103 protein-coding genes and 3 pseudogenes (2 of these 106 cut by a window edge) are annotated in these 111,953 nt (G+C 66.6%); 55 read left to right on the top strand and 51 right to left on the bottom strand.

Annotation, left to right across the window (positions count from 1 at the left end; all coding sequences use genetic code 11):
* The 5 genes in view from AAIL17_RS01225 to AAIL17_RS01245 are tightly spaced (at most 44 nt apart) and all read left to right on the top strand, a layout consistent with a single transcriptional unit that may run on beyond the window.
* Positions 1-2,843, top strand: partial view of a helicase-related protein gene (locus tag AAIL17_RS01225; RefSeq protein WP_424680981.1) — the 3' portion only. 343 nt of this gene lie to the left of the window's left edge; 2,843 of the gene's 3,186 nt are visible here — the last part of the coding sequence; the start codon falls outside the window, past its left edge; it ends in the stop codon at positions 2,841-2,843.
* Positions 2,840-3,586 (top strand): DUF4391 domain-containing protein, encoded by a 747-nt coding sequence (locus AAIL17_RS01230; RefSeq protein WP_424680982.1) that lies wholly within the window; start codon positions 2,840-2,842, stop codon positions 3,584-3,586. The genes AAIL17_RS01225 and AAIL17_RS01230 overlap by 4 nt, the downstream gene beginning before the upstream one ends.
* 44 nt (positions 3,587-3,630) lie before the next feature.
* The gene (locus AAIL17_RS01235; RefSeq protein ID WP_424680983.1) at positions 3,631-5,559 is read left to right on the top strand and encodes a site-specific DNA-methyltransferase; all 1,929 of its coding nucleotides are present in this window, start codon (positions 3,631-3,633) and stop codon (positions 5,557-5,559) included.
* 15 nt (positions 5,560-5,574) lie between these two features.
* Positions 5,575-6,618: a phospholipase D-like domain-containing protein gene (locus tag AAIL17_RS01240; RefSeq protein ID WP_424680984.1), complete on the top strand. Its 1,044-nt coding sequence runs from the start codon at positions 5,575-5,577 to the stop codon at positions 6,616-6,618.
* 36 nt (positions 6,619-6,654) lie between these two features.
* A complete protein-coding gene (locus tag AAIL17_RS01245; protein ID WP_424680985.1) occupies positions 6,655-9,840 on the top strand; it encodes a type III restriction-modification system endonuclease in 3,186 nt (1,061 codons plus the stop codon).
* 460 nt (positions 9,841-10,300) lie between these two features.
* Here AAIL17_RS01245 and AAIL17_RS01250 read toward each other — a convergent pair whose 3' ends face one another.
* The 3 genes from AAIL17_RS01250 to ompR form a co-directional block, all read right to left on the bottom strand.
* Positions 10,301-12,514 (bottom strand): ATP-binding protein, encoded by a 2,214-nt coding sequence (locus tag AAIL17_RS01250; RefSeq protein ID WP_424680986.1) that lies wholly within the window; start codon positions 12,512-12,514, stop codon positions 10,301-10,303.
* Between the two features lie 150 nt (positions 12,515-12,664).
* Positions 12,665-13,954 (bottom strand): ATP-binding protein, encoded by a 1,290-nt coding sequence (locus AAIL17_RS01255; RefSeq protein WP_424680987.1) that lies wholly within the window; start codon positions 13,952-13,954, stop codon positions 12,665-12,667.
* Entirely contained in the window at positions 13,951-14,667 is a 717-nt protein-coding gene (gene ompR / locus AAIL17_RS01260) for a two-component system response regulator OmpR (protein WP_424680988.1), read from the bottom strand. Before ompR ends, AAIL17_RS01255 begins: the two co-directional genes overlap by 4 nt.
* 187 nt (positions 14,668-14,854) lie before the next feature.
* Between ompR and AAIL17_RS01265 the strand changes: the two genes are divergently transcribed.
* The gene (locus AAIL17_RS01265) at positions 14,855-15,529 is read left to right on the top strand and encodes a hypothetical protein (RefSeq protein ID WP_424680989.1); all 675 of its coding nucleotides are present in this window, start codon (positions 14,855-14,857) and stop codon (positions 15,527-15,529) included.
* An 18-nt stretch (positions 15,530-15,547) separates the two neighbouring features.
* The gene (locus AAIL17_RS01270) at positions 15,548-16,498 is read left to right on the top strand and encodes an alpha/beta hydrolase (RefSeq protein WP_424680990.1); all 951 of its coding nucleotides are present in this window, start codon (positions 15,548-15,550) and stop codon (positions 16,496-16,498) included.
* Here AAIL17_RS01270 and AAIL17_RS01275 read toward each other — a convergent pair.
* Positions 16,485-17,027, bottom strand: coding sequence for a DUF488 family protein (locus tag AAIL17_RS01275; protein WP_424680991.1), 543 nt, complete (start codon positions 17,025-17,027; stop codon positions 16,485-16,487). The genes AAIL17_RS01270 and AAIL17_RS01275 overlap by 14 nt on opposite strands.
* 116 nt (positions 17,028-17,143) lie before the next feature.
* Between AAIL17_RS01275 and AAIL17_RS01280 the strand changes: the two genes are divergently transcribed.
* Entirely contained in the window at positions 17,144-17,590 is a 447-nt protein-coding gene (locus tag AAIL17_RS01280) for a PA2169 family four-helix-bundle protein (protein ID WP_424680992.1), read from the top strand.
* 160 nt (positions 17,591-17,750) lie between these two features.
* Here the strand turns inward: AAIL17_RS01280 and AAIL17_RS01285 are convergent, their stop codons facing one another.
* The 3 genes from AAIL17_RS01285 to AAIL17_RS01295 form a co-directional block, all read right to left on the bottom strand.
* Entirely contained in the window at positions 17,751-18,338 is a 588-nt protein-coding gene (locus AAIL17_RS01285; protein WP_424680993.1) for a hypothetical protein, read from the bottom strand.
* Positions 18,339-18,438: 100 nt separating this feature from the next.
* Positions 18,439-19,263, bottom strand: a complete 825-nt coding sequence (queF, locus tag AAIL17_RS01290) for an NADPH-dependent 7-cyano-7-deazaguanine reductase QueF (RefSeq protein WP_424680994.1) — start codon at positions 19,261-19,263, stop codon at positions 18,439-18,441.
* A gap of 201 nt (positions 19,264-19,464) precedes the next feature.
* Entirely contained in the window at positions 19,465-20,457 is a 993-nt protein-coding gene (locus tag AAIL17_RS01295; protein WP_424680995.1) for an aldo/keto reductase, read from the bottom strand.
* 118 nt (positions 20,458-20,575) lie between these two features.
* Here AAIL17_RS01295 and AAIL17_RS01300 point away from each other — a divergent pair, with 118 nt between their 5' ends.
* Complete coding sequence (locus AAIL17_RS01300) at positions 20,576-21,487, top strand: LysR family transcriptional regulator (protein WP_424680996.1); 912 nt, start codon at positions 20,576-20,578, stop codon at positions 21,485-21,487.
* 77 nt (positions 21,488-21,564) lie between these two features.
* Here AAIL17_RS01300 and AAIL17_RS01305 read toward each other — a convergent pair whose 3' ends face one another.
* Positions 21,565-22,308, bottom strand: a complete 744-nt coding sequence (locus AAIL17_RS01305; protein WP_424680997.1) for a glutathione S-transferase family protein — start codon at positions 22,306-22,308, stop codon at positions 21,565-21,567.
* Positions 22,309-22,466: 158 nt separating this feature from the next.
* On the opposite strand from AAIL17_RS01305, the gene AAIL17_RS01310 reads away from it, so the two are divergent.
* On the top strand, positions 22,467-24,791 hold the full coding sequence (locus AAIL17_RS01310; protein WP_424680998.1) for a DPP IV N-terminal domain-containing protein: 2,325 nt from the start codon (positions 22,467-22,469) through the stop codon (positions 24,789-24,791).
* Between the two features lie 67 nt (positions 24,792-24,858).
* Here AAIL17_RS01310 and AAIL17_RS01315 read toward each other — a convergent pair whose 3' ends face one another.
* From AAIL17_RS01315 to AAIL17_RS01330, 4 genes are all read right to left on the bottom strand, one after another.
* Positions 24,859-26,475, bottom strand: a complete 1,617-nt coding sequence (locus tag AAIL17_RS01315; protein WP_424680999.1) for an NAD(P)/FAD-dependent oxidoreductase — start codon at positions 26,473-26,475, stop codon at positions 24,859-24,861.
* Positions 26,476-26,548: 73 nt separating this feature from the next.
* Complete coding sequence (locus AAIL17_RS01320) at positions 26,549-27,346, bottom strand: glycosyltransferase family 2 protein (RefSeq protein ID WP_424681000.1); 798 nt, start codon at positions 27,344-27,346, stop codon at positions 26,549-26,551.
* On the bottom strand, positions 27,343-28,140 hold the full coding sequence (locus AAIL17_RS01325) for a beta-ketoacyl synthase chain length factor (RefSeq protein WP_424681001.1): 798 nt from the start codon (positions 28,138-28,140) through the stop codon (positions 27,343-27,345). The genes AAIL17_RS01320 and AAIL17_RS01325 overlap by 4 nt, the downstream gene beginning before the upstream one ends.
* Positions 28,137-29,342, bottom strand: coding sequence for a beta-ketoacyl-[acyl-carrier-protein] synthase family protein (locus AAIL17_RS01330; RefSeq protein ID WP_424681002.1), 1,206 nt, complete (start codon positions 29,340-29,342; stop codon positions 28,137-28,139). The genes AAIL17_RS01325 and AAIL17_RS01330 overlap by 4 nt, the downstream gene beginning before the upstream one ends.
* Positions 29,343-29,598: 256 nt before the next feature.
* Here AAIL17_RS01330 and AAIL17_RS01335 point away from each other — a divergent pair, with 256 nt between their 5' ends.
* The 3 genes from AAIL17_RS01335 (at position 29,599) to hemF (ending at position 31,792) form a co-directional block, all read left to right on the top strand.
* Positions 29,599-30,297 carry an ElyC/SanA/YdcF family protein gene (locus tag AAIL17_RS01335; protein ID WP_424681003.1) on the top strand — a complete coding sequence of 233 codons (699 nt, stop codon included), beginning with the start codon at positions 29,599-29,601 and terminating at the stop codon, positions 30,295-30,297.
* 80 nt (positions 30,298-30,377) lie between these two features.
* Positions 30,378-30,791, top strand: a complete 414-nt coding sequence (locus AAIL17_RS01340) for a hypothetical protein (protein ID WP_424681004.1) — start codon at positions 30,378-30,380, stop codon at positions 30,789-30,791.
* An 89-nt stretch (positions 30,792-30,880) separates the two neighbouring features.
* Positions 30,881-31,792 (top strand): oxygen-dependent coproporphyrinogen oxidase, encoded by a 912-nt coding sequence (hemF, locus tag AAIL17_RS01345; RefSeq protein WP_424681005.1) that lies wholly within the window; start codon positions 30,881-30,883, stop codon positions 31,790-31,792.
* A 14-nt stretch (positions 31,793-31,806) separates the two neighbouring features.
* On the opposite strand, the gene AAIL17_RS01350 is transcribed toward hemF, so the two are convergent.
* A complete protein-coding gene (locus AAIL17_RS01350) occupies positions 31,807-32,466 on the bottom strand; it encodes a hypothetical protein (RefSeq protein WP_424681006.1) in 660 nt (219 codons plus the stop codon).
* A 142-nt stretch (positions 32,467-32,608) separates the two neighbouring features.
* On the opposite strand from AAIL17_RS01350, the gene gpmA reads away from it, so the two are divergent.
* The gene (gpmA, locus tag AAIL17_RS01355) at positions 32,609-33,352 is read left to right on the top strand and encodes a 2,3-diphosphoglycerate-dependent phosphoglycerate mutase (RefSeq protein ID WP_424681007.1); all 744 of its coding nucleotides are present in this window, start codon (positions 32,609-32,611) and stop codon (positions 33,350-33,352) included.
* A gap of 196 nt (positions 33,353-33,548) precedes the next feature.
* The gene (locus tag AAIL17_RS01360) at positions 33,549-34,070 is read left to right on the top strand and encodes a DUF1453 domain-containing protein (protein ID WP_424681008.1); all 522 of its coding nucleotides are present in this window, start codon (positions 33,549-33,551) and stop codon (positions 34,068-34,070) included.
* A gap of 54 nt (positions 34,071-34,124) precedes the next feature.
* Here the strand turns inward: AAIL17_RS01360 and glnK are convergent, their stop codons facing one another.
* Entirely contained in the window at positions 34,125-34,463 is a 339-nt protein-coding gene (gene glnK / locus AAIL17_RS01365) for a P-II family nitrogen regulator (RefSeq protein WP_091338139.1), read from the bottom strand.
* Positions 34,464-34,637: 174 nt separating this feature from the next.
* Here glnK and AAIL17_RS01370 point away from each other — a divergent pair, with 174 nt between their 5' ends.
* From AAIL17_RS01370 to AAIL17_RS01395, 6 genes and pseudogenes are all read left to right on the top strand, one after another.
* Positions 34,638-34,892 (top strand): accessory factor UbiK family protein, encoded by a 255-nt coding sequence (locus AAIL17_RS01370; RefSeq protein ID WP_424681009.1) that lies wholly within the window; start codon positions 34,638-34,640, stop codon positions 34,890-34,892.
* A gap of 273 nt (positions 34,893-35,165) precedes the next feature.
* A pseudogene (locus AAIL17_RS01375) lies at positions 35,166-36,011 on the top strand (YifB family Mg chelatase-like AAA ATPase); the annotation flags it as partial.
* Between the two features lie 158 nt (positions 36,012-36,169).
* The gene (locus tag AAIL17_RS01380) at positions 36,170-36,406 is read left to right on the top strand and encodes a hypothetical protein (RefSeq protein WP_424681010.1); all 237 of its coding nucleotides are present in this window, start codon (positions 36,170-36,172) and stop codon (positions 36,404-36,406) included.
* Between the two features lie 681 nt (positions 36,407-37,087).
* On the top strand, positions 37,088-38,194 hold the full coding sequence (locus tag AAIL17_RS01385; RefSeq protein ID WP_424681011.1) for a PfkB family carbohydrate kinase: 1,107 nt from the start codon (positions 37,088-37,090) through the stop codon (positions 38,192-38,194).
* Positions 38,191-38,814 carry a 7-cyano-7-deazaguanine synthase gene (locus tag AAIL17_RS01390; RefSeq protein WP_424681012.1) on the top strand — a complete coding sequence of 208 codons (624 nt, stop codon included), beginning with the start codon at positions 38,191-38,193 and terminating at the stop codon, positions 38,812-38,814. The genes AAIL17_RS01385 and AAIL17_RS01390 overlap by 4 nt, the downstream gene beginning before the upstream one ends.
* Positions 38,762-39,436 (top strand): nitroreductase family protein, encoded by a 675-nt coding sequence (locus tag AAIL17_RS01395; protein ID WP_424681013.1) that lies wholly within the window; start codon positions 38,762-38,764, stop codon positions 39,434-39,436. The genes AAIL17_RS01390 and AAIL17_RS01395 overlap by 53 nt, the downstream gene beginning before the upstream one ends.
* Here AAIL17_RS01395 and AAIL17_RS01400 read toward each other — a convergent pair.
* A complete protein-coding gene (locus AAIL17_RS01400; protein WP_424681014.1) occupies positions 39,377-40,222 on the bottom strand; it encodes an 8-oxoguanine DNA glycosylase in 846 nt (281 codons plus the stop codon). The genes AAIL17_RS01395 and AAIL17_RS01400 overlap by 60 nt on opposite strands.
* Positions 40,213-40,899, bottom strand: a complete 687-nt coding sequence (locus tag AAIL17_RS01405) for a DNA adenine methylase (protein ID WP_424681015.1) — start codon at positions 40,897-40,899, stop codon at positions 40,213-40,215. The genes AAIL17_RS01400 and AAIL17_RS01405 overlap by 10 nt, the downstream gene beginning before the upstream one ends.
* Before the next feature lie 342 nt (positions 40,900-41,241).
* On the opposite strand from AAIL17_RS01405, the gene AAIL17_RS01410 reads away from it, so the two are divergent.
* Entirely contained in the window at positions 41,242-41,802 is a 561-nt protein-coding gene (locus tag AAIL17_RS01410) for an ImmA/IrrE family metallo-endopeptidase (protein WP_424681016.1), read from the top strand.
* Complete coding sequence (locus AAIL17_RS01415; protein WP_424681017.1) at positions 41,799-43,016, top strand: hypothetical protein; 1,218 nt, start codon at positions 41,799-41,801, stop codon at positions 43,014-43,016. Before AAIL17_RS01410 ends, AAIL17_RS01415 begins: the two co-directional genes overlap by 4 nt.
* On the opposite strand, the gene AAIL17_RS01420 is transcribed toward AAIL17_RS01415, so the two are convergent.
* Entirely contained in the window at positions 43,013-43,747 is a 735-nt protein-coding gene (locus AAIL17_RS01420) for a hypothetical protein (RefSeq protein ID WP_424681018.1), read from the bottom strand. The two genes, AAIL17_RS01415 and AAIL17_RS01420, sit on opposite strands and share 4 nt — an antisense overlap.
* A gap of 557 nt (positions 43,748-44,304) precedes the next feature.
* Between AAIL17_RS01420 and AAIL17_RS01425 the strand changes: the two genes are divergently transcribed.
* Together AAIL17_RS01425 and AAIL17_RS01430 are read left to right on the top strand one after the other, a co-directional pair.
* Positions 44,305-44,886, top strand: a complete 582-nt coding sequence (locus AAIL17_RS01425; RefSeq protein ID WP_424681019.1) for a hypothetical protein — start codon at positions 44,305-44,307, stop codon at positions 44,884-44,886.
* 71 nt (positions 44,887-44,957) lie between these two features.
* Positions 44,958-45,305 (top strand): hypothetical protein, encoded by a 348-nt coding sequence (locus tag AAIL17_RS01430; protein ID WP_424681020.1) that lies wholly within the window; start codon positions 44,958-44,960, stop codon positions 45,303-45,305.
* 629 nt (positions 45,306-45,934) lie between these two features.
* Here AAIL17_RS01430 and AAIL17_RS01435 read toward each other — a convergent pair.
* The 4 genes and pseudogenes from AAIL17_RS01435 to AAIL17_RS01450 all read right to left on the bottom strand — a co-directional run.
* Positions 45,935-48,346, bottom strand: a complete 2,412-nt coding sequence (locus tag AAIL17_RS01435; protein WP_424681021.1) for an RHS repeat domain-containing protein — start codon at positions 48,344-48,346, stop codon at positions 45,935-45,937.
* A gap of 23 nt (positions 48,347-48,369) precedes the next feature.
* A complete protein-coding gene (locus tag AAIL17_RS01440) occupies positions 48,370-51,228 on the bottom strand; it encodes a DUF6531 domain-containing protein (RefSeq protein WP_424681022.1) in 2,859 nt (952 codons plus the stop codon).
* A 261-nt stretch (positions 51,229-51,489) separates the two neighbouring features.
* Positions 51,490-51,660, bottom strand: a complete 171-nt coding sequence (locus tag AAIL17_RS01445; RefSeq protein ID WP_424681023.1) for a hypothetical protein — start codon at positions 51,658-51,660, stop codon at positions 51,490-51,492.
* A 231-nt stretch (positions 51,661-51,891) separates the two neighbouring features.
* A pseudogene (locus AAIL17_RS01450) lies at positions 51,892-51,996 on the bottom strand (transposase); the annotation flags it as partial.
* Between the two features lie 443 nt (positions 51,997-52,439).
* Here AAIL17_RS01450 and AAIL17_RS01455 point away from each other — a divergent pair.
* Positions 52,440-54,164, top strand: a complete 1,725-nt coding sequence (locus AAIL17_RS01455) for a hypothetical protein (RefSeq protein ID WP_424681024.1) — start codon at positions 52,440-52,442, stop codon at positions 54,162-54,164.
* Between the two features lie 83 nt (positions 54,165-54,247).
* On the opposite strand, the gene AAIL17_RS01460 is transcribed toward AAIL17_RS01455, so the two are convergent.
* The 4 genes from AAIL17_RS01460 to AAIL17_RS01475 are packed head-to-tail and all read right to left on the bottom strand — an operon-like array spanning position 54,248 to position 58,636.
* Positions 54,248-55,228 carry a TniQ family protein gene (locus AAIL17_RS01460; RefSeq protein ID WP_424681025.1) on the bottom strand — a complete coding sequence of 327 codons (981 nt, stop codon included), beginning with the start codon at positions 55,226-55,228 and terminating at the stop codon, positions 54,248-54,250.
* A gap of 4 nt (positions 55,229-55,232) precedes the next feature.
* Positions 55,233-56,123, bottom strand: a complete 891-nt coding sequence (locus tag AAIL17_RS01465) for a TniB family NTP-binding protein (protein ID WP_424681026.1) — start codon at positions 56,121-56,123, stop codon at positions 55,233-55,235.
* Position 56,124: 1 nt separating this feature from the next.
* Positions 56,125-58,032, bottom strand: coding sequence for a Mu transposase C-terminal domain-containing protein (locus tag AAIL17_RS01470; protein WP_424681027.1), 1,908 nt, complete (start codon positions 58,030-58,032; stop codon positions 56,125-56,127).
* On the bottom strand, positions 58,025-58,636 hold the full coding sequence (locus tag AAIL17_RS01475) for a TnsA endonuclease N-terminal domain-containing protein (RefSeq protein ID WP_424681028.1): 612 nt from the start codon (positions 58,634-58,636) through the stop codon (positions 58,025-58,027). The genes AAIL17_RS01470 and AAIL17_RS01475 overlap by 8 nt, the downstream gene beginning before the upstream one ends.
* A 199-nt stretch (positions 58,637-58,835) precedes the next feature.
* Between AAIL17_RS01475 and AAIL17_RS01480 the strand changes: the two are divergent.
* Positions 58,836-59,498: pseudogene (locus AAIL17_RS01480) on the top strand (ATP-binding protein); the annotation flags it as partial.
* A 380-nt stretch (positions 59,499-59,878) separates the two neighbouring features.
* Positions 59,879-61,681, top strand: coding sequence for a cation:proton antiporter (locus tag AAIL17_RS01485; RefSeq protein ID WP_424681029.1), 1,803 nt, complete (start codon positions 59,879-59,881; stop codon positions 61,679-61,681).
* An 85-nt stretch (positions 61,682-61,766) separates the two neighbouring features.
* On the opposite strand, the gene aceA is transcribed toward AAIL17_RS01485, so the two are convergent.
* Both aceA and aceB read right to left on the bottom strand, forming a co-directional pair.
* The gene (gene aceA, locus AAIL17_RS01490; protein ID WP_424681030.1) at positions 61,767-63,062 is read right to left on the bottom strand and encodes an isocitrate lyase; all 1,296 of its coding nucleotides are present in this window, start codon (positions 63,060-63,062) and stop codon (positions 61,767-61,769) included.
* A gap of 88 nt (positions 63,063-63,150) precedes the next feature.
* Complete coding sequence (gene aceB, locus AAIL17_RS01495) at positions 63,151-64,776, bottom strand: malate synthase A (protein WP_424681031.1); 1,626 nt, start codon at positions 64,774-64,776, stop codon at positions 63,151-63,153.
* Between the two features lie 162 nt (positions 64,777-64,938).
* Here aceB and AAIL17_RS01500 point away from each other — a divergent pair, with 162 nt between their 5' ends.
* Positions 64,939-65,943, top strand: a complete 1,005-nt coding sequence (locus AAIL17_RS01500) for a LysR family transcriptional regulator (RefSeq protein WP_424681032.1) — start codon at positions 64,939-64,941, stop codon at positions 65,941-65,943.
* A 9-nt stretch (positions 65,944-65,952) separates the two neighbouring features.
* Here AAIL17_RS01500 and AAIL17_RS01505 read toward each other — a convergent pair whose 3' ends face one another.
* From AAIL17_RS01505 to AAIL17_RS01540, 8 genes are all read right to left on the bottom strand, one after another.
* Entirely contained in the window at positions 65,953-66,588 is a 636-nt protein-coding gene (locus AAIL17_RS01505) for a LysE family translocator (protein WP_424681033.1), read from the bottom strand.
* A 21-nt stretch (positions 66,589-66,609) separates the two neighbouring features.
* Entirely contained in the window at positions 66,610-67,203 is a 594-nt protein-coding gene (locus AAIL17_RS01510; RefSeq protein WP_424681034.1) for a 1-acyl-sn-glycerol-3-phosphate acyltransferase, read from the bottom strand.
* Entirely contained in the window at positions 67,200-67,622 is a 423-nt protein-coding gene (gene arfB, locus AAIL17_RS01515) for an alternative ribosome rescue aminoacyl-tRNA hydrolase ArfB (RefSeq protein WP_424681035.1), read from the bottom strand. Before arfB ends, AAIL17_RS01510 begins: the two co-directional genes overlap by 4 nt.
* Before the next feature lie 76 nt (positions 67,623-67,698).
* The gene (locus AAIL17_RS01520) at positions 67,699-68,391 is read right to left on the bottom strand and encodes a pseudouridine synthase (protein ID WP_424681036.1); all 693 of its coding nucleotides are present in this window, start codon (positions 68,389-68,391) and stop codon (positions 67,699-67,701) included.
* Positions 68,392-68,439: 48 nt separating this feature from the next.
* Complete coding sequence (gene ubiB, locus AAIL17_RS01525) at positions 68,440-70,086, bottom strand: ubiquinone biosynthesis regulatory protein kinase UbiB (protein WP_424681037.1); 1,647 nt, start codon at positions 70,084-70,086, stop codon at positions 68,440-68,442.
* Positions 70,083-70,730 (bottom strand): ubiquinone biosynthesis accessory factor UbiJ, encoded by a 648-nt coding sequence (locus AAIL17_RS01530; protein ID WP_424681038.1) that lies wholly within the window; start codon positions 70,728-70,730, stop codon positions 70,083-70,085. The genes ubiB and AAIL17_RS01530 overlap by 4 nt, the downstream gene beginning before the upstream one ends.
* A gap of 57 nt (positions 70,731-70,787) precedes the next feature.
* The gene (locus AAIL17_RS01535; protein WP_424681039.1) at positions 70,788-71,252 is read right to left on the bottom strand and encodes a tRNA (cytidine(34)-2'-O)-methyltransferase; all 465 of its coding nucleotides are present in this window, start codon (positions 71,250-71,252) and stop codon (positions 70,788-70,790) included.
* Positions 71,253-71,300: 48 nt separating this feature from the next.
* A complete protein-coding gene (locus AAIL17_RS01540; protein ID WP_424681040.1) occupies positions 71,301-71,507 on the bottom strand; it encodes a hypothetical protein in 207 nt (68 codons plus the stop codon).
* A 259-nt stretch (positions 71,508-71,766) separates the two neighbouring features.
* On the opposite strand from AAIL17_RS01540, the gene AAIL17_RS01545 reads away from it, so the two are divergent.
* The 3 genes from AAIL17_RS01545 to AAIL17_RS01555 all read left to right on the top strand — a co-directional run bounded on the left by AAIL17_RS01545 (position 71,767) and on the right by AAIL17_RS01555 (position 77,602).
* The gene (locus AAIL17_RS01545) at positions 71,767-74,628 is read left to right on the top strand and encodes a M16 family metallopeptidase (protein ID WP_424681041.1); all 2,862 of its coding nucleotides are present in this window, start codon (positions 71,767-71,769) and stop codon (positions 74,626-74,628) included.
* A gap of 135 nt (positions 74,629-74,763) precedes the next feature.
* Positions 74,764-75,168, top strand: coding sequence for a DUF4156 domain-containing protein (locus tag AAIL17_RS01550; RefSeq protein WP_424681042.1), 405 nt, complete (start codon positions 74,764-74,766; stop codon positions 75,166-75,168).
* A 202-nt stretch (positions 75,169-75,370) separates the two neighbouring features.
* On the top strand, positions 75,371-77,602 hold the full coding sequence (locus AAIL17_RS01555) for an NADP-dependent isocitrate dehydrogenase (RefSeq protein ID WP_424681043.1): 2,232 nt from the start codon (positions 75,371-75,373) through the stop codon (positions 77,600-77,602).
* 51 nt (positions 77,603-77,653) lie between these two features.
* Here AAIL17_RS01555 and AAIL17_RS01560 read toward each other — a convergent pair whose 3' ends face one another.
* Together AAIL17_RS01560 and AAIL17_RS01565 are read right to left on the bottom strand one after the other, a co-directional pair.
* Positions 77,654-78,607 carry an aldo/keto reductase gene (locus tag AAIL17_RS01560; protein ID WP_424681044.1) on the bottom strand — a complete coding sequence of 318 codons (954 nt, stop codon included), beginning with the start codon at positions 78,605-78,607 and terminating at the stop codon, positions 77,654-77,656.
* Positions 78,608-78,761: 154 nt separating this feature from the next.
* On the bottom strand, positions 78,762-78,935 hold the full coding sequence (locus tag AAIL17_RS01565) for a hypothetical protein (RefSeq protein ID WP_424681045.1): 174 nt from the start codon (positions 78,933-78,935) through the stop codon (positions 78,762-78,764).
* 105 nt (positions 78,936-79,040) lie between these two features.
* Here AAIL17_RS01565 and AAIL17_RS01570 point away from each other — a divergent pair, with 105 nt between their 5' ends.
* The 6 genes from AAIL17_RS01570 (at position 79,041) to AAIL17_RS01595 (ending at position 84,293) form a co-directional block, all read left to right on the top strand.
* A complete protein-coding gene (locus AAIL17_RS01570) occupies positions 79,041-79,961 on the top strand; it encodes a LysR substrate-binding domain-containing protein (protein WP_424681046.1) in 921 nt (306 codons plus the stop codon).
* A gap of 64 nt (positions 79,962-80,025) precedes the next feature.
* Positions 80,026-81,138: an S-(hydroxymethyl)glutathione dehydrogenase/class III alcohol dehydrogenase gene (locus tag AAIL17_RS01575; RefSeq protein WP_424681047.1), complete on the top strand. Its 1,113-nt coding sequence runs from the start codon at positions 80,026-80,028 to the stop codon at positions 81,136-81,138.
* A 209-nt stretch (positions 81,139-81,347) separates the two neighbouring features.
* Complete coding sequence (locus AAIL17_RS01580; RefSeq protein ID WP_424681048.1) at positions 81,348-82,010, top strand: NYN domain-containing protein; 663 nt, start codon at positions 81,348-81,350, stop codon at positions 82,008-82,010.
* Positions 82,011-82,041: 31 nt separating this feature from the next.
* The gene (locus AAIL17_RS01585; RefSeq protein ID WP_424681049.1) at positions 82,042-82,920 is read left to right on the top strand and encodes a class I SAM-dependent methyltransferase; all 879 of its coding nucleotides are present in this window, start codon (positions 82,042-82,044) and stop codon (positions 82,918-82,920) included.
* Position 82,921: 1 nt separating this feature from the next.
* A complete protein-coding gene (locus tag AAIL17_RS01590) occupies positions 82,922-83,455 on the top strand; it encodes a pseudouridine synthase (RefSeq protein WP_424681050.1) in 534 nt (177 codons plus the stop codon).
* 91 nt (positions 83,456-83,546) lie between these two features.
* Positions 83,547-84,293: a class I SAM-dependent methyltransferase gene (locus tag AAIL17_RS01595; RefSeq protein WP_424681051.1), complete on the top strand. Its 747-nt coding sequence runs from the start codon at positions 83,547-83,549 to the stop codon at positions 84,291-84,293.
* 184 nt (positions 84,294-84,477) lie between these two features.
* Here AAIL17_RS01595 and acpA read toward each other — a convergent pair whose 3' ends face one another.
* Both acpA and AAIL17_RS01605 read right to left on the bottom strand, forming a co-directional pair.
* Entirely contained in the window at positions 84,478-86,166 is a 1,689-nt protein-coding gene (gene acpA / locus AAIL17_RS01600) for an acid phosphatase (RefSeq protein WP_424681052.1), read from the bottom strand.
* A gap of 57 nt (positions 86,167-86,223) precedes the next feature.
* Positions 86,224-86,721, bottom strand: coding sequence for an Lrp/AsnC family transcriptional regulator (locus AAIL17_RS01605; protein ID WP_424681053.1), 498 nt, complete (start codon positions 86,719-86,721; stop codon positions 86,224-86,226).
* Positions 86,722-86,835: 114 nt separating this feature from the next.
* Here AAIL17_RS01605 and AAIL17_RS01610 point away from each other — a divergent pair, with 114 nt between their 5' ends.
* The 3 genes from AAIL17_RS01610 to AAIL17_RS01620 are packed head-to-tail and all read left to right on the top strand — an operon-like array spanning position 86,836 to position 88,764.
* Positions 86,836-87,762 carry a DMT family transporter gene (locus AAIL17_RS01610; protein ID WP_424681054.1) on the top strand — a complete coding sequence of 309 codons (927 nt, stop codon included), beginning with the start codon at positions 86,836-86,838 and terminating at the stop codon, positions 87,760-87,762.
* The gene (locus tag AAIL17_RS01615; RefSeq protein WP_424681055.1) at positions 87,749-88,066 is read left to right on the top strand and encodes a cupin domain-containing protein; all 318 of its coding nucleotides are present in this window, start codon (positions 87,749-87,751) and stop codon (positions 88,064-88,066) included. The genes AAIL17_RS01610 and AAIL17_RS01615 overlap by 14 nt, the downstream gene beginning before the upstream one ends.
* An 11-nt stretch (positions 88,067-88,077) precedes the next feature.
* A complete protein-coding gene (locus AAIL17_RS01620; RefSeq protein ID WP_424681056.1) occupies positions 88,078-88,764 on the top strand; it encodes a glutathione S-transferase family protein in 687 nt (228 codons plus the stop codon).
* 5 nt (positions 88,765-88,769) lie between these two features.
* On the opposite strand, the gene AAIL17_RS01625 is transcribed toward AAIL17_RS01620, so the two are convergent.
* From AAIL17_RS01625 to ubiE, 4 genes are all read right to left on the bottom strand, one after another.
* Entirely contained in the window at positions 88,770-89,384 is a 615-nt protein-coding gene (locus AAIL17_RS01625) for an FmdE family protein (protein ID WP_424681057.1), read from the bottom strand.
* Positions 89,385-89,386: 2 nt separating this feature from the next.
* Positions 89,387-89,653, bottom strand: coding sequence for a DUF2249 domain-containing protein (locus tag AAIL17_RS01630; RefSeq protein WP_424681058.1), 267 nt, complete (start codon positions 89,651-89,653; stop codon positions 89,387-89,389).
* A 73-nt stretch (positions 89,654-89,726) separates the two neighbouring features.
* A complete protein-coding gene (locus AAIL17_RS01635) occupies positions 89,727-90,362 on the bottom strand; it encodes a TMEM175 family protein (RefSeq protein WP_424681059.1) in 636 nt (211 codons plus the stop codon).
* A 16-nt stretch (positions 90,363-90,378) separates the two neighbouring features.
* A complete protein-coding gene (gene ubiE / locus AAIL17_RS01640; RefSeq protein ID WP_424681060.1) occupies positions 90,379-91,131 on the bottom strand; it encodes a bifunctional demethylmenaquinone methyltransferase/2-methoxy-6-polyprenyl-1,4-benzoquinol methylase UbiE in 753 nt (250 codons plus the stop codon).
* A 972-nt stretch (positions 91,132-92,103) separates the two neighbouring features.
* Here ubiE and AAIL17_RS01645 point away from each other — a divergent pair.
* From AAIL17_RS01645 to AAIL17_RS01660, 4 genes are read left to right on the top strand one after another with little or no spacing between them, the layout of a single operon-like run.
* Positions 92,104-92,601 carry a MarR family winged helix-turn-helix transcriptional regulator gene (locus AAIL17_RS01645; RefSeq protein ID WP_424681061.1) on the top strand — a complete coding sequence of 166 codons (498 nt, stop codon included), beginning with the start codon at positions 92,104-92,106 and terminating at the stop codon, positions 92,599-92,601.
* A 14-nt stretch (positions 92,602-92,615) separates the two neighbouring features.
* Entirely contained in the window at positions 92,616-94,712 is a 2,097-nt protein-coding gene (locus AAIL17_RS01650; RefSeq protein WP_424681062.1) for an FUSC family protein, read from the top strand.
* A complete protein-coding gene (locus AAIL17_RS01655; protein WP_424681063.1) occupies positions 94,702-94,902 on the top strand; it encodes a DUF1656 domain-containing protein in 201 nt (66 codons plus the stop codon). The genes AAIL17_RS01650 and AAIL17_RS01655 overlap by 11 nt, the downstream gene beginning before the upstream one ends.
* An 8-nt stretch (positions 94,903-94,910) precedes the next feature.
* A complete protein-coding gene (locus AAIL17_RS01660) occupies positions 94,911-95,912 on the top strand; it encodes a biotin/lipoyl-binding protein (protein WP_424681064.1) in 1,002 nt (333 codons plus the stop codon).
* A gap of 187 nt (positions 95,913-96,099) precedes the next feature.
* On the opposite strand, the gene AAIL17_RS01665 is transcribed toward AAIL17_RS01660, so the two are convergent.
* Together AAIL17_RS01665 and AAIL17_RS01670 are read right to left on the bottom strand one after the other, a co-directional pair.
* The gene (locus tag AAIL17_RS01665) at positions 96,100-96,696 is read right to left on the bottom strand and encodes a GNAT family N-acetyltransferase (protein WP_424681065.1); all 597 of its coding nucleotides are present in this window, start codon (positions 96,694-96,696) and stop codon (positions 96,100-96,102) included.
* Positions 96,697-96,701: 5 nt separating this feature from the next.
* Positions 96,702-96,908, bottom strand: coding sequence for a YdcH family protein (locus AAIL17_RS01670; RefSeq protein WP_424681066.1), 207 nt, complete (start codon positions 96,906-96,908; stop codon positions 96,702-96,704).
* Between the two features lie 79 nt (positions 96,909-96,987).
* On the opposite strand from AAIL17_RS01670, the gene ttcA reads away from it, so the two are divergent.
* The 7 genes from ttcA to AAIL17_RS01705 all read left to right on the top strand — a co-directional run bounded on the left by ttcA (position 96,988) and on the right by AAIL17_RS01705 (position 104,398).
* The gene (gene ttcA, locus AAIL17_RS01675) at positions 96,988-97,878 is read left to right on the top strand and encodes a tRNA 2-thiocytidine(32) synthetase TtcA (protein ID WP_424681067.1); all 891 of its coding nucleotides are present in this window, start codon (positions 96,988-96,990) and stop codon (positions 97,876-97,878) included.
* Between the two features lie 37 nt (positions 97,879-97,915).
* Entirely contained in the window at positions 97,916-99,115 is a 1,200-nt protein-coding gene (locus AAIL17_RS01680; RefSeq protein WP_424681068.1) for an aromatic amino acid transaminase, read from the top strand.
* A 149-nt stretch (positions 99,116-99,264) separates the two neighbouring features.
* A complete protein-coding gene (locus AAIL17_RS01685; protein ID WP_424681069.1) occupies positions 99,265-100,182 on the top strand; it encodes a recombination-associated protein RdgC in 918 nt (305 codons plus the stop codon).
* 275 nt (positions 100,183-100,457) lie between these two features.
* Positions 100,458-101,228 carry a M48 family metallopeptidase gene (locus tag AAIL17_RS01690; RefSeq protein WP_424681070.1) on the top strand — a complete coding sequence of 257 codons (771 nt, stop codon included), beginning with the start codon at positions 100,458-100,460 and terminating at the stop codon, positions 101,226-101,228.
* Positions 101,229-101,284: 56 nt separating this feature from the next.
* Positions 101,285-101,788, top strand: coding sequence for a low molecular weight protein-tyrosine-phosphatase (locus AAIL17_RS01695; protein ID WP_424681071.1), 504 nt, complete (start codon positions 101,285-101,287; stop codon positions 101,786-101,788).
* 154 nt (positions 101,789-101,942) lie between these two features.
* Positions 101,943-102,860: an NAD-dependent epimerase/dehydratase family protein gene (locus AAIL17_RS01700; protein ID WP_424681072.1), complete on the top strand. Its 918-nt coding sequence runs from the start codon at positions 101,943-101,945 to the stop codon at positions 102,858-102,860.
* 128 nt (positions 102,861-102,988) lie between these two features.
* Positions 102,989-104,398: a mannose-1-phosphate guanylyltransferase/mannose-6-phosphate isomerase gene (locus AAIL17_RS01705; protein WP_424681073.1), complete on the top strand. Its 1,410-nt coding sequence runs from the start codon at positions 102,989-102,991 to the stop codon at positions 104,396-104,398.
* 66 nt (positions 104,399-104,464) lie between these two features.
* Here AAIL17_RS01705 and AAIL17_RS01710 read toward each other — a convergent pair whose 3' ends face one another.
* Positions 104,465-105,832, bottom strand: a complete 1,368-nt coding sequence (locus AAIL17_RS01710) for a M20/M25/M40 family metallo-hydrolase (RefSeq protein WP_424681074.1) — start codon at positions 105,830-105,832, stop codon at positions 104,465-104,467.
* Positions 105,833-106,036: 204 nt separating this feature from the next.
* On the opposite strand from AAIL17_RS01710, the gene AAIL17_RS01715 reads away from it, so the two are divergent.
* Positions 106,037-106,684, top strand: a complete 648-nt coding sequence (locus tag AAIL17_RS01715) for a hypothetical protein (protein WP_424681075.1) — start codon at positions 106,037-106,039, stop codon at positions 106,682-106,684.
* Between the two features lie 2 nt (positions 106,685-106,686).
* Entirely contained in the window at positions 106,687-107,325 is a 639-nt protein-coding gene (locus AAIL17_RS01720) for a helix-turn-helix transcriptional regulator (protein ID WP_424681076.1), read from the top strand.
* A 91-nt stretch (positions 107,326-107,416) separates the two neighbouring features.
* On the opposite strand, the gene AAIL17_RS01725 is transcribed toward AAIL17_RS01720, so the two are convergent.
* Genes AAIL17_RS01725 through AAIL17_RS01735 form a run of 3 tightly spaced genes read right to left on the bottom strand, consistent with a single transcriptional unit; the run spans position 107,417 to position 109,948 of the window.
* Positions 107,417-108,136 (bottom strand): pseudouridine synthase, encoded by a 720-nt coding sequence (locus AAIL17_RS01725; protein WP_424681077.1) that lies wholly within the window; start codon positions 108,134-108,136, stop codon positions 107,417-107,419.
* A gap of 10 nt (positions 108,137-108,146) precedes the next feature.
* Positions 108,147-108,926 (bottom strand): ABC transporter permease, encoded by a 780-nt coding sequence (locus AAIL17_RS01730; protein ID WP_424681114.1) that lies wholly within the window; start codon positions 108,924-108,926, stop codon positions 108,147-108,149.
* Between the two features lie 59 nt (positions 108,927-108,985).
* Entirely contained in the window at positions 108,986-109,948 is a 963-nt protein-coding gene (locus AAIL17_RS01735; RefSeq protein ID WP_424681078.1) for an ATP-binding cassette domain-containing protein, read from the bottom strand.
* Positions 109,949-110,038: 90 nt separating this feature from the next.
* On the opposite strand from AAIL17_RS01735, the gene AAIL17_RS01740 reads away from it, so the two are divergent.
* Positions 110,039-110,800, top strand: coding sequence for a ferredoxin--NADP reductase (locus tag AAIL17_RS01740; RefSeq protein WP_424681079.1), 762 nt, complete (start codon positions 110,039-110,041; stop codon positions 110,798-110,800).
* Positions 110,801-110,921: 121 nt separating this feature from the next.
* Here AAIL17_RS01740 and AAIL17_RS01745 read toward each other — a convergent pair whose 3' ends face one another.
* Positions 110,922-111,617, bottom strand: a complete 696-nt coding sequence (locus AAIL17_RS01745; protein ID WP_424681080.1) for a zinc ribbon domain-containing protein — start codon at positions 111,615-111,617, stop codon at positions 110,922-110,924.
* A 94-nt stretch (positions 111,618-111,711) separates the two neighbouring features.
* On the bottom strand, positions 111,712-111,953 hold the final stretch of the coding sequence (locus AAIL17_RS01750; RefSeq protein ID WP_424681081.1) for a DUF4892 domain-containing protein. It continues 763 nt past the right edge of the window; 242 of the gene's 1,005 nt are visible here — the last part of the coding sequence; the start codon falls outside the window, past its right edge; it ends in the stop codon at positions 111,712-111,714.

The raw sequence follows: 111,953 nt of genomic DNA on the forward strand, positions 1-111,953 counted from the left end.
GTGAGGCCCGCCACGCGGCTGTCGGCACGCTTTCTTTCAGCACCGACGGCTTGGGCCTGGTGCCCGGCAATCCGTTGAGCTTGACCCAGGTTGCCGAAACCCAGGCCGAGCGTGACGCGCTCAGCCACTGGTTCGATGTGCAGTGGTCGGCGCTCAACGAGCAGGAAGACGCCAAAGCCCGCCTTGTGGCCGCATTGCGCGCGCTTGCCGAGCATCGCGCCCCTTACACCATCTATGCGCTCGTACTCCATCAGCTGTTCGCTTCGAAAGGCGATCTTCTGGACGAAGACCGCATCGTCAAATCAGCCACGGGCATTCGCAAGACGGTGGTCTGGAACAAGCTCTTCAAGTTCCAGCGCGACGGCGTGGTGGGCGCCATCGACAAGCTCAACCGCTTCGGTGGCTGCATCATTGCCGACAGCGTCGGTCTGGGTAAGACCTTCGAAGCGCTGGCCATCATCAAGTACCACGAGCTGCGCAACGACCGGGTGCTGGTGCTCTGCCCAAAGCGCCTGCGCGACAACTGGACGCTCTACAAGGCCAACGACCGCCGCAACATCCTGGCCGCGGATCGCCTCAACTACGACGTCCTCAATCACACGGACCTGTCCCGAGACGGCGGCTTGTCTGGTGATATCGACCTGGCCCACGTCAACTGGGGCAACTACGACCTCGTCGTCATCGACGAGTCGCACAACTTCCGCAACAAGTCCACGCACAAGGATCGGGAATCCCGCTACCATCGCCTGATGCGACGCATCATCCGCGAGGGCGTCAAGACCCGCGTACTGATGCTGTCGGCCACGCCGGTGAACAACCGTCTGGCCGATCTGCGCAACCAGATCGCCTTTGCCACCGAAGGCGACGACCTGGCGCTCGCCGACCACGGCATCGCCAGCATCGAGGCCACCACGCGCAAGGCACAGACTCAATTCAACCGCTGGTTGGATTTGCCTGAGGCCGAGCGCAGCCCGCAGCGGTTGATCGACATGCTGGGCTTGGACTACTTCACGCTGCTCGACCACCTCACCATTGCGCGCTCGCGCAAGCACATCGAGAAGTATTACGGCACCAGCGAAACCGGCCGGTTTCCCACGCGCCGCCGGCCGATCAACATCCGCGCCGACGTCGACGCCGCCGGCCAGTTCCGATCGATCGCGGAGATCAACACCGAAATCCGCAAACTCACGCTAGCGGCCTATGCTCCGCTGCGCTACGTGCTGCCGCACAAGCTGCAGGCCTACGAAAACAAATACAGCACCGAGGTGCGCGGAGGCGAGGGCTTCTTCCGCCAGGCCGACCGCGAAGAGAGCTTGATCCATCTGTTGCGGGTCAACGTGCTCAAGCGCATGGAAAGCGCGGTGTCCTCCTTCCGCCTCACCGTCGAGCGCCAGCTCAAGGACGTCGAGCGCATGCTCGATCGCATCGAGAACCACACAGAGGAACTCGAAGAGCTCGACATCGGCGACCTGGATATCGAGGATCCCGCCTACGAAAGCCTGTTGGTCGGCAAGCGCATCAAAGTGCTGCTCGGCGACGTCGACCGCATCCGCTGGAAGCAGGACCTGCTGGAAGACCGCAACCGCCTGGACACGCTGCTTTCCTCCGCCCGCCAGGTGGACGCCGCCCGCGACGCCAAGCTGATCGCCCTGCGTGACACCATTGCCGACAAATGCACCCGGCCGATCAACCCAGGCAACCGCAAGATCATCGTTTTCACCGCCTTCGCCGACACGGCCAAATACCTGTTCGAGCACATCGCGCCCTGGGCCAAAGCCGAGCTGGGCATCGATACCGCATTGGTTACCGGCTCCGGCGGCAACCAGACGACCGTGCCCGGCCTGCGCCGCGACCTGGGCTCGCTGCTGACCGCCTTCTCGCCGCGCTCGAAAGAACGCCCGGAGGAACTGGCCAGCGAACGCGAACTGGACTTGCTCATCGCCACCGACTGCATTTCCGAAGGCCAGAACTTGCAGGATTGCGACTGGCTGATCAACTACGACATCCACTGGAACCCGGTGCGTATCATCCAACGTTTCGGCCGCATCGACCGCATCGGCTCACCCAACGAAAGGATCCAGCTGGTCAACTTCTGGCCCAACATGGCGCTGGACGAATACATCAACCTGGAGCAGCGCGTCAGCGGCCGCATGGTGCTGCTGGACGTCTCCGCCACCGGCGAGGAAAACCTCATCCAGGTGGAATCCGGCGACCCCATGAACGACCTGGAGTACCGCCGCAAGCAACTGCTCAAGCTGCAGGACGCCGTCATCGATCTGGAAGACCTTTCCAGCGGCGTGTCGATCACCGATCTCACGCTCAACGACTTCCGCATCGACCTGGCCGAATACCTCAAGGCCCATCCCGGCCAGCTCGAAGCCATGCCGCTGGGCGCCATGGCGGTCACCACCACGCACGAGGCGGAGATCCCGCCCGGCATCGTGTTCTGCCTGCGTGCCGAAGGCGAAAAGGCGCCCGATCCCACCTACCCGCTGGCGCCGCATTACCTGGTGCACGTCGGCGAGGACGGCGCCATCGCGCTCAACTACCCGCAGACCAAACAGATCCTCGATCGGCTGAAACGGCTCACGGCCGGCCGCGACCTGCCCGACGCCTCCGCCTGCCAGCGCTTCGACCGGCAGACCCGCGACGGCGCCGACATGCGCGACGCGCAGCGTCTGCTCGCCGCTGCCGTGGCCTCCGTGGTCGGGCGCAGTGAAGAACGTGCCGTCGCCAGCCTGTTCTCGCCGGGCGGCACGTACGCGCTCAAGGGTGAGTTCGCCGGTTCCGCCGATTTCGAGGTGGTCGCCTATCTAGTGGTGTTGCCGGACGGCGGGGCATGAAGGTCGACGCCATCGTCGATGCCCTGCAGCTGCCGCCCGCATCGTGGGTGGACCAGCGCATCGCCAAGAAGCTGCTGATCGAGCACGGCGCGCCCACCGCCGCCGACCGGCGGCTGATCCAGGACGGCGTGGAGGAAACCACCTGGCTGGCCGCGCTCAAGCCCGAGTTGCTTGGCACGCCGCCGTTTCGCGATGTCACGCGCGAGTACCTGGAAATCGCCCTCGTGCGACTGCGGCCTCGCGAGGGCGCCCACTTCCCGCGCCTGACCGAGCTGGTGCACCGGGCCATCCCGTATCCGGTGCTGCTGCTGGTGGAAGGCCCCGCGTCCGGCGTATCCCTGGCGCACAAGCGCCAGTCGCAGGCTGAGGCCGAAAAGGTCGTGCTGGACGGTGAGCCGGTTGGCGTTGACGTAGGCGATCACGCCACAGATGCTGCTTTCCTGCAGGCGCTGGCCCTGAGCCTACAGCCGAACGCTTCGCTGTTCGCGCTCTACCAGGGCTGGATGGACGCCGTCATCGCGCTGCAGGCGGCGCAGCATACCGGACGCTTCCAACTGGCCACCTCGGCGGACCAGGCACAGGCCCGCCGAACGGCGCTGGCAGCCGTGCTCGACCTGCAGGCGCGCATCCAGCAACTCGACAAGGCCGCCCGCAGCGCGTCGCAAATGGCGCGACAGGTGGAATTGAACATCGCGCTGCAGCAGGCGCGGCAACAGCTTGCCGATGCCCGCGCCCGGCTCTAGGGCAACCCATGCGTCAACACGCACAAGCAACAGAGACTTAACCCGTGAAGAAAATCAGCGCAACCGATCCTGAAGCCCGCTCCGCCGACCTGGTGGCGGACAACATCGCCCGCCTCAAGGCGCTGTTTCCCGAACTGGTGACCGAGGGCAAGCACGGCGCCAGCGTGAACGTGGACGTGCTCAAAGCCCTGGTGAGCGATGCCACGGTGACGGATGCGGAGGAGAAGTACGGCCTGAACTGGCACGGCAAACGCCGTGCCCGCCAACTGGCGCTCACGTCCTCCACCGGCACCCTGCGGCCGTGCCCGGAAGACAGCCTGGACTGGGACACCACGCAGAACCTGATGATCGAGGGCGACAACCTCGAGGTGCTCAAGCTGTTGCAGAAGAGCTATGCGGGCAAGGTCAAGCTGATCTATATCGATCCGCCCTACAATACCGGCAAGGACTTCATCTACCCTGATAATTTTCAGGACAACATCACTAACTACCTTGAATTAACAGGGCAGATCGAAGGCGGGCGCCCAACCATTTCTAATGCCGAAACATCGGGCCGCTTCCATACCGACTGGCTCAACATGATGTACCCACGATTGAAATTGGCGCGCAACCTAATGGCGCCGGATGGGGTACTGTTTATCAGCATAGACCAGGGCGAGCTCGGCGCGCTGAAAATGATGCTGGACGAGATATTTGGCGAAGAAAACTTCATCAACGTTTTTAGCTGGGTGAGGACTCGCACCCCTGCGGCACTATCACAAAAAACAAAAAACGTCGTCGAATACGTAATTTGCTACGAGAGAAGCCGAACTAGCCAGCCGCTGCTCGGTATCGAAAAGCCAGCGCAGAGCGCGAATACATTGCTTAATCAACCTAATGCGGAGAGCGTGTTAAAGTTTCCCGCTGGCGTAGAGACTGGAATTCAGAACGGGACGTTGCAACCAGGAGAGTACGGTTCCTCAAGCTACAAAGTAGAACTGCTCGACTCGGTGGATGTTCGTGATGGATTATTGCTCTCGCCCTTCCGCTTAAGAGCGAGGTTTCGCTGGAGCCAAGACTACTTGGAAGAGCAATTAGCCTCCGGAACAAAAGTCCGTATAGCCACCGACAAGCTCTTGCCTAGCTACGAGAAATCTAGTTATGGCCGCGAGGCTTTACCAAACCTGATAGATGAGGATGTTGGTGTCGGTACCAATGAGTCTGCGGGCGTCGAACTCGAAAAATTAATGGGCGCCAGGGTGTTTGATTACCCAAAGCCCGTGAGTTTGCTCCGCTATTTAATTAACAGCTGCACCTCGGGCGAGGATATCGTCCTTGATTTTTTTGCCGGCTCCGGAACGACAGCGCAAGCTGTTATAGAGCAAAATGCTCTGGATGGCGGCCGGCGACGATTTATCCTCGTGCAGCTACCCGAATTACTTGACTCTGAGAGTAGCTCCGCTAGTTACTGTTCAAAACTGGGTTTGAAACCGACAATTAGCTCGCTGACGAGGGAGCGCTTGCGTAGGGTGAGCGAAAAATATCGGTTACCTGAAACATCGGATATTGGTTTTAAAAGCTTCGTATTGGATAGCAGCAATATTCGCGCCTGGGACGCGAGGGGTAGCGATCTGCCTCAAATGTTGTTTGAAAATGTAGACAATATACTGCCTGATCGGGACGACCAAGATATATTGTTCGAAGTGTTGCTCAAGCTTGGGCTTCCTCTCACGACTGATATTCAGAAGAGATTTGTCCGCGACACTACGATATATGGCCTAGGTGGAGGATTGTTGTTTGCGTGCCTTAAGGAAGGAGTTGGTCAAGCTGAGGTGGAAGATTATGCATCCACAATAGTGAGTTGGCGTGACGAGCTTTCGCCCACCGGCGACGTGATATCGATCTTTCGGGATGCGTCTTTTGCAGACGATGTAACTAAAACTAACCTATCGGAAATACTAAACCAGGCGAAAATAAGAATGCGCTGTATCTAAACAGGGAAGGGAGTGATGAGCGCTGAGATCAGGTTACAAAGAAAGCAGGCGCAAGTGAGTCAGTTTCTTGGGCGGACATTTGCGGGACATAGCTGTAGCGAAATGGGAGTGGCTGTCGCATTTGCTAGCGTGGCGGGCGTGACCGAGTTGCTGGAATCAATTTTGGCTGGTCAATTGCCTGCCCGTAGCTATTGGTTGTTCGGATTGGACAACTACATCACGCATCCTGACGCGATTGAGCGAGTTAGAAAGCTGGCAGGCGCCGAGGTCCGGGTAGCCCGGGCTGAGAGAAAGGGTGGTATTTTTCACCCGAAGCTTTATTGGTTTACAGATGGGAAATCAAAGTCTTCGTTAGTGTTAGGTTCCGCGAACCTGACAATGGGCGGTCTCAGCCATAACGTTGAGGCCGTTGCATGCATGAAGTCAAGGAATAAAGGACAGGCGGAAGCTTTCGATGCCTTATGGAAGTCGGCATGGAAAGTTGGAAGGAGGGTGACTCCACAGCTTATCCGTGAGTACAGGGTTGGTTTTGATAGAGCTCGTGAGGCTAGGCGAAAGGCAGGTTTGGTTGATAAGAAAATGCCCACAAAACGGAGTAGGCCGATACTCGCCAGCGACGACGCCCGGGTCGACCCTTCTTTGGCAAAAATTTGCTGGATTGAAGTTGGCAAGATTACGGGCTTCCATCAAGACCAGTTGGAAATAAAGGCCGAACAAGCTTTGTTCTTTAGCTGGCCAACTAGTGGTGGCCCTAACAGGGAGCTTCGTGTTCGCTTGGCGGATGGTTCTTTTGTAGTTATTACCGCGCAATACTTTGGGAACCACATGTGGAGACTTTGGCTGCCTCAGGGAATTCCTGAGGTCCGCCATGGACTGCGCAGGCGAACCCAGGGAAAGCTGCTTAGGTCGGACTATGTGGCCGTCTTTGAACGCAACGGACGATTCATCGACCTGCGCTTCCTTAGTGTCGCGAGTGGTGAGTTTAAATCTTTGCGCGAGGCTACGGAACAAGCGGGCACGCTAGGCCGAACGTCAGCACGCGAATATGGTTGGGTTTAACGCTCGCCTAGGGCGGGATGGTCTACCTCGGCGCTTATGTACGCGGGTACTTGCTTTATTCTTTTCCCGAACGTAGTAGAGCGCGAACCTGAACGAACTGTCCGGAAACTCCGGATAGTCTGGGCAATCCTCATTGGCTTGTTGTTTATGAAGCTGCAGTTCGAAGACAACCTTTCGCACCAACTCGCCGCCATCGAGGCGGCCTGCGACCTGTTCCGCGGGCAGGAGATTAACCGCACCGAATTCACGGTCACCCGCAGCGCGCCGTCGCGGCAGCTCGGGCTGGCTCTGGAGCTGGAGCAGGGCATGGAGGAGTCGGCGCTGGGTATCGGCAACCGGCTGACACTGCTGGATGAGGAAATTCTCGCCAACCTGCAGGCGGTGCAACTGCGCAATGGCTTGCCGCCATCAGCGTCACTCAGCTCCGGCGACTTCACGGTGGAGATGGAGACCGGTACAGGCAAGACCTACGTCTACCTGCGCACGATCTTTGAGCTCCACCGCCGTTACGGCTTCACCAAGTTCGTGATCGTGGTGCCGTCGGTGGCGATCAAGGAGGGCGTGTACAAGTCGCTCCAGATCACTGCCGAGCATTTCCGCGGGCTTTATGCCAACACCCCATTCGACTACTTCATCTACGACTCGGCCAAGCTAGGCCAGGTGCGCAACTTCGCCACCAGTGCCCACATCCAGGTGATGGTCACCACGGTGGGCGCCATCAACAAGTTCGGCGACGAAGCGGCAGCCCAGGCCGAGGAAGCCGACGAGGCCCAGCGGCGCGAGAAGTCCAAGAACGTGATGTACCGCCCGAGCGAGAAGACTGGCGGCGAAAAGCCCATCGACCTGATCCGCGCGACCCGTCCGGTATTGATCGTGGACGAACCGCAGAGCGTCGATGGTGGCCTCGATGGCAAGGGGCGGCAGGCGCTCGAGCGCATGAACCCACTGTGCACCCTGCGCTACTCCGCCACGCACGTGGACAAGCACCACATGGTCTATCGCCTGGATGCGATCGATGCGTACGAGCAGCGTCTGGTCAAGCAGATCGAAGTCGCCTCCGGCACGGTCGAGGGCGCGGCCAACAAGCCGTTCGTGCTCTTGCTGTCGGTCAAGGCCACGCGCGGCTCGCTGTCGGCCAGGGTGGAACTGGACGTGGAGCGCGCCGGGCACGTCAGCCGCCGCGAGGTGACCGTCGCCGACGGCGACGACTTGGAGCAGACCACCGGCCGCGCCATGTACCGCAACTGCACCGTCGGCGAACTGCGTGCTGGGCGGGGCAGGGAATACCTGGAGCTGCGGGTACCGGGCGAGACGGTGTACCTCACGCCCGGTGAGGCTTGGGGCGACGTCGATGCAGACGCCGTCGCCCGCCAGATGATCCGGCGCACGATCAAGGAACACCTGGACAAGGAGAGGCGCCTGCGGCCCAAGGGCATCAAGGTGCTCTCGCTGTTCTTCATCGACGAGGTGGCCAAGTACCGCCAGTACGACGAAGACGGCAACGCCGCCAAGGGCGTCTACGCCCTCATGTTCGAAGAGGAATACGAGCGCTGGCGCCGCCACCCGGACTACCAGAGCCTGTTCAGGGAGCTGGATATGGAGCATCCGGCCGAGGAGGTGCACAACGGCTATTTCTCTGTCGACCGGAAGAAGGTCGGCGGCAAGACGGTCGAGCAATTCAAGGACACCAGCGGCACGACCAAGGCGGACGACGATACCTACAACCTGATCATGCGCGAGAAGGAAAAGCTGCTTGATCTGAAGACGCCGCTGAAATTCATCTTCAGCCACTCGGCACTGCGCGAGGGCTGGGACAATCCGAACGTGTTCCAGATCTGCGCGCTGCGTGACATCCGCACCGAGCGCGAGCGGCGCCAGTCGATTGGCCGTGGCCTGCGTCTGTGCGTCAACCAGCAGGGTGAGCGCGTGCGCGGCTTCGACGTGAACACGCTGACCGTCATCGCACCGGAAAGCTACGAGGACTTCGCCCGTGGCCTGCAGCAGGAACTGGAGGACCCGAAGACGGGCATCGGCATCCGCTTTGGCGTGGTCGAGCCCGAACAGTTCGCCGCCATTGCCGTCAAGGATGCCGAAGGTACGTTGCAGCCGCTGGGTGTGGAAGCATCCAAGCAGCTCTGGGAAGGCCTTCACGAGCAGGGCTACATCAACGCCCGAGGCAAGATCGAGGATGCGCTGCGCACGGCGATCAAGGAAGACGCCCTGCAGCTGCCCGAGGCCTACGAGCCCCAGCGCCTGCCGATCACCGACATCCTGCGCAAGCTGTGCGGCCGGCTGGAGATCAAGAACGCCGACCGGCGCCGTGAAGGCATCCCGGTGCGCCGCGCCGTGCTGGACAGCCCGGAGTTCAAGGCACTGTGGGACCGGATCAAGCACCGCACCACCTACCGGGTGCAATTCGACAATGAGAAGCTGATCGAGCAGTGCATCGAGGCCGTGCAGGAAACGCCGCGGATCGCCAAGGCGCGCCTGCAATGGCGCAAGGCTGACCTGGCCATCGGCAAGGCGGGCGTCGAGGCAACCGAAAAGCGCGGAGCGGAGGTCGTCACGCTGGACGAAACGGATATCCAGCTGCCGGACATCCTTACCGAGCTGCAGGATCGCACCCAGCTCACCCGTCGTTCGATCCACCGCATCCTGGTGGAAAGCCGTCGGCTGGACGATTTCAAGCGCAACCCGCAACAGTTCATCGAGCAGACGGCCGGGGCGATCAGCCGCTGCAAGCAGCTGGCTCTGGTCGATGGCATCAAGTACCAGCGCCTGGGCGACGAGCACTACTACGCGCAGGAGCTTTTCGAGGAGCACGAACTGCGCGGCTACCTGGACAACATGATCAAGACCGAGCGTTCGGTCTACGAGTGCGTCGTATTCGACTCAGAGGTGGAAAAAACGTTTGCCGAAGCGCTGGAGCACAACAGTGCCATCAAGGTCTACGCCAAGCTGCCCGGCTGGTTCAAGGTGCCTACACCACTCGGTACTTACAACCCGGACTGGGCCGTACTGGTGGATGCGGACGATACCGAGCGGCTGTACCTCGTGGTGGAAACCAAGTCCAGTTTGTTCGGGCAGGCGCTGCGGCCCGTCGAAGAGGGCAAGATCCGTTGTGGCAGGGCGCACTTTCAAACACTCGCCGTCGGAGAAAGTCCGGCGCAATACGTGGTGGAGAAGTCGGCAGACGATTTCGTCTCCCGTATTTCATCTTAAAGGCGCCGGTTGGGTCCTTGCACGGAATGGCCTGATCCGAAAGTGCGTGAGGCAGGGGTAAGAGATGGGGAGAACCAAAGGTGGGCATCCATTGACCAAGCTTGCAGTCGCGCGGGCGAGGCCGATAAGCAAGCAGACGCTCTCGGCGATGGGATGGACGGCAGAGAAACCCAAGGCAAAAAAGACCAAGGCAAGCCCGCAGAAGGGCAGAACGGCTGCGATTTGTCAGAAGCCCCAGCTAGTGGGCCATACACGTCTGATCACGCGTCTAGATCTGGATGCGGATCGTGCGGCGAGCGAAGAGCGGGCACGCGAAAGACAAGAATGGGCCAGGACGAAGGTTGCGGCAGGCGAGCGCGCCTTCAAAATGCGCTTGGAGAAAGCGCCTGCGGCGGGAAAACGAAAACAAAAGCGGTCGGCGCGCAGCTAATGGCTGCTTTCAAACCGGCTGAGGGTTTTGCTATGGCGCCAGCTCGGGGACATTGAGCGCAGCCTTCGCGTTAGAGATCCCGGTCTCGCTCAGCCGTTCGCGCAGCATCAAGGCTGTCGCGTGCAACTCAGCCTGGAGAGCGCCAAGAGCGGGCTCCAGCCCCCGATCGTCGCGGATCGCGGCTCTCAGTTGAGCGCAAAGGGTGACACCTTCGTTGCGGCCCATCACGAGAAACGCGTTCTGAAGCCGATGCAGGCGTGCCGCGATGGCTGTGCGATCGTGCGCCCGCAAAGACGCCAGAAGTTCTTCGTTGTCGTTGTGCAGTTCCGTCTGCCAGCTCTGCAGGTAGGTGCGACGTTGTTCGGGTGTGGCGATACGACAGATCAGGGCCAGCGAGCTTTCAGCGGGACATTGGGAGTGATCGAGCACCGCGGGTTCGGTGGCCTCAGCCGGTGGCGGTGCGTTGGTCGGAAGGCTCGGTGCGCTGGAGCCGACCTGCCGCAGCAGTCCGAGCAGCCGCTCGATCGAGACCGGCTTGGTGAGGTAGGCGGTGGCGCCGGTGGCGAGGGCCTGTTCGATCGCATCCGGGTCGGAGTCGGCACTCAGCATCACGATCGGCATGCCGTCGCGCGGGTGGCGTTGGCGGTAGCGGGTGAGCACATCCAGGCCGGACAGGTCGGGCATGTGCATGTCCAGCAGCACCAGTTGCGGGCGCAGCGCGCCCTCCATCGCCTGCAGGCCTTCCTCGCCGCTGCCGGCGAACAGCACGCGATGGCCGGCGCGGCGCAGCAGGTGGCCCAGGGTGTCGCGGCTGGAGCGGTTGTCGTCGACCACCAGGCAGGTGATCGCCGGCACGCGGGCGCGGTGGGCGTCCAGCGCGCCGATGGTGTCCAGCGGTTCGGTCACCGCCTGCTCGGGCGCGGCGCGCTCCAGCGGCAGCGCGGCGGTGAACACGCTGCCGCCGCCGGGGTTGTCGCCGACCGCGACGCGGCCGCCGAGCTGCTGGCAGATGCTGCGCACGATGTGCAGGCCCAGGCCGGTGCCGTCGTGGCGGCGCACCAGGCCGTCGCTGGTCTGGTAGAACGGCTCGAAGATGCGCGTCTTCATCTCGTCCGGCACGCCGCCGCCGGTGTCGGTGACGGTGCACAGCAGTCGTGGCTGGATCAGCCCGTTGTCGGCCAGGCGCAGCTCGATGCTGACGTCGCCGCCGCTGGGGGTGAACTTGACCGCGTTGGTGCCCAGGTTGATCAGCACCTGCGCGATGCGGCCCGGATCGCCCAGCATCGCGTCGTCCAGCCCGCGGCCCTGCACGGTGCGCAGGCGCACGCCGCGCTGGTGCGCGAGCGGACCGACCACGTCGCGCACCTGGCCGAGCACGTTGGCGACCAGGAACGGTTCGCGTGCGAAGTGCAGGCGGCCGGCGTCGATCGCCGCCACGTCGAGCACGTCGTTGACCCGCTGCAGCAGCGCGGTCGCGTTGGCGCGTAGGGCGTGCATCAGCTGGCGGTCGGAGGCCTCCAGCGTCGCGGTGTCGATCAGCGAGGCGGCGTGCACCACCGTGTTGAGCGGCGTGCGCAGCTCGTGGCTCATGGTGGCGATGAAGCGGCTCTGCGCATCGCGCGAACGCAGCGCCGACTGCGAGATGGCCGAGATCGTGCCGAGCAGTCGGTAGACCGTCAGGGGCAGGCCGACCAGCAGCACCAGCGCGAAGGGAACGAAGGCCGGCCGGTCGATCCAGTAGTGCGACGGCGCGGCCACGCCCAGCACCAGCACCGAGCCGGCCATGAAACCGAAGAACATGCCGCGGCCGAAACGCGTGCCGACCATGATGGTCGCCAGCGGCAGCAGCGTGATGGTGGAGATGCACAGGTTCCAGGCCAGGCTCAGCAGCACGCCGATGCCCAGCACGTTCACCGCCGCACCGATGCCGTCGACCACTTCGGTGGTGCGCACCACGCGCAGCCGCACGGCGCCCATCCAGGCCAGGCTCAGGGTGAAGCACAGTTCGGCCCAGGGGCGCAGCAGCGAGGCTTCGTGCGACAACACCTGCCTCGAATGCGACGGGCCGGCCAGGTATTGCCAGTACAGGCACCACAGGATGGTCAGCGCCAGTAGCAGCACGCGGCGCACCGACACGTGGTATTCGCCGTAGCTCGCGACCAGCCGGGCCAGCCGTCCGTCGCGCAGGCGCTGGGCGATGAGGCGCAGCGAACTCGGCGGCGCTTCCGCAGTCCCCGTATTCATTGGTTGTTCCCCCCTGCCTGGCGGACATCGGCAAGCCGGTGCCGCTCGGCGGGATTGTACGGCAGGCGCCGGCGGATGCGCCTTGGAATCTTTCCACCGGGCGAAGCGGACGCGGCGGTGCGGGAAGCGCGGGCAGGCGGCGCCGTACGGTCAGGCCGCTGCGACGGGCAGGCGCAATGTCGCGATGAAGCCCCCGCCCGGACGGTTGGCCAGCCGCAGCTCGCCGCCGTGCAGTTGCGCCGCGCGGCTGGCGATGGAAAGGCCCAGGCCGCTGCCGCCGCCGCCGCGTGCGGGGTCGCCGCGCAGGAACGGTTGCCCCAGGCGCGCGAGCAGTTCGGGCGGCGCCCCCGCGCCGCGGTCGCTCACGCGCAGCTCGATGGCGCCGGCCTCGCGCACGAGCGCCACGCTGAAGGGCGGCGCGCCGTAGCGTTCGGCGTTGTCCATCAGATTGCCCAGCGCGCGGCGCAGCAGGGTAGGCCGGACCGGCACGACGAGCTCGGCCGGGCCGTCCGCCTGCCACTCGTCCGGCTGCTGGCGCAGGGCCAGCAGCTGACCGGCGAGGGTGGCCAGGTCGATGGCCTGCAGCGCTTCGTCGCGGCCTTCGCGCACGAAGGCCAGGCACTGCTCGAGCGCGCGGTCGAGTTCTTCGAGGTCGGCGACCATGGCGGCGCGGCGGGTCGCGTCGCCGGCGTCGCCCAGTTCCAGCGCCAGGCGCAGCCGGGCCAGCGGCGTGCGCAGGTCGTGCGAGATGCCGGCGAGCATCAGTTCGCGCTCGCGCGCGGCGCCGCGCAGACGTTCGCCGGCGTCGCCGATGGCGTCGGCGAGCCGGCGCACTTCGCGCGGGCTGCCGTCCAGGACGGCGTCGGTGGGCGCGCCGGCGAGCAGCGCCGGGGCCTGCGCCGCCAGGCGTTCGAGCGGACGGGTGAGCAGGCGCGCCGCCAGGCCGGCCGCGGCCAGGGCGATCAGCCCGGCGATCAGGCTGACCAGCAACGCCGAATCGAGCAGGCGGGGCCGATAGCTGGGCGCGCGCAGCACGATCCAGCGGGCCGGGTCGCGCGTGCTGCGCACCCAGAGCTGCGATTCGGGCGTCTGCGTGACGACCACCCGCGACGGGTCGCCGAGCAACCCGCCGACCGTGCGCGCCACCGCGACGAGCGCCGGCGCGATGCGGCGCACGCTCGGCGCGGGCGGTTGCGCTTCGCTCACCTGCACGCCCAGCAGGCGCAGCGACGCGAGTACCTGGCGGGCCGCCGCATCCTGCGGTCGCGACGCGAGTTCGTCGGTGGCCAGCGCGGTGGCCAGCGCGAGGCGGCCGTAGCTGTCGCCCATCACCTGCTTGCCGAAGCGCCGCTGCAGCCCGCTCGACAGCGCCAGCGCGAGCAGCAGCGCCGCGGCCACCAGCGCCAGCACCAGCCCGAACGTGGAGGGCGCGCGCCTCATGCGCGGCCGCCGTCGGGCACGAACACGTAGCCCTCGCCCCACACCGTCTGCAGCCAGCGCGGCTGGCGCGGGTCGTCTTCCAGGCAGCGGCGCAGGCGCGAGACCATCACGTCGATGCTGCGGTCGAAGGCTTCGTGCTCGCGACCGCGCGCCAGCGCGATCAGGCGTTCGCGGCTGAGCGTCTGGAACGGATGGGCGACCAGCGCCGCCAGCACGGCGAACTCGCCGCTGGTGAGCTTCACCGGCGCCTCGCCGTCGAGCAACTGGCGCGTAGCCGGATCGAACACGAAGCGGCCGAACGACACCGACGCCTGTCCGGCCTGCGGTGCGCCGACCGCTTCGCGCGGCCGCCGACGCAGCACGGCGCGGATGCGCGCGACCAGTTCGCGCGGGTTGCACGGCTTGGGCAGGTAGTCGTCCGCGCCCAGCTCCAGGCCGACGATGCGGTCGACGTCGTCACCCTTGGCGGTGAGCATGATCACCGGCGTCTCCATGCCTTCGGCGCGCAGGCTGCGGCACAGCTCGAGGCCGTCGGCGTCGGGCAGCATCAGGTCCAGCACGATCAGGTCGACGTGGTGCGCGGCCAGTGCGCGGCGCATGCCGGCGGCGTTGGCCGCGCCGAACGCGCGCAGTCCCTGCTGCTCGAGGTAGCGCTCCAGCAGGTCGCGCAGGCGCAGGTCGTCGTCGACGACCAGGATGTGGGCCGGGTCCATGGGCGCGGACTATCGCGTGGCGCCGGGCGGGCGGCAAGCCGGCCGGCGGGCCATTTGCAAGCAGATGTTTCCGTGGCCCGCGGCGGCAACAGGCGCTCACACCGGCGTGGGCGGGCGAAACACCTGCGGTCGGCGCCGTGTGGAGGATGGCCTGTGTCCGCTCCGGACGCAGCCTGAGGAATCTGTCATGCGCCTGTCGATCGTGTTGCTGGGTCTTGCCTGTCTGTCCGTTTCTGCTTCGTCATTCGCCGGCGTACTCCACCGCGGCGTGGTCTATCGCGGCGCCAACGGCAGCGTCGCACGCACCCACGGCACGCTGGCCCGTGGACCTGACGGCCGTGCCTGGCACGCCGGCGGCACCGCCCGCGGCAGCGATGGCGGGCTGGTCCACGCGCGCGCCGGCGGCGTGTCCGGGCCGAACGGCCAGGCCGAGCACGGCAGCCGCACCGCGGTGGCCAGCGACGGTACGATGACCCACAAGGGCCAGTTCGCGGCGCAAGGGACGAATGGGGGTTCGGTGCAGGGCGAACGCAACGTGCAGCGCAACCCGGATGGCTCGATGCAGGCCGGCTACACGGTGAGCGGAACGGGTGCCGACGGCGGCAGCTTCAGCCGCAGCGGCAGCCGCACGCGCAGCGCCGACGGCGAGCGCACGGCCAGCCGCCAGACCAGCGCCAGCGGCGCGCGCGGCAGCTATGTCGCCAGCACCAGCCGCGCCGACGGCACGCTCAGCCACGGCAGCACGGTCACCGGCGCCAACGGCAATACCTACCAGGGCCAGACCAGCTATACGCGCGGCGAAGGCTTCAGCCACAGCGGCACCTGCACCAACGCGCAGGGCCAGACGATCCAGTGCCCGTAATCCCGGGAGGGCGATGCCATGCGACCGATCCGACTCCTGTTCCATATCAGCCTGACGGCCGGGCTGCTTGGCATGCTGTGCCTGCCCGTGCTGGCCGGCGACCTGGGTCCGCGGCTGCTGCAGCGTCGCGACGCGGCCGGGCTGGAGGCCGTGGACACCACGCAGGCGACCCTGCCGCCCGGCGTGCGCGTGCTGCGCAACGTGCCCTACGGCGGCGATCCGGCGCAACGGATGGACGTCTATCTGCCTGCGCAGGGCGCGCAGCGCGCACCGGTGATCTTCATGGTGCACGGCGGCGGCTGGTCGCGCGGCGACAAGGCGATGCGCAGCGTCGTGCAGAACAAGGTCGCGCGCTGGGTGCCGCGCGGCTTCGTGCTGATCTCGACCGACTACCGCATGCTGCCCGGCACGCGCCCGATCGAGCAGGCGCGCGACGTGGCGCGCGCGCTGGCGGTGGCCCAGGCGCGCGCCGCCGGCTGGGGCGCGGACCGCAACCGCTTCGTCCTGATGGGCCATTCGGCCGGCGCGCACCTGGTCGGGCTGCTCGCGGCCGAGCCGGCGCTGGCCTTCGACCAGGGCGCGTTGCCGTGGCTGGGCACGGTGTCGCTGGACAGCGCGGCGATCAACGTGGTGGCGATCATGCAGGGCCCGCACCTGCCGCTGTACGACGCCGCGTTCGGCGACGATCCGGCCTACTGGCGCGCCGCCTCGCCGCTGCAACAACTGAAGACGCGCGGCGTGCCCTTCCTGGCGGTGTGCTCGACGCGGCGCCGCGAATCCTGCCCGCAGGCGCGCAACTTCGTGGACCAGGCGCACGGCTTGCACATGCACGCGCAGGTGCTGGGCGAGGATCTCTCGCACCGGCAGATCAACGAGGAACTCGGCCTGCCGGGCGGCTACACCGCGCAGGTGGAAGCCTTCCTCGCCACCCTCGATCCGGCGGTGGCGCAGCGGCTCAACCGTCGTTGAGCGGCGGGTAGACCAGGTGATCGCCGGCGCGCTCGGCCGCCGGCGTCATCCTGGCCGGTTCGGCGCGGCCGTTGCCGTCGATGTGGCACACGGTGCGGCCGGCGGCCAGCAGGTAGTCGGCGATGATCCGGCGGTGGCAGCGCCACCACAGCACCTCGGCGCACATCAGCGTGCAGCGCCGGCGCGAGGAGAGTTCCAGCAACTCCATCAGGCCGGCGTGGAAGTCAGCGCCCATGGCGTAGTCGGCGTAGCGGCGGAAGCTCGCGTTCTGCCAGAAGCCGTTCGGCGAGGTGCCCGCCGGCAGGCTGCGCCCGCGCCGGCCGCCGAGCGCGGCCAGGTGGAGGTAATCGATGCCCAGCGGCGCCAGTGAGGCGGCCAGCGCCGGGCCGTCGTACTGCGGGAAGCGGCGCGAGCCGGGCAGGCGCCGCACGTCGACCACGCACTCGATCGCGTGCGCCTGGAGCAGGGCGAGGAACGCATCCAGCGGGTGGGTGGAATGGCCGATGCTGAAGACGGGCGGCGAAGGCATGAGCCAAGCATGCACCGACCGTCGTGTCCGCTGCGCGATGGTCGCTTCACGGACCCGTCGCCGCCGATTCCTACGATAGGGCGCGTACCGCCCTTCCCGGTGAGGAGAGTTGCCTCATGCTCAACCACGACATCCGCGTGCTCAACGACCTTATCGAAACCGCCATCGACAGCGCCGACGGCTATGCCGAGGCCGCCCGCGAGACCCGAAGTCCCCGCTTCAGCGTCACCTTCCACGAACGCGCCAGCGAACGCCGCCTGGTGGCGACGCGGCTGCAGCAGAAGGTGGAAGAGCTCGGTGGCACGCCCGAGGACGACGGCAGCGTGCTGGCCTCCGCGCACCGCATGTTCACCAACCTGCGCAAGAGCCTCAACGACGAGACGGCGGTGATCGACGAAGTCGAGCGCGGCGAGGATCACATCAAGCACAAGTTCGAGGATGCGCTGGACGACGAGGACGTCACGCCGCCCACGCATGCGTTGATCGCCGATGCCTACCGCTCGGTGCGCTCGGGGCGCGACCAGATGCGCAGCCTCAAGCGCGTCACGCACAACACGCACTGACGATTTGCTCCCTCTCCTGTGGGAGGGGATCGGAGCTAGGAGCCGCTCCTGCGTGATGGAGGATCGACGCGTGGCTCTGGTTGGGGGCTTCCCGCAAGCCCGACCTCAATCCTCTCCCCGTCCTTGATGAGTAACGGGGAGAGGAGGCAAAACCAGAAACTCAGGCCGCCTTGACCTCGAAGGTCTGGCTGGCCGCCGGCTTGCCGTCGATGGCGATCTCCACCTTGTACTTGCCCGCCGGCCAGTTGTTCGGGTTGCGCAGCTTGAAGGTGGTGGTGGCCGGACCGTCGGTGGCGATGGTCTGGCTGATCGTGGTGACGTCCTCGCCCTTGCCTTCCAGGTAGCTGAAGTGCGCGCTCAGGGTGGCGCCGGGGGTGGTGCCGGTGGTGGCGACGCTGGCGTAGATGGTGTTCTGCGAGGCATCGAAGGTAGTGGTCGGCTTGGCGATCTTGTAGCCGGCGGTCACCGCCTCGCCCATCTGCACCTGCTCGACCTTGAACACGTTGGCCGGCACGGGTATGGCCGACGCGCTGGTGCCTGCCTTGGCCGGCACGGCCGCGCTGCCCGCCGGCGCAGGTGCGGAGGTGGCCGGCGCCGGCGCGGTATGCGTCACCGCGGGCGCCGGGGCGGTGCTGGCGGCCGGCGGCGTGGTGGCCGTTTCGTTCTCGTGCTTGCCGCAGGCGGCGAGCAGCAGCAGGCCGGCCACGGCCATGCCGTGCAGGGCGAGGGAGCGAGCGTGGAGGGTCATGGCGAAAATCCCGTGCAGTCGTCTAGGGGCCGCGGATCGGCAGGCGAAAAAGGCTAGCGCGGCCGATCTGAAGCGCCGATTACCGGGCGCCTGTCGTGCGCTACTGGCGCGCCCCGCGCGGGTTGCCCGGCACCGCGGCCGGGTCGGTGCTGCGGAACGGGTTGATGTCCAGGCCACCGCGACGGGTGTAGCGCGCGTACACGGTGAGACGTTCCGGCGCGCAGCGCGCCATCAGGTCGACGAAGATGCGCTCCACGCACTGCTCGTGGAATTCATTGTGCGTGCGGAAGGACACCAGGTAGCGCAACAGGCCGGCGTGGTCGATCGGCGCGCCGCGGTAGGCGATCTGCACGCTGCCCCAGTCGGGCTGGCCGGTGACCGGGCAGTTCGAGCGCAGCAGGTTCGAGAGCAGGGTCTCCTCCACCGGCGCGGCGCCGTGGTTGGCGCTCAGGTAGCCGGCGTTGGGCGGGCCGTAGTCGTCGATCTCCAGCGGCTGATCGTCCAGCAGGGTGCCGGGCAGGTCGGCAATCGCGTGGCCGTGGGCGGAAGGTGCGCTGAGCGTGGCCGTGACCGGCGCGCCGGCGGCGGCGGAAAGGTCGCGCGCCAGCGTGTCGTGCAGGGCGGCGGCATCGATGCGTTCCTGCGAGAAGCCGTTGAGGTAGAGCTTGAACGACTTCGATTCGATGATGTTCGGCGAGGTGGCCGGCACGCGGAATTCGGCCAGCGCCACCTGCGGCTTGCCGCGGGCGTCGAGCCAGGAGAGTTCGTAGGCGTTCCAGATGTCCACGCCGTGGAAGGGCAACGGGTCGATCACGCCGATCTCGACGCGCTTCTGCTCGCGCGGGATCGGGAACAGCAGGGACGCGTCGTAGCGGTCGGCGTAGGCAGTGGTCTTGCCGAGGGGGGAGTGTTCCGGGGTGCTCATGGCCGCAAGTGTAGTGGGGCCGAGCTTTTAGCTCCCTCTCCCCTCCGGGGAGAGGGTTGGGGTGAGGGGTCGCTCTTGCGACGGATCCGCTCGTGCCAGCCTTCGATCAGCGGGCGTACGACAAGCTTCCCCGCGAGCCCCGGCCCCTCACCCAACCCTCTCCCCGGAGGGGAGAGGGCTTCAAGGCTCCAGCTCGGACGATTACGCGTTGACCATCTGCATCGAGGGTCCGGCGTAGCGCTCGCCCGCGGCGGCATTGGGCGGAAAGACCGCGTCGATGGCGGCCCGTTCGGCGGCGCCGAGCTGCACATCCAGCGCACCCAGGTTTTCGTCCAGCCGCGAGCGATGGCGGGTGCCGGGGATGGCCAGCACCTCCTCGCCCTGCGCGAGCACCCAGGCCAGCGCCAGTTGCGCGGGCGAGCAGCCCTTGTCGGCGGCCAACTGCTTCACCTGGTCGACCAGCGCCAGGTTGCGCGCGAAGTTCTCGCCCTGGAAGCGCGGGTTGTGGCGGCGGAAATCGTCGGCCTCGAAGTCGTCCGGCGAGCGGATCGCGCCGGTGAGGAAGCCGCGGCCCAGCGGCGAGTAGGCGACCAGGCTGACGCCGAGTTTGCGGCAGGCGTCGAGCATGCCGTTCTCCTCCGGGTCGCGCGTCCACAGCGAGAACTCGCTCTGCAGCGCGGCGATCGGATGCACCGCGCAGGCGCGCGCCAGCGTCTGGCCGGATGCTTCGGACAGGCCGAGGTAGCGCACCTTGCCCTGCTGCACCAGCTCGGCCATGGCGCCGACGGTTTCCTCGATCGGCACGTTCGGATCGACGCGGTGCTGGTAGTAGAGATCGATGGTTTCCAGCCCCAGGCGCCTGAGGCTGCCCTCGCAGGCGGCGCGCACGTATTCGGGCCGGCCGCTGACGCCGCGCGCCTGCGGGTTGGCCGGGTCGCGCACGATGCCGAACTTGGTGGCGATGAAGGCCTGCTCGCGGCGGCCCTTGATGGCCCGGCCGACCAGCTCCTCGTTGGTGTGCGGGCCGTACATGTCCGCGGTGTCCAGCAGGGTGACGCCGCGGTCCAGCGCGTGGTGGATGGTGGCGATCGACTCGGCGTCGTCGTGCGCGCCGTAGAAGTCGCTCATGCCCATGCAGCCGAGGCCGAGGGCGGAAACCTGGGGGCCGTTGCGGCCGAGCGTGCGCATTTCCATGGTGCTGCTCCTTTTAGGGATGGCGAACCTACGCCGTGGAAGGTGTGCGCATCGTGCGCGCCGGCGGCGACCGGATAAATGCTCAATAATCGCCAAGACCTTTCAAAGGGAACCAACAATGGATCGCCTGCATGCCATGCGGCTGTATGCCCGCATCGTCGAACTGGGCAGTTTCACCGCCGCGGCCGACGACCTGGATCTGCCGCGCGCCACCGTCACCCACACCATCAAGGCGCTCGAATCGCGGCTGGGCGCGCAGCTGCTGCAGCGGACCACCCGCCGCGTGCGCGTGACCTGCGAGGGCAAGACCTACTACCAGCATTGCGTGCGCCTGCTGGCCGACGTGGACGAAGTGGAGGCGAACTTCCGCGAGGCGTCGGTCGTGCCGCGCGGTCGGCTGCGGGTGGACCTGTCCTCGACGCTGGCCCGGCTGATGGTGATCCCGGCGCTGCCCGAGTTCCTCGCCCGCTTCCCGCAGATCGAACTGGATCTGGGCACCGGCGACCGCTTCGTCGACCTGCTGCGCGAGAGTGTCGATTGCGCGCTGCGCGTGGGCGATCCGGGCGACACCGGCATGGTCGGCCGGCGCATCGCCATGCTGCCGCAGATCACCGTGGCCAGCGCCGGCTACCTGCGCCGGCACGGCAAGCCGAAGACGCTGGCCGACCTGCAGGCGGGCCATTACGCGGTGAACTGGTCGTCGCCGACCACGCGCCGGCCCGAGCCGCTGGAGTTCGTGGTCGGCCGGCGACGGCGCGAACTGCACCTGCCTGGCCGGGTCACCGTGAACGGCGCCGACGCGTATCTTGCCTGCTGCCGCGCCGGGCTGGGCATCGCGCAGTTCTCGCACTACCGCATCGCCGACGAACTGGCCGACGGGCGCATGTGCGAGCTGCTGCCCGACACGCGGCCGCCGACGCTGCCGATGACCGTGCTGTATCCGCCGCAAAGGCAGATGCCGGCGCGGTTGCGGGTGTTCATCGACTGGCTGGTGGAGCGGGCGGCGGCGCAGTTCGGGCCGCTGCGGTGACCGCGCGTCGGGTCTCCTCTCGTAGGGTGGACTTCAGCCCACCCTGGTCGGATCGCGACGGTGGGCTGAAGCCCACCCTACGTGCGCGGCAAACCGTGGCGCGGCGCCGCCGTGCCGAACGTCGTGGCCGTGAGCGGCGCTCCTGCCGTGGCCAAAGCCGCGCGCTGCTCGGACACCGGCAGGCGCAGCATCACGTCCTCCCATGCGGCCAGCCTGCCGAACACCTCGTGCGCCAGCACGCGTTGCACGAACGCGGCGCTGCGCGGCCAGCGCGCGGCATCGATGGCGAAGCGCACGAAGCCGGCCGTGCGGAACATGCTGGCGATCGCCACATCGGCGATCGACAACGCGCCGAACAGGTAGCCCTCGGCGGGCAGTTGCGTTTCCAGATAGTCCAGCGACCGCGGAATATGGCGCTCGATCGCCTCGCCGATCACCTTCTCGTCGCGTTCCTCGCCGAACACGTAGGGGCGGATCGCCTTCTGGTAGAACAGCCGCCAGATCAGCGCGTCGGCCAGCGCGGTATCGGCGTACTCCTCCAGCCAGCGGGCCCGCGCGCGGTCGGCCGGATCGGCCGGGTAGAGCGGCGGCGACGGATGGATGTCTTCCAGGTACTGGCAGATCACCGAGGAATCGAGGAAGACGCGCCCGTCCTGGATCAGCAGCGGGATGCGCCGCAGCGGGCTCAGTCGCTCGAACGCGTCGTTGCCCGTGAACGGCACGATCGGGTCGATCTCGTAGGCGAGTCCCTTCAGCTCCATGCACGCCAGCACCTTGCGCACGAAGGGCGAGAGGTAGTTGCCGATCACGACGAATGCCATGGCGCACTCCGGGGCAAGGGGAGGCGGCAGCGTGCCGGCCCGTCCGCCGCGCCGTCAACGCCCCCGACTAATGGCATGGGTGGCATGACTTTGGGCACGTTACGATCGGCCTATTCGCACGTCCTGAATTCGCACGTCCTGAAAAAGGGGAAAACACGATGGCATCGACGATCGGCAGTCCGCGCCTGGCCTGCGCGCTGGCTCTTGGCCTGGTGGCCACCGGCGCGCTGGCGCAGGGGCGCACGCTGACCACGGACGACTATGCACGCGCGGAGCGCTTCCTTGGCCCCAACACCGCGCCGCTGGTCGACCACGCGATCCAGCGCGTGACCTGGCTGGACGACGGCCACTTCTGGTACGTCGACCACGATGCCAAGGGCGACCATTACCGCGTGATGGGCGCGGCCACCGGCAAGGTGTCCGATGCGTTCGACCAGCCCCGGCTCGCCGCCGCGCTGGGCAAGGCGCTGGCCAAGCCGGTCAAGGCCGACAAGCTCGGCATCCGCGACTACGTGGTCGCCGCCGACGGCCGCCTGGACGTCCAGATGAACGGCACGCACTACCTGTGCGACCTGAAGAGCGCACAGGGCGAGTGCGTAGCGAAGAAAGCCGGCAAGGAACCGGGCGTGCTGTCGCCGGACAAGAAGAGCGAGGCCTTCATCCGCGGCTGGAACCTGTGGCTGCGCGACGTCGCCACCGGCAAGGAAACCCGGCTCACCACCGACGGCGTGGAGAACTTCGGTTACGCCACCGACAACGCCGGCTGGAAGCACACCGACAACGCCATCCTGGTGTGGTCGCCCGACTCGAAGCAGATCGCCACCTTCCAGCAGGACGAGCGCAAGACCGGCGACATGTACCTGCTCAAGACCAAGGTCGGCCACTCCGAGCTGCTCAAGTGGAAAGGCCCGCTGGCCGGCGACAAGGACGTGACCATGATCGAGCGCGTCGTCATCGACGTGCCGTCGAAAAAGGTCGTGCGCCTGAAGATGCCGCCGGACCAGCACCGCTCGACCCTGTGCGACGACATCAGCTGCGGCCCCGAGGGCGGCTGGGATGACGTGAAGTGGGCGGACGACGGCAAGACGCTGGCCTTCGTTTCCACCTCGCGCTACCACAAGGACGAATGGTTCCGCATCGCCGATCCGAAAACCGGTGCCGTGCGCACGGTGTTCGAGGAACACGTGCCGACCTACTACGAGAGCGGCAACGGCCAGGTCAACTGGTTCTACCTGCCCGAAAGCCACGAGGCGGTCTGGTTCTCCGAGCGCAACGACTGGGGCAACCTGTACCTGTACGACCTCCGGACCGGCAAGCTCAAGCACGCCATCACCACCGGCGAAGGCAACGTCACCGAGGTGCTCAAGGTCGATCCGAAGACGCGCACGCTGTGGTTCCGCGGCGTCGGCCGCACGCCGGGCGTGAATCCGTACTACCAGCAGTTCTTCAAGGTCAGCCTGGACGGCGGCAAGCCGGTGCTGCTGACGCCCGAAGCGGCCAACCACGAGATCACCCTCTCGCCGGACGGCCGCGCCTTCGTCGATACGTATTCCACGCCGACCACGCCGCCGGTCACCGTGCTGCGCGACAGCGGCGACGGCCGCACGCTTGCCAGCGTCGCCAAGGCCGACATCAGCCGCCTGCGCGCGGCCGGCTGGGTGCCGCCGACCCCGATCACGGTGAAGGCGCGCGACGGCAAGACCGATCTTTACGGCATGCTGTTCAAGCCGACGAACTTCGATCCGCACAAGAAGTACCCGATCGTCGACTACATCTATCCCGGTCCGCAGACCGGCTCGGTGCGCGGGCGCAACTTCCTGGCCTCGCGCGGTGACAACCAGGCGCTGGCCGAGCTCGGCTTCATCGTGGTGGCGATCGACGGCATGGGTACGCCGTGGCGCTCCAAGGCCTTCCACGACGCCTGGTACGGCAACATGGGCGACAACACGCTGCCCGACCAGGTCGCCGCCATCAAGGAACTGGGCAAGCGCTACGCGTGGATCGACACGAACCGCGTCGGCATCTGGGGCCACTCCGGCGGCGGCAACGCCACCGCGGACGCGATGTTCCGCTACCCGGACTTCTTCAAGGTCGGCTGGTCCGAGAGCGGCAACCACGACAACCGCAACTACGAGGACGACTGGGCCGAGAAGTACCAGGGCCCGCTGGTCACGAACAAGGACGGCACCACCAACTACGACGACCAGGCCAACCAGAACCACGCGGACAAGCTCAAGGGCAGGCTGATGCTGGTTCACGGCACGCTGGACGACAACGTGCCGCCGTCGCAGACGCTGCTGGTGGTCGACGCGCTGATCAAGGCGAACAAGGACTTCGACCTCTTGATGATCCCCAACGTGCACCACGGCTACGGCAAGGACGCCACGTCCTACGCCATGCGCCGGCGCTGGGACTACTTCGTGACCCACCTCGCCGGCGACACGCCGCCGAAGGAATTCAAGGTCACGATGCCGAAAGACTGATGCGGTTTCGCCCTTGGGTGCGTCCGGACTCCGGTCGCGCCCAAGGGCTTTTTTTTTGGGGTGCCGGTCAGGCCACCGATGCCATTCCCTCGACCGGCGCCAGGTCGAACAGCGCCGGCGCGGGACCGGTGCAGGCCGGCAGTCCATCGATGGGCGCCCCGTCGCGCGAGGCCAAGGCGGCGATCGCCCCGGCCACTTCATGCAGCAGCGCCAGGTTGGCGTTCAGGCGTGCGCGCACGCCGGCATCGTCCAGCGTTTCGTGCATGCCCTCGTTGAGGGCGCGAAACCAGTCGAGCTGGCGCTGGTCCAGCATCGTCGCGGGTCGTCCGGCGGGCGACACGGCATGCCAGTCGCGGAACAGCGCCTGCACGCGCTCGTTGAGCCGCTGCACCTCGACCAGCGCCGGTCCCAGTTCGGCGAACAGCGCCGTATCGACCAGCCGCCGCTGGAACACCAACTGGCACAGCACGCCCCAGTAGAAGGCCTGGTCCCAGACGATCTTGCAGGCCATCACCGCGGCGTTGCCGAACAGCGGGTATTGCCGGCGGAAGATCGCCAGCATGCTGTCGTAGAAGGACTGGTACAGCCGCTCGCTCAGCCGCACGCGCGAGGCCAGCGGCTGGCCCGCGCGGTCGGCGCGGACCAGTTCGCAGATGTAGGTGTTGGCCAGCGCGATGAAATCGCTGCCGGGCGAGTAGAACGGATCGAGGAACGCGCCGGCCTCGCCGGTCAGCGCCCAGCGATCGGCGCTGAAGACCTGCGTGCAGCCGTGCGAGTAGTCGCGCAGGAAGCGGAAGTCCAGCAGCGCGTCGCGATGGCGTGCGACCTCGCGCGCGACCTGCGGCTGGTGGCGGCCGAGCCAGTCGAGCGCGCGGTCGAAATCGCGGTAGTCGTCCAGCGGGTGCATCGCCGCGTCGGCCACGATGCCGACCGAGTGCGCGCCCGACACCAGCGGGATCAGCCACACCCAGTAGCCGGGCCCGCACAGGTGGTTGGTGGAGCGCCAGCGCTCGGGCGGGCGGCAACGCGCGCGCCAGGCTGGGTCGTCGCACCAGTCGTCGATCGCCAGGCGCGCATCGATCCGGAACCAGGCGGCGTTGACGTGGTGGCCGTCGTCGCGGGTGAGTCCGAAGCGCCGGCGCAACAGCGCGGCGCGGCCGGAGGCATCCAGCAGCCAGCGCGTGCGCAGCTCGTGTTGCCGGCCATCGGCGTCGGTGTAGCGCACCGCGTGCGGTGCGCCACCCTGGCCGACGTCGAACTGGCGCACCACGGTGCCGGGGCGAAAATCCAAGCCGCGCCTCAGCGCTTCCTCGCCGAGGAAGGTCTCGAACAGGCCGCGGTCGAGCTGATAGCTGGGCGCCGGGAAGACCTCGCTCAAGCCCAGCTCGGTGGCCTGGCCCACATCCGCGCAACCGTCGGAGAAGAAGTAGCGCAGGCCGAACTTGAAGAGTTGCTCGCGGTGCAGGTAGTCGCGCAGGCCCAGCGTTTCACGGAAGTAGTGCGCACCGATGTCGACCGTCGATTCGCCGACCTTGTGCGCCGCCGGTCGCAACGGATGTGTCTGGCGCTCGAGCACCACCACGTCGAGGTCGGGGAACTCGCTGCGCAACTGCAACGCCAGGCACAGCCCGGCCAGTCCGCCGCCGAGGATGACCGCGTCGTGCCTGGCGTTCGCTTCGGACATGCGGCTCCCCCGCGGCTGCTTGAAGAACGTGTGCACACACGCGCAGGCCGCCCCCCGGCCGCCGGCGCGTGCGTCAGCGGATCAGCCGCGCCGGCTCGCCCGCTTCCACTGCCAGCAGCCCTTCGTCGTCGATCACCGTGGGCGGCGTCTCGTGCGAGCGGCGATAGCTGGCCAGGATGCCGCCGTAGTGCACCACGCGGCCGATCGTGTAGAGGGTGATGCGCACCACGTCGCGCACCGGGCTGAAGTGGCTCAGGCGGAACTCGCCGTGGTAGCGCGAGGCGATCGGCACCGAGATCACGCCCAGGCCTTTCTCGCGGCAGGCGGCGATCAGGATTGCCGCCTCGAACACGAAGTTCTCCGCCGGCAGGTCGACCAGTTCCAGCGCCGCGCGCGGATACCAGCGCTGGCCGCTCTGCGTGTCGGCCACCGGCACGCCGCAACCCCAGGAAATACCCCAGTCGGCCACCGCGTTGGCGCGGCGGCGGCCCCTGGGTTGCTGCTCGCGTTCGAGCAGGCGCGCGCCGATCACGATGTGGTCGGGGTAGCGCTGCGCCGCCTCGACGATGCGCGGCACGTCGCTGGCCAGGTGCTGGCCGTCGCCGTCCATCGTCACCACCGCGTCGAAGCCCTGCTTCAGCGCTTCGCGGAAGCCGTGGCGCAGGGCCTCGCCCTTGCCGCGACGCTGCGGGTGGCGCAGCAGCGTGACCGGCAGGGCATCGACGATCTCCGGCGTGCGGTCGTCCGAGCCGTCGTCCACTACGATCACCGGTACGTTCAGCGCCAGCACCGATTCCACCACCTGTCGGATCGCCGCCTCCTCGTTGAGGCAGGGAATGAGCACGCACCAGCGCGGCGGGTTGGGTTTCACGTGCCTTTCTCCAGGTGGACATCCATGCCGAGCGAGCCGGCCGCCATCAGGCGGCAGCGGCCCGCGCCCTGCGCGAGCAGGGCCAGCAACGGCAGCGCCGAGGCCGATGGGCTGGCGGCCACCCAGTCGGCCGGCACCACCGATGCGGACGATGCAGCGGCGATGCTACCGGGGCAAAGGTGCAGAGCAAGTCGGCCCAGCGTGGACGCGCCAGCCTGCGGGCTGAGCACCAGCGCGCAGCCGAACGGCGCGGCGCTGGCGGTGACTTCGGCCAGCGGGCCGCTGCCCGCGGTATCGCTGCATACGAGCAGTACCGGTCGCGCATCGGCCAGCGCCAGGCTGGCCGCCTCGAGCAGGCCGGCGCCGAAACTGGCGCGCTGCGCGCACACCGCGTTGGACGGCGCGTGGCAGCCGGTGGCGATGGTCCAGTAGCCGGCCGGCGCGTTGTGCACCGAATTGTGGAAGCGCGTGGGCGAAAGCTCGGCCGGCGCGCTGGCCAGGATCGCGCACATGTAGTCCATGATCGGCTGGTCGCCGTGCGAGGAGGCGAACACGCAGGCCAGCGTGGCGGCGTCCCGCCCGCTCATCGCCACCGCCTGGCTGGCCACTTCGGCCGCCAGCAGCACGCTTTCCGGCGCGCGGCGGCGTTCGTTGGCTGGCAGCAGGGTGGCTGGCGGACGGGCCGGCGAGGGCGCCACCGCCTGGCCCCGCAGCGCTGCGCGCAGGGCGGCGAAGTCGCCCAGTTGCGGCGACCACAGGCCGACGCCCTCGACGTGGACGATGAGCGCGCTCATGCACCGTACTCCGCGCGCGCAAAGGCCAGGCAGGCGTTGTTGCCGCCGAAACCGAACGAATTGCTGAGCGCCACGTTCACCGGCCGCGCCTCGTTGCGCCAGGCGAACTGCGGGCCGCAAGCGGGATCGGGGTCCTCGACGCCCAGGTTGCCGGGCACCAGGCCATGTTCGATCGCCAGCAGCGCGACCGCCGCCTCCAGGATGCCGGCGGCGCCGAGCGTGTGCCCGGTAAAGCCCTTGGTGCTGCTGGCGCGCGTGCGTTCCGGGAAGGCGCGGGCGATCAGCGCGGCTTCCACCTCGTCGTTCTTCAGGCTGGCCGTGCCGTGCAGGTTGATGTAGTCGACCTGGGCCGGTGCCAGGCCGGCGCGCGCAAGCGCATCGCGCAGCGCGAGTTCGGCGCCGAGACCTTCCGGGTGCGGCGTGGACATGTGGTGGGCGTCGCTGGCTTCGCCGTAGCCGAGCAGGCGCGGGGCGCCGGGCGCGACCTCCGTGCGTTCGAGCAACGCGAAGCCGGCGGCTTCGCCGATCGAGATGCCGCTGCGTGCGCGATCGAACGGACGGCACGGCGCGCGCGAGACCAGTTCGAGCGCGTTGAAACCGAACAGCACGCTCTCGCACAAGGTATCCACGCCGCCGACCACCGCGGCGTCGACCAGGCCCAGGCGGATCATCCGCTCGGCGCTGGCGAACACCTTCGCGCTGGAGGAGCAGGCGGTGGAGATGGTCAGGCATGGGCCTTCCAGTCCCAGCGCCTCGGCGAGGAAGCCGGCCAGCGAATGCGGCGCGTGGATCGGCGGGCGCAACATGTCGTCCGGGAAGCCGCCGTCGGGATCGAGCCGGCGATAGGCTTCCTCGGTGGCGCCGATGCTGGCGGTGGAGGTGCCCATCAGCAGCGCCACGCGGGTCGCGCCGTAGCGCTCGCGCGCCGCGTGCACGGCATCGAGGAAGCCGTCCTGGTTCAGGCCCAGCCATGCGAGCCGGTTGTTGCGGCATTCCCAGGCAGCCAGCGAAGCAGGCAGGGGGGTCTGCTCGACGCCGTCGACGCGGCCCACCCAGCATTCGAGCGGCGCGAGACTGAAATCGTTGGCGCGCAGGCCGGTGCGGGCGTTCTCGAGGGCGCGCCGATGTGCCGCCAGGCCGTGGCCGAGGGCGGAAGTGGCGGTGTAGGCGCTGACCGCCAGGGGAGTGATCGGTTGCAACATCGAAGCAGCCTAGCGGCGGGTCGCGGGCTTGCCTAGCCTTGTCCCGCAGCCGCGCGGCGATGGTTCATTCTTTCGCGGGAAGCCGGTCCGGTGGCGCGCGGGCGAGGGATCGAGGCCTGCGGCGGAGCCGCCGCGGAGCGGTACCTGGGACGGCTTTAGCCGCATCGGCCACTTCGTTCCAGCGCCGGGGGCGAGCTGCCGATTGCCGCGGAGTCGCCGGCTGCGCACACTGCGCGTTTCGTCCCGTCGAACCGCCGTGCCCCGTCCCCTGCAACGCAATCCCTGGCGCTATATGCGCGATGCCGACGTGCTGCATGCGGCGGTGGTGACCTTGCTGGCCGTGTTGCTGAGTGCCGGCCTGGTCTGGCTCGGCTATCTCGCACACGTATGGCGGATCGCGCGAGGTGCACGCACCACGCTGTCGGGTCGCTGGGTGGTGCTGGTGTTCGGCCGGCAGCTGGCCGGCGACGAGCCCGGGCACGACTACCGTGGCCGCCTGGCCCGTGCGCTCGTGCTGCTGCGCGAGGGGAGGGCCCGGCGCGTGCTGCTGCTCGGCGGCTACAGCGGCGGCCGTCGCAGCGAGGCGGAAGCCGGCCACGCCTGGCTGCAACGGCAGGGACTGCCTGCCGACGCCCGCGTGGAACTGGAGCAGGAATCGGTCGATTCGCTGGAGAACCTGCGCCATGCGCGCGGCCTGCTGCAGGGCGGCGACCGCGCCGAGGTGATGCCGCCGGTCGCGCTGCTGACCAGCCGCTACCATCTTGCACGCTGCCTGTTGCTGGCACGGCGGCTGGGCTTCGATGGCCACCCGGTCGCGGCCGAGGAAACGCTGCCCCGCACGCCGCGCTACCTCGCGCGGCTGGTGATGGAAGCGACCTACCTGATGTGGATCGACCTGGGCGTGCGCTGGGCCCGGCTGATCGGCCATCGCCGCATGGCCGGGCGGATCAGCTGAGGCGCCTTGTGCGGGCCAGGCTGGCACGGCAGACTCGCCGCGCCGCGCTCCGCGGCCAACTCGATGACAGGGGAAGTCCGATGTTCCGTTCCCGTTTCCTGCCGGTACTGCTGCTCCCGCTGCTGCTGTTGACGATGGCGTTCCGCCAGTCGCCACTGGTCGATCCGGCGCCGATCGCCGTGCCGGCCGGCATGACCGACGTGCAGGTGGGCAAGGCGGTGAAAGGCGCGTTGCTCGGTCGCGGCTGGGCCGTCACCGACCAGCAGGCCAGCAGCATCAGCGCCCAGCTCAGTCGCGACGAATGGGTCGCCAAGATTCGTGTCGATTTCGACACCAAGCAGGTGCAGATCCGCTACGTCGACAGCAAGAACCTCAAGTACGAGGTCAAGCGCGACGGCACCCGGCTGATCCATTCCAATTACATGGGCTGGATGCAGTACCTCTCCGGCGACATCGGCCGCAACCTCGAGCTGATCTCCGCCGCCGCGGGCTGATGGCTGTCCTGCCCGCGTCGACGCACCACGGCGTCGGCGCGGGTTCGCTTGCTAAGCTCTGCGGCAGTCCCCGCCGCACCGATCCGCCGATGAGCCAACAAGCCGACCAGGCCGAAACCTTCCTGCAGGACGTGCAGGACCGCATCTGCAGCGCCGTCGAGCGGCTCGATGGCGGCGCGCGCTTCGTCGAGGACCGCTGGACCCGCGAGGCGGGCGGCGGCGGCCGCACCCGCGTGCTGCGCGACGGCGCCCTGTTCGAACAGGCGGGTGTGAACTTCTCCCGAGTGCACGGCCACACCTTGCCGCCCAGCGCCACCGCGCACCGGCCGGAACTGGCCGGCGGCAGCTTCATCGCCACCGGCGTGTCGCTGGTGCTGCACCCGAAGAACCCGTACGTCCCGACCACGCACGCCAACGTGCGCTATTTCGAGGCCAGCAAGCCGGGCGTCGAGCCGGTGTGGTGGTTCGGGGGCGGTTTCGACCTGACGCCGTTCTATCCGTTCGACGAGGACGTGCGGCACTGGCACGCCGTGGCGCGCGAGCTGTGCGCGCCCTACGGCGAGGACGTCTATCCGCGCTACAAGCGCTGGTGCGACGAGTACTTCTACCTCAGGCACCGCGGCGAGACGCGCGGCATCGGCGGACTGTTCTACGACGATCTCAACGACGGCGGCTTCGAGCGCTGCTTCGCCTTCACCCGCGACGTGGCGCAGGGCTTCCTGGATGCCTACCTGCCGATCGCCGAGCGCCGCCGCAACATGCCGTACGGCGAGCGCGAGCGCGAGTTCCAGTTGTACCGGCGCGGCCGCTACGTAGAGTTCAATCTGGTCTGGGACCGCGGCACGCTGTTCGGTCTGCAGTCGGGCGGGCGCACCGAGTCGATCCTGATGAGCCTGCCGCCGCGGGTGCGCTACGAGTACGGCTACACGCCCGAGCCAGGCTCGCCGGAGGCGCGGCTGGAGGCGTACCTCAAGCCGCGCGACTGGCTTTCAGAAACCTAGGCCGCGGGACGGAGTTACGGCTGGTCGCCGCTGAACTTCACCGGCGTGGCGCCCTTCACCGGGCCGATCTGCGCACTGTCGCTGACCTGCAGCACCACCTCGCGGCGAAACTCCAGCGTGCCCTGCACCACGGCGTGCGGGCCGATCACGATGTGCGGCGGGCGGCTGTTGCCCCAATGGAACCAGCCACCCGGCTTGTCGACCAGGATGCCGCCCTCGACCCGCGAGCCGGCGCCCACGTCGATGTCGCCGCCCACCGTGCCCAATCCGCCGGCCACGTGCGCGGCATCGAGCACGATCGCGCCGTTGACATTGGACACGCGCCCGCCGACGTCGGTGTTGTGACCCAGCCGGATGGCGCCGTTCACCGCCTCGATCGTGCTGCGGATGCGGCTGTCCGCGCCCACTTCGACACTGCCGTTGACGGTGTCCAGCGAATCGGCCTGCACGTGCGTACCCAGTTCGATGGCGCCGTTGACCGTGCTGGCCTCGCGCACGACGGCGTTGTCGCCGATGCGTACCGCGCCGTTGACCGTGCTGACGTCGCCGGCGTGCTGGCCAGCCTCGACACGGGCGGTTCCGTTGACCTTGTCGATGTCGCCGTCGCCGGCGACGGCCGCCAGCGGCAGGCAGAAGGCGAGGGCCAGGGCAAAAGCGAGATGGTGACGGCGCATGGAACGGTTCTCCTCGGGTGAATACCTGCGGTTGGATGCACGGATGGCGGGTCCGGTTGGCATGACCTGTGGCAGGGTCGATTTGACCTCGCGGCGGCGGCGCCCCACCATTTCGCGTTCTCCCGCCGCCGAAGCCTACGCCATGCACAAGCTCGTCCTGATCCGCCACGGCCAGTCCCAGTGGAACCTCGACAACCGCTTCAGCGGCTGGGCCGACGTCGACCTGACCGAGCAGGGCATGGCCGAGGCGAAGGAGGCGGGCCGGCTGCTGCTGGAGGCAGGTTACAGCTTCGACGTGGCGCACACCTCGGTGCTCAAGCGCGCCGTGCGCACGCTGTGGGGCGTACTCGATGCGATGGACCTGATGTGGCTGCCGGTGGTCACCGACTGGCGCTTGAACGAGCGCCACTACGGCGGGCTGACGGGACTCAACAAGGCTGAAACGGCGGCCAGGTACGGCGAGGACCAGGTCAAGATCTGGCGCCGCAGCTACGACATCCCGCCGCCGCCGCTGGACCGCGCCGACAATCCGTCCCTGCGCGATCCGCGCTACGCGCTGCTCGACCCGTCGATGATCCCCGACACCGAATGCCTGAAGGACACCGTCGCCCGCGTGTTGCCCTATTGGCACGACGTGCTGGCGCCGGCGGTGGCGTCCGGCCAGCGCGTGCTGGTGGCCGCGCACGGCAATTCGCTGCGCGCGCTGATCAAGTACCTGGACAACATTTCCGACGAGGCCATCGTCGAGATGAACGTGCCCAACGGGGTGCCGCTGGTGTACGAGTTCGACGAGGCGATGAAGCCGCTGCGCAGCTACTACCTGGGCGATCCGGACGCCATCGCGGCGAAGATGGCCGCCGTGGCCAACCAGGGCAAGGCCAAGTAGCCGCACGGCAGCGGTCTCCTGCGGTGGAGAACCGATCGGCGCGTGCCGGCGAGAAGCGTCATCTCCGGGATGCTCGGCGCCGTCGCTGACACCTGTCACCCGAGTCGCCTGCCACCCATCCATCGCGGCAGGCTGCGCACCCGGGTAGGCTTGCCCCACTTCATTCGAGGGACAAGCCGTGGCGCCGAACCTTCTCATGCCCACCCTGGTATCGCCGCTGGTCGCCTTCATGGTCTGGCGCCGCGTGCGCCGCCAGTTCGGCCGCCAACCCGTGCGCCGCGGCGCGATGATCACCCGCGTGGCGATCCTCACCGTGGTGGCCGGCCTGGTCTCGCTTGCCGGCCTGCACGACCCGCGCTTGCTCGGGGGCCTGGCCGGCGGTCTTCTCGGTGGTGTTGCGCTGGGTCTGCTGGGCCTGCACCTGACCCGCTTCGAGCGGAGCGCCGATGGCCGCGACCTGTACCTGCCCAACCCGTGGATCGGCGCCACCGTGACCGCGGTGCTGGTCGGGCGGCTGGCCTGGCGCTTCCTGGTGTTGATGCCGCACGCCGGCGCGGCCGCCCCCATGCTGGCGCCGACCACGCCGCAGCTGGGCAACAGCCCGCTGACCTTGCTGGTGGTGGGCCTGATGATCGGCTATTACGTCAGCTATTACGCCGGCCTGCTGGTGCACCACCGGCGTTTCGAGCGGTCGCAGGACAAGATCGCGCAACCGTAGGTCGGGTTCCATCGCTTGCGCACCCGCGTGGCGGGCTGGAGCCCTACGCGCGCCTTACAGGGCGTCATTGTCCAGCTCGCCCGTACGGATGCGGATCACCTGCTCCAGCGGGCTGACGAAGATCTTGCCGTCGCCGATCTTGCCGGTGCGCGCCGATTGCTGGATCGCCTCGATCACGCGCTCGAGCTGGTCGTCGGCGACGGCTACCTCCAGCTTGATCTTGGGCAGGAAGTCGACCACGTATTCGGCGCCCCGATAGAGTTCGGTGTGCCCCTTCTGCCGGCCGAAGCCCTTCACCTCGGTCACCGTGATGCCCTGGACGCCCACTTCGGCCAATGCCTCGCGCACGTCGTCCAGTTTGAACGGCTTGATGACCGCCACGACCAGCTTCATGGATGTTCCTCGCTCGCTTTCCCCGGGCCAGCCGCCATTGTGCCTGCCGGCCCCCGGCCTGTCGCCCCGGCGGGGCGTGTAGGACAATCCCTACATTCTCTGGCGGAGCCGGCCGATGGTGTACCTACGTTCACGTTGCCTAGACTTCCTACCGACCCGATCGAGGCGCCGTCCATGATGGATCGGCAGGAAATCGACCGAATTGCCCTGCGACTCGTGTCGCTGGTACCGCCAGGGTTGGCACAGGCGCAGCAGGACTTGCGAACCAACTTCCACGATGTCCTGACGCAAGGATTGCGTCGTCTCGAACTGGTCACCCGCGAGGAGTTCGAAGTCCAGAGCCAACTGTTGGCGCGCACCCGCGCCAAGGTCGACGAACTGGAAAGGCGCGTCGCCGAACTGGAGGCCGACGCGGCCGGCGAACCCTAGCTTCCAGCTCCCGGGAGCCGCCCCCGATCCGTCACCCTCACCCCGAGAAGCGATCGGGGGCGGTTATTTTTGCCTGACGTCGATGGAGTCGCGTTCCACCATGCATTCCGGCGACCCCATCGCACATGGCCAGCACGGCCACGCACATCGTGCAGCCGCTGCGTCGCGTGCGGCGGCGGCTGGCCGCGCCGGCCGCCGGATGGCCACCATCCTTTCGTTTCTCCAGCCGTGGCGGTCAGGGACGACCGCACCCTGGCCTGCGCGGTGGGCGCCGTGAGCCTGGCGGTCACGCTGAGCCGGGCGCAGGAAGGCGTGTCCGCGCCACAGGTGATGGTCGAGGTCCATCTCTCCGGCGGATTGCCCGGCACGCACATCGTCGGCCTGCCCGAGGCGGCGGTGCGCGAGGCGCGTGACCGCGTGCGCGTGGCGATCCAGAACGCCGCGTTCGAGTATCCCAACCGCAAGGTCACCGTGAACCTGGCGCCGGCCGAGCTGCCCAAGGATGGCGGCCGCTTCGATCTCGCCATTGCGCTGGGCATCCTGGCCGCCGGCGGGCAGGTGCCGCGCGAAAAACTGGACGAATGCGAATTCCTCGGCGAGCTGGCGCTGTCGGGCGATCTGCGTGGCGTTTCCGGCGTGCTGCCGGCGCTGCTGCGCGCCCGCGCCCGTGGCCGGCGCGTGGTGGTGCCGCGCGCCAACGCCGCCGAAGCTGCGCTGGTACCCGAGGCCGACGTGCTGGTGGCCGACTCGCTCGCCGAGGTTTGCGGCTGGCTGCGCGACGCGCAGGAACTCGGGTTGCCGGGCCAGGCCGACGATGGGCAGACGCCCATTTCCGGCATGCCCGACCTGGGTGACGTGCGTGGCCAGCTGCAGGCACGCCGCGCGCTGGAGATCGCGGCCGCGGGCGGCCATCACCTGTTGTTGATCGGTCCGCCCGGCACCGGCAAGACCATGCTGGCCGAGCGCCTGCCCGGCATCCTGCCGCCGCTGGGCGAGACCGAGGCGCTGGAAACCTGCGCCGTGCTGTCGGTTGCCGGGCAAAGCGTCGAGCCTTCGCGCTGGCGCCAGCGGCCGTTCCGCGCGCCGCACCACACGGCGTCGGCCGTGGCGCTGGTCGGCTGTGAATTCCCAAAGTGCGCGCGACTCAACAATAGTGGATGCGACCGCGGATGAGGACTAAGCGCGAGGCCGCCGTTGAGTTCCTCCAATTCTTGGCGGACATAAGGGATCCGGGTACAGGCGAGGTGTTGCCAGCCGAGCTCGCGAAGCGCCTAGGAATGCGCGAACCGGAACTATTGGCTCGCTGGTGTAAGCGCGGCGCTGCCATTTGCTGGCGCCAGTTCACAGATGAGCTGCTGTCTGTGTTGGACGCGAAGCAAGAAGAGACGGGCGATCTCAAGGTAGCCATCGCTTGGTACCGAGCAACGCCGTTGGCCGAGTTTCAAATGGCCACGCCTGACGACCTGGTCAATGCCGGGGCAACAGCGGCACTGGTCAAGGCAATCAGACGATGAAGTGCCCAGCCGGACGCTCGGGATAGCGTTGAGCGTAGTCGCAGGTGGGCGCCTCGATGGGTAGGCATGCGGGAAAGAGTTCGGCGGCCCCACAAGTTCGAACACCTTACTCTTGATCTTGAGTGGCTTCCTCGAGCGCACGATGGCAAGCTGAAGGTTGAACGATACTAGTGTGGATACGGATTTGGTGGGTGAAGTGAAGTCCATCCCGCCTATCTGAAACAGGGGGAAGACGAATGTCAGGTTCAAGTAGCGGCAGCGGGATCGGTTTTTCGGGGAACAACGTAACGTGTGAGGACTTAGTCATCCACACACAGCTGAGTTCACCCGTACCGAATGTAGTTCAATCACTGTCTGTCGGCGATGTCCTCACTGTTGAGCTCGAACAAGGTCCAGTTACCGAACTAGTTGTGGCCAAACATCACGGGATGGTCGCGGGTGGTCTAGCTTCGGCGCAAATCATGCGTCTGATTGAGTGCATCAAATCGGGCACGATTTATAAGGCGAAGGTTACCGCGATCAACGGCGGGCAAGTAAAAGTTAAGTTAGAGACTCGCTGAGATGCTAACGATCGTTGGCGGGGTCTATCGGGAGCTTGTTCACCGCGAAGGGTGGGACGAGTACTACGGGTCAGCGGGACGCGCGGCCGAAGCTATAGTGGAGTTAGGGAGCGACGTCGAGTTGTACACCTATCTGGACAGGCCTGCGACTGTTTCGCTAGCTAACCGGAATAGGGGGCAACGATACGTAGTCCACGCGCATCAGGTGGATCGGGTAGCGACCTTTGCTTACATTCATGAGCTCGCTAGCCCTGTTATTTACGCCCCGTCCGCCGACCACCCAAAGTTTGAAATCAAAACGGAAAAAGCCGTCGTCTACGGTTTGTACGCCGGTGAGGCGGCGGTAACAGCCGACTACGCGGTGTACGATCCCCAGAACGCAGCCAACCCGCACCTGTTTTCAGATCAAGGATCGAAAGCCAGACACCTCGCCGTAGTACTGAACCAGTACGAGGCCGCAAAAATCTTAGGTGAGCCGTTTTCTACGTCAGCAGACGAGCTCGCGAGGAAAATTGCGGAGCGTGAAGGTGCCGAAGTTGTTGTTATGAAGGCTGGGCCTATTGGCGCACTGGTTCTTTACCAAGGCCACATGACTTTTGTGCCCTCGTACCAAACTTCTTACGTATTCAAAATCGGCTCAGGCGACATTTTTGTCGCAGCGTTCGCGCAAGGGTGGCTTGAAGAAGGCCTTTCACCCCATGACGCCGCAGAGCGTGCGTCGCGCGCCACTGCTTTTTACGTACAGGAGCGCAGGCCCGCAACGGCCCAGGAACTGCGAGAGTTTCGTCCCAGCCCGGTTCCAGTGGGCGAGAAAAATAAGCGGCACGTGAGGGATGGTGGCGATCGAGCAAAGGTCTATCTTGCCGGCCCTTTCTTCACGATGGGGCAGCTCTGGGTGGTCGAAGAGGCTTTGCGTGCGCTAAGCGCCTTAGACCTTGAAGTGCTTTCTCCCTATCACCGTGTCGGGCCAGGCGAGGCAGGTGTAGTAGTCAAGGCCGACCTTGATCTATTGGACGAGAGCGACCTTGTCCTCGCCATCGGTGATGGGATGGACGCCGGAACCGTCTTCGAGGTTGGCTATGCCAAGGCTCAAGGCAAGCCAGTGGTCTTCTATGCCGAGAACGAGGTGGGTGAGGACTTGAAGATGTTTCAAGGCAGCGGCTGTCACATGGTTCGGCACTTCGCCACTGCCATCTACCGGACCGTCTGGGAGGCCATGGCCCTGTGAGGACCGCAGTTCTTCTGTCTGGTGGTATGGACTCGTCAGCATTAGCTTGGTGGATCCGCCCGGAAGTCGCTATCACGATCGACTATGGGCAGCTTGCGGCAGAGGCTGAGATCCGCGCATCCGCTGCCGTCTGCCGGGAGCTGGGGCTTTCGCACACCGTCGTTAGCATCGACTGCAGATCGCTGGGGTCCGGAGATATGGCCGGAGGAGAGCCTGATGTTCACGCCCCATGTTCCGATTGGTGGCCCTACCGCAACCAGCTCTTAGCAACCATCGCTGGCATGCGAGCAATCGCGCTCGGCGTAGATCGCCTTCTAGTTGGCACTGTGGCCAGCGACGGCTCTCACGCGGATGGACGGCCGGGATTCTTTGACCGCATCGATTCCTTGATGGCATTTCAAGAAGGTGGTCTACGGGTCCTCGCACCTGCGATCGCAATGTCGACCTCGGAGCTCATTCGCGTTAGCGGCATTCCAGCTTCCAGCTTGGCGTGGGCGCATAGCTGCCATAAGGCCAACGTGCCCTGCGGCCAATGTCGGGGGTGCAACAAATACTTCGAGGTCTTCCATGAGCTGGGATTCGACTTGGAGAGGGCTGGGCCAGCCCCGGCCACTGCTTGAGCCCTCGATCTATGATGAGCACGTCTGGTCATTGCAGACCGCCAGACCGCTACCTCTGCCGGTCGTGGACTCTGCCTTGCTCAACACATTGCGTGGCCGGAGATCTGCGAGGCAGTTCGGGCGGCTAAGCGAGGAGGATCTAGCGGCGCTGCTTTGGTCAGTCGCAGCTTGCAAGGAGAGCGTTGATTCCCCGATGGGCTTTCCTTTGGAGCGCCGCGGCGTTCCCTCCGCCGGTGCGATCCATCCCATTCACATCCTGGTATGCGACTCTTATAGCCGCACTTTGAGCCGCTACGACGGCTTGAGCCACACCCTGCAGCGACTCGATGTTCTTGCCCCCGTCGATCTATTGGCGATGCTTGGGGAAATTCTTCCGATGCAGGACGGTACGTTGCTGCTGTTCGTGGCCGAACCCGGTAAGACCGACGCGAAATACGCCGATCCGGTGAGCTTGGTGCTCAGAGATGCCGGCGTGTTGCAAGGTGCTATGGCAATCGCGGCAGAAGCCTTGGGCTTGAACTTCTGTTTACTTGGGGCAACGGGCGACCCATGGATTGCTGCACTATCCGATGAGGGAAAGTTGCGCGGTGTCGGCGCGGCGCTTGTTGGCTCGCGTACGTGATGGCATGAACTTAGCGCTGCGAAACTCCGCAGGGAGCCGATCAACGATATCTTGGACGGCACGAGGTGCCGACATCATGTCGTACCACATCACCGCGTCCAGTTCCGATGGGCGTACGCCAAGGCCACGGCTGAACATAAGGAAGAGCTGTTCCATGGCGATATAGTCACGCTCAACGGTCATCTTCGAGCCGAAGAACCCGGCAAGCACGCCAGCCCGAAGAATGTGGATGTCGAGGATGGCCACATCATCTGCATCCAGCCAGTTGCGCGCGATCCAAGATGCCGTCTTGTAACCCACGCCAGGGCTCTCCAAGAGCCAGTCACGTAGCACGCGGCCGCTGCTTAGAGGCGCATCCTCGCCCTCCAGGCGGGCTAGCCCCTTTGCAAGATAGCTGGCCTTCTGCCTCGCAAAGCGATACCGCACATAGCGCTCTCCTACCTTCAAGGGCTCGGAAAGTAGGCGCAGCAGCGTCTCTTCGCTCGGGCTAGTGGTCGCGAATGCGCCGCTGGAGCGCAAATGCTCAAAGGCGGCTAGTCCAACGCTCGCTGGGATGCCATGGCCACCCAGCACGCACGCGCCGAACTCTTCGCGCAACGATGCGCCCAGCCTGTAGCGTACGGGGGACGATACCAAGCGCCGAGCGATCACCTGGTAGGCCCAGTAGGCTGGCGTAGGGAAGGCATAAACCTCACCCCAACGCACGTTATCCATAACCGTGGTGTCTGGATCAGGGAGCTCGACGTTGATCGCCATCGAGCCGAGGTCGACGGATGCTATTTGCATAGCACCTCCTGAAATTCTTCACCGAATGCCTCGGACATCCAACGGATGAAAGCCGCTCGCTCAGTGGTGGCCATGCGCGTCACACGTCGGTGGAGAGTTTGGGTGCGCCGTTGGATGGTCTGTCGCTCCCGGAAGGTCCGTCCGAGGTAGCGCGGATCGTGGAGCACCAAAGGCGCCGGAAAGTTCATCCATACAGTTTCTTCGCGGAGACCCGTGTGTGTTTTGGCCATAAAGCTATGCTTGCGCCACCCGGCTAGCCGCGTGTCGTAGAGCTCGCTCGAATAGCCAGAAAGCATCACCATGCAGGGAAGCGACTGAAGCGCATCAAGAAGCCGCTCATGGCCTTCCTGGTTGTATTCGTGGCGATAGATGGGTCCGCCGCGTCGCGTAGATGGCATATAAGGAGGATCGCAATAAACGAGCTCCTGCCCTGTGAAGGGAAATTTGGCCAGGTAGTTCAGCGCATCCTCGTGAACGAGCTCAAAGTGCACACCGCCCTTTTCCCGCCACCGCTCGACAACGCGCCGATCGATTTCAATACCGATATTTCGTGCCGCTGGGCGCTTGTGGCGCATGACCGCGCCGCCGCCCAAGTGCGACTCGATGTAGGTATGGTGCTCCGGCATCAAGTTGATCAGATGCTGGTAGCAAACGCCTTTGCCGCCTGGGTATCTCATGGGGCAAGCATCGTCAAAAGTGACGATGCCGTCAACCGAGCGCGGCTAGCCAGCCGTAGCGAGGGGCCAAACACGCCTGAGTTGGTCCCGGTCTCGGTTCTTGCGACATGCCCGGGCGAAGCCAAACGGCCTCGACTGACAAGGAGAGCGTCTGTGCGCCGGCTCATCTGCCGCGTACGTAAGGGGGCTTGAGGTGGCCGCTGCGGGTTACATTTCTTAAGAGGTGTGCCGAAAAGTTCTTTGGGACTCCTTGAATTTCTTCTGCACAACTGCTATCCAAGGTCGTCGGCCATGATATGATCGGCGGCTATGCCCATCGTCGGCATCTGAAAGGGGCTTGCAATGACTGCAAATTTGCTCCAAGAGCGCGAAGACGTTAGAGCGCAAGACGCGCCACAGGCGCTTGACTGGTCGCGTGCACAAGTTTCCAGCTTGGCAGAGGACGTCGCTCGCTTCCTCGATTACAAGCCTGGAGATGCGCTTGAGCCCATCGTGGGCAAACTTGGCGGGACCATTGAGTTCGCGGAGTCTGACGCGAATGAGATGAATTACGGCTCCATCGTCGCCGAGGGCAGCAGCTTTACGATCTCCCTACCGCTGGACAGCAGTCCTATGCGGGATCGTTTCACTCTGGCGCACGAGCTGGGGCATTTAGTGCTGCATTACTTGTACCCACGCAACACGTTGCGCAGGGAAGTGCCGCGCATGCGTGCCAACCGCTTTGGCTCCGATCAGGCTGAGTGGGAGGCCAATTGGTTCGCGGCCGCATTCCTTATGCCGGGTGAAGCTTTTCGGAGCACCTACGAGGAGCTCGATGGCGATATCCCCGCTATCGCTAACAAGTTTAAGGTGTCGCACTCGGCTGCCAGCGTGCGTGCGAAGTCGCTTAAGCTCCCAGTGTGACCGACGAGCCCTCGCAGCCTTCTGCTGATGACCCTTTCGACGGGCTGAGGGGCACCCTCAAGCCTCAGCTGCGCCTGTTCTTGAGCGCCGATATCGTAGGCTCGACCGCTTTCAAACAGCGCCGCGATGAGGACGGTTGGTTCGACATCGTTCTGCGCTTTTATCAGTACGCAGAAACCTCCTTCATGCGTCACTGGAATCTGGGGCGGGGCCCAGTCAAGACAAAACAACAACAGCACGCTGCCCTTTTTGGTGAGTCACCCACGCTGTGGAAGACGATCGGTGACGAGGTTACCTTCTCGAAACAGATCACTCATCCTGCGCAAGTGATGACCACGCTGCACGCTTGGATCGCTGCATTGGACGATCTCCGTGCGTTGCTGATGAAGAACAAGCAGGATCAGCTGGACGTCAAGGCATCAGCTTGGCTCGCAGATTTCCCTCTGCGTAACCGCGAGGTGGCGTTGCGCGTGGGCGTAACGGATCAGCCGGACGATACCGAGCGCGAAGATGGTTGGTTGACCTGGCGCAACGACTCGCTCTTGGGCCAGTACCCGGGTAAGGAGGGGGTCCACCTCATCAAGGACTACGTTGGCCCGTCGATTGATACAGGCTTCCGCCTAGGGGCTAGTGCGTCGCCCCGGCGATTGGCCATTTCAGTCGAACTTGCCTATGTGGTCGCTGGCGAGATCATAAATCTTGAGAACGAAGACCCGATTTACAAGATCGCCTCGTTTCAGATTCGCCCCTTGACCTTGAAGTATGACCAGATGCTACCGCTCAAAGGAGTGCTTGGCGGTGCGCCCTATCCCATGATCTGGATCGATGTGTTACCGCGAGAGGAATTGCACCAGTTCGAAGACGAGCTCCGCGGTGTGGCTGCAGCGCCAGCAGATAAAATACGAGGCTTCGCTGGAGCTTATATGAAGGCGCACGCTGACAAGCTTTGTACGTTGTTTATGCAGCACGATCCAGAGTTGCCAGAGGAATACGGAAAATTTCCGGTTACCAAGAATCACCGACTCGCTGAAAAGGAACGCGAGTTGAAGAGCCTGCATGCCAAGTTGGACGTGGAACAGGAAGCGCTGGCTGTAGAGGATAAAGAGCTCAAGTCCGAACAGACGAATGAGAGCGCGGAGCCTGCCACCGGCAAGCGGTCGCTTATGGACCTGCGCGCCCTCCTGGACAACATCAAGCCTGAACTGCCGGTCTAGACGCCGAACAATCGGATGGCGCCATAAAGCACGAGGCACACCGAAACTAGAATGGCACTGCGGTGTGCCATTTCGCCACGCTTGATGAGGGCCCATTCAGGTTCGATAACCAAGTTGGCGAGCATCGTAGCCTTGTGGATGTTGTCCTCGATCTGCTGATAAGCGTGCCCTGAACCAACTCCATCGTACTCTCCGAGCAAGGTTGCTCGAAGGTCGACGAGCGTTTTGCCGAGCTCGGCTGCAGCGGCACTTGCGGGAGGATCGACCCTGGGAAATCCAACAGGCGAGGTCAGAGAGTGGAGATGGTTGTAGTAAGGGGACGCCGTTCGCGACTTGGTCAGCATTTCCCACACTTCCGTATCCGATTTTGGCGGTGAGTTCGAACGCTGATAACCGGGCAAGAGAGCTAGCGCGCTTTCGGAAAAATTCAAATGAAGAAGCGCCATTTGAAAGGCGTGGCGAAAGGTAGCCCAATGTTCCGTCAGTTCGCTTTCGAGCTCGGTAATGTCTGCTTCGCTCAAGCTGCCACTTTTGTGCTTTCGACGAATCTGGATGCGCCCAGCGATCACATGCGCCGACGCCAAGCAATCACAAAGCGCGTTGCGCAGCCCATTGATCCAATCGCGCCGAACATCTGAGATCTTTGACTCCTTGTCAGCTATCAGCTTGGCGGTTGCCAGTGCCGCAGCCGCAAGCGCGCCCGCGATAGCAATCTTGTCCTTGAATTCCATGTCTGTCCCTAAGATCGTGACGGACCATTCTAAGCGACCGGTCGCTCTCATGCGCATAGCGAATTCCGTTTCGACTCACACCAACTCCTGGGTCAGTACCCGTGCGAGGCGGCGGAGGCTGTTGGCAGCGTAGCGGCACCTAAGTGCGATTGGTCTGGAAGCGTTGCGAGCCATAGGGCAATCGCCCGTACGGTCTCCGTCGGCGATCCCACTTGGGTATTGTGGACAAAACTGGACGCCTGATGTGGGAGTACGAATCCCCGGGGCACCAAACCAGCATGCTCTACGGGGAGCTGAGGGACCGGCAGTCGACCAGGCCATTGCTTCCTGCTGCGCACCCTGTCCCGGGCGAATCGCATGGCTTGCATCTGACCCGCTACCCCAGTGAAGCTCGTTCGTTCGCGTGATCGCGAGTAGATTCAGCTTTGGCAACGTGGATTGACCGGATGCACCGAGCGCAGGTTTATCTGACATCAACGGGTTGCGGCGCCCTTGGCGTCAGGGGTACGCGCATGTATAACTGGCCCTGTGTATCCGTACAATTTGGTCGGTAGCCCGTGGAAATACATTTCAACCAATTGCTGGAATGGCTAACGGCAAACCAGGGCATTACGAATGCGCTGGCGACAATCGCGAGCGCGGTTGCAGCTTTGCTGGCGCTATTCGTTTCATTCGTCTCGCTAGTCGTGGCCGGAAGGTCAGTGCGAGTGCAACACAAGCACAACAAGCTATCGGTTCGCCCATTGCCGGAAGTCACCGTGGCTGATTTCGAGAATATCCTGAGAGTCAAGCTTCGAAATCACGGCTCGGGCCCACTCCTCATCAAGTCGCTGCGCGTCCACGGCTACGATGGATCACACGAAACTCTCGTAGATGCGGTCCCCGCACTTCCGCAACGTCTTTGGACCAACTTCTGCGGAAATGTCGATGGCCGCTCGCTGCTACCCGGTAGCGAAATCGTCCTGTTGGAACTGGTCGAAGAGAAAGGTGAGCTCGGATTCAAGGGGAGCCGCGACCTCGCTCGAAAGGCGCTAGCCCTCGCGGTCGTGTCAGTGGATTACAGTGACGTGTATGAGTCCGGCTTCCAGCCGTATAAGAAGTCGCTGGAATGGTTCGGCAGGCACTGGGCTACGGCCTAGCAATTCGTCCGAGCAGGGGTAGCTCCACGGCGCGGGCTTAGCTCAAGTGTTAGACCTGTAGGAGAAAGGGCATGCTGGGTTGGCAGGTCTTTGCATTTCGCAACTCCAGCGCAAAGCGGGAAGACCTGGTTGTGCATTGGATGACCAGCGTCTTTGGCCTAGATTGGCTTGACCAACTCGTGAAAGACGGAAGGGCAATTGATCTCGGAGGCGATGGTTATCCTAATCGGTATGAAATCTCAGCTGGCGTCCTAATCCCCATTCTTTCTGAAGGTCTGCCTGCCAATAACAGTCCGCTGGTGATCGGGGATGACTATGTTCTGCCTGAAGGTTGGAGTGGTAGCGTTACTTGGCGACAAGACCCAGCGACCTGTGGCGCTAACGACACTCTATTCCTTGAGGTGTGGGATCAGAGTTAGTTCGCTTCGCCCTCGGCTTGATGTTGAAACAGCTCACGGCAACGCTTACCGCGTGCACTACCCTCTATCAGATGCTTGAGCAGTGCCCAACAGGGCGGCGCTACCTGCTCTCCTTAGCCATCATGGGCACTACCGTCGCCCGGACTGAGGCCAATAGCGATGCGTCGGACTCGTCTAGCCTATGCACGGCGTGCGGCACCCGGGACAGCTTCGAGTTCAAGGGTGAACGGATGCGACCGGTGGGCTTCGCCCATCCCATCGATGTCGAGGAGGAACTTCTCCTCATCGCGTGCCGGACGTCAGCTACGCGGGCCAAGCTGACTACGGAAACGCCTGGCGATGATCAAGAATGGTTCGAGGCCAATCCACGGTTTAAGGGCCTACCTTTGTATAAGGAAATAAGTGAGCGCCCACAGTCGGCACTCGCAGACCTCATCTGTTGTTCTTTCCTTTAAATTTGGGAGGGGCAAAATAGTAGCCCAAAGCCAAGGCAAATCCTATTGCCTGGGTCACTCCAATGAATGCCCCATTTGGGCGCGATCCCGCAATTATGCAATAACCTCCATAAAGAACAAGCATTGCCGCCAAACCCGTGCCTAACGATAGAAAAAGGTGAATGATCGCTTTCATTATCTACCACACCCGCAATCGCTGAGGGACTTAGCCTGCGCCTCCACTGCTAGGTCTATATATGCCCCAGCAATTCCGAACATCGGACCAGCCACAAACGCTCCTGCGCCTAAACCTCGGTTAGCCAACGTAGCTGCTCCAACATAAGTGATAACGCGACCACTCATTTTTACTCCGATACTCCCATAACCCATCCTTGTTCCTACGTAAGAAAGCGCACCATTCGCAAGAACTACGCCGGGGTTGCCCTCGTCTTGAATGGCAGATCCAACCATAGATGCGAAGCCAGAGGCAGCTGAATCACGGCCTGGATCGTTCCGCGATAAATAGTTAGACAGGGCCTGCGTGGCCGATCCAAATAAGGCTCCTGCAATACCGCCACCCAGAATTCCCCAAGGACTGCCCTTAAGATTTGCCGCACCAGTTAGCGAGCCCGTAATAAATCCACCCGCACCAGCTCCCAGTACACTCGCCGTATTATCGCTGATGCAGATCAGTCCCAGCGGGTCTGTGGCGCCAAGAGGATTATTGCCGGCATAGGCGTACGTATTGATACCGCCACTGAGTCCAAGCGGATCACTCTCAACATATCGCCCCAACGTTGGATCGTAGTCCCGGAATCCATTGTTCCACAGTCCGGTCTCCGCGTCGTAGTACTGTCCCGGGAAGCCAAGGTTCAGAGGGACCGAGTTAGACACTGTGACGTTTCGCGTGAAAGGCCAGTTCTGCGCACTCCACACCACCTCTTGCGAGGCATTTGTGACCACCTGAGGCCGACCGAGCTGGTCGTCATGGATTGCCTCCAGTTGTCCGTTCACCTGTCGCCCGATCAGTCGCCCGCCCATCCACACGTAGTCGATCCAGGCGCCGTTGGCATACTCCGCAAGCAGCGGGCCGCTGACGTCTGGTGCGAAGTAGGTAGTACCCGCTCCCCCTGCCTTGGCCAGCCGTTGTCCTTCCGGATTGACGTAGTACGTCGAGCCACCGGCCGCGCTCATCCGGTTGAACGCATCGTACTGGTAGGCCGTCGCGCCATTCAGCGTGGTCAGATTGCCTAGGTCGTCATAACCGTAGCTCTGCGGGTTGACTCCTGTCGTACTCACTAGGCGGTTGCTGCTGGCGCTGTACCCGGTATTGCTGGTGCCTGCACCGGTCACAGTTGTAACTCGATTGCCGTTTGCGTCATACCCATAGCTTGCCACTTGATTGGCCGAGTTCACCGACACCAGCCGCGACTGGTCGTCGTACCCGAAGTCCTGACTCATGGTGCCGTCGAGCACGTTGTCGATGCCGGTGAGGCGGTTAGCCGCGTCGTAGCTGTAACCCAGGCTTTCTACGCCCGGCACTGTGATTCCCGTGAGGCGGCCATCGGTGTCGTAGCTCAGCGAGTTGGTTAACCCGTTGCTTGATGTCCAGCCCGCCAGCGCCGTATCCATCGGTCGCCACGTGACGTTGCTGGCCGCGGTCAGCTGGGTACTGCCCATGGTGAACGTGATGACGGAAACAGCACCTTGACCATAGCTGTAGTTGGCTTGATAGCCGTCCGGGTAGGTTATCGTATTGAGTTGCCCCAGGGCGTCGTAGCCGTAGCCTAGCGAGTAGGTGGTACCGCTGATCGAAAAGCCACGCCCGCTGACCCAGCCCTCGGGAGTGTAGGTGTAGGCCGTAGAGCCAGTGGCATCGCTGGCGGAACACAGACGGCCAAGACCATTCGTACAGCTGTCGTAGGTGAAGGTTTGAACATGCCCGTCGGCAGCGACACTGGCTAGCCGATTGATGGCGTCGTAACTGTAGGTGGTCGTTACATTATTGGCGCGGGTCATGCTGCTACGCCGTCCATAGGCATCGTAGCTAGCGGTAGTGATGCCTGTATCCGGACTGGATACACCCCACAGCTGGCCCAGCCCGTCGTAATTGTAGGCGGTAACCAAGCCACGCGGATCGGTCACCGCGGTGATGTGATCACCGGCATCATAGGTGTATTGGGTGATTGTCGACCCGGCAGCACGAGCAGCGGTGCTAACGACAAGTAGGAGCCCAAACGACGCCATGCCGATTGCATACGACAGACAGTGTGTCGCTGCACCACGAATCAGGCGCAGGGAATCGCTCGCATGCTGATCCGATACATGGGCATTGAGGACGCGGACGCTTATGGCCACTTCCGCGGTCGACATGCATTCTGAAGACGAAACGTTTGCCTTCTGCGGCACCCGATTCAACGATTTTAGTAACGAGATTGTCGGCGCACGCGAATCTGTCGATGCGTCGCGAACCTTCAAGGGATTTCTCTTCGTAACGACAACCCGACGCGGCGCGGACCAGACCTTGCAGAGGTGCACGCCGAGTCGAGAGATCGTGCCGTTGTATGCGAAAGCATTAAATCGTGGGATAGAAACAAACTCGTCCATTCGTCCTTGCATCGATCTGCTCCTCATTCATACACCACGGATGGAGTGACCGCCGGACTCCAGGCCGAACAACCGGAAGCATTGCACGCGCGAACAGTTGCCGACACTGTGGCATTAGGTACTTGGGTATACGAAATCGACGGTGTTGTTGTCGTTTTCGTGTAGCAGGCGCCTCCTTGCTGACAGTATTCCAGCCCATAGCTAGATGCCTTCGCCACTCCCGACCACGATGCAGTCAGTTGATAGGTCGTCTTTGGTGGGCGCGTATCGTAGTCATACGATGCATGAAGGACGGCGGAGAGGCCGGTCGGTGTAGCCGGGATATGTAGCACGCTGACGCTGTCGGTGGCGCTCCAGCCGCTGCAGCCGCCTACATTGCAGGCTTTTACGTGATAACTGTAGGTACCATCGGCTTTACCGGTGACCAGCCGGCTGGTCGCACCACTGGTCTGGATGGCTTTCCAGACGCCGTCAACCTTCTCTTCCAGAGTGTAGCTGGTCGCTGTGCTTACCGCTGTCCATGTCACCGAATAGCTTCCAGTAGTGCTGCTAGTGGGCACGCTCAGTGTCGGCGCGTTAGCCACACCAGAGCTCGAAGTGGTGCGAGTTAGGCGGTCGAGTGCGTCGTACTGGTTGGTAACGATACGGCCGACCGCGTCGGCCACAGAGAGCAGGTTGCCGTTGCCGTCGTAGCCATAGGTCAGCAACTGACCATGCATACCTTGGCGCTGATAGAGGCGTCCCAAGCCGTCATAGCGCAAGATCTCGGAGAAGCTGGTCGTGCCATTGCGCGAGACGGTATGGCTGGTGATGTCACCATTGTCGTCGTGGCCGAAACCTTCGGTGGAGGTACCATCTTTGTCATTGCGAACGACACTGGTCACGCGCATGACGTTGTTGCGATTCCAGGTGGTTATCTCGCCCGCAGGAGTGGTTTCGCTGGCGAGCAAGCCGAACCCGTCGTAGCCATAGGTCCAAGTAGCCGCCGCGCCATTCGGGTCGGAGATCTTGGTTTGCAGTCGACCTCGCGCATCATAGGTGTAGTCGGTGATATCACCATTGGGGCCGCCCACTCGTCCAACTTCGCCCAACCCGTTGTAGTTGCTGTAAGTGGTGGTGTGCCCCAAGCCATCGACGAACGAGATCAGGTTGCCCAGGGCGTCGTAGGTATAGGTGTCAGTATTGCTGTTGCCAGGCGAAGGATGGGTCACAGTGAGGGTATGCACCATGCCATTGGGCCAAAGCGTATAGCGGTAGGTAGTGGTGAGTGTTTGATTGGCGCTTCCGTTACCGGAAAGATTGGTGACCTTGACTGAGGCCAACCGATTTTCTGGCGTGTAGCTAAAGGCAGTTTTGGACCAACCCTCGACCGTGACGCTCAATAGGCGATTGAGCTGAAGAGTAGGATCCCAGATGTAATCCGTGGTTCGCGCCAGCGATGTGCCCGCGGCTTCAGTTTCAGTCTGCAGCTGACCGGTCGCCGCGTACGCGTAGGTATGCACGTTGTTGTTGTTGTCGACGGTTCGCGACAGATTGCCGTTCGCGTCGTAGGTGCGGCTGTGCATGGTCGCGCCGCAACTGGATACGGCATCGTCACTGATTTCGGACAACTGACCGTTGTACGCACCACCTGCGCCATTGGTGCCACCATAAGTTTGAACTCGCTGATGGCCCAGCGCGTTGGTAATGGTGGCTTTCAGGATACCTGAGCCGTCACGAGCGTAACTGATAGCGACACTGCCAGTGTTGTCGGCAAGGTAATTTCTCGTCGCCCACCCAAGATAGCTACTGTTGGCATCTGTATTGTAATCAGTGTAGTCGTATGGCGTGCCGTTGTAATCCACTTCCGTCAAAAATCCGGGCAGCACTGAGGAATATTTAAACGCCACCTTCGTCGTCGGCTCTCCTGGATACGTAATGGACAGAAAATTCGGCGCGAAAATAGCCCCCGTCATTTGCATCGAATAGATATTTCCGGCGGGATCCTTCACGGTGACAGGCGTTACGCCATTGACGGGCGCGCCATAGGTAATGGAATAGGATTGTCCACTGGTGTGCGTCACCGTGTAGGTGGTGCCCGCCGACGAACCCGAGTTGGAGATGGTCCAACTAATACCGGACCTATCCGTAATGGACTTCAAGTAGCCGTTGCCGTCAAATATCTTGGTTGTCCCGTCTTCATCATGCAAGGTATAAGTGGCCGATCCACTGCTATAGCTGAGTGTCGCCAAACCACCGCCACCATTTTCGGTATAAGGACCACTTTGGGGTATGCCACTGAAGGTGATCTCCGATCCGTCAGGACGGAGATAAATCAGGCTATGGCAGATGGTCTCGCCAGTTTGCTTGTTGATGAAGCATTGCGCCTCAGTAAGCGTGTACTGCAGACTTGTCGACCAATAAGGATTGGACGAGGTCTGAGGAATCTTCAGTGCAGAATTGTAGTACAGGGTGAGACTAAGGCCCATTTCCCCCGGCAGGGCAAAAATGGGATAGGTTTCGACTTTTGTGCCGCTACTTACGAGGATAGGACGGCCTACTGGATCGGGACAGCCACTCTTGTTAGCGGCCGTGTCGTTGGTCGGCGCAACGTTAACCGAAGCGTAATGGTGGCCGGGTCCACCGCCACCGCCACCGCCTCTGGGCGGGGGGGCGCCACTATCGCTGTCGGGAAAAGATATGGTTTCGCAGGATATGGTCGCGCTTGGGTGCATGTAATCGCCCCCGGCGTCTTGCTGTCCCCAGCATATTTGATAGTGAACATCTTCTAGCGCTGCAGCCTCGGGAGGCCAGAGCATTGAACTACTGGCCATTCCACACACCAACGCTGTTTGGAACGAACTGGCAATCCAACCAAAACGCAACTTACTTGGTTTAACCATGTTTCCCTACCCTACATCCATTGATTACAGTAGTATTTGCAATTAGTCCATGTGTATCGCTGGTAGAAACACCCGCAATCCGTACTAGTAAGCCATCGCAATAGAGTCCAGGCAGCGAGAACCGCAAGACCGATGAAACAGAATCGTGTCTTAACCAGTGTAGCTTGCATGCTGCGGCATGTTGCCGAGTTAGACTGTAGGTATTTGCCTACAAACCATGTAGGCGTATTCGGGCAGCAGCGACATGGGTGCTGCTGATGATCACCATCGCCAGGCGCCGATCATGATGCTCTCGGCAAGCAGCGTAAAAACGGTGACGGTGGCGCCCATGATGGCTAAGGCGAGCAGGTAGCGCCGCCCTGTTGGGCACCGCTCAAGCATCTGGCAGAGCGTAGTGCACGCAGTAAGCGTGGCCGTGAGCTGTTTCAACATGGTCGTTCTGCTTCCTCCAGCCGATCGCCGGCGATGGAGGTGATTTTCGTGTCACGACCGCTTGGCCTTCCTCGGGGGCAATTTCCGGCCTCCGCGCAAGTACGCTCTAAGCGCATGTGTCTCCCTGCCTAGGCAGCTGAACCGCCCCTCCCTGGTCACTTGCGTCGGCCCGTACCTTAAGCCGTGTTCGCGCCTCACTCGAGCGACGCGGTGGCGACCACACGCGACCCCTTCGGCTACGCCCACCTTTCGGCAGATCTCGCCGACGGTCGTGCCCAGCTCGGCCTGCTTAAGCGCGTATGCGATCTGCTCTTCGGTGAAACGTGACTTCTTCATCGCCTGACTCCTCGTTTGATACGGGGCCCATGCGGCACGAAGTCTCTACTTTAGATTGGTCCAGATATCCGGGGGTGGGTCAGGTCAGATCGTATCTGTGTTTGCCAAGCGTTATGCACAGGCCGCGGGCGTCATGCCGCTCGTCGCGCAGGCGTCCGTTGAAGGACTTGACGTAGGCATTCTGGTTGGGCTTGCGGGCGTAGCACCGGATGCTCGATGAGACGCGACGGGAGCGCGAGACGCTTCCCCAAGGTTTGAGTGCAATAGCGAAGCCGGCGGTTTCGGCGCTAAGGCGGGCGCCTCTGGAGATCGGCTAAGGCCGACAGTGGATCCTCCGCGTCCATGGGGCGAGTTGCCAGCGGACCATCCTTCATTAGCCTCTTCAGCGAGGAGGGTCACGGCCGATATGCCATAGGGATGCTTGGCCCGAAAAAGGACGTGATGTGAGTGCGAAGGGCGAACGTCGCCGCGACTCGGTACCGTTGATCCTGCAACAGTTGAAGGAAGAGCCTGGTCCGCTGGCTTTGAACTGGCTGGGGTCGTTGCGCAAGCGAATCACCCGCAGTGGTCAACGCTATAGCATCCAGGCGCAGTTTCGCCGTCTGTTGGAAGTTGCCACCCCGCTGGAAGTGACCATTCCCATGGAGGCGTTCCATCTCCTCGCGGTGGGCACGCGCTGGAGGTATGGCACGTTCGCGGGCTACGGCTTCGGCCGCACGTGCTGGGTGCAATTGGACCTGCCGGCGTTGGACACCCAAGGACAGCATCGTGCGCTGAGGCCACACGAGGCCATGCCAGATTGGACCTATCCGCTGTATGACATGATGCATCCGGGCTCGGTTCGCGTTATTCCCGTCGTCGGCGGAGCGGATCTGGTCTTCCCCATCGCGGAGATGGTGCGGGCCTGGTATCTGTTCCACCCTGCCATGCTGCGGGTGATCCTCGGCGACGGCATCAACCAGCCTAGGTCGATGGCCCGTGGTGATCTGCCCTGGGATCCGGATGAGACGCGCGAGACGGGTGATGGTGCACATGTAACTTACGACACGACCTTTGGCGATGGGCCTATGAAGCGGCTTGCGCGACTCCTCTTCGACGGGTACGCCAGGCAGAAAGTGGGTGCGTTCTCGCGGCGTTTGCGTGAGTACAGCGAAAAGGATGTCTTTCCCTTTCCGTACACAGTGCCGCCATTGCAAGACCAGCCGCTACTGAAGATTCACTACATCGATATCGAAGAATGGGAGGGCCACCGCCCACCACGTCGGTTGGTGCTTTCGGTGCTTGCTGTCCGCCACCCGCCACCGTATCGATTCATTACCTGGGATGCCAAGCACGACAATCGACAGGACCCCAACGCGGACCCACAACGTCCGACCATCACACCGTTCAGTGCGCCCGGCATCATTACCGACGGCGAGGGCGTGACGCTGGCCGGGGAAGGCGCCGACCCAAGCGTGGAAAGCGTGCGCACGCACCTACTGGGCTTTGATGATGATGCCTATGACGTGCCGACCGAACGTGCGCCGCGTCGACCGTCGACCCACCAAGCTGGGGGCCGGGGACCGAATCCGGTGCCGGTAACCTACACTGCGCCGAATACTGGCGGCGGCGGCGAGGCTGGCGTGGCTGAGCTCGTTGGCGGCGACATGTTGCCGACATCCACGGAAGAGGAAAAGGGCCGAGGCGGTCCACCGATCGCACTGATCCGCATGCGCACGATATTCGATCGCGCGATTGCGTTGTTGACCTCGCAATTGCCTAGCTGGACTGTGACCTATCTCACGCTCGCAGGCATGGACAATGGGGTGCTGGACATCGTGCACGAAAAGCGCGCCGACTACCGCTTTCTGATCCTACATGCGCGCAGTCCCGGGCGGCATGTTTACGCGCTGCACGGCACGCCCGTCGATGAGGAAAAGGCACATCAACTGTTCGCGTGCCGACAGCCCTCATCCCTGCCACTGACAACCCAACAGTTCATTCAATGGCTGAGCGGCGTGCCCTACGCAGGCCGACCCATCTGGGTCAACAAAGAGTCAGACGGGCTTAGGCTGATCCCGAAAGCCTTCAATCACAAAAGATACGATGCCTCCTTCGATGAGGCGACGTGGATTCGGGAGTTCGCAGACAATGTGGTCAAAGCGGTGCTGGCTATCGCTTTGGGATAGGTTTGGGGCAAGTCTTCAACGGGCTGCTTTGGTCCAACGCAGATCAGGTAAGCAGCGTGCGCTCCTGAGAGCACATGTGAAGGCTACACATGTGATAAGGCCGGTTCGATTTCTGCCATGGCATTGGCCAGCCACGGCGGATTGGCGGCGGTAGACTCGAAGCGGCAACGGTATACGCCGCTACGTCTGGCATCACGCAGGAATTGTTTAGGCCAATCGCGCAGGTAGGCTTCCAGTGCCGCCAAAGGGTGCAGACGGGCCTGCAAACGCCAATGCTCGAATGGCGTGGTCGGTCGCGCGGCGGAGGCCCATCGAAGGCATCGAATGGTGGACGTATCCGTGAGGCCATTGAGGTAGCGTCGGCCGTACAGTCCGCGCAACAGGATGCGGGTTCCGGCAAAAAATTCGACTGCAGAGACACGCGTGGTTCCGACCTGTGAGAATCCCTGCCGCAGCGCCGCGTGACACCGATGCTCGAACGCAAACGCGCGCCTGACCAGCGGACGACGCGGCGCGACTGCAAGGTTGGCGCCGCAAGCTGGGCATGGGAATCGTCCAGCCATGATCAGCTGCACGCGGGCAAAAGTGACCGGCGCGTCGCAACGCGGGCACGCATCCCAGAGAAGGCATTGATGGCGGATACAGGCAATCTCGAAGGCCAGTCGCCCAGCGACGCGCATGGGTCTTCCCTCACCCAGGCAATGCGGGCAGTACGCGTGCCCGTGGTGCTGTTGCGTGCGATGAAATACACCCACAGGCATGATCCACGGCAACCATCCGTCGATGGTCAGGCGAGGGTAAAGCACCCCTTCGTAACGGCGGAGCGTGGCCGCCTCCATGCGCTCCTTGCTTAGTCCGAGTAGCGATACGCATTGATCAACCAACAGAACCGGGGCGAATCGGTCGACGTCACGGGGCCAGAACGCCCGGCCTCCGAATAGCTGTCTTTCGAGTGTGTGATTGCTGATGGCATTGGCCCAGGCGAAGCGGTGAAGCCACCAGGAAAGCGCTTCATCGCGAGCCAGTTGCGGGTGCGCACACCACTGCAAGCTGACCGGTGCCATGGTGCTATGACCGGGCGGTGGCGATTCGGCGACGGCGGTCGCTGGGTGGCGTCCATCCGACGCTTCGCAGGAGTGCCTGGGTGATCGACTCCTCACCCCGGTGGAGCGCTTCTGCCACGGCCATGCAGAGCAGGTCGCGCATCTCACCGAGCAGGCCTTCGCTCAGACCCAAGATGAGTGCGGCAGTATCTCGCTGTTGCAGGCGGGATGGCTCCCTCAAAGGTAGCGTTGCTTCGAAACTTGCCAAAAGACGCCGGTACTCGCTGTCCATACGCCACGTGGGCATCCAGATAGGCGTCAACCGGTTCGCAAGCTGCTCATCCTTGCTGACGGCGACCTGCGCTTCCGTGGTACCCAGTACCACGACGGACAGGCGAAGGATATTGCCCAAATGCTTGACCACGTCCATGACGACTCGTCGACGATCATTGCGTGGGCCCAGCACGTGCTGGAATTCATCGAGCAGAAGCACTCGGCATCCGACCCCGTCCAACAACGCACGCACCTGTCTCGCCTTTTCACTCACCGGATCGCGTGCTCGAAATGGCTGCCGTAGGGCAAGGAAGATTTCGTCGTACAGCCGACTCTCGTCCGGATTGGGTGGCACCTCGATCCGCAACACAGGGATGATCGCCGCATCGCCCTCGGGGTTGGCGTCCATCGGGTGGCGTGCGAGGAACTCCAACCCGACCGCGGTCTTGCCACTATTGGAATCGCCTAAGATCTGCAGGCCCGGCATCCGATGAGATGGAGGGTAATCGAGCAAGCCCTCAAGGCGTTCCAGCATCGCGTCGGCCGCGGCATAACTAAACCACTTCGGCCGGCGCATGTAGGCCAGACGTTCCTTCGCCGACAGGAGAAGGATAGGTCGTACGCTTTCGTCGACGTGGTCCACGTCAGTGCACTACGCGAATGGCGAAGGGTTCCGCCGGGGCGTCATCGTCCCAATCATCACCGTCCGGAGCGACATCGGCCAGAGGCCGTGACACACCGGTTTGGGCATCTTCGGCCTCGCGGCGGCTGACCCGGTCCCGTTTCTTCTGTAGGGCCTTGCGCGCCTTGACAGAGTGTGACTGCGCCTCGGCCACCAGTTGGTTGAGGCGTTCGTAAGTCTCGAAAATGAGATCCTCGTCCACCATGCGCCGGCCTTCCTTGCGAAGCTGCGACCGTACCTCCCGCAATTCCCACAGGCTGATCGATGGATATTCCAGATGCCGGTAAGGAATTGGGTAGTAGCGATTGGTCGTCGGATCGAGGAAGTAGACCACGCTGATATCGCGAGGATCGCGGCGCACTATGAAGCGTCGAGGGCGACGAGTCGTCGGATCCATGGCGCGGATCCAAGGGTCAAGCACTGGGTCGTAGTAGGACACGCCGTCAATACGCAGACCGTAGCTCTGGATCGATCGTTCGATCATCGGCATGAAATCCAGTCGCAGCCGCTTTGCGTCCGCCACGGGTGGCGCCAATCCAACCCCCGGCGTCACGCCGTCACCGAGCACGCCGAGTTCATAACGTTTGATTGGTGGCCGGTCGATGCTGGTGTGGACGCGTTGGTGGTACACGTTGCAGATGTACTCAGTGAGGTAGCGCTCTAGCTCGCGAAGCGTCAGGACAGCCTCAGTATGGGGTGCATATGTGCCGCGTTCCTGTGTGTTCGAGAAGGTCGTGCCAGGCAACAGGTGCACCTCCCGATTGAAAGTGCCCATCAGACGCTCGATGTGGCCGCCCCAATTGGGCGTCTTCACCTTCCGCCATTCAACCCGGAAGTGATACGACTGGGCGGCACGGGTAATCATCCCGCCGCGGAATTCTTTGGCATTATCGGCGTGCACTGCGGCAGGTATGCCCCACATCGGCCATCGGGTCTGAACACCGATGACGCCCAGCCAGCTTTCCTTGGGCAGGATCGCGTGGACCAAGCACATGCCGACCGTCACCTCACTGGGAGCGTCCAGCGACAGGTAGAAGCCCGCCACGCACCGGGAATAGACGTCGATGGCCACGGTCAGCCAAGGGCGGCCGATATGGCGCCGATGCACGTCATCCACGATCACGACGTCCAGCGGAGTGTGATCGATTTGCCAGTATGCGCCCGGATAATCGGCACCGGGAAAGCTTCCGGGACGGGCGGCGAACTTATCGTCGGCCGCCTTCCTACCCATGCGCTTCTCGGTCACCAGCCGCTCGGATATATCCGCCACGCGCCGGCGGACCGTGTTGGCATGTGGCGCCACCACGCCGGCACGTCGGCACGCCAGTTCGATATCACGCATGACCTGTGACACTAGCGGGCGTTGCGGTTGAAGGTAGCGATCCTCGACCGCTTCGCGGATTAGCGCTTCCGCCAGAGGATCGATACGCGAACCGCCACGCCCGCCCGATGGGCGATGAGGTGCTAGGTCGGCAATTTCCCCACCGTTCTTCAGCTTGCTGATCCAACGGTAAGCCGTGGCCACGTGGACACCGAGATGTTTGGCAACGGCTGTCACCTCACGACGCGGAGGCTGATCGGCCGCTATTAATGGCGCCAGGGCGGCCGCGCGTCGCTGGGCTATGTCCCACTGTTCGGCCGTCAGTGTCTCGAACCGGGAGCTTTCGTGGGCGTCGTCGACCAATTCTGCATCGCCGCGTGTCATCGCCTCAAGCAGCGATGCGATCGCGAGGCGGACCTTCTCGCCTGTGTCGATGCGGACGGCGAGAATGGAATAAAGATCGATGTAGCGGACAAGGGTGTACGAGATACCATCGATTACGACATCGCGGCCGACCCGAAGGATATCGATGGGAGCCTGCTCAGTCATAAGCGCTGAGTTCGGTGTGCATGGATATGGGACGCGAAAGGTCACACAGGAATGCACGACTGGCGACCATCGTCCAGACCGACGCGAGCAAAGTGGCGCGTTCCCACGGATCTTTCGCCAGATATGCGACAAGCTTTTCAGGCGTTGTCGGGCCCAAATGGCGCAGGGTCTTGATCAGCAGGGTGTGCACGCCGTCGGTAACCTCGTCGTGGGTGTACGGAAGAAGGAACTTGGCGTTCCACAGGAGGCCACCGGTCCGGATTTCGCGGTCGGTAATGACCCGGAATGACCAGCCTCTCTCCTTTGCATATCGTCGAGCGGCCCTGAATCGCGGCTTCCAACGATGCCAGTTGTCGCGCAACTCCTTGCGCTGCTTTACCTCGTAGAGCACCGTGCGCTCGGTCTGCGGCCACACGTCGAAATCGAGGTAGGTCACCAACACGTCGGGAACATAGGAGGGGTGCCCGTCGCCAACCGGAATGCGCACTGGCTGCGGCTCCCATCGACGTACCTTCAAATCGAATTCAAGCAACACGTAGAAGTCGCGCTCGAGTGATGACTCAAATCGCGCGGGTTCTACCCCAGGCTGCTTCTGGCTGGGCATGATTCCGGCGAGAGCTCGTCGGCCTAGGCCGATCTTACGGGCAGGTGGCAAGGCGCGAGGAAACCCAGTCGCAGTAGAGTGGTGAAAAGTGTAAGCAGTCGCATACACTTTGCTAAGTGGTCGCGCCGAGTGTAGTGAGTTCATGCTGTAAGGGCCCCGATTCGGCGCCTAAACGGTCGCATACACTTCGCCGGTTGGCATCGGCGGCGGCTCGAGCCCGCGGCCGGGTGAGATCTCGCTGGCGCACAACGGCGTGCTGTTCCTCGACGAACTGCCCGAGTTCAATCGGCACGTGCTCGAGGTGCTGCGCGAGCCGCTGGAATCGGGACATATCCTGGTTTCCCGTGCGGCGCGGCAATCCACTTTCCCAGCCCAGTTCCAGCTGGTCGCGGCGATGAACCCGTGCCCTTGCGGCTATGCCGGCGACGCCCGCGAGCGCTGCCATTGCACCCCCGACCAGATCCGGCGCTACCGCGCGCGGATCTCCGGTCCGCTGCTGGACCGCATCGACCTGTGCGTGGAGGTTCCGCGCGTGCCGCTCGCGGAGCTGGGCGCCCCGCGCAGCGTGTACGACGAGGATTCGGCCACCGTGCGCGCACGCGTGATCCAGGCTCGTGAGCGCGCGCTGGCCAGGGCAGGCAGGGCCAATGCCGAGATCAACACGCGCGAACTGGAGCGTGACTGCGCACTGGGGGAAGCCGAACGGCGCTGGTTCGAAGCGGCACTCGAGCGGCTGGGCCTGTCGGCGCGGGCGTACCACCGCATCCTGCGGGTGGCCCGCTCGATCGCCGACCTGGATGGCGGCGCGGCCCTGCTCGATCGCGCGCACCTAGCCGAGGCGTTGCAATACCGCCGTTTCTGATTTTCTGAACTGGCGGGTATTGACTTCCTTCGGGCACGGTCTAATATCTGCACTCGCCGGTACTTAAATGCATCCGGCCCGCCGCCCCGGTATCGGTCCCCCCTCCCTCCCCCGCCCGATACCGGGGCCGGCCTCTCTTCCTTCGAGGCGCCCCGGTCCGCTCGTTTCGGCGACAGCGAAGCGCCTGGCTGCGTGGCGCTTTCTGCAGGTATGGCCTTACCGCTTCGGGGCTTTTCCGTAGGAGCAGAGCGGCCGGCGCCACGTTTGAATTGCCTCACACACCCGAGCCCTGTCCGACGAGGACAGGACCTGGCGCGCGTGCTTTCGAATCGCCCGAAAGGCTCAGGCAGAATGGGCCGCCGCGGAGGCGAAGGAAGGCGATGACGCTACAACCCGGACTGATGTTGGCGTGCATGCTGGGTATCGGCTTTCTCGCGCAATGGCTGGCCTGGCGGGTGAAGCTGCCGGCGATCCTGTTCCTGCTGCTGGCCGGCATCGTGCTGGGGCCGGCGACCGGCCTGTTCCGCCCGGACGCGATGCTGGGCGACATGCTGTTTCCGCTGGTCTCGCTGGCGGTGGCGCTGATCCTGTTCGAAGGCAGCATGACGTTGCGTTTCCATGAGCTGCCGGACATCGGCCGAGCGGTGCGTGGGCTGGTCAGTTATGGCGCGATCGCCGCGCTGCTGCTGCTCGCGCTGGCGGCGCGGCTGATCGCGGGACTCGGTTGGGATGTGGCCTTGTTGTTCGGCGCGCTGACCTGCGTTACCGGGCCGACGGTGATCGCGCCGATGCTGCGCACGCTGCGCCCCAACGCGCGCATCGCCAACACGCTGCGCTGGGAAGGCATCGTGATCGATCCGCTGGGCGCGCTCTTTGCGGTGCTGATCTACGAGGCGATCGTCTCGCACCAGGAGGGCCGCACGGTCGGCGTCTTCCTGGCCACCATCGGCTGCGGTGCCATCGCCGGCGCGCTCGCCGCGTGGGCGCTGGCGTGGCTGCTCAGGCGCCAGCTGATCCCCGAATACCTGCAGAACTTCGGGGTGCTGGCGACGGTGCTGCTGGCCTTCAGCATCTCCAACACGATCACCCACGAGTCCGGGCTGCTGGCCGTCACCATCATGGGCATCGCGTTGGGCAACATCCGCGACGTCCACATCGACGACATCCTGGATTTCAAGGAAAACCTCACCACGCTGCTGGTCTCCAGCCTGTTCATCCTGCTCGCCGCGCGGCTGCAGTGGCCGTTGCCCGACGGCATGTTGTGGGCCGGCATCGCGGTGTTCCTGGTCGCCCAGTTCCTGGTGCGTCCGCTGACGGTGGCCTTCGCCAGCGTGGGCAGTTCGCTGTCCTGGCGCGAGCGCGCGTTGATCGCCTGGGTGGCGCCGCGCGGCATCGTGGCGGCCTCCGTGTCCGCCTTGTTCGCACTGCGCCTGCAGGAGCTGGGCGTGGCCGGTGCGGACGCGATGGTGCCGCTGGTGTTCATCCTGATCATCGGCACGGTGGTGCTGCAGAGCGCGACCGCGCGGCCGCTGGCGCGCTGGCTCGGCGTGGCCGAGCCGGAACCGCGCGGCCTGCTCATCTATGGTTCGGACGAGGTGGCGCGTGCGGTCGGCAAGGCGCTGGCCGACGCCGGGTTCCGCGTGGTGTTGGCGGACGATGCGTGGGACGGCATCCGCCACGCCCGCATGGAGGGACTGGCGACGTTCTTCGGCAATCCCGCCTCGCCGCATGCCGAACGCAACCTCGATCTCAGCGGACTGGGTTGGCTGCTGGCGATGTCCACCCATCGCGAGCGCAACTCGCTGGCCTGCGTGCATTACCGGCGCGAGTTCGGTCGCGAGAAGGTCTACCGCCTGCGCAACCTGGCGCCGCAGGAAGCCACGGACCGCGCGGCGATCGCCGGCAAGCTGCTGGCGCCGCCCCTGTTCGGGGAGGAGATGACGCATGCGCGCTTCGGCGAACTGCTGGCAGCCGGGTGGCGGATCAAATCGACTCGCCTCACCCCGGCCTTCGGCTGGAGCGATTTCATCGAGCGCAACGGCAGCCAGACGGTGCTGCTGTTCGGGGTGGACGAGAAGGGAAATCTGCGCGTGGCATCGGCCAAACGGGTGCTGGAGCCCAAGGCGGGCTGGCTGGCGATTGCGTTGACCCCGCCAGCTGCGGCGGCGGTGGAGCGCACGTAGCTGGATCTGGCTTTTCCGGGGGGGGGGCCTGCAAGCCTTGGCCCCTCACCCCAGCCCTCTCCCCGTGGGAGAGGGCGTCCAGAAGTCAGGCCGCTGACGCGCGCTGGAACTGTGCTTCCTCGGTCGAGCCCTTCAGCGCGACGGTCGAAGATTGACCTTGCTGGATCGCTTGGGTGACCTGGTCGAAGTAGCCGGTGCCGACTTCGCGCTGATGCTTGACGGCGGTGAAGCCCCGTTCGGCCGCGGCGAATTCCTTTTCCTGCAGGTCGACGAACGCGCTCATCTGCCGGCGCGCGTAGCCATGGGCCAGTTCGAACATGCCGTAGTTGAGGCTGTGGAAGCCGGCCAGCGTGATGAACTGGAACTTGTAGCCCATCGCGCCGAGCTCGCGCTGGAACTTCGCGATGGTCGCGTCGTCCAGGTTCTTCCTCCAGTTGAAGCTTGGCGAACAGTTGTAGGCGAGCAGCTTGTCCGGGTATCTGCCGCGGATGGCTTCGGCGAAGCGGCGTGCGTCCTCCAGGTTCGGCTTGCTGGTCTCGCACCACACCAGGTCGGCATGGGGCGCATAGGCCAGGCCGCGGCTGATCGCCTGGTCCAGGCCGGGCCGGACACGGAAGAAGCCCTCGAGGGTGCGCTCGCCGGTGAGGAAGGGCTTGTCGTTGTCGTCGACATCGGAGGTGAGCAGATCCGCCGCGTCGGCGTCGGTGCGCGCCACAAGTAGCGTCGGCACGCCGCAGACGTCGGCGGCCAGGCGCGCGGCGGTGAGCTTGTCGATCGCCTCACGCGTGGGCACGAGTACCTTGCCACCCATGTGGCCGCACTTCTTCACCGCGGCGAGCTGGTCCTCGAAGTGCACGCCGGCGGCGCCGGCCTCGATCATCGCCTTCATCAGTTCAAACGCGTTGAGCACGCCGCCGAAGCCGGCTTCGGCATCCGCCACGATCGGCGCCAGCCAGTCGATCTCGTCGCTCCCTTCGGCGTGATGCAACTGATCGGCGCGCAGCAGCGCATTGTTGATGCGCTTGACCACCAGCGGCACCGAGTTGGCCGGGTACAGCGACTGGTCCGGATACATCTCGCCGGCCACGTTGGCGTCGGCCGCGACCTGCCAGCCGGACAGGTAGATCGCCTTCAGGCCGGCCTTCACCTGCTGCATCGCCTGGTTGCCGGTGAGCGCGCCGAGCGCGTTGACGAAGTCCTCCTTGTGCAGCGAGTGCCAGAGTTTTTCGGCCCCCTGGCGCGCCAGCGAGTATTCGATCGGCACGGTGCCGCGCAGGCGCACGACGTCTTCGGCGCCGTAGTTGCGGCGCACGCCGGCCCAGCGCGGATTGTTGGTCCAGTCCAGGGTGATCTGTTCGGCGGTCGGCAGATTGGTTTTCATGGGTTCCGGGCTCCGTGGGGTTTCCTGCAGGTGCGCGCGCCGTGCGCAGCCGGATATGGCTGTCGCGGGCGCGCCCTGCGAAAGGCGATCAGGCCAGTTGCGCGTAGGCGGGCAGGGTGAGGAAGGCGCCGAGTTCGTCGGCGTGGGTCAGTTCGGCGAGCAGCCGGGCGGCGTCGTCGGCACGACGGGCGCCCGGATGCGTGCTTTCGCGCAGGCGATGGGCATGCGCGGCGAGCGCCTGGTCGAACAGCGCCATGTCGATCGGCGCGCCATCGGGGAATTCCAGCGGCACGCAATCGTTCCTTTCCTGCGGCTCGCCGGCGTAGTGCAGCCATTGCCAAAGCTGCGCGCGGGCGATCTCGGCGGTGGCCGCGTCTTCCATCAGGTGATGGATCGGCACGCAGCCCAGGCCGTCCAGCCAGGCCGCGGTGTAGCGAAGCGCCACTTCGACGTTGTTGTCGAAACCGGCGCGGGTGATCGTGCCGCAGGGCGCGGCCAACAGTTGGCAGCGCGATACGTGGACGTCTTCGCGCAGCACGTCGAGCTGGTTGGGCCCGGGCATGTAGCGGTCGAAGATCGCCTGCGCCACCGGCACCAGCGCCGGGTGCGCGACCCAGGTGCCGTCGTGGCCGGCATGCACTTCGCGCAGCTTGTCGGCGCGCACCTTCTCCAGCGCGGCTTCATTCGCGGCCTCGTCGCCCTTGATCGGGATCTGCGCGGCCATGCCGCCCATGGCAAAGGCGCCGCGACGGTGACAGGTGCGGATCAGCAGCTCCGAGTAGGCCTTCAGGAACGGCACGGTCATCTGCACCTGGCCGCGCTCGGGCAGCAGGCGGTCGTGATGGCCGCGCAGGGTCTTCAGGTACGAGAAGATGTAGTCCCAACGCCCGCAGTTGAGTCCAACCGCGCGCTCGCGCAGCGCGTGCAGGATCTCGTCCATCTGGAAGGCCGCCGGCAGTGTCTCGATCAGCACCGTGGCCTTCATGCAGCCGCGCGGCAGACCAAGTTCGCGCTCGGCGTGTGCCATCACTTCGTTCCACAACGCGGCCTCTTCCATCGCCTCGAGCTTGGGCAGGTAGAAGTACGGGCCGCGGTCGCGTGCGTGCAGCGCGCGGGCGTTGTGGAAGGCGAACAGGCCGAAGTCGACCAGCGCGCCGGCCATGGGCTCGCCGTCGACCTCGAAGTGCCGCTCCGGCAGATGCCAGCCGCGCGGACGCACCACCAGCACCGCCGGATCGGGTCCGAGCGTGTAGTCCCGCCCATCGGGGGAGCGGTACGCGATGGTGCCGGCGACCGCGTCGACCAGATTCCGCTGGCCGTCCAGCTGGTTGGTCATGGTCGGCGTCGAGGAATCCTCGAAATCCGCCATGAACACCTTCGCGCCGGAGTTGAGCGCGTTGATGACCATCTTGCGCTCGACCGGACCGGTGATTTCCACGCGGCGGTCGCGCAGCGCGGCCGGAATCGGCGCGACCTGCCAGTCACCCTCGCGGATGGCGCGGGTATCGGCGCGGAAGTCGGGCAGGGCGCCCGCGTCCCAGGTGGCCTGGCGCTCGACGCGGGCCGCCAGCAGTTCGCGGCGCCGGGCATCGAAGCGGCGGTGCAGGTCGGCCAGGAAGGCCAGCGCATCGGGAGTGAGCAGGCTGGCGTAGGCGGCGGTGTCGCCGTGGACGGTCAGCGGGCCGGGATCGAGTCGTTCCTGCGGGACGGCCATGGATGCAGCTCCGTGGAGGGGTGCCATCCACGCTAGGCCGGCTCGCTTGCCTTTGACAAAGCGAATGTTTCAATCTTTCTTATTGAGAAATGTAAAGTAGCTTGTAAAAGTGCGGCTAGAAGGGTATCCGGGAGGGCATCGGCGGTGAACCGAACGAGTCAGATGCGTCGCGCAGGACCCCGAAAAGCGGCCGCCAAGGGCCGCGAAGTCGTAGAGGCGGCCGAGCGCTACTACTACAAGGGCAACCGCCACAAGCAGCTGCGCGCCTTCGTGAGCATCGTCAAGCTGGGCACGCTCACCCGTGCGGCCGAGGCGCTGTTCCTCTCCCAGCCGACCGTTACCCTGCAATTGCAGGCCCTCGAGCGTGAACTCGGCGTACCGCTGCTGGAACGCAGGCGCCGGCGCATCAACCTCACCGACGCCGGCGAGGCCCTATACGAACTGGCGCGCCCGCTGATCGAGGGCTGGGACAACCTGGACCGCGATTTCCAGGCGCGCGTGAAGGGCCTCACGGCCGGCCGGCTGACCATCGCCGCTGGCGCCTCGACCATCCAGTACCTGCTGCCGGAGCTGGTGCGCCGCTACCGCGAGGCGTTCCCGGCGGTGCACCTGCAACTGGCCAACGTCACCGGCCGCGACGGCCTGGCGCTGCTGCGCGCGGACGAAGCCGACTTCGCGGTGGGTTCGATGCTGGACGTGCCCGACGACATCGCGTGGGCGCCGCTGCGCCACTACGACCCGATGCTGATCACGCCGCTCGACCACCCGCTGGCGCACAAGGCCGAGGTGGCGCTGGAGGATCTCTCGCCCTACGGCCTGATCCTGCCGCCGCAGCGGCTATCTACCTACCGGCTGGTGGACCTGGTGTTCCAGCAGCGCCAGGTGCCCTACCAGGTGGCGATCGAGGTGGGCGGTTGGGAGGTGATCAAGGAATACGTAGCGTCCGGGCTGGGCATCTCGATCGTCACCGGCATCTGCATCACCGGGGGCGACCACACGCGCCTCGCCGTGCGCAACATGAAGCGCTTCTTCCCCCAGCGCAGCTACGGCGTGGTGATGCGCAAGGGCAAGTTCCTGAGCCCTGAGGCTCGCGCCTTCGTCGACATGATCAAGCCCGGCCTGCTCACCCACCGCGAGCACGACGAGCCGGGCCACTCGGGCCGTTAGAGCCAGCGCTCAGGCCTGGCGCTGGAACGCCAGCCGCAGGCCGAAGCCGAGCAGCACCGTGCCACAGAAGCGGTCCATCCAGCCGCCGAGGCGCGGCTTGGCCAGCAGCAGCCGGTGGATGCGCCCGCCGAGCAGGGCGAGCACCAGCGACCAGGCCAGCCCGGTGCCGATGAAGCTCACGCCCAGCACCAGCAAGGCCAACTGCGGATGACCGGCCTGCGGCACGACGAACTGCGGCAGGAAGGCCAGGTAGAACAGCGCCACCTTGGGATTCAGCACGTTGGTCAGCAGGCCCTGCCGGAACGCCGCGCCCAAGCCCTCGCCGCGGGTCGCGGTGGGCGTGCGCGTCGCCGTACGCGAAATCAGCATGCGCAGGCCGATCCACACCAGGTAGGCCGCGCCCAGGTACTTGAGCACGCTGAACGCCAGTGCCGAGGTCATCAGGATCGCCGATACGCCCAGTACCGCGGCCGCGGTATGCACCAGGCAACCGGCGTTGATGCCCAGCGCGGCGGCGAAGCCCACCGCACGTCCCTCGCGCCCGCTGCGGGCGAGGATGTAGAAGGTGTCCAGGCCGGGTGTGAGGTTGAGTGCCAGGCAGGCGAGCAGGAAGGCGCCGAAGTGCGCGATACCCAGGGCGGTCATGGAAAGGTCCGGAGGAGGGGATTACTCGGTATTGCGGTGCTTGCCGCGGTAGCCGCGGAACAGCGCGCGGATGCGCGCCATGTCTGCGTCCGGGTCGTCCGTGGCGTACTGCAGCGTGCCCAGCGTGAAGGTCTTGGTCGGGTAATCCAGGAACACCGGCAGGATCGGCACCTCGGCCTCGCGCGCGATGCGCAGGAAACCGCTCTTCCAGAGCTTGACGTGCTTGCGCGTGCCCTCGGGCGTGATGCCCAGCCACATGCGCGGGTGGTCGGCGAAGCGGCGCACCATCTGTCCGACCACGTTGAGCGCGGCCTTGCGGTTGATGCCGATCATGCCCAGCGGCCGCAGGATCAGCCCGAGCGGGCTGTCGAGCACCTCGCGCTTGATCATGATCTTGATGTCCAGTCGCAGGGCGATCTTCATCATCAAGCCCCACACGCCGTCCCAGTAGGACGAGTGCGGCGCGCCGATGATGATCAGCTTGGGCACGTCCGGCAGCTCGCCCAGGAGGCGCCATCCGGACAGGCGCAGCAGGCCGCGCATCAGCCAGGGCCAGAAGCGGTTCGTGAACCGCGGTGCCTGGGGCGGCACCGGCGGCAGGACGGCACCGCTCATTCGCCGCTCCAGTCGCGCGAACGCCCCTGCTTGATGCGGCTGCGCTGCTGCTTGCCGGCCAGGCGGCGCTCCTTCGAGGCGCGGGTAGGTCGGGTCGCCACGCGCTTCTTCGGCGCCGCCAGCGCGACGCGGACGATCTCGGCGAGCCGCTCGCGCGCGTCGTCGCGGTTGCGCGCCTGCTCGCGGAAGCGCCGCGCCTGGATCACCAGCACGCCCTCGTCGGTCATGCGCCGATCGCGGCGCGTGAGCAGGCGCGCACGCACCGCCTCCGGCAACGAGGGCGAGCCGGCGACGTCGAAGCGCAACTCGACCGCGCTCTCGGTGCGGTTGACGTGTTGCCCGCCGGGACCGTCCGCGCGCAGGAAGCGTTCGGTCAGTTCGGCGTCGGGGAGGATGAGGGTGCGGCTGATCTGCAGCATGGTCCGGCAAGTTTAGGGCAAGCGGATGAACGAAAAGCGGCCCAACGCCCCAGGGGCAGCCAACGGTGCGCCGGCTCTACGCCTCCCAGCCGAAGCGCGCGAGCAACGCCCGGTAGGCCGGGTCCAGCGCGGCTTCGAGAGCCATCGGCGCGCCGCTGGCCGGATGGACGAATCGCAGCCGCCAGGCGTGCAGCAGCATGCGGTGGCAGCCGAAATGCTGCTTGTAGAGGCGGTTGTGGTCGCTGCGCCCGTGCTGGCAGTCGCCGATCACCGGATGGTGGATGTGCGCCATGTGCTTGCGGATCTGCCGGAAGCGACCGGTCTGCGGCTCGGCCAGCACCAGTGCGTAGCGCTGTTGCGGGTAGCGGCCCAGCGCGATCGGTACCTCCACCGTGGCCAGGCGGCGGTAGCCCGTGCGTGCCTCCCGCCGCGGGCCGGTCTCGCGCGAGCCGGGCAGCGGATAGTCGACCAGGCCCTCGGCCGGTTCGGGCCAGCCGCGCACCACGGCGAGGTACTGCTTGTGCACCTCGCGACCCATGAACTGCTCGCCCAGCGCCGCGGCCATGGCGGCGCTGCGCGCCACCAGCAGCACGCCGCTGGTGGCGCGGTCCAGCCGGTGGGCGAGGAACACTTCGCCGCCGACCTGTTCGCGCAGCAGGTCGACCAGGAAGGCGTCGGCCGGACCGATCAGCTTCGAGCGATGCACGGGCAGGCCCGCGGGCTTGTTGACCGCGAGCAGGGCGTCGTCCCGATAGAGGATTTCGAGCATGGAGGTTTCAGGCGAGCCGCGACCGTAGCGGCAACGTCGAGCGGCGGATCAGCGCCGCGCGCTGGCGATGAAGGCGATCAGGCTCGCCGCCAGGCAGCCCAGCGCGACCCAGTCGGAGCCGTCCGGCCCGCCCGCGATCCACAGCAGGGTGGCGCAGCCGAGCAATGCCATGCCGAACAGGCCGCCAAGCAACGCTCGCCGCCGGCGCAATGCAAGGTCCGCGCGAAGAACCAGTTCGGCCGGATCGGCCAGCTGCTGCCGTTCGCCGCTAGCCACCTGGCGCAATGCGTCGCGCACCAGCTCGGGCAACTGCGGGGCCGCATGCAGCCATTCGGGCAGCCGCTGGCGTACCGCGCGCAGCGTGCGCCGTGCGCTGTAGCGCTCGCGCAGGATGCGCTTGAGCACGGGATGCGCCACCGCCCAGATGTCGATGTCCGGATCGAGCATGCGCCCCACGCCCTCGATGTTGAGCAGGGTCTTCTGCAGCAGGATCAGCTGCGGCTGTAGCGTGAGCTCGAAGCGGCGCGCGGTCTGGAACAGCTTGACCACTACCTCGGCCAGCGAGATCTGCGACAGCGGACGGGTGAAGTACGGCTCGCACACGGTGCGGATCGCCGCCTCCAGTTCGTCCAGCCGCACGGTCGCGGGCATCCAGCCGGCGGCCACGTGGAGTTGGGCGATGCGTGCGTAGTCGCGCTCGAACAGCGCGATGAAGTTCTGCGCCAGCCAGTACTGGTCGGCCTCCGGCAGCGAGCCCATGATGCCGAAGTCGAGCGCCACGAAGCGCGGGTCGCCGCGGCGTTCCAGGTCCACCCAGATGTTGCCGGGATGCGCATCGGCGTGGAAGAAGTTGTCGCGAAACACCTGCTCGTAGAACACCCGCACGCCCTTGGCGGCGAGCGCCTTGCGGTCGACGCCGGCGGCGTCGATTGCGGCCACGTCGTCGGCGCTCACGCCGTGCACGCGCTCGAGCGTGAGCACCCGTTCGGCGGTGAAGTCCCAGTACACCGCCGGCACGTACAGGTCCACGCCGCTTTCGAAGTTGCGCTTGAGCAGGCTGGCGCTGGCGCCTTCGCGCTGCAGGTCCAGCTCGTTCGCCAGCATCTTTTCCACCTCGGCGACGACGTCGAGCGGGCGGATCTTGTCGGCGTTGGGATGCCAGCGCTGCGCGAGCTCGCCCAGCGATCGCATCAGCGCCACGTCACGGGCGATCCGGCTTTCGATCCCCGGCCGCAGGACCTTGACCACTACCTCATCGCCGTCGTGCAGCGTGGCCGCGTGCACCTGGGCGATCGAGGCGGAGGCGAGCGGGGTTTCATCGAAACGGGCGTATAGCCGCCCGATCTTGGCCTTCAGTTCGTGCTCGACCATGGCGCGTGCTTCGGCGCCGGAAAAGGGTGGCACCTGGTCCTGCAGTTCGGCCAGCTCGTCGGCAATGTCGGCCGGGATGAGGTCGCGCCGGGTCGACAGGACCTGCCCGGCCTTGACGAAGATCGGCCCGAGCTCGGTCAGTGCCATGCGCAGCCGTGCGCCGCGCGGCAGCTCGCGGGCGCCGGGACGCGGGCGCGCCAGCAGCGGCCGCAGCAGCTTGAGCGGACGGTACAGGTGCGCGGCGTCGACCAGTTCGTCCAGCCGCCAGGCGAGCAGCACCGAGGCGACCCGCAGTACCCCGGGCACCACCTTCAGCGGCGTCATGCGCGCGGCCCCATGCGCTGGCGCAGGCGGGCGAGGCGGGCTTCCAGGCGTTCGGTGCGCTCGCGCAGCGCGTCCACGCCATCGAGGAAATCGTCCACCTCGCCCATCGCCGGGGTGAGGCGCGCCTCGTCGCGCAGCCAGTCGGCGCCATCCTCGGTGAAGTGCCCGGCGGTCTCCCGCGCGTGGCGCAGCCCCTTGGCGATGGCCTGCGCCAGCGGCACGCCGAGCACGTCGCCGAAGCTGCGCGCGAAGGCTTCCTCGAAGTCCGGCTGGAAACTGCTGGCGAGCTTCTCCAGCCGCCGCGCCAGGTCGGCATCACCGGCGATCTCGACCTTGCCCGGCGACACGCCTTCGTCGCCGCGGCGCAGCGCCATGGCGAGCAGGCTGCCGGGGCTGGCCGTCACGCGCAGCTGGCTCAGGTCCTGCGGCGGGCCGACCTTCAGGCGCTGGTCCTCGACGGTCACGCTGAGCGCCAGCTCCGGCCCGCGCAGGTGCAACTGGATGCTGCGGCCCTGCAGCGCGGCGAGCTTCTGCCGGGTCTCCGGATCGAGCGAGAGCGTGTGGTTGAGCGCGGTTTCCAGCGCGCGGCCGGCGAGCTTGCGCAGCGGCTGCGGGAGCCAGGCGTTCGGGGCAGGGGCATTCATCCGCCGATTGTAGCGGGCGGGGCCGCCATCGCGGATTTCCGCGACCCCGCCCCGCTTCTACACGGCGCCGGCAAAACCCAGTTGACGCCAGGCCTCGTAGACCGCCACCGCCACCGTGTTGGAGAGGTTGAGGCTGCGGCTGTCGGGGCGCATCGGCAGGCGCAGGCGGCGCTCCGGCGGGATCGCCTCGAACACCTCGGCAGGCAGCCCCGCGGTTTCGCAGCCGAACAGCAGCGCGTCGCCCTCGGCGTAGCAGGCGTCCACGTGGGCGACGCGGCCGCGGGTGGAGAAGGCGAACACGCGCGGCATGCCGATCGCGGCCAGGCAGGCGTCGAGGCCGTCGTGCACCGCGACGCGGGCGTACTCGTGGTAGTCCAGGCCGGCGCGGCGCAGGCGCGCGTCGTCCAGTTCGAAGCCCAGCGGCCGGATCAGGTGCAGCGAGGCGCCCGTGTTGGCGCACAGCCGGATGGCGTTGCCGGTGTTCGGCGGGATCTCGGGGCGGTACAGGATGACGTGCAGCATCCGGGCATTATCCGCGCGCGGCGCGGACCGGCCCAGTGCATGGCCTGCTCAGCTGTCCTGGCGCGGGCAGACCACGCCGTCCGGCGGCAGCATGCAGGTGCCGGGCACGGCCATCAGCACGCCGACCTTGCCGTTGTCGCCGCCGCCGGCCAACTGCACCGGGCCGGGCGTGAACAGCATCGAGGCCATGATCCAGCCGCACACCAGCAGGCAGGCGGCAAACAGGCTGCGCAGCAACAGGTTCTCGAGTTTCATGGTTTGGGGTTCCTTGGGCTGATGGGGTGGAGTCCTGTGCGAGTACTGTGGCAAGCACCGTGCCAGCCATGCAGTGGCAGCAAACCCCTTGATCCTGTGACGTTTGTCAGCCGCGCCACGCCGCACGTGGGTTGTCCGCGGACACTGCGCGGTCCGCGGACGGACACCGTTGCGGACAGCACCATGGCCTTCGTCGCTTGTGTCCGCTCACCCGGGACCGATAGCCTCGGCGCTCATTCGTGAGACAGGAGGTTGCACCGTGGCAAAGCGTTTCCCACCCAAGACCGCGCTGGCGCTGATCGCCGCCAGCCTGCTCGCCGGACCGGCCCTGCTGCCGGCGGCGCAGGCCGCCGATGCCCCCGCGGCGCAGGCCTCGAAGATCCCCGAGCTGAAGTACGAGCGCTTCACTCTGCCCAACGGGCTGACCGTGGTGGTGCACGAGGATCACAAGGCGCCGGTGGTGGCGGTGAGCGTGTGGTACCACGTGGGGTCCTCCTATGAGCCGAAGGGCAAGACCGGCTTCGCGCACCTGTTCGAGCACCTGATGTTCCAGGGCTCGGAGAACCACAAGGACGAGTACTTCAAGCCGTTCGAGCTGGCCGGCGCCACCGACCAGAACGGCACCACCTGGCTGGACCGCACCAACTATTTCGAGACGGTGCCGACCACCGCGCTCGACATGGCGCTGTGGATGGAGTCCGACCGCATGGGCCACCTGCTCGGCGCGATCGGCCAGAAGGAACTGGACGAGCAGCGCGGCGTGGTGCAGAACGAGAAGCGCCAGGGCGAGAACGAACCCTACGGCCGCGTCAGCGAACTGATCCAGGCCGAGGCCTTCCCGGCCAACCATCCCTACCACCACGACACGATCGGCTCGATGGCCGACTTGAACGCCGCCTCGCTCGGCGACGTCAAGCAGTGGTTCAAGGACTACTACGGCGCCGCCAATACGGTGGTGGTGCTGGCCGGCGACATCACGCCGGCGCAGGCGAAGGCGAAGATGCTCAGGTACTTCGGCGATATCGGCTCCGGTCCCGCCGTGCCGCGCCCGCAGCCGTGGGTCGCCCCGCGCGACAAGTCCACCCGCGGCACGATGACCGACAACGTGGCGCAGACGCGCATCTACCGCGAGTGGAACGTGCCCTCGCGCACCGACCTTTCGCTCAACCAGCTCCAGCTCGCCGCGGCGGTGCTCGGCGGCGGCAAGACTTCGCGCCTGTACCAGCGGCTGGTCTACAAGGACAAGCTCGCCGACGACGTCTCGGTCGACATCGAGCAGCACGTGCTGGCCAGCCTGTTCGAGCTGCAGGTGGACGTGAAGAAGGGCGCCGACCCGGCCAAGGTCGAGGCCGCGGTGGCCGACGAATGGGCGAAGTTCCTCAAGGACGGCCCCACCGCCGACGAGCTCGAGCGCGTCAAGACCGGCATTCGCGCCGCCTTCGTGCGCGGCCTGGAGCGCGTCAACACGCAGGCGATGATCCTCGCCGAGGGCCAGCTCTACCAGGACGATCCGGCCGCCTACCAGAAGGATTTCGATGCGCTGATGGCGGCCACCCCGGCCAGCGTCAAGGCCGCGGCCAACCAGTGGATCGCCAGGGGCGACTACACGCTCACCGTCACGCCGGGCAAGGTCGAGGACACCGACTTCGCCACCTACGGCGGCCGTCCTGCGCTGCCGGGCAAGCCGATGGACGAGCTTGCGGCCAAGGGCGAGTACACCACCGTCAAGAGCACGGTGGATCGCAGCAAGGGCGTGCCTGAGGTGACCGAGTTCCCCGGCCTGACTTTCCCGACCCTGCAGCACGGCAAGCTCGCCAACGGCATCGAGGTCACCCTGGCCGAGCGCCACGAGGTGCCCGCGGTGCAGGTGCAACTGGTGTTCGACGCCGGCTACGCTGCCGACCAGGGCCGCAAGCTCGGCACCTCAAGCTTCACCATGGCGATGCTGGACGAGGGCACGAAGGATCTCGATTCGGTCGAGATCGCCAAGCGCGAGCAGCGCCTGGGCGCGATCATCGGCAGCGGCTGCGGGCTGGACTTCTGCAATGCCTCGCTCAACGCGCTGAACGACAAGCTCGAGCCTTCGCTCACCCTGTTCGCCGACATCGTGCGCAACCCGGCCTTCCGTGTGGACGACGTGGCGCGCCTGCGCGGCCAGTGGCTGGCGCGCATCGCGCAGGAGAAGAGCCAGCCGATCGGCATCGCGTTGCGCACCTTGCCGCCGCTGCTGTACGGCGAAGGCCACGCCTACGCGATCCCGTTCACCGGCTCGGGCACGGTCAAGTCGATCACCGCCCTCGACGCGGCCGACATGCGCCGCTTCATGGGCGACTTCATCCGCCCGGACAACGTCAAGGTGCTGGTCGCCGGCGACACCACGCTGGCGAAGATCATTCCGCAACTGGACAAGGTCTTCGGCGACTGGAAGCCGGGCGCGGGCAAGGTGCCGGCCAAGAACGTGGGCCACGTGGCGGCGCCCGCGTCCTCGCGCGTGTTCATGATCGACCGGCCCGGCGCGCAGCAGAGCCTGATCCTGGCCGGCAGCCTGGCGCCCTCGACCAAGGCGTCGAACAACCTCGACATCGAGACCATGAACGGCGCCTTCGGCGGCACCTTCACCTCGCGCCTGAACATGAACCTGCGCGAGGACAAGCACTGGGCCTACGGCGCCTTCAGCTTCCTGCCCGATGCGCTGGGGCAGCGCCCATTCCTGATGTACGCGCCGGTGCAGACCGACAAGACCGCGCCGTCGGCCCAGCAGATCCTGGCCGAGGCGCGCGGCGTGATCGGCAAGCAGCCGCTGACCCACCAGGAGATCGCCAAGATCAAGGAAGGCGACGTGCGCAGCCTGCCGGGCGAGTACCAGACCACCTCGGCGGTGATGGGCGCGCTGCAGGACATCGCGCTGTACGACCGTCCGGACGACTGGATCCAGACCGAGAAGGCGCGCATCGAAGCGCTGAAGGATCCACAGGTGCAGGCGGCCGCGCAGGAAGTCATCCATCCCGGCCACCTGACCTGGGTGATCGTGGGTGACCTCAAGAAGATCGAGGCGCCGGTGCGCGCGCTGAACCTGGGCAAGGTGCAGGTGCTCGACGCCGACGGCAAGCCGGTGAAGTAGCCCAACGCCTCTCCCCCGGCGCCGCCCGGGGGAGAGGATGCGCGGGAAAGGTGGTCCTTTGCTTTCCCTTCAGCCCGGCCCGGACGCGGCCAAGGTACGATGGCCCCTTCCCGATTGCCCCGCCGGAGCCCGTCCATGCGCAAGACCCCGCTGCTGCTCGTCCCCATCCTGCTGCTCGGCGCCTGCACCTGGGGCATCACGCTCGACGACGCCGGCAAGCAGGTGCGCACCGCCTGGAACGGCGACGTCTCGCAATGCCGCGACCTGGGCAAGGTCACCGTCTCGGTGATGGACCACGTCGGGCCGGTCGACCGCAACGACATCAAGGTGCGCGACGAACTGGAAGTGATGGCGCGCAACGAAGCGGCCAAGATGAACGCCGACACGGTCAAGCCGCTGGGCGAGCCGACCGACGGCTCGCAGGCCTGGGGCGCCTACCAGTGCGGCAGCGTGCGCCCGTCCTCCACCGCCACGCCTGCCAACCAGCCGGCGCCCGCCGCCTCCGGCGGCACGCAGACGTTCCCGATCAGCGGCGGCTGAGCGCGCGATCGCGCGTCCCGCAAGGCCCGGCGCCTGCCGCTCGATGATGCGGCCGGCGAAGGCGCGCGCCTGGGCGCGCAGCCAGGCATGCGCCGCCGTATGTCGCGTCGATAGCCAGCACCGCCGGATCGCGCGAAAATGCCGCTCTTGCCCGCGGCGGACATGACGTGCGCCGCCCCCTTGCCCGCGAGAGGTTGCCGAAGTGTCCCAGAGCCCGACCATCATCTACACGCTGACCGACGAAGCGCCGTTCCTGGCCACCCAGTCACTGCTGCCGATCGTCGAAGCGTTCGCGCGCACTGCCGGCGTCGGTGTGGAGACGCGCGACATCTCGTTGGCCGGGCGCATCCTCTCGCAGTTTCCCGAACACCTGAAGGACGAGCAGCAGGTTCCCGACGACCTGGCCGAGCTCGGCCAGCTGGCCACCACGCCGGAAGCCAACATCATCAAGCTGCCCAACATCAGCGCCTCGGTGCCGCAGATGAAGGCCGCGATCAAGGAGCTGCAGGCACAGGGCTACGCGCTGCCGGACTACCCGGACGAGCCGAAGGACACTGGCGAATGGAACGCCAAGGCGCGCTACGACAAGATCAAGGGCAGCGCGGTGAACCCGGTGCTGCGCGAGGGCAATTCCGATCGCCGCGCGCCGCCGTCGGTGAAGAACTACGCGCGCAAGCACCCGCACCGGATGGGCAAGTGGAGCGCCGATTCGAAGACCCGCGTGGCGCACATGGACGCCGGCGATTTCTACGGTTCCGAACGGTCGGCCACGTTGGACAAGGCCGGCAGCCTGAAGATCGAGCTGCTGGCGAAGGACGGCAGCGCCACCGTGCTGAAGGAGAAGGTCGCGGTGCAGGCCGGCGAGATCGTCGATGCGGCGGTGATGAGCCGCGTCGCGCTGGCCAAATTCGTCGACCAGGCGATCGCCGACGCCAGGACGGCAGGCGTGCTGTTCTCGCTGCACCTGAAGGCGACCATGATGAAGGTCTCCGACCCGATCATGTTCGGCGTGGTGGTGCGCGAGTTCTACAAGGACGTGCTGGACAAGCACGCCGACGCGCTCAGGCAGGTCGGCTTCGACGCCAACAACGGCATCGGCGATCTCTACGCGCGGCTGGGCCAGCTGCCCGAGGGCACGCAGGCGGCGATCAAGGCCGACATCGAGGCCGAATATGCCAAGCGCCCGGCGCTGGCGATGGTCAACTCCGACAAGGGCATCACCAACCTGCACGTGCCCAGCGACGTGATCGTCGACGCCTCGATGCCGGCGATGATCCGCGACTCGGGCAAGATGTGGAACGCCAAGGGTGAACTGCAGGATACCCTCGCGCTGATCCCCGACCGCAGCTACGCCGGCATCTACCAGGCGGTGGTCGAGGACTGCAAGGCGCACGGCGCGTTCGATCCGGCGACGATGGGTTCGGTGCCCAACGTGGGCCTGATGGCGCAGAAGGCCGAGGAGTACGGCTCGCACGACAAGACCTTCCAGGTCGCCGCCGACGGCAGCGTGCGGGTGACCGACCAGGACGGCCGCATCGTGTTCGAGCATGCGGTCGAGGCCGGCGACATCTGGCGCATGTGCGAGACCCGCGACGCGCCGATCCAGGACTGGGTCAAGCTCGCCGTCACCCGCGCGCGCCTCTCCGGCACGCCGGCGGTGTTCTGGCTCGATCCCGCACGCGGCCACGACGCGCAGCTGATCGCCAAGGTCGAGCGCTACCTCAAGGACCACGACACGAGCGGGCTGGACATCCGCATCCTGTCGCCGGTCGAGGCGATGGCATTTTCGCTGGAGCGCATCCGCAAGGGCCAGGACACCATCTCGGTCACCGGCAATGTGCTGCGCGACTACCTCACCGACCTGTTCCCGATCATGGAGCTGGGCACCAGCGCCAAGATGCTCTCGATCGTGCCGCTGATGGCCGGCGGCGGGCTGTTCGAGACCGGCGCCGGCGGCTCGGCGCCCAAGCACGTACAGCAGTTCCTGGAAGAGGATTACCTGCGCTGGGATTCGCTGGGCGAGTTCCTGGCGCTGGCCGCCTCCTTCGAGCACCTGGCCGACACCTACGGCAACAAGCGCGCCGGCGTGCTGGCCAGGGCGCTGGACGCGGCCAACGGCAAGATCCTGGACAACAACAAGTCGCCCGCGCGCAAGGTCGGCGAACTGGACAACCGCGGCAGCCATTTCTACCTCGCGCTGTACTGGGCGCAGGCGCTCGCCGCGCAGGACGAGGACGCGCAATTGAAGGCCACCTTTGCGCTGCTGGCCAAGGCGCTGGCCGACAACGAGGTCACCATCGTGGGCGAGCTCAACGGTGCCCAGGGCAAGGCGGTGGACATCGGCGGCTACTACCATCCGGACCTCGCCCGCACGGGCGCGGCGATGCGGCCGAGCAGGACCTTCAACGACGCGCTGGCGACGCTGAAGGCTTGAGACACGAAGGGCGCCACGCGGCGCCCTTCGCTTTCCTGTGGAGTCGTCGCGTCAGGCCGGCTCGGCGCTGGCGCGGTCGAGCAATGCGATCTCGTCCGGCGCAAGCGCCAGCTTCACCGCGCCCAGCAGCTCCTCGAGCTGCTCGATGCTGGTGGCGCTGGCGATCGGCGCGGTGAGACCGGGCCGGGCGATCAGCCAGGCCAGTGCGACCTGCGCCGGCGTGGCGTGGTGGCCGACGGCGACGCGGTCCAGCGTATCAAGGATGCCCAGTCCGCGCGGGTCGAGATACTTGCGGACGCCGGCGCCGCGGGCGCGGCTCTTGGCCAGGTCCCCCTCGCTGCGGTACTTGCCGGAGAGGAAGCCGCTGGCCAGCGCGTAGTAGCTGATCACGCCGACCTGTTCGCGCCGCACCAACGGTTCCAGTTCGCGTTCGTAGCCGGTGCGCCGCACCAGGTTGTACTCCGGCTGCAGCGACTCGTAGCGCGGCAGGCCGTGCGCGGCCGATACCCTCAGTGCCTCCGCAAAGCGGTCGGCACCGTAGTTGGAGGCGCCGATCGCACGCACCTTGCCCTGCTCGATCAGTCGTCCGAATGCGCCCAGCGTCTCGGCCAGCGGAACGGAGGCATCGTCCTCGTGCGCCTGGTACAGGTCGATGCAGTCGACCTGCAGGCGCCTGAGCGAGCCTTCCACGGCCTGCTGGATGTTCACCGGCGACAGGCCCGGCTGCTCGGCCCACTTGGCCACCTTGGTGGCGATCACCACCCGGTCGCGCTTGCCGCTGGCCTTGAGCCATTTGCCGATGATCGTTTCCGATTCGCCGCCGCGGTTGCCCGTCACCCAGGCCGAATAGACGTCCGCCGTGTCGACGAGGTTGAAGCCGGCATCGACGAAGACGTCGAGCAGTTCGAACGAGCGCTTCTCGTCCACGCTCCAGCCGAACACGTTGCCGCCGAAGGCGAGCGGGGCAATGGCGAGCGGAGAGCGGCCTAGCGGGCGTAGTGACATGGAGATTCCTTGGATGGACGCATCATTCCTTCAGATGGAAACGCGCCAGGCAGGAATCAAGCGGGCCGCTTGCGTGGGCTCTTCCCACGTGGAATTCGCAGAGGCGGGACGTGTGCCCCGGCCCACCCCTGCGCGCAGGGGCGGGCCATGAAGATCAGGGCAGCAGCGCCGCGCGCAGCACCTCGCGCCAGCGCAGCATCGGCGCCACCGGCCGCGCGGCCGGTGAGCGGCGACCGCGCGTCGCCGGTGCATCCTCGCGCCAGCGCAGTTCGTGGGTGGGCAGGGCGTGGCCATGCAGGTACAGCAACTGCTTCCAGAGCGGTTTCATGGGAACCTCCGGTGGGGGTGTTGCCTTGGGGTGTGCTCAAGTTACGCCGCGGCCGGTCCGCCAAAAAGCGATATATTCGCAAGCCAAGCTTGAGGAATATTCAAGATGGGAAAATTGCCGCTCGGCTTGTTGCAGCAGTTCGTGCTGGTCGCCCGACAAGGCAACCTGTCGCGTGCGGCGGCGCAGGCGAACCTGACCGTCAGTGCGCTCAGCCACCAGATGCGCCAGCTTGAGGAACGCCTGGAGCGGCGCCTGTTCGAGCGCGGGCCGCGCGGCGTGACGCTGACCGTCGAGGGCTGCAGCCTGCTCGAAGCGGTCGGCGGGCATTTCGACGGCATCGAACATGCGCTCGCGGCGTTCAGCACGCGCCACCATGATGCGCTCACGCTCAGCGCCAGCCCCGGCATCATGTCGAGCTGGCTGGTGCCGCGCCTGCCGCGGCTGGTGGCCGCGCATCCGGAGCTGGAGCTGAGCCTGCAGTCGGCGTCGACGCTGGTGAATTTCGAGCGCGAGCCGGTGGACGTCGCCCTGCGCTACGGCCGCGGCAACTGGGACGGACTGCACTGCGAGCGGCTGTTCGGCGAATGGATCGCACCGGTGGCCGCGCCCGAACTGGTGGAACGGATGGATGGGACGGATCCTCGCGACCTGTCGCGCTGGCCGCTGCTCGGCGAACCGCCGCCTTCCACGCGCTGGAACGACTGGTTCGACCGCCACGGCGGCACGCGGCCGAAACGCTACGTGGCCCAGTTCGACAGCCTGGATGCCCTGCGCCATGCGGCGCTTGAGGGGCTGGGCGTAGGCCTGGGGCGGATGGTGACCTCCAAGTCGCTGATCGACGCCGGCCGGCTGCAGATGCTCGGCGACGACTACATGCCGGTGGCGGAGGCGTACTGGCTGGTGTACCCGCCGCGGTCGCTGGAGCATCGCGGCATGCAGGCCTTCCGCCAATGGCTGCTGGCCGAGGCCGACGACTACTGCCGGCAGTTGCCGGTTGCCTGGAAGGAGGCCGCTGCCGCCGGCTGATCGGCTATCGCCGCGCGGCCGCAGGCGTCATCATCGGCGGTCGCCGACCGTATTGGAGAACACCATGAAATCCCGTGCCGCCGTCGCCTGGGAAGCAGGCAAGCCGCTGTCGATCGAAGAGGTGGAGGTAGCCGGCCCGAAGGCCGGCGAGGTGCTGGTGCGCATCGTCGCCACCGGCGTCTGCCACACCGACGCCTTCACCCTCTCCGGCGCCGATCCGGAGGGCCTGTTCCCGGCGATCCTCGGCCACGAGGGCGGCGGCATCGTCGAGGAAGTCGGCGAGGGCGTGACCACATTGGCCGTGGGCGACCACGTCATCCCGCTGTACACGCCCGAGTGCGGCACCTGCGAATACTGCCGCTCGGGCAAGACCAACCTGTGCCAGCGCATCCGCGCCACCCAGGGCCAGGGGCTGATGCCCGACGGCACCTCGCGGTTTTCCAAGGGCGGCCAGATGATCCGCCACTACATGGGCACCAGCACCTTCAGCGAGTACACGGTGCTGCCCGAGATCGCGGTGGCGAAAATCGACAAGGCCGCGCCGCTGGAAAAGGTCTGCCTGCTCGGCTGCGGCATCACCACCGGCATCGGCGCGGTGCTCAACACCGCCAGGGTGGAGCCGGGCGCCAGCGTGGCGGTGTTCGGGCTGGGCGGCATCGGCCTGTCGGTGGTGCAGGGCGCGGTGATGGCCAAGGCCGGGCGCATCGTGGTGGTCGACACCAATCCGTCGAAGTTCGAGATGGCGCGGCTGTTAGGCGCCACCGACTGCGTCAATCCGAAGGATCATCCGGACACGCCGATCCAGCAGGTGATCGTCGAGCTCACCGGCGGCGGCGTGGACTATTCGTTCGAGTGCATCGGCAATGTCGACGTGATGCGCTCGGCGCTGGAGTGCTGCCACAAGGGCTGGGGGGAATCGATCATCATCGGCGTGGCCGGTGCCGGCCAGGAAATCCGCACGCGGCCGTTCCAGCTGGTGACCGGGCGGGTGTGGCGCGGCTCGGCCTTCGGTGGCGTCAAGGGCCGCTCGCAGCTGCCCGGCTACGTGGATCGCTACCTGGCCGGCGAGATCCGCATCGACGAGATGGTCAGCCAGGAGCTGCCGCTGGAACGCATCAACGAGGCGTTCGACGCCATGCACGAGGGCCGAGTGATCCGCTCGGTGATCCGCTACTGAGACGTTGATCCTTCCCCCGTTCACGGGGGAAGGTGCCCGAAGGGCGGATGGGGGGAGGCCTTGCGGAAGACTTGCCCGCACATCCCGCCAAAAGCGGCCCCCATCCGCCTGTCGGCACCTTCCCCCGCGTTCGCGGGGGAAGGCTCGGCGCCGGATTCCTCCGCTAGAATGCGCGCGCCTTCCCCGGCACCCACGCACCCGAGGCTCCCATGCAACGCACCGCCATCCTGGTCGACGGCGCCTTCTTCCTTGCCCGCTACCGCAAGGTGTGGGGCGAACGCGATGCCGGCGATGCGCGCACCGTGGCCAAGACTGTGTTCGGCATGGCACTGGAGCACCTGAAGGCGCTGGACCGCCCGCGCGAGGCGCTGTATCGCATCTTTTTCTACGACTGCCCGCCGCTGGAGAAGGTGCTGGTGCGCCCGCTCAGCGGCGAGGCGGTGGATTTCTCGCGCACCGGCGCGGCGACGTTCCGCCGCGAACTGCACGACCAGTTGCGTCGCCAGCGCAAGATGGCGCTGCGGCTCGGCCGGCTGGCCGAGCGCGGCGAGTGGAAGCTGAAGTTCCATGCCTATCAGCAGCTGCGCGAGGGCACCCTGGCGTGGGAGGATCTGGGCGACGAGCATTTCGAACCGGACATGCGCCAGACCCAGGTCGACATGAAGATCGGCATCGACATCGCCGCGCTCACCTACAAGAAGCTGGTCGACCAGATCGTGCTGGTCGCCGGCGATGCGGATTTCATTCCGGCGGCCAAGCTGGCCCGCTACGAGGGCATCGACTTCATTCTCGACCCGATGTGGCAGGGTATAGCCCCGGACCTGCACGAGCACATCGACGGCCTGCAGTCGGTCTGCCCGCGACCCTTCTGAACAATCGTCACCCGTGGCCATGGAGATCACGATGAAGACCCTGCGGCTTTCCACCTTCTGCCTCGCCGGCCTGCTGGCGATGCCTGCGCTCGCGCAGGACCAGCCCACCGACGCGCTGGTGCCGCCGACCAGCGCCAGCGACTACACCGCCGCGCAACTGGACCAGGTGGTTGCCGGCGACTGGCGTCCGGCCGACCAGCGCGCGCGCGACACGTACCGCCACCCGAAGGAAACGCTGGAATTCTTCGAATTGCGGCCGGACCAGACGGTGATCGAAATCACCCCGGGCGGCGGCTGGTACGCGCAGATCCTGGCGCCGCTGCTGCACGACAACGGCCATTACGTGGCCGCGGAAAAGCAGCCCTCGGCGGACAGCGAGGCGCGCGCTGACGACAGCGCCCTGCGCAAGCTGTTCGCCGCGCATCCGGCGCAGTTCGGTGCAGCCTCGATCGTGACCTTCGACCCCAAGGCGCCGGTGTTCGGTGCGCCGGCGTCGGCCGACCGCGTGCTGACCTTCCGCAACGTGCACAACTGGGCGATGGACGGCAGCGCGCCGGCGATGTTCAAGGCGTTCTACAGCGTGCTCAAGCCCGGTGGCGTGCTCGGCGTGGTCGACCATCGTGCCGACGCCGGCGCCACGCTGGACGAGGTCAGGGACAGCGGCTACCTGCCGGTCGACTACGTGGTCAAGCTCGCCACCGACGCCGGCTTCGTGCTGGATGGGCGCAGCGAGATCAACGCCAACCCGAAGGACGACCACGACCATCCCAAGGGCGTGTGGACGCTGCCACCCACGCTCGCGTTGGGCGACCAGGACAAGGCGAAGTACCTGGCGATCGGCGAGTCCGACCGCATGACGCTGCGCTTCGTCAAGCCGGAGGCGCCCGCGCACGCGGCCTCCGCGCCATGACGTGCTGATCGCGCTCAACAAGCCCTATGGCGTGCTCTGCCAGTTCTCTGGCGACGGCAGCCGGCCGACGCTGGCCGGCTACGTGCGCGAAACGGACGTCTATCCGGCCGGACGGCTGGACCACGACAGTGAAGGCCTGCTGCTGCTCACCGACGACGGTCGCCTCGCGCACAGGCTGACCGATCCGCGGCACAAGCAACCCAAGACCTACCTGGTGCAGGTGGACGGCGCGGTCACCGACGAGGCGATCGCCGCCCTGCGCAGCGGCGTCACGCTCAACGACGGCCCCACCCTGCCGGCGGGCGCCGAACACGCCGCCGAACCGGGCTGGCTGTGGCCGCGCGATCCGCCGGTGCGCTTCCGCAAGGCGATCCCGACCAGCTGGCTCACGATCACCTTGCGCGAGGGGCGCAACCGCCAGGTCCGGCGCATGACCGCGGCCGTCGGTTTCCCCACCTTGCGGCTGATCCGCGTGCGCATCGGCGAATACGCGCTGGACGGCCTTGCCCCGGGCGAGTCGCGCCGCCTGCTGTAGGCATCCATCGGATGCGACCGCGCATTCCGTCCCGAAGCGCGTGCGCGGCGTGCGGCGGATAATGTCGCTTTGCCACGCACGGCCCCGCCGCATGGACTTCAAAGACCACTTTTCCGGCCACGCCACGCTCTATCGCGACGCGCGCCCCCTGCCGCCGGCGGACTGGTTCGCCTGGCTCGCCGGCCAGGCGCCCGACCACGCGCTGGCCTGGGATGCCGGTTGCGGCAACGGCCAGGCCAGCATCGGCCTGGCCGCATATTTCCATCGCGTGGTGGCGACCGATCCGAGCGCCACGCAGATCGCGCAGGCGACGGCACATCCGTCGATCGACTACCGCGTGGAGCCGGCCGAGCGCAGCAGCCTCGCCGGCGCAAGTGCGAGCCTGGTCTGCGTGTCGCAGGCACTGCACTGGTTCGACCTGGACGCCTTCCATGCCGAGGTGCGCCGGGTCGCCCGGCCGGGCGCGCTGCTGGCGGTGTCGGCCTACGGCAACTGCAGCGTGGACCGCGCGGTGGATGCCGTCGAGTGGACGCTCTACGCCGACACGCTCGGCGGTGACTGGCCGCCCGAGCGGGCGCTGGTCGACAGCGGCTACCGCGAGCTGCCGTTTCCGTTCGAAGCCGTGGCCGCGCCCAGCTTCGCCATGCAGGCGCAATGGAACCTGGCGCAGTTCCTCGCCTACCTGCGCTCCTGGTCGGCCACGCAGCGGTACGCCAGGCGCACGGGTGTCGATCCGGTGGAGGCGGCCGCTGCGGACCTGGCACGCGCCTGGGGCGATCCTGGCCAGGTGCGCGCCGTGCGCTGGCCTTTCTTCACCCGCGTCGGCCGCATCGCCTGATCGTCCTCGACGCGCCGCCTTCAGCGCCTTCTCCCCTGCAGGAGAGGGCTTGGGGTGAGAATTCGGGACTCGCGGAAGGGCCCGGCAAGGGCCAATAACCAAACAACATCGAGGCGTCCGCCGGAGGCACCAATCGGGCCGCGCTTGTTTGGTCCTCTCCCTGGAAAAGAGAGGAGGTTCAAACTCACGCCGCGTCGAAATCCAGCGCAGCGGTCAGGTCGCCGGGCGGCGGGCCGCCGGCGGCGCGCATCGCCTCCTCGCGCAGGGTCAGCCCCGGCAGCTTGCGCAGGCCGAAGCGGCGGGTCAGGAAGCGGGCGATCGAGCCGGTGTCGTAGATCGTATGGTCGACGTGGCCCTTCTTCGCATGCGCCGACACGATCACCGCCGGGATGCGCGAGCCCGGTCCCCAGCGGTCGCCCTTGGGTGGTGCCACGTGATCCCACCAGCCGCCGTTTTCGTCGACCGTGATGATCACCAGCAGGCCGGGCCAGGCGGGCGACTGCTGCAGCGCTTCGACTACGGTCATGATGTGGCGGTCGCCGGCGTCCACGTCGGAGTAGCCGGCGTGCATGTTGAGATCGCCCTGCGGCTTGTAGAAGCTGACCGTCGGCAGCGTGTTGGTGGCGATCGCGGCGAGGAAGTGATTGGTCTCGGCCGTCTCGCCGACGCCGGCGTCGCGCAGGTGCTTCTCGCGCGCGGCGGTGCCCGGCGCGTAGGCGGCGAAGTAGTTGAGCGGCTGGTGGTGCGGCTGGAAGTTGGGCCGCTGCGGGAACTCGGCCTGGTCGCCGTCGCCCTTGCCCTCCAGCGCCAGCTTCCAGCCGCCGGCGTACCAGGCCCAGTCGACGCCCGCCTCGGAAAGCACGTCGCCGATGGTCGCGTGCTTCTGCGACACCAGCGTGTTGGCGCTGTTGGGGTCGGCATGCTTCGGATCGTTCGGATCCTTGGAGAAGCCCGGCGAGTACGGCGGCCCCATCGTGTTGACCGCCCAGAAATCCGGCGTGAGCGAGCTGGGCGCCAGCGCCTCGGGCTTGCCCTGCATCGCGCTGGCGGGCGAGTCGTGGGCCATCTTCAGGCGGATGTCGGTGGCCTCGCCGCTGACCGTCTGGGCGATGTTGAAGCGCGCCGGGCTCGCGTCGGCATGCGGGTAGTACGGCGGCTGCGCGGCGACGAGGTACTGGTGGTTGAGGAACGAGCCGCCGAAGGCGCCCATGAAGAAGTGGTCGCACAGGGTGTACTGGCGCGCCAGCTGCCACAGCCTGAGGTTGGCCGCGTTGTCGCCGTAATAGCCCATCACCAGCGCGCCCGAGTCGCCCCAGGCCACGAAGCCGTCGTTCCTGCCGCCGTTGATCTGGCGCTGGTTCTCGTAGAAGCGGTGCCACAGGTCGCGCGTGACCACGCCCTGCGGCAGCGGATCGCCGCCGCCGGTGCGCAGCGCCCACGGCGCGTTGGGCAGGCCGCTCAGGTCCTCCTGGCGCACTACGTACTTGCGGTGGTTGACCACCTGCTCGTGCGGCGCGACACCGTGCCATATCGCCGGCAGCGTCTTCAGCAGCGTGCCGTCGCGGTCGCGCTGGCGGTACTGCTCGGGCTTGAGCGCGGACAGCGGCTCGGCCACGCCGGGGAAGTTGGCGAACAGGTTGTTGAAGCTGCGGTTCTCGGCGTAGATCACCACCACGCGCTGGATGCGCTCGCGCAGCAGGGCGTCCAGCTTCGTCGTCGAGGCCGGAACCGGCTTCGCGCCGGCGATGGCTTCGGCGCCGGCGCCGCCGAGCGCGAGGCCCGCGCCCGCCGCGGCCAGGCCGCCGAGCAGGCGGCGGCGTTGCGGATCGGAGGGTTGGTCGTCGGTGTCGGGGGGCAGCGGGAGGTCGGACATCGTTCGGGTTCCCTGGCGTCAAAGCCGTGAGTATGCCGGCATCCGGCAAGCCGGGTCTCAGCCTTCCATCGCATGCGCCGCCTGCCACATCGACCGCGTCAACGGCCGGTTGGCATGCGGCGTCTGCAGCACCACTAGCGTGGTGGTGCTCACGCTGGGGTGGATCTTCAGCAGGCGGTCGAGCACCGTCTCCAGGTGCGCCACCGACAACGCGACCACGTGCAGCAGCGCCGAATCCTCGCCGGCCAGGCGGCGGCATTCGAGCACCTCGGGCACGTCGGCCACCAGCACGCCGATGCGCGAGCACACGCCGCCGTCGCAACGCAGGCGGACCATGGCGTCGATGCTGTAGCCCAGACGTTTCGGATCGATGACCGCGCGGTAGCCGGCGATCACGCCGGCGTCCTCCAGCCGGCGGACCCGCTCGGCCACGGCCGGCGCCGACAGGCCGACCTGCCGGCCCAGCTCCGCGTAGCCCTGCCGTGCGTCCTGCTGCAGCGCTTCGAGCAGCCGCCAGTCGCGCTCGTCCAGTTCCGGTTTCGATACGAAGGCCATGATGGGGATTCCCGATTCGTTCGGTGGCGAAGCATGGCATTTTGGACCGGATGCATCATTCCTGCGTGCCCGCACCGCCACTAGGATGCGCACTTCCCCGCACCGGATTCCCCCATGGATACCCCCCGCCTGGACGGGCGGACGCTGGCCCTGATCGGCGTCGCCCTGGTCACCTGGTCGAGCGCCTACGCGGCGATCGCCTACGCCCTGCCGGCGTTCACCCCCGGCGAGGTGGCGTTCGCGCGGCTGGGCATCGGTTCGCTGTGTTTCGCGCTGTGGCTGCTGGCCAAGCGCCCGGCGCTGCCGGCCCGGCGCGACTGGATGCAGGTGGCGCTGCTGGGCGTGATCGGCCTGACCGTCTACCACATGGCGCTCAACTACGCCGAAACGCGCATTGCCAGCGGGACCGCGGCAATCCTGATCTCGCTGGTGCCGGCGGCCACCGCCGCGCTGTCCGCGCTGTGGCTGCGTGAGCGGCTGCCGCTGCGCACGCTGGCCGGCCTGGGCGTGGCGCTGGTCGGCGTGGTGATGGTGGTGCTGGCCAGCGGCAAGCAGGTGAAGTTCGAGCCGATGGCGGCGCTGGTGCTGGTCAGCGTGGTCGCCTCGGCGATCTACTTCGTCGGGCAGAAGCCGCTGTTCGCGCGCTCGAGCGTGTTCGGCGTCACCGCCTTCACTTTCTTCGCCGGCACGCTCGGCGCCCTGCCGTTCGCTGTGCACCTGCCACAGGCGCTGGCCGCGGCGCCGTGGCCGCGCATCGGTGCGCTGCTGTGGCTGGGGCTGGCGCCGACCTTCATCGGCTACATCGCCTGGAACATCGCCATCCATCGCAGCTCGGCCTCGCAGGTGTCCAGCTTCATCTACTTCTCGCCGCCGATCGCGGTGCTGATCGGCTGGGTCTGGCTGGGCGAGCGGCCGGGCCTGCTGACGCTGGTCGGCGGCGCGGTGACCGTCGGCGGCGTGGTGCTGGCCAATGCGCGCCGACGTGCCGCGGCGCCGTCCCGGCCGGTGGCGATGGAGGCCAAGCCCTGTGAACACGGCTGAACCGGCCGTCGAGGTGCTGCCGCTGTCCGCCATGGGCGCGCAGTTGCCCGCGGCCTGGCAGTCGCGGTTGCTGGGTCGCGTCGGCGAGGCCCGGGTGAAGCTCACGCGGATGGATGGCGCGGCCTCGCCGGAAGAAGTGCACGATTACGCCGAGGCGCTGATCGTGATCGACGGCGAACTGCGCCTGCGCATTGCCGGCCGCGCCGTGCGCGTGTGCGCGGGCGAGCTCTGCCTGGTGCCGGCCGGCATCGCGCACGCGGTCGACGAAGGCAGCACCGGCACCCTGCTGATCCTGGACACCTGAAGGGAGAACCCATGTACGAGCTTTACATCGGCAACAAGAACTATTCGTCCTGGTCGCTGCGGCCGTGGCTGCTGATGGCCGAGCAGGGCATGCCGTTCGAGGAGCGCCAGGTGGCGCTGCGGGACGGCTCCAGCTGGGACGCCTTCCGCACCTTCGCGCCCAACGGCAAGGTGCCGTGCCTGCGCGACGGCGACACGGTGGTGTGGGATTCGCTGGGCATCGTCGAGTACCTGGCCGAGCGCCATCCGGGCGTGTGGCCGGGCGACGCGAAGGCGCGCGCCTGGGCGCGTTGCGCCACGGCCGAGATGCATTCGGGCTTCACCGCACTGCGCGGGACCTGTCCGATGAACTGCGGCGTGCGCGTCGAGCTGCATGGCATCGATGCGCCGCTGCAGCGCGACCTGTTCCGCCTGGCAGAACTGTGGAACGAAGGCCTCGCGCGTTTCGGCGGCCCGTTCCTGGCGGGCCCGGCGTTCAGCGCGGTGGATGCCTTCTTCGCGCCCGTGGCCTGGCGCATCCTGAGCTACAACCTGCCGCTGGACGATGCCTCGCTCGCCTATGCGCAGCGCCTGCGCGAGCTGCCCGGCATGCGACGCTGGTACGCCGCGGCGCTGGCCGAGACCGTGCGGCTGCAGGACAGCGAGGACACCGCGCGGCGCGTGGGCTCGCTGCGCGAGGACCTGCGCGTACCGGCCTGAACGCTTCAGGCGGCGCGTCCGAGCCGGATCACCTGCGGATCGTCGGCGTGCTCCAGCAGCAGGCGCCGCACGCGCGCCTGCCAAAGCTCGCCGAACGCGCGCTGCCGTTCCGCCGTCGCGGCCGGCGCGAGCGCCTCGGCCATGCGTTCGCGCAGGTCGGGCACGGGCGGCACGCTGGCGAGGTCGAGCGTCACCTGTACCGCGTCGCCGGTATCGCGCCGCTGGAAGCGCACGCCGATGCCTTCGTCGGTCGATGCAAAATGCAGCAGGCCCTGCCGCACGAAGCGCCCGCCGATGCCGTGGAAGCCGTTGGACGCGGCCGCGCCGGTGACCAGGGTCAGCACCTGGGCGACCACGCCGGTGGTGCCTTCCGTCTCCGGGGCGGGCATGCGCACCGCCACGGCGCCGCGTTCGGCCGGCTCGTCCGGATACAGCGCGCGCAGCGCGGCGCGCGCCATCAGGTAGGCACCGGCGACGGTCGGGCAGGAATGTCCGGCCAGCCGCACTGCATCGGCATAGCCGTAGACCAGCAGGCCGTCGTCGGAGGCGCCCAGCAGCGCCGCCAGCGGATCGCGTACGGTGATGCGCGGCGCCAGCTCGAAGAACGAGGGAAACGCCACGCTCACTCGTCCGGCAGGCCGACGATGCCGAAATCCACCACCACGCCCTGCGCACCGCGCTCGCGGTAGCCGACCGTCAGGTGCTCGCCGAAGCGTTCGCGCAACTGCGCCAGCAGCGGCAGTGGGTCGTGGTCGTTGATGAAGCGCATCGTCTCGCCGGATCGCAGTGCGCCGAGCGCGCCGAAGATCGCCGAATGGCGGAAGCGGCGGGCGATGCCGCGGGCATCGAAGATGTGGACGTTCTGTTCGGGACTCAAGGTTGCGTGCATGGCGGGCACTCGATGATCGGGAGTGCCACCCTACGGCGGCCATCGCCGCGCGCCCATGATCTGGATCAGCCGCTTACGGCGTCGCTGGCGCGGCCGGCTGCCGCAGTGCGCGGCGCCGGCCGATGGCGGCGTAGGCACGCGCCAGCAGCGGGATCATCAGCAGGAAGAAATTGTTGTTGCCGGGCATGCGCCAGGCCGCCGCCAATGCGATGGTCGCGGCGGTGGGCAGGGTCAGCGCGCGCCAGCGCAGCGCATTGACCTCCTCGGGCGGAACGTCCGCACGCACCTGCGCCGGCCGCAGCGCGACCTGGAACAGCAGCAACTGGAAGAGGCCGGCTGCGAGCAGGGTGGCCGAGTAGAACACTTCCGGCACGCGCGCCAGCGGGTTGGAACTCATCAACGCGGTGGCGAAGGGCATGAACGCGATCATCATCAGCAGCAGCATGTTCGGCCACATCAGCCGGGGCACGTAGCCGTCCAGCACGCCGAACAGCCGGTGGTGCGCCACCCACAGCGCGCCGATGGTGAGGAAGCTCAGTACGAAACCCATGAAGCTGGGCATCAGGTGCGCCAGCGCGGCGAGGTAGGCGCCATCGTCGAGCGTGTCCAGCCGCGGCACGTGCACCTCGATCACCAGCAGGGTGATGGCGATGGCGAACACGGCATCGGAGAAGGCCTTCAGGCGTTCGAGCTGGGCGCCGTGGTTCATGCGTCGACCCTTGGGATCAGAGCTTCCAGGCCTTGTGGATGGCCACGATGCCGTTGGTGAGGTTGCGTACTTCCACGCGCCCGAAGCCGGCCGCTTCCATCATGCCCTTGAGCGTCTGCTGGTCCGGATGCTTGCGGATGGACTCGGCCAGGTACTGGTAGCTGTCCGCGTCGCCGGCGAACAGCTGGCCGAGCTTCGGCAGCACCTTGAACGAGTGGAAATCGTAGAGCTTGCCGAACAGCTCGCTCTGCACGCGCGAGAACTCCAGCACCAGCGCGCGGCCGCCGGGCTTCAACACGCGGCAGATGTCGGCCAGCGCCTTGTCCTTGTCGGTGACGTTGCGCAGGCCGAAGGCCATGGTCACCGCGTCGAAGGAGTTGTCGGGGAAGGGCAGGCACTCGGCGTTCAATTGCGCCCAGCGCAGGCCACCGACCAGGCCGCGGTCGGTCAGCCGGTCGCGCCCGACGCCGAGCATGGCGGCGTTGATGTCGCCCACCACCACCTCGCCCTCGTTGCCGACCACCGGCTTGAGCAGCGCGGCGATGTCGCCGGTCCCGCCGGCCAGATCCAGCACGCGGTCGCCACGACGCACGCCGCTGATCGCCACGAAATGGCGTTTCCACAGGCGGTGGACGCCGAACGACATCAGGTCGTTCATCAAGTCGTAGTTGCGCGCGACCGAGGTGAATACCTGGCCGACCAGCTTCTGCTTGTCGCCGACCGGGACGTCGCGGAAACCGAAATGGGTGGTCTGGGGCTGCTCGCTCATGGGCCGCAATGCTACAGCCTTTCGCTTTGGCTCCCTCTCCCCTCCGGGGAGAGGGTTGGGGTGAGGGGCCGGGGCTCGCCGGGATGTCCGCGGGAGCGTGTTGCTTGTGTGTCGCTTTTTGCGAGGCGCTTCCGCGACTTGGCTCGCCTGCCGCGGGCTTCCGATCGCCTGACGGCGCTCGGGTCACTTTTCTTTGCTGGCCCAAAGAAAAGTAACCAAAAGAAACGGCCTACTCAGCCCGGGGTGAGATAAAAGCTAGGTGCCACTGCGCCTTGCTGGGTGGGTCTCTTGCTCTTAGAGGAGCTGCCGCCGCTTTACCCTCGGGCGCTCGGGAGCTGAGGCAAGGGAGGGATACTCGCCGTGTGGAGTTCACCGCGGTGTTGCAGAGCGGGCACGGGCATCGGTGTTTGCGTGATGTATGTGGTGACTTGCTAGTGGGCTGAAGCCCACCTACGGTGCAACGGTACGCTCGTCGGGTGGGCTTCGGCCCACCAGCCCCTCAACTGCAGCCCCTAGCCGCGGCGGGGATGGCGTCCACGCAACGGAAAGGGCGGCCAGCACCGACGCCGTCAAACACACGGCATGCCTCCCTCGCCTCAACTCCCGAGCGCCCGAGGGTAAAGCGGCGGCAGCTCCTCTAAGAGCAGGCGCTTACCCATCAAAGCGAGATGGCACCTAGCTTTTATCCCTCACCGGGCTGAGCAGGCCGTTTCTTTTGGTTACTTTTCTTTGGGCCAGCAAAGAAAAGTGACCCGAGCGCCGTCAGGCGATCGGAAGCCCGCGGCAGGCGAGCCAGGTCGCGGAGGTGCCTCGCAAGAACGCACACAAGCACCACGCCCCCGCGGACATCCCGGCGTGCCCCGGCCCGTCACCCCAAACCCCTTCGCTCAGGGCGAGGGAATTGGAGTTGCCCGCAGGCTCGTTGCATCATTTAGTACATAAATGTAATATAGACGAAGCAGGCACATCCCCATGAGCAGCTTCCTCCCCACTGAACAACGCCTCGCCGTCACCCGCCGGCGCCATCCCGCGTTCCCGCGCGGCCCGGCCGTGCTCGTGCGCCTGGTCAAGCACCTGCACAAGCGCATCCATGACGACGCCAACGCGGCGCTCAAGCCCTTTGGCCTCAACCATCCGCAGTACAACCTGCTGATGATGCTCTACGGCACCGACGGCGACGGCCTGAGCCCGTCCGACCTGGCCAGGAGCTCGGGCGAGAAGGCGGCCAACATCACGCGGCTTACCAACGAGCTGTGCGAGAAGGGAATGATCGAGCGCGCCGCCAGCGAGGACGACCGCCGCAAGCTGCTCCTGACGCTGACGCCCGCCGGGCTCGCCCTGATCGAACGCCTGCTGCCCTCGATCTGCACGCTGCTGGACGAGCAGACCGAGGGACTCACCGCGCGCGAACAGGGCGAGCTGGAGCGTCTGCTCAAGAAATTCCTCGGCGGATTCGACCGTCGCGGCTGAAGGCTCTGCCCACCATGTCCGCCACCACAACCGCCAAGCTGACGCGCTGGCCCTGGCTGGGCGCGTTCCTTGCCGAGGAATCGCGCGCCTGGCTGTTCGTCGCCAAGTCGCTGCTGGCGATGTACGCGACAGCGTGGCTGGCGATGTGGCTTAAGCTCGAGCAGCCCTCGACCGCGATGATCACCGTGGCGGTGGTGATGCACCCGCACAGCGGCATGGTGCTGGCCAAGAGCTTCTACCGCGCCCTGGGCACGCTGGCCGGCAGCCTGTTCGGGCTGGCGCTGATCGCGCTGTTCCCGCAGCAGCGCGAGCTGTTCTTCCTCACCCTGTCGGCATGGCTGGCGCTGTGCGCGGGCGGCGCCACGCTGTACCGCAATTTCATGGCCTACGGCTTCGTGCTGGCCGGCTATACGGCGGCCATCGTCGCGTTGCCGGCGATCGGCAATCCGCTGGAGGTCTTCGATTCGGCGGTAATGCGCGTGAGCGAGGTGCTGCTGGGCATCCTGGTCGCCGCCGTATTCAGCGACCTGCTGCTGCCGCAGCGCCTGCGGGTGGTGCTGCGGCAGAGCGCGCGCACGCAGTTCGCGCGCTTCATCGACTTCGTGCGCGAGAGCACCGGCGGCGTGCTGCCGCGTGCGCGGATGGAGCAGGCGCACCTGGAATTCGTGCGCGCCGCCGTGCACCTGGAGGACCTGCGCGCCTCGGTGATCTTCGAGGATCCGGAAGTGCGCACGCGCAGCGCCCGCATGCGCCTGCTCAACCAGCGCCACATGGCCGCGGCGACCAGCTTCCAGTCGCTGCACCACCTGATCAACCGCCTGCAGCGCCGAGGCCGCGACGCGGTGGCGCAGGCGCTGATCGCGCTGTACCGGCCGATCGGCCAGGCGCTTGCCGTGCCGTCGGCGAAACAACACGATCCGGGCGTGCTGACCGGGCGCCTGCGCGCCTGCGTGGATACGCTGCCGGCGCACGCCGCGGCCTTGCGCGAACCGTTCGGCGAGCCCGCGGCCCGGCTGGAGTTCGATACCGGCGCTGCGCTGGTGTTGCGCTTCGCCGACGAGCTGGCCGACTTCACCGCGGCGGAAGCCTCGCTGCGCACCGGCAAGCTGCGCGGCAGCGTCGAGCGCGTGCACTTCCGGCGTGGCAACGACCTGGCCGGCGCCGCGGTGACGGTGCTGCGCACCTTCCTGACGATGATCGTGCTCGCCGCCTTCTGGCTGGCCAGCGGCTGGGCCTTCGGCGGCAGCGCGATGCTGCTGGCGACGATCTTCGCCGGATTGCTGGCGGCCTCGCCCAATCCCGTGGCGGCGGCCACCCGCACTCTGTACGGCTACGCCGGCGGCATGGCCGCGGGTTTCGTGGCGGTGTTCTTCCTGCTGCCGGGGAGCGACGGTTTTGCCATGCTGGTCTGCGCCACCGCCGGGCTGCTGCTGATCGGGCCGTACCTCGCCACGCGCGATACGTTGCCGGGCGTCGGCGCCGGCTACACGCTGGGCTTCGTCTACATCCTCGCGCTGAAAAATCCGATGGTGTACGACCCGACCCACTTCCTCAACGACGTGATCGCGCAACTTTTGGGGTTGGGCCTGTCCGGCGTCGCCTTCATGGTGCTGCCCGGCGTGACCGGCACGCAGTGGCAGCGACGGCGCCAACTGCGCCTGCTGCGCGGACAGGTCACGCTGGCGGCCACGGCGCCGCTGGAGGGACTGGCCTGGCGGTTCGAGAGCGTCAGCCGCGACCTGCTGCAGCAGGTGGTGGCGCACACGCGCCCGGACAGCGACGAGTCGCGCCACCTGCTGGCCTGGTCGCTGGCGGTGCAGGAAAGCGGGCGCGCCGTGATCGAGCTGCGCCAGGACCTCAGCGTCGGCGATCTGCCCGCCGGCGCCCGCACCGCCGCGACGCGTGCGCTCGACGCCGTCGCCGCGCTCTATCGCGCCCCCGACGCCGCGCGCTGGCAGGCGGCCGATGCGGCCGTGCTCGATGCCATCCATGCCACGCCGCGCGGCGCTTCGGTGCGGCGCCACCTGTACCAGTTGCGCGGCGCGCTGCGCGACGAGGAGTCGCCACTGGCGGCATACATGCCTTCGCCGGAGGTCGCCCATGCCGCCTGAAATCGAGTTCTACGGCGTGCTGCTGCCCGGCCTGCTGCCGGTGTTCCTGCTCAGCCTCGCGGTGATGGTGGTGCTCGACCTGGCGCTCGGCCGCTCGGGCCTGTACCGGCGCCTGTGGCATCCGTCGCTGTTCCGTTTCGCCCTGTTCGTCTGTCTGTTCGGCGCCGCCGGACTGTTGCTGATCCGCTGATCTTTCCCATGAAAACCGTTTCCCTGCTCCGATTCCTGGTCACCGCCGCCGTGGTGGTGCTCGCCGTGCTGCTCGGCCACGCGCTGTGGAAGCACTACCTGTACGCGCCGTGGACGCGCGACGGCCGCGTGCGCGCCGACGTGGTGCGGGTGGCGCCGGACGTGTCCGGGCTGGTCGACCGCGTGGCGGTGGTGGACAACCAGTTCGTGCACAAGGGCGATCCGCTGTTCACCATCGACCAGGCGCGCTTCCGCAATGCCGTGGCCCAGGCGCAGGCCAACCTCGCCGCCGCCGAGGCCGGCGCGCGCGCAGCCGGCGCCAACATCAGCGCGGCGCTGGCCAGCGCCAAGGCCAGGCAGGCGCAGTACCGCATGTACGCCGAGCAGGCGCAGCGCCGCGAGCAGGTGGGCGACGTGATCTCGCGCGAGGCGCGCAGCGACGCGCAGGCCACCGCCACGGCGGCACGCGCCAGCTGGCAGCAGGCGCAGGCCGGCGGCAACCAGGCCAGCGCCGCGCGCGAGCAGGCCGCAGCGGCGGTCGAGCAGGCGCAGGTCGCGCTCGATCGCGCCCGGCTGGACCTCGATCGCACCGAAGTGCGCGCGCCGGTCGACGGCTACGTCACCAACCTGGCCGTGCGCGTGGGCGACTACGCCGCCACCGGCACGCCGCGGCTGGCGCTGATCGACGCGCACAGCTACTACCTGTACGGCTATTTCGAGGAAACCAAGCTGCCGCAACTGCGCGTGGGCGATCCGGTCGACGTGCGGCTGATGGCCGGCGGCGTGCACCTGAAGGGCACCATCACCGGCATCGCGCATGGCATCACCGACCGCGACAATCCGGCCGGCAACGACCTGCTGGCGGACGTCAATCCGACCTTCAACTGGGTGCGGCTGGCGCAGCGCGTGCCGGTGCGCATCGCCATCGATACTTCGCAGTTGCCGCCCGGGACGGTGCTGGCGGCGGGGATGACCGCGACGATCGAGGTGCATCCGCGCGAGATTCGCTAGGGAGTTCCGGGCGAGCCCCGGCCCCTCACCCCGACCCTCACCCCGACGGGGAGAGGGAGTCATCCCCGGCACCTTGAAGCTTCAGCGCACGAGCAGCCTCGCGCCCTCTCTCCTCCGGGGAGAGGGCTGGGGTGAGGGGCCAAGGCTGGCGAAGAACTCCCGACGAAGCGGAAACCCGCTGCGATGCTCAGCGAGAAGCGGCCAGCCGAGTCAGCCGCAACTCCAGCCACCGCTTCACGTCCGCCCACTCGCGATCGAGGATCGAGTAACACACCGTATCGCGCAGGCTGCCATCCGGTCGCCGCCGGTGCGCGCGAAGCACGCCCTCGCGCTGTGCGCCGAGCCGCTCGATCGCCCGCTGCGAATCGAGGTTGCGCCCGTCGGTGTGGAATTCCACCGCCACGCTGCCCATCCGCTCGAACGCATGCTCCAGCAGCAGCCGCTTGCAGGCCGTGTTGAGGTGGCTCTTCTGCCAGCGCCTGGCGTACCAGGTGTAGCCGATCGCCGCGCGCGGCGGGTCGTCCACGATGTCGTAGAACCGCGTGCTGCCGACAAGCTCGCCGGTGCTGCGCTCGCGGATCGCGAACGGCAGCATTCTGCCGTCGCGCTGCCCGGCCAGCGCCTTTTCCACATAGGCGGTCATCTCCCCCGGCGCCGGTACCGAGGTGAACCACAGCCGCCACAGCTCGCCGTCGGCCGCCGCCGCGTCCAGCGAGGGGATGTGTTCGGCGCACAGCGGTTCGAGGACGACGTGCGCGTCCGAAAGCGTGGCAGGTGTCGGCATCGGGATCAGGCGTCCAGGTCGGGAATCAGCTTGCTCTCCAGACGCGTGATGGCGTCCTTGAGCAGCAGCTTGCGCTTCTTCAGCCGGGTCAATTGCAGCTCGTCGCGCGCCGGGTGCGCGGCCATGTGGCTGATCGCCGCGTCGAGGTCGCGGTGTTCCTGGCGCAACTCGGCCAGGCGGCGGGCGATCTGGATGGGATCCTGGACCTGCATGACGGGCGGCGGGCGTGCGGAACAGAACGCCAGTGTACCGCCGCGGGCCGGGTCCGGTGGCGCGGTACAATGACACGCTATGTCCACCCCCGTTCTTCCCGATGCCCGCGGCGAGCGCAAGCGGGCCCATGAGGCCGCGCGGCTGGCCAAGCGGCTGCGCCACCAGGTCGGCCAGGCGATCGTCGATTTCCAGATGATCGAGGAGGGCGATCGCGTGATGGTCTGCCTGTCCGGCGGCAAAGATTCCTACACCCTGCTGGACCTGCTGCTTTCGCTGCAGGCGAAGGCGCCGGTGCGCTTCGAACTGGTCGCGGTGAACCTGGACCAGAAGCAGCCGGGCTTTCCGGCGCATGTGCTGCCGGACTACCTCGCCGCGCGCGGCGTGCCGTACCACATCATCGAGCAGAACACCTACAGCACGGTCACCCGCGTGATTCCCGAGGGCAAGACCATGTGCAGCCTGTGCTCACGGCTGCGCCGCGGCGCGCTGTACCGCTGGGCGGCGGAGAACGGCATCACGCGCATCGCGCTGGGCCACCATCGCGACGACATCCTGGCGACGTTCTTCCTCAACCTGTTCCATGGCGCCAGCCTCAAGGCGATGCCGCCGAAGCTGCGCTCGGACGACGGCCGCCACGTGGTGATCCGTCCGCTGGCCTACTGCCGCGAGAGCGACATCGGCGAGTACGCGCAGGCGCGCGCGTTCCCGATCATCCCGTGCAACCTGTGCGGCTCGCAGGAAAACCTGCAGCGCAAGGCGATCGGCCGTATGCTCGCCGACTGGGATGCGCAGCATCCGGGCCGCTGCGAGAGCATCTTCCGCGCACTGGGCAACGTGGCGCCGTCGCAGCTGGCAGACCGCAACCTGTTCGACTTCGCCGCGCTGGGCGCGCGCGAGGGCGCCGCGCGTGCCGACGCGCACGGCTGGCTGGCCGGCGACCCGGTCGCAGCCGGCGACGACGGCATTTAGACGTCTATACTTCCACTTTTCAATGCGAGTCCACCACGTGTCCCACTTTGCTTCCGTCGAAATGGCCCCGGGCGATCCGATCCTCGGCCTCACCGAGGCCTATCTGGCCGACCCGCGCCCGAACAAGGTCAACCTGGGCGTGGGGATCTACGTGGATGAGCAGGGCCGCATCCCTCTGCTGCGCGCGGTGCGCGAGGTCGAGCAGGCGCTGGCGGCGCAGGCCAAGCCGCGCGGCTACCTGCCGATCGACGGCCTGCCGGCCTACGATGCGCTGACTCAGCAACTGCTGTTCGGCGCCGACTCGCCGCTGCTGGCCGCCGGCCGCGTGGCCACTGCACAGACCATCGGCGGCAGCGGGGCGCTGCGCGTGGGTGCCGACCTGCTCAAGAAGGTGCTGCCGAAGGCGCGCATCGCGATCAGCAGCCCGAGCTGGGAAAACCACCGCGTGGTGTTCTCCAACGCCGGCTTCGAGATCGTCGACTACCGCTACTACGACCCGTCCACGCATGGCCTGGATTTCGCCGGCATGCTGGAAGACCTGGGCCGGCTCGAGCCCGGCACCGTGGTGCTGCTGCACGCCTGCTGCCACAACCCCACCGGCGTCGACCTGGACGCGCAGCAGTGGCAGCAGGTGGTCGAGCTGGTCAAGGCGCGCAACCTGCTGCCGTTCGTCGACATCGCCTACCAGGGCTTCGACCAGGGCATCGACGCCGACGCCACGGCGATCCGCCTGTTCGGCGCGTCGGGCATCGACGCGTTCGTGGTGGCGAGCTCCTATTCGAAGTCGTTCTCGCTGTACGGCGAGCGCGTGGGAGCGCTGTCGATGGTCGGCGCCGACCGCGACGAGGCCGCCCGCCTGCGCGCCAAGATCAAGCAGACCATCCGCGCCAACTATTCCAGCCCCGCCACCCACGGCGGCGCGCTGGTCGCCGGCGTGCTCGGCAGCGCGGAGCTGCGGGCTATGTGGGAAGCGGAGCTGGGCGAGATGCGCGGGCGCATCCACGCGATGCGCGCGGGCATGGTCGAGAAGCTCGCCGCGCACGGCGCGCCGCAGTTCGGCTTCATCCAGCAGCAGGCCGGCATGTTTTCCTACTCGGGCCTGACCCGCGCGCAGGTGGATCGGCTGCGCGAGGAATACGGCATCTACGCGCTGGGCACCGGGCGCATCTGCGTGGCGGCGCTCAACCGCGGCAACCTCGACGTCGTGGCGGAGGCCGTGGCGGCGGTGAGCCGCTGATTCGCTTTCCCGAAGGCCGGTTCGACTTCGCTGCGCTTCGCTCGAGGCGGACGGCTATCGGCTAATCTCAACCGTTCGCCCGGAGCGCAAGGGCCCACGTCGAAGGGCTGCCTCGGCCCCAGGGCGAACGTTTCCCAACCGGATTTCGCATGTTCTTCCGCAATCTCACGCTGTTCCGTTTCTCCCCCGCCGTCGCCGAAGACCTTTCCCGCCTCGAGGAGGCCCTCGGCGAGCATCGCCTGCGCCCTTGCGGGCCGCTGGAGCTCTTCACCAAGGGCTTCGTGCCGCCAATCGGGCGCGGCGAGGAAGCCGCGCTCACGCATGCGGTCAAGCACTGCACCTGGGTCTCCGTCGGCGGCGAGGACAAGCTGCTTCCGGCGGCCGTGGTCAACGACGAGCTGCACCGCCGCGTGCAGAAGATCGCCGAGGAGGAAGGCCGCAAGGTCGGCGGGCGCGAACGCAAGCGCATGAAGGAGGACCTGCTCAACGAGCTGCTGCCGCGCGCCTTCGTGCGCAGCTCGCGCATGTCCGCCTACGTGGACCGCCAGCACGGCTGGCTGGTGCTGGATACGTCCAGCCGCAAGTCGGCCGAAAACGCGTTGACCCAGATGCGCGAGGCGCTGGGCAGCTTTCCCGCGGTACCGCTGGCGCCGGAGGAAGGCCCGCGCGTGCTGATGACCGACTGGCTGGCCAACGGCACGCTGCCGGCCGGCCTGGCGTTCGGCGACGAGGTGGAGCTGCGCGATCCGGGCAGCAACACCGGCGCCATCGCGCGCTGCCGCCGGCAGGACCTGGAGAGCGAGGAGATCAAGGAACACCTGCGCAACGGCAAGCAGGTGTTCCAGCTCGGCCTGGTGTTCGACGACCGCATCAGCTTCGTGCTGGGCGAGGACCTGGTGCTGCGCAAGCTCAAGCTGCTGGACGTGGTGACCGACGAACTGGCCGACAGCGCTCCCGATGCCGCCGCCGAGCTGGACGCCCGCTTCGCGTTGTTCACGCTGGAGCTGGAGCGCCTGCTGGGCAAGCTGGAGGAGTGGTTCGGGCTGCCGCGGCCCAAGGACGCCTGACCGCTTCTGCGCCCTCTCCCCTCCGGGGCGAGGGCTGGGTGAGGGGGGTGCCCTTGCGGGGTACCCACTATCAAGACGTGGCTCTGTTTGGGCCTTCCCGCGAGCCCCGGCCCCTCATCCGCCCCTGCGGGGCACCTTCTCCCCGCAGGGGAGAAGGACGAAGGTGGGGCGTCAACGCCAGGTGAACAGGCCCCGAAGCCCGCGGCCGTCCGCCATCCAACCCTTTCCTCACACCCCCCGTTGCAAGGTTATGCTCTACCGACGGGCCCGGGATCATGGCAGCACAACTTCAAGGCGATTGGCTGGAACTGGCAACGGCGAGCGGCAGCACCATCCGCGTGCTGAAGGCCGCGCATCCGCGCGCGCGGCGCCTGCGCCTGACGGTCACGCCGAAGGGTGCGCGGGTGTCCTATCCCAACGGCACGCACCCGTCACAGGTCAGCGCCTTCCTGCGCAGCCACGCGGAATGGCTGGAGAGGAAGCTCGATGAGCTCAACCTCATCGTCAAGCCGCTGCCGCCGCTGCGCGTGGGCCACGCCACCGAATTCCCGCTGCGCGGCGAGACCACGCTGCTGGACTGGGCCGAGGGCCCGTATCCGCGGGTGGAGTCCTTCGACGGCGGCCTGGTCCTGGTGATTCCCCGGCCGCACACCCGCGCCCTGCCGGTGGCGCGCGGCCTGCTCGCCTCGCATTTCGAGGCGCAGATGCGCCGCGACGTCTCGCGCTGGATGGCGGCTTACGTGCCGCAACTGGGCCTGGCGCCCACCTCGCTGCGCATCCGCCCGATGAAGAGCCTGTGGGGCAGCCTGGACACGCGCGACCGGATCAACCTCGACCTGGCGCTGGCGCTGGCCCCGCCGGCGGCGCTGCGCTACGTGCTGGCGCACGAGCTGTGCCACCTGAAGGTGCGCAGCCATGCGCCGCGCTTCTGGGCGCTGGTGGCCACGCTGTTCCCCAACTGGCGCGAACAGCGTGACTGGCTGCGCGTCAACGGCGCCACGCTGAAGGCGGAGCTGGACCGGCTGGTGGCCGACGTGGCGGACTGACCGTTGCACTGTTGCCGCCGGCACCGACTGCGCTGCGTTCCGGTTAAGTTCGCCCCATGCACCATGCTGTTCTGCCGTCCACTGGCGGCAGTCCGTCCTTCCATTGCCGCCCAGGTTCGCCCATCGTGTTCGACAAGGTGCTGGTCGTCTGCATCGGCAACATCTGCCGCAGTCCCACCGCGGAATACCTGCTGCGCCATCGGCTGGGCGCACGCGCGACCACGATCGAATCCGCGGGCCTGGCGGCGCTTGCCGGCAACCCGGTCGATCCGTTCGCCGGCGAGCTGCTTGCCGAACACGGGATAGACGCCTCCGCCCACCGCGCGCGCCAGCTGGACGAGGAGGCCGTCGCCGGCGCCAACCTGATCCTGGTGATGCAGCGCTCCCACGTCGCCAGCCTGGCCAAGCGCTGGCCGCATGCGGTGGGGCGTACCTTCCTGCTCGGCAAATGGCAGGGCGAGCGCGAGATTCCCGACCCCTACCGCCAGCCGCGTGCCGCCTTCGAGCAGGCCTACCGGCTGATCGACGAAGGCGTCGATGGCTGGCTGAAGCACCTCTGACGGCCCGCCGCTTGCTATCGTTGCGCGCGGGAACGGCAGGCCGGTCGGAACGGGGCGACCGCGCCGCGTCGAAAGGGGTACACGGCAGGAAGGCATCGCTGTCCGGGCGCAAGCGCCCTGGGCAGGCATGCGGGCGTCAACTTGGGGGTGAGTCATGGACCTGGATGCGCGCATTCTGGTGACGGGGCAGTGCGGCTGGGTCGGCCATGCGGTGGTGCGCCGGCTGTGGGCCGCCGGCTACGCCAACGTCCGCTTCCTGGCGCCAGGCGAAGTGGACCTTGCGCGGCAGGCGTCGGTCGAAACATTCCTGTTCCGCGAGCGGCCCGAGTACGTGGTGCTGACCGCCGCGCGGGAAGGCCCCGGGGGCGACCGCTCGGGCGAGTCGATCCGCGAGAGCCTGGCGGTGCAGGCCAACGTGATCCATGCCGCGTGGCGGGCCGACGTGCGCAAGCTGTGCTTCCTCGCCTCCTCCAATATCTATCCAGCCGGCGCGCTGCCGCCGTTGCGCAGCGGCGCGCTGCTGTCGGCGGCGATCGAGCCGGGCGAAGGCGGCGATGTGCTGGCGCAGATCGCCGGCATCCGTATGTGCCAGGTCTACCGGCGGCAGTACCGGTTCGACGCCGTCAGCGCGGTGCCGGCCGAGCTTTACGGCCCAGGCGACAGTCCCGGCGCGCAGGCCGGCGTACTGCCGGCGCTGGTGCGGCGCCTGTACGAGGCGCAGGCGGCCGGCGCACCCGAGCTGGCGATCGATGCGGCGCCGGCGCGGGACTGGCTGCAGGTGGACGACTTCGCGGATGCGGCGTTGTTCCTCATGCGGCGCTACAGCGGCGACCTGCCGGTCAACGTCGGCGGCGGAGAAACGATGGCCTTTGACGACCTGGCCCGGATGGCGGCGGAGACGGCCGGCTACCGCGGCAGGTTGCTGTTCGGACGCGCCGCGTCGCCGGTGCGGGCGACGCCCGAAGGCCTGTGGCTGAACACGATGGGGTGGGCGCCGTACATGCCGCTGCGCGACGGTGTGGAGCAGATGTGCGCGTGGTATCTGCAGGGCGCGGGCGCGGTGCTGGCATAAGCATCGGCGCGCAGACGGCGCTTCCGCGAGGCATCATGTGAGTTTGCCGCGACCGGCTGTTCTTCACGCAGGCGCCGGCAAGGCACGGTTGAGGTTGCCCGCTGCACGACGCGGCAGGCTGGATGGAGATGTCGATGGTTCCGGTGATTCTTTCTGGTGGCTCGGGTACGCGCTTGTGGCCGCTATCGCGCGAGTCGTATCCGAAGCAGTTCCTGCCGCTGGCCGGCACGGACACCATGCTGCAGGCGACTTGGCTGCGCATCGCGCCGCTGGCCTCGGCGGCGCCGCTGGTGGTGGCCAACGAGGAGCACCGCTTCATGGTGGCTGAGCAGTTGCGCCAGGTCGGCTGCGTACCCTCCGCGATCCTGCTCGAGCCGGTCGGCCGCAACACTGCGCCGGCCATCGCGGTGGCCGCCCTGCAGGCCACCCGCGAAGGCGCCGATCCGCTGCTGCTGGTGCTGCCGTCCGACCACGTGATCAAGGATGCGGCCGCATTCCAGGCGGCCGTGCGGCGGGCCGAGCCGGCCGCGGCGCAGGGGCGCCTGGTCACCTTCGGCATCGTGCCGGATGCGCCGGAGACCGGCTACGGCTACATCCGCGCCGGCGCAGCGATCGCCGACGGCGTGCGCCAGGTGGCGCAGTTCGTGGAGAAGCCCGACGCCGCCACGGCGCAGCAGTACGTCGCCTCGGGCGAGTACGTCTGGAACAGCGGCATGTTCCTCTTCCGCGCGTCGGTGTTCCTGGCGGAACTGGCGCGGCAGCAGCCGGCCATGCTGGCGGCCTGCCGAGCCGCCGTCGAGGGCGCCTCGCGCGACGCCGACTTCGTGCGGCTGGACAAGGCGGCCTTCGCCGCCTGTCCGTCCGATTCGATCGACTACGCGGTGATGGAACACACCGACGCGGCCGCTGTGCTGCCGATCGACGTGGGCTGGAACGACCTCGGCAGCTGGTCGGCGCTGTGGGAAGTGGCCGAGCAGGACGGCGACGGCAACGCGCACCACGGCGACGTGCTGGCGCAGGACTGCCGCAACACGCTGGTCTGGGCCGAGGGCCGGCTGGTCGCGCTGCTCGGCCTGGAGAACGTGGTGGTGGTCGACACCGCCGACGCCGTGCTGGTCGCGCACAAGGACCGCGTGCAGGACGTCAAGGGCATCGTCGCCCGGCTCAAGGCCGAAGGCCGCGGCGAGCCGACCAGCCACCGCAAGGTGTACCGCCCGTGGGGCAGCTACGACTCGATCGACGTGGGCGAGCGCTTCCAGGTCAAGCGCATCACGGTCAAGCCGGGCGCGTCCCTGAGCCTGCAGATGCACCACCACCGTGCCGAGCACTGGGTGGTCGTCAGCGGCACCGGCCGGGTCACCCGTGGCGACGAGGTGCTCACGCTGACCGAGAACCAGAGTACCTACATCCCGCTGGGCGTCAGGCACCGGCTGGAGAACCCGGGCCGGCTGCCGCTGGAACTGATCGAGGTGCAGTCCGGCAGCTACCTGGGCGAGGACGACATCGTGCGCTTCGAGGACGTCTACGGGCGCGGCTGATGCCGCGCCTTCCGGTAGGTGGCGAAGGTAGGGAAGGGGCCGGGCGGGGCGGCTCCGCCTGCGTCGTCAGCGCGGCGGGTTCGTCGGCGGCGAGCGTTCGAAGCTTCCCGCCTCGCCAGGGAACACCACCGGACTCTCGTAGCCGTCCGGCGACACCGCCGAGACGCCGAAGAACCAGTCGTCGATCACCACGTCCTTGAGCACCGCCTGGTCCACGTCGCCGACCGCGCGGGCGTGCTGCCATTGCGGTGCGGTGGTGTCGCGCCAGTGCACGCGGTAGCCGGCGGCACCGGCTACCTTGCGCCAGCTCACCGTGGTGTCGGTGGCCAGCGCGCCCTCGATGTCGACGCCGGTGGGAGGCGTGGGGGCGCGGCTCAGGCTCGCCATGGTGATGGCGTTGAGCGCGGTGACGTGGGCGAGGTAGCGGAAGTCGATGCCGTCGAGGGTGTCGCCGTAGCCGGGGCGCAGGTCCTGGTGCTGGCGGGTGTAGTCCTCGTGGCCCTCGGTCACGCGCACCGCCGGGAAGCCGGCCTGCAGGAACGGCACCTGGTCGCCGCCGCGGCCGTAGCGGTCGGTGCGGTACACCATGTGCACGTCGAAGTCCGGCAGATACGCATCGGCGAGGCGGTCCATGTATCGCGCCAGGTTGCGCGAGGGCGAGTCGACCTCGCCACCGTGGTAGCGGCGGTAGTCGGCCTGTTTCAGTGTCTCGTTGCTCCTGGTGCCTTCGGAGAACACACGCACCACGGTGTTGTCGCGCACGCCGTTCTGGCCGCGGCTGTTGCCCACGATGTCGTTGTTGAGCTCGGCCTCCACGCGCCAGCCGTGCGCCACCGCGTAGTCGGCGAGCACCTTGCCGCCGTACAGGCCCTGCTCCTCGCCGGATAGCGCGGCGAACACCAGGGTCGCGCGGTTGTCCTGCTTCGACAGCAGCCGCGCGGCCTCGATCAGCGCGGCCACGCCGGAGGCATCGTCATTCGCACCGGGCGCATCGTGGGTGGTATCCATCACGTCGGTGACGCGCGAGTCCAGGTGGCCGGTGATCACGATCACGCGGTCCGGGTCGGCGCTGCCGCGCTTGATCGCCACCACGTCCATCACCTCCACCGGCTTGGGTGCGCGCTTGCCGGTGAACATCTGGGAAGGGGTGACGACTTCGAGGCAGCCGCCGCAGTCCTTGCCGATCCGCTCGAAGCGCGCCTTGACCCAGCGCCGCGCCGCGCCGATGCCGCGCGTGCCGGACCTGGTGTCGGAGAGCGTGTGGCGGGTGCCGAAGCCGACCAGCGCGGTGATCGTGGCGCGCAGTTCGTCCTGGCTGGGCGCCTGGGCCAGGGCGTGCAGTTCCGGATGCTCGAGCGGCTGCGCCGGTGGTTCGGCGGCCAGGCTGGCGGTGGCGAGGGCGAACAGCAGCGCGGCGAGCAGGGCATGGCGCATCGGATTGGGTCCCCAGCGGCAAAGGCCTACCTTAGCGCGGGTGGGCGTGCCGGAGCCCGTGGCGCGCCGGCGGCGTCCGGACCCGCCTCGTCATTGTTCCGATGGGTCCCGCATTCCGGGCTTTACACATATCTCTATTGCGCGTAAACAGGGGCCGTCCAGACTCTGCCTGTCGCAGCCGCGACGGCCCTCTGGAGACCCTTCATGAAAACGCCCACCTGCCTTCTGGCCGTAATCCTCGCCTCTACCTTCGCCGCGGCCACGCCGGCGATGGCGGCACCGGCACCGTCCGACAGCCCGGCGTCCGCCGTGCCTGCCGCGCCCAAGCTCGACGCCGCGATGCGCTCGCTCTGGCACGGCCACGTCGTCCACACCCGCGAATATGCGATGGCCGTGCATGTCCACGACACCGCCAAGGCCAAGGCCGCGGCCGATGCGGTGGTGGCCAACGCCAAGCAGATCGCCGATGCGGTCGGCGGCTTCTACAGCAAGCCGGCCGGCGCGCACATGCTCGAATTGCTGGCGGGCCACTGGGGTGGCGTCAAGGCGCTGACCGACGCACGTGCCGCCAACAACAGCGCCGCCGAGAGCAAGGCGATGGCCGACCTGCAGGCCAACGCCACCGCGATCGCCAAGTTCCTCGCCGGCGCCAACCCCAACCTGCCCGAGAACGCCGTGCAGGGGCTGCTGGCCACCCACGTAGCGCACCACTCCACGCAGATCGAACAGATCATGTCCGGCGACATGAAGGGCGAGCAGGCCACCTGGCAGATGATGCAGGCCCACATGGACGTCATCTCCGATGCGCTGGCGGCAGCGATCGCCAAGCAGTTCCCGGCCAAGGCGTCCTGAGCATGAGCGGACTCGCACGGCTCGGAAGCACCCAGCAACGCCTGCTGCGCCAGTTGCTGATGGCGCCGCAGGGCCGCTCGGTGGAAGAGCTGTGCGAGTGCCTGCGGATCAGCCACAACGCGGTGCGCCAGCACCTGAGCGCACTGCTCGCGCGCGATTACGTCGAGCGCGGGCAGGCGCGTGCCACCGGCGGCCGACCGCAGGCGCGCTACCGCCTCAGCGAGGGCGGTCGCGCGCTGTTCCCGCGCAACTACGGCCTGCTCAGCACCGCGCTGCTGGCCAAGCTGCGCGAGCAGTACGGCCCCGCCGCGCTGGAGGAAATGCTGCAGGACCTCGGCCGCACGCTGGGCGGCCACGAGGTGCCGCTGCCGCCGGAGGCCAGTCACGACGAGGTGGTGCAGCGGCTGGCCGGCCAGCTCGACGCGCTGGGCTACGAGGCGGTGGTGGCGCGGCACGGCCAGGAGCCGCAGGTGGAAGCCTTCAACTGCGTGTTCCATGCGCTGGCGCGCAGCGTGCCGCAGGTATGCAAGTTCGACCTGGCCTACATGGAGGCGGCCAGCGGGCGGCGCATCCACCACATGGAATGCATCATCCGCGGCGGCCACGTATGCCGCTTCCGCGTGGGCGACGCCAAGTGCTGATCCATCCCAGGAGCCCACTCGTGGGCGATGTTCTTCGCCACCGCACCCAGGAGCATCGCCCACAAGCGGGCACCTGCAAGCGCATGGCTCCTCACCACTGCGTCCGGCCGGGCAGCAGGCCCTTCAGCTCCGCGTCGGTGAGGTTGCGCCATTGTCCCGGCCGCAAATGGCCCAGCCGGACGTTGTCGATGCGCACGCGGCGCAGTTGGGTCACGCGGTAGTCGAACGCCGCCGCCATCAACCGGATCTGCCGGTTCAGCCCCTGCGTGAGCACGATGCCGAAACCGAACCGGGCGATCTTGCGCACCTTGCACGGCAGCGTGGTCTGGCCGTGGATGCGCACGCCGCGCGCGAGGCCGGCGAGGAACGCGTCGGTCACCGGCTTGTTCACCGCGACCAGGTATTCCTTCTCGTGGCGGTTCTCCGCGCGCAGTATCTCGTTGACGATATCGCCGTTGCTGGTCAGCAGGATCAGCCCCTCCGAATCCTTGTCCAGCCGACCGATCGGAAACACCCGCTGCGGATGGTCCACGAAATCGACGATGTTGCCGGCTACGCTCCGGTCGGTGGTGCAGGTGACGCCGACCGGCTTGTTGAGCGCGATGTAGATGGCCTTCTTCGCCGACGGCGTGGCGGCCAGCACACGCATGCGCACCAGCTCGCCATCGACCCGCACTTCGTCGCCGTCGAGCGCCTTGGCGCCGGTGCCGGCCACCTCGCCGTTGATGGTGACCCGTCCGGCCACCAGCCATTCGTCCGCCTCGCGGCGCGAGCACAGGCCGGCCTCGCTGATGTATTTGTTGACGCGCATGGCGGGAGGCTCAGGAACGCAGTCCCACGCCGCGCTTGAGCAACTGCAGCGCCACGATCGACAGCCCCGCCACGAACCCCAGCATCACCAGGAACGCCACGCCGATGTTGACGTCGCTGATCCCGAGCACGCCGAAGCGGAACGCGTTGACCATGTACAGGATCGGATTGGCCCGCGAGATCGCCTGCCACGGCTCGGCCAGCATGTTGACCGAATAGAACACGCCGCCGAGGTAGGTCAGCGGCGTCAGCACGAAGGTCGGCACCAGCGCGATGTCGTCGAACTTCTTGGCGTAGACCGCGTTGACGAAGCCGGCCAGCGAGAAGATCGTCGCGCCCAGCAGCACCGAGAAGAACGTCATCACCGGGTGCGCCACGTGCAGCGAGGTGAAGAACAGCGCGATCAGAAGCACCAGCACGCCCACCACCAGGCCACGCGTCACCGCGCCGGTGACGTAGCCGAGCAGGATCACCCAGTTGGGCATCGGCGAGACCAGCATCTCCTCCACCGCGCGGCTGAACTTGGCGCCGAAGAACGAGCTGGAGATGTTGCCGTAGCTGTTGGTGATGATGCTCATCATCACCAGCCCCGGCACGATGTACTGCATGTAGGAGTAGCCGCCCTGGATCGTGCCGATGCGGCTGCCGATCAGCTTGCCGAAGATCACGAAGTACAGCGTCATCGTGATCGCCGGTGGGATCAGCGTCTGCGTCCAGATGCGCATGATGCGCACGATCTCGCGGCGCACGATGGTGCCGAGGGCGACCAGGTTGGCGCTGGTGTTGCTCATGCGCGTGGAGTCCGCGTGGCCGGTAAGGTTGTGTTCCCGGGTGGAGGGCAGGGGCGTGCTCATGCGGCCTTCTCCTTGCCCGTCTCGCGGCCGCCTTCGACGAGCCGCACGAACAGTTCCTCCAGCCGGTTGGTCTTGTTGCGCATCGAGGTCACCGTGATGCCGTGCGAGGACAAGGCGGCGAACAGCGAATTGAGGTCGTGGTTGCGCGACATCTCCGCCTCCAGCGTGTGTTCGTCGACCTGGCGGATCGCCACGCCCGGCATCGCCGGCAGCGGCCCCGGCACGGCGGCCACGTCGAACACGAAGGTTTCCACATCGAGCGTCGCCAGCAGCCGCTTCATCGTGGTGTTCTCCACGATGGTGCCGTGGTCGATGATCGCGATGTTGCGGCACAGCTGCTCGGCTTCCTCCAGGTAGTGCGTGGTGAGGATCACCGTGGTGCCGGCCGCGTTGATGGCGCTGACGAACTGCCACATCGAGCGGCGGATCTCGATGTCCACGCCGGCGGTGGGTTCGTCCAGGATCAGCAGGCGCGGCTCGTTCATCATCGCGCGGGCGATCATCAGGCGCCGCTTCATGCCGCCGGAGAGCATGCGCGCCTGGTGCTGCGCCTTGTCCCACAGGCGCAGTTCCTTGAGGTACTTCTCCGCGCGCTGCGCCGCGATCCTGCGCGGGATGCCGTAGAAGCCGGCCTCGTTCACGCAGATGTCGAACGGCTTCTCGAACTGGTTGAAGTTGATCTCCTGCGGCACCAGGCCGATCAGCTTCATCGCCTCGTTGCGCTGCTGGTTGACCGAGACGCCGAAGATGCGCGCATCGCCGCCGGTCGAATTGACCAGCGAGGAGAGGATGCCGATCAGCGTGGACTTGCCGGCGCCGTTGGGACCGAGCAACGCGAAGAAATCGCCCTGCTGCACGGTCAGCGAGATGCCCTTGAGGGCTTCGACGCCGTTGCCGTAGGTCTTGCGCAGGTTGTCGACGACGAGTGCGGGAACCGCTGTATTGGGGAGTGGTGACATGGGCTGCACCATGGGGGCTAGCCCTTTATTATACGAGGCCGTTTACCCGCCGCCCGCTCACGCCGGGCGTGCCTCCCGCTCCGGAATCCCATGGCCGACCATTTCACCCTCCGTCTCGTCGACAGCTTCATGCTTGCGCCCAGCGTGCGCCACCTGGTGTTCGAGCGCGTCGACGGCCAGCCGCTGGCGTTCCAGCCCGGGCAGTTCCTGCAGGTGCATTTCCACTACGACGACGGCACGCCGACCAAGCGCAGCTATTCGGTCGCGACCGTGGGCGACGGCAGCGCGCCGAACACGCCGTATGAAGTCAGGCGCATCGAGATCGCGGTGAGCTACGTGGAGGGCGGCGCGGCGACGAAGCTGCTCGGCAATCTGCAGCCGGGCGAGACGATCGAGGCCAGCGGCCCGTACGGGCGCTTCTGCCTGCAGCCGGGCGACACCCATCCGCGCTACCTGCTGATGGCCACCGGCACGGGCGTGACGCCTTACCGCGCCATGCTGCCGCAGATCCGCCGGCTGCTCGCCACCGGCGGACGCGAAGTGGTGCTGCTCTATGGCGCGCGCAACGAGGAAGAGCTGCTCTACGGCGAGGAGTTCGAAGCCTTCGCGAAGGAAAACCCCGGCTTCACCTTCCACGGTTGCCTGAGCCGCCAGCCGCGCGCGGTGCCGCGCCCGCACGACCGCAGCGGCCACGTGCAGGGCATGCTGGCAGAGCTCGCCCCGCATGCCGACCGCGACATCGCCTACCTGTGCGGCAACCCCAACATGGTCGACGCCGCGTTCACCGCGCTGAAGGAATACGGCCTGCCGGTCGCACAGATTCGCCGCGAGAAGTACATCTCCTCGCGTTGAAAGGCCGGTTAGCTGGCACGAGGAGCCTCGGCCAGAACGCGAAACGACCGTCCAATCGCGCACTGCTCCCTCTCCCCGCAGGGGAGAGGGAGCAAAGCGCCGTCGCCCCCTTCCGTAGCTATCAGCGCGGCGCGGGCGGCATGCCGGGCGGATCGTCACCGGCGCGCTGACCGCACTCCGGACAGAACCGGCTGCCGGCCGGCAACGGGGTGCTGCAGTGGCTGCATTGCGTGGAGACGGCAAGCGCGTGGCCGCATTCGGGGCAGAATTTCGCGCCGCGCGTCTCGGCGTGGCAGGCCGGGCACACCAATTGCCTGGGCGTCTGTACGTCCACCTTGGCGGCCAGCGCAGCGCCGGCCGCCTGCGCGCGTTCCATCGCCGCGGTGCGCTGGCCCTGGCTGCGCGCCACCTGCACGCTGGCGGCAAGGTCGGGCGCGCAGTTCTGGCACAGCCCGCTGTCGGAGTTCCAGCAGCGCGCGCAGACGTAGTTGTGGCATTGCGCGCAGCGGTTGAAGTGCGCCTTGGCCGCTTCGATGGCCTGCTTGAACGCGGTGTCGCGCGCGGTGCCCCAGCCGGCACGGGCGAGCCCGTCCACCGCGTCGTCCACGTTGTAGCCGACGTTGCCGAGCAGGTTGCCCAGAAAGCCGCTGGCCTCGCGCATCCAGCCGGAAGCGCGCCCGCTCGTGTACGGCGCGAACGGTGAACGCCAGGTGTCGTTGCAGCACTCGCAATAGAACTCGAACTGGAACCCCGAGCCGGTACCGCTCTGGATGCTCAGGTCGCGGCAGTTGTCGGCGAAATGAAGATCGTCGCTCATGCGTGCTCTCTACATCGATGAAAGGGAAAGCTGGATCGCTGCGCGGGACAGGGAGGTGGCCTGCCGCCGTGGCTGGCAGCTACGGTGGCCGGCCTCATTGTTCGACCAGCTCGACGCGGCGGTTCCTTGCCTTGCCGGCCTCGTCGTGGTTGCTCGCCACCGGTGCGTAGGAGGCCAGTCCCTTGGCGGCCAGCCGCGCCGGAACGATGCCGTAGTGCGTGACCAGCGCCTTGACCACCGCCTCGGCGCGCTGCTGCGAGAGCGCCAGGTTGTGCGCGAGGCTGCCGCTGTCGTCGGTGTGGCCGACCACGTAGGCCTTGAGCGCGGGCTGGGCCT

This window comes from Frateuria sp. YIM B11624 (genome assembly GCF_049727805.1).
Taxonomy (GTDB): Bacteria; Pseudomonadota; Gammaproteobacteria; order Xanthomonadales; family Rhodanobacteraceae; genus Frateuria_A.

Bases quoted from the DNA above. Each gene is read 5' to 3' on its own strand.
- AAIL17_RS01350 (WP_424681006.1), bottom strand. From the start codon at position 32,466: ATGCGCCGTCACCATCTCGCTTTTGCCCTGGCCCTCGCCTTCTGCCTG.
- glnK (WP_091338139.1), bottom strand. From the start codon at position 34,463: ATGAAGCTGGTCGTGGCGGTCATCAAGCCGTTCAAACTGGACGACGTG.
- AAIL17_RS01305 (WP_424680997.1), bottom strand. From the start codon at position 22,308: ATGGCATTCGTCGTGATCGGCAACTACCTCTCGCCCTTCGTGCGCAAG.
- AAIL17_RS01430 (WP_424681020.1), top strand. From the start codon at position 44,958: ATGCTGGGTTGGCAGGTCTTTGCATTTCGCAACTCCAGCGCAAAGCGG.
- AAIL17_RS01725 (WP_424681077.1), bottom strand. From the start codon at position 108,136: ATGCGCGTCAACAAATACATCAGCGAGGCCGGCCTGTGCTCGCGCCGC.
- AAIL17_RS01410 (WP_424681016.1), top strand. From the start codon at position 41,242: ATGACTGCAAATTTGCTCCAAGAGCGCGAAGACGTTAGAGCGCAAGAC.
- AAIL17_RS01435 (WP_424681021.1), bottom strand. From the start codon at position 48,346: ATGGACGAGTTTGTTTCTATCCCACGATTTAATGCTTTCGCATACAAC.
- AAIL17_RS01310 (WP_424680998.1), top strand. From the start codon at position 22,467: ATGGCATCGACGATCGGCAGTCCGCGCCTGGCCTGCGCGCTGGCTCTT.
- AAIL17_RS01275 (WP_424680991.1), bottom strand. From the start codon at position 17,027: ATGCCTTCGCCGCCCGTCTTCAGCATCGGCCATTCCACCCACCCGCTG.
- AAIL17_RS01405 (WP_424681015.1), bottom strand. From the start codon at position 40,899: ATGAGATACCCAGGCGGCAAAGGCGTTTGCTACCAGCATCTGATCAAC.
- AAIL17_RS01460 (WP_424681025.1), bottom strand. From the start codon at position 55,228: ATGGCACCGGTCAGCTTGCAGTGGTGTGCGCACCCGCAACTGGCTCGC.
- AAIL17_RS01340 (WP_424681004.1), top strand. From the start codon at position 30,378: ATGTTCCGTTCCCGTTTCCTGCCGGTACTGCTGCTCCCGCTGCTGCTG.
- AAIL17_RS01585 (WP_424681049.1), top strand. From the start codon at position 82,042: ATGAAGACCCTGCGGCTTTCCACCTTCTGCCTCGCCGGCCTGCTGGCG.
- AAIL17_RS01575 (WP_424681047.1), top strand. From the start codon at position 80,026: ATGAAATCCCGTGCCGCCGTCGCCTGGGAAGCAGGCAAGCCGCTGTCG.
- AAIL17_RS01470 (WP_424681027.1), bottom strand. From the start codon at position 58,032: ATGACTGAGCAGGCTCCCATCGATATCCTTCGGGTCGGCCGCGATGTC.
- AAIL17_RS01475 (WP_424681028.1), bottom strand. From the start codon at position 58,636: ATGCCCAGCCAGAAGCAGCCTGGGGTAGAACCCGCGCGATTTGAGTCA.
- aceB (WP_424681031.1), bottom strand. From the start codon at position 64,776: ATGGCCGTCCCGCAGGAACGACTCGATCCCGGCCCGCTGACCGTCCAC.
- AAIL17_RS01315 (WP_424680999.1), bottom strand. From the start codon at position 26,475: ATGTCCGAAGCGAACGCCAGGCACGACGCGGTCATCCTCGGCGGCGGA.
- ttcA (WP_424681067.1), top strand. From the start codon at position 96,988: ATGTCCACCCCCGTTCTTCCCGATGCCCGCGGCGAGCGCAAGCGGGCC.
- AAIL17_RS01710 (WP_424681074.1), bottom strand. From the start codon at position 105,832: ATGCGCCATGCCCTGCTCGCCGCGCTGCTGTTCGCCCTCGCCACCGCC.
- AAIL17_RS01280 (WP_424680992.1), top strand. From the start codon at position 17,144: ATGCTCAACCACGACATCCGCGTGCTCAACGACCTTATCGAAACCGCC.
- AAIL17_RS01745 (WP_424681080.1), bottom strand. From the start codon at position 111,617: ATGAGCGACGATCTTCATTTCGCCGACAACTGCCGCGACCTGAGCATC.
- AAIL17_RS01595 (WP_424681051.1), top strand. From the start codon at position 83,547: ATGGACTTCAAAGACCACTTTTCCGGCCACGCCACGCTCTATCGCGAC.
- AAIL17_RS01330 (WP_424681002.1), bottom strand. From the start codon at position 29,342: ATGTTGCAACCGATCACTCCCCTGGCGGTCAGCGCCTACACCGCCACT.
- arfB (WP_424681035.1), bottom strand. From the start codon at position 67,622: ATGCTGCAGATCAGCCGCACCCTCATCCTCCCCGACGCCGAACTGACC.
- AAIL17_RS01520 (WP_424681036.1), bottom strand. From the start codon at position 68,391: ATGCTCGAAATCCTCTATCGGGACGACGCCCTGCTCGCGGTCAACAAG.
- AAIL17_RS01250 (WP_424680986.1), bottom strand. From the start codon at position 12,514: ATGAATACGGGGACTGCGGAAGCGCCGCCGAGTTCGCTGCGCCTCATC.
- AAIL17_RS01270 (WP_424680990.1), top strand. From the start codon at position 15,548: ATGCGACCGATCCGACTCCTGTTCCATATCAGCCTGACGGCCGGGCTG.
- AAIL17_RS01610 (WP_424681054.1), top strand. From the start codon at position 86,836: ATGGATACCCCCCGCCTGGACGGGCGGACGCTGGCCCTGATCGGCGTC.
- AAIL17_RS01500 (WP_424681032.1), top strand. From the start codon at position 64,939: ATGCGTCGCGCAGGACCCCGAAAAGCGGCCGCCAAGGGCCGCGAAGTC.
- aceA (WP_424681030.1), bottom strand. From the start codon at position 63,062: ATGAAAACCAATCTGCCGACCGCCGAACAGATCACCCTGGACTGGACC.
- AAIL17_RS01735 (WP_424681078.1), bottom strand. From the start codon at position 109,948: ATGTCACCACTCCCCAATACAGCGGTTCCCGCACTCGTCGTCGACAAC.
- AAIL17_RS01285 (WP_424680993.1), bottom strand. From the start codon at position 18,338: ATGACCCTCCACGCTCGCTCCCTCGCCCTGCACGGCATGGCCGTGGCC.
- AAIL17_RS01630 (WP_424681058.1), bottom strand. From the start codon at position 89,653: ATGCACGCAACCTTGAGTCCCGAACAGAACGTCCACATCTTCGATGCC.
- AAIL17_RS01420 (WP_424681018.1), bottom strand. From the start codon at position 43,747: ATGGAATTCAAGGACAAGATTGCTATCGCGGGCGCGCTTGCGGCTGCG.
- AAIL17_RS01645 (WP_424681061.1), top strand. From the start codon at position 92,104: ATGAGCAGCTTCCTCCCCACTGAACAACGCCTCGCCGTCACCCGCCGG.
- AAIL17_RS01380 (WP_424681010.1), top strand. From the start codon at position 36,170: ATGCGCGAACCGGAACTATTGGCTCGCTGGTGTAAGCGCGGCGCTGCC.
- AAIL17_RS01510 (WP_424681034.1), bottom strand. From the start codon at position 67,203: ATGAGCGGTGCCGTCCTGCCGCCGGTGCCGCCCCAGGCACCGCGGTTC.
- AAIL17_RS01505 (WP_424681033.1), bottom strand. From the start codon at position 66,588: ATGACCGCCCTGGGTATCGCGCACTTCGGCGCCTTCCTGCTCGCCTGC.
- AAIL17_RS01705 (WP_424681073.1), top strand. From the start codon at position 102,989: ATGTCGATGGTTCCGGTGATTCTTTCTGGTGGCTCGGGTACGCGCTTG.
- AAIL17_RS01255 (WP_424680987.1), bottom strand. From the start codon at position 13,954: ATGAGGCGCGCGCCCTCCACGTTCGGGCTGGTGCTGGCGCTGGTGGCC.
- AAIL17_RS01440 (WP_424681022.1), bottom strand. From the start codon at position 51,228: ATGGTTAAACCAAGTAAGTTGCGTTTTGGTTGGATTGCCAGTTCGTTC.
- AAIL17_RS01650 (WP_424681062.1), top strand. From the start codon at position 92,616: ATGTCCGCCACCACAACCGCCAAGCTGACGCGCTGGCCCTGGCTGGGC.
- hemF (WP_424681005.1), top strand. From the start codon at position 30,881: ATGAGCCAACAAGCCGACCAGGCCGAAACCTTCCTGCAGGACGTGCAG.
- AAIL17_RS01665 (WP_424681065.1), bottom strand. From the start codon at position 96,696: ATGCCGACACCTGCCACGCTTTCGGACGCGCACGTCGTCCTCGAACCG.
- AAIL17_RS01550 (WP_424681042.1), top strand. From the start codon at position 74,764: ATGCGCAAGACCCCGCTGCTGCTCGTCCCCATCCTGCTGCTCGGCGCC.
- AAIL17_RS01655 (WP_424681063.1), top strand. From the start codon at position 94,702: ATGCCGCCTGAAATCGAGTTCTACGGCGTGCTGCTGCCCGGCCTGCTG.
- AAIL17_RS01565 (WP_424681045.1), bottom strand. From the start codon at position 78,935: ATGAAACCGCTCTGGAAGCAGTTGCTGTACCTGCATGGCCACGCCCTG.
- AAIL17_RS01540 (WP_424681040.1), bottom strand. From the start codon at position 71,507: ATGAAACTCGAGAACCTGTTGCTGCGCAGCCTGTTTGCCGCCTGCCTG.
- AAIL17_RS01660 (WP_424681064.1), top strand. From the start codon at position 94,911: ATGAAAACCGTTTCCCTGCTCCGATTCCTGGTCACCGCCGCCGTGGTG.
- ubiB (WP_424681037.1), bottom strand. From the start codon at position 70,086: ATGACGCCGCTGAAGGTGGTGCCCGGGGTACTGCGGGTCGCCTCGGTG.
- AAIL17_RS01485 (WP_424681029.1), top strand. From the start codon at position 59,879: ATGACGCTACAACCCGGACTGATGTTGGCGTGCATGCTGGGTATCGGC.
- AAIL17_RS01570 (WP_424681046.1), top strand. From the start codon at position 79,041: ATGGGAAAATTGCCGCTCGGCTTGTTGCAGCAGTTCGTGCTGGTCGCC.
- AAIL17_RS01670 (WP_424681066.1), bottom strand. From the start codon at position 96,908: ATGCAGGTCCAGGATCCCATCCAGATCGCCCGCCGCCTGGCCGAGTTG.
- AAIL17_RS01360 (WP_424681008.1), top strand. From the start codon at position 33,549: ATGCCCACCCTGGTATCGCCGCTGGTCGCCTTCATGGTCTGGCGCCGC.
- AAIL17_RS01685 (WP_424681069.1), top strand. From the start codon at position 99,265: ATGTTCTTCCGCAATCTCACGCTGTTCCGTTTCTCCCCCGCCGTCGCC.
- AAIL17_RS01295 (WP_424680995.1), bottom strand. From the start codon at position 20,457: ATGGAAATGCGCACGCTCGGCCGCAACGGCCCCCAGGTTTCCGCCCTC.
- AAIL17_RS01370 (WP_424681009.1), top strand. From the start codon at position 34,638: ATGATGGATCGGCAGGAAATCGACCGAATTGCCCTGCGACTCGTGTCG.
- AAIL17_RS01740 (WP_424681079.1), top strand. From the start codon at position 110,039: ATGGCCGACCATTTCACCCTCCGTCTCGTCGACAGCTTCATGCTTGCG.
- gpmA (WP_424681007.1), top strand. From the start codon at position 32,609: ATGCACAAGCTCGTCCTGATCCGCCACGGCCAGTCCCAGTGGAACCTC.
- AAIL17_RS01620 (WP_424681056.1), top strand. From the start codon at position 88,078: ATGTACGAGCTTTACATCGGCAACAAGAACTATTCGTCCTGGTCGCTG.
- AAIL17_RS01395 (WP_424681013.1), top strand. From the start codon at position 38,762: ATGAGCTGGGATTCGACTTGGAGAGGGCTGGGCCAGCCCCGGCCACTG.
- AAIL17_RS01530 (WP_424681038.1), bottom strand. From the start codon at position 70,730: ATGAATGCCCCTGCCCCGAACGCCTGGCTCCCGCAGCCGCTGCGCAAG.
- AAIL17_RS01695 (WP_424681071.1), top strand. From the start codon at position 101,285: ATGCACCATGCTGTTCTGCCGTCCACTGGCGGCAGTCCGTCCTTCCAT.
- AAIL17_RS01265 (WP_424680989.1), top strand. From the start codon at position 14,855: ATGCGCCTGTCGATCGTGTTGCTGGGTCTTGCCTGTCTGTCCGTTTCT.
- AAIL17_RS01720 (WP_424681076.1), top strand. From the start codon at position 106,687: ATGAGCGGACTCGCACGGCTCGGAAGCACCCAGCAACGCCTGCTGCGC.
- ompR (WP_424680988.1), bottom strand. From the start codon at position 14,667: ATGGACCCGGCCCACATCCTGGTCGTCGACGACGACCTGCGCCTGCGC.
- AAIL17_RS01240 (WP_424680984.1), top strand. From the start codon at position 5,575: ATGAGCGCTGAGATCAGGTTACAAAGAAAGCAGGCGCAAGTGAGTCAG.
- queF (WP_424680994.1), bottom strand. From the start codon at position 19,263: ATGAGCACCCCGGAACACTCCCCCCTCGGCAAGACCACTGCCTACGCC.
- AAIL17_RS01300 (WP_424680996.1), top strand. From the start codon at position 20,576: ATGGATCGCCTGCATGCCATGCGGCTGTATGCCCGCATCGTCGAACTG.
- AAIL17_RS01245 (WP_424680985.1), top strand. From the start codon at position 6,655: ATGTACGCGGGTACTTGCTTTATTCTTTTCCCGAACGTAGTAGAGCGC.
- AAIL17_RS01690 (WP_424681070.1), top strand. From the start codon at position 100,458: ATGGCAGCACAACTTCAAGGCGATTGGCTGGAACTGGCAACGGCGAGC.
- AAIL17_RS01730 (WP_424681114.1), bottom strand. From the start codon at position 108,926: ATGAGCAACACCAGCGCCAACCTGGTCGCCCTCGGCACCATCGTGCGC.
- AAIL17_RS01535 (WP_424681039.1), bottom strand. From the start codon at position 71,252: ATGCTGCACGTCATCCTGTACCGCCCCGAGATCCCGCCGAACACCGGC.
- AAIL17_RS01445 (WP_424681023.1), bottom strand. From the start codon at position 51,660: ATGTTGAAACAGCTCACGGCCACGCTTACTGCGTGCACTACGCTCTGC.
- ubiE (WP_424681060.1), bottom strand. From the start codon at position 91,131: ATGAGCGAGCAGCCCCAGACCACCCATTTCGGTTTCCGCGACGTCCCG.
- AAIL17_RS01580 (WP_424681048.1), top strand. From the start codon at position 81,348: ATGCAACGCACCGCCATCCTGGTCGACGGCGCCTTCTTCCTTGCCCGC.
- AAIL17_RS01400 (WP_424681014.1), bottom strand. From the start codon at position 40,222: ATGCAAATAGCATCCGTCGACCTCGGCTCGATGGCGATCAACGTCGAG.
- AAIL17_RS01700 (WP_424681072.1), top strand. From the start codon at position 101,943: ATGGACCTGGATGCGCGCATTCTGGTGACGGGGCAGTGCGGCTGGGTC.
- acpA (WP_424681052.1), bottom strand. From the start codon at position 86,166: ATGTCCGACCTCCCGCTGCCCCCCGACACCGACGACCAACCCTCCGAT.
- AAIL17_RS01635 (WP_424681059.1), bottom strand. From the start codon at position 90,362: ATGAACCACGGCGCCCAGCTCGAACGCCTGAAGGCCTTCTCCGATGCC.
- AAIL17_RS01230 (WP_424680982.1), top strand. From the start codon at position 2,840: ATGAAGGTCGACGCCATCGTCGATGCCCTGCAGCTGCCGCCCGCATCG.
- AAIL17_RS01325 (WP_424681001.1), bottom strand. From the start codon at position 28,140: ATGAGCGCGCTCATCGTCCACGTCGAGGGCGTCGGCCTGTGGTCGCCG.
- AAIL17_RS01560 (WP_424681044.1), bottom strand. From the start codon at position 78,607: ATGTCACTACGCCCGCTAGGCCGCTCTCCGCTCGCCATTGCCCCGCTC.
- AAIL17_RS01715 (WP_424681075.1), top strand. From the start codon at position 106,037: ATGAAAACGCCCACCTGCCTTCTGGCCGTAATCCTCGCCTCTACCTTC.
- AAIL17_RS01605 (WP_424681053.1), bottom strand. From the start codon at position 86,721: ATGGCCTTCGTATCGAAACCGGAACTGGACGAGCGCGACTGGCGGCTG.